We start from the raw sequence: 112,567 nt of genomic DNA, 5'->3' as shown, positions 1-112,567 counted from the left end.
AGGTGCCGATCTCATCTTCGTCACGACCAGACCTGCCTACGAAGTCCTGAGCTATTCGCGGATCAACAATGTCGGCGGGAGGGCCGGACTCCCAGGTCGGGGCGGCAGCCCGGGCAATCCGGGCCCCGGAGGCCAGGGCGCGCCGGCCAATGGCTGGTGCAAGGGCACAGGCGGAGGGTCGCCAGGCAATTTCCCGTCGCCTGCAAACCTCGGCTTCGGCAAGCCGTCTGCGGACGGCGCGAAGGGAACGGTCACGGCGGTCATTCTTCCGTCCGTCGGTCCTCTGTTCGGCAAGTGATGCGGCGAGCGGCAGATGAAACCTGCAGGCCGCGTCCTGCAGGTTTCGTCCGTCAGCGCGCGGTCCCAATCCCTCAATCCCGGAGGAAGCCATGACGACGACGCGCGACAGAGTGGAGCAATACGTCCTCGACTATTTCCATCGCCAGTGGCCCTCGGCGACCGAGGCCACCTCGCTCGCCGGCGATCTCGGCCTGGATGCCTATGACATCTACGACATCGGCCGGCATCTGCGGGGGTGGCGCCGCGCCAGCTACACGCCGAGTGAGTTCGCCGGCTGCGAACTGGTGAAGGATATCGTGACGCTGATCTACCAGAAGGTCCGCGCCGCCGGAAACTGAGGCGGGCACCGGCGGGATCCAGTCCATCACATGAAGGAAGGTACCGATGAAGCGCATGAGCCTCGCCAGTCTCGCCGTCGCCGTCGCGGGCGGCATCCTTGCGGCGCAGGCCGCAGCCGAGACGGCAGCTGCTGACGACATGTTCGCGTGCTACAAGACCGCCCCCGCGGGCTAAACGTGTGCGCCTTCGCTCAACCGTAGCGAGTTCGATCTGCGGAAATCTCTGCCGGAAATCGAGCAAAGACGCTCTCAGGTTGCCCGCCGAAAGCGATGTACAGAAGCCAACAGCAAGCCGGCCGGTCTCACCATTTCGGGTCGATATTGCTGTTGCTATCAGCGTCTCAAATTCCTCAAGGATCGTTCTTGCCATCCTGAGAACGCTCCGGCCGGCGGGCGTTGGCTTCACCCCACCGCTCGAGCGATCGAAGATCACAACGCCAATCGAGTGTTCGAGCTGCCGAATGCAGCGGCTGAGCGTGGACTGCTGAAGCAATAGTGCTTCGGCCGCTTGTCGAAAGCTTCCGTAGTCGGCAGCTGCTACAGCGTAGCGGAGATGCTGCAGGTCAAAAGCCGACATCCGGCTGTGAAGTGCCGTTCCGGTGGAGTGCTTATTATCTATCATGCTGAAATGTCATAAGAGACTGCATTAAGCGTGTTGAAATCACGCGGAATGTACTTGGCGGCGAAGGAGAAACTTCGAATCGAAAGATTTGTGGCAGCCGGATTCGCAAAGCGGCCAGTTGGAGAAGCCGGCGTCGCTAGTAGAAACGGATTGTTGGTCGACAAGATGATTGTGTGGCGCACAATCTTGGGTTTAATAATGGCCAGCAAATGGCCGGCGCGAGCGCAAGTCGGGGATTTTCGGATAGCGTGTCGGCCGGAGCAATCGCGCCCTACGTGCAGGGCTTTCACGGCGGCGTCATCGAGGCGGTCGATCCATCATTTCTCATGGGCGAACGTACCGGGCAAAGTCCCTTCCGCCTCACCTCAACGCGCATGAAGGTTGTTGATTGTGTTCCGCGAGATTGTATTACTAAGAGAGTTAACGGCAGGCGGGAGGTGCCAATGACGTACCATCGAATTCTAGCATCAATATTTTTCTTGGCGAGTTTTGCCGGATGTGCCTTAGCAGAAGCGCCATCTCCGTCCGAGTGCAGAGATGTGCTGAAGGCGTACAACACGAGTTGGACCCAAAAGACTTTCACTGAAAGGCTAGCGACCTTAAATCTGGTAGACACCAGCAAATGGAGTGAAGAGCAGAAGAACTACAAGGCTGATGTTCCCGAGTACTTCAGCGGCTCTGCTGATGAATTCAAGAGCAGCAGGGAGAAGCTGTTCAATCTCTCAAGCTACAATAGAGATACGTATCAGTCAGGCGCAGAGCTCTTGGTCTATCTGCCTGACGAAGCGGTCAAGGCCTGGAGCAGTTGCATCAATCGAGACAAAATCGGCCTGATTGTACAGCTCGTGAGTCTGGACGAACTCGGCGCATCTATAGAGTTTGTGTGGAACAATCCCGACGGGCTCGACAAAGTCACTCTTGAAATTGAAACAGACAATGTGGCGCCCGGGTCAAAACTTGATAGTCCAATCCAGCTGAGTGCAGCAGCGAAGAAAGCCGGTGAGTTCGCGATTAAGCGGAAGGACAAGGCGTTGCCCAGCAAGATTATCGCAAGGGCAGTGACGGTGACGCCATCTAGCGCGACATATTCCGCTCATCTCTACATCCCGCCGAAGCTCCCCAAGCCGATTTCGCCCTGCGTGCAGACGGATGGCAATGGCAGATGCCTAGCTTGCTACTGGGACTTGTGGTCCGCTAGAGGCTCGCAAGGTACCGAGCGAACATTGGCTTGTCCTCATATGAAGAGTGGCAAGGGTTTTTTGCGCGCAGTTAAAACTCAGCAACTTCAAGAGGGCTGGAAAGCCGCCGATACCGGACAGCTTGATTTCCAAAACGCTCAGGAGTTCAAACGAGGTGATTACAAGTGGTCAAACAGGATGGCGGGTAAAGGATACTGTAGCCCGAGCGCTTATCCAAGTCTTGACCAGCCCCTGGGAACGATAAACGACGATGAGCAAGTTGAGGTAACATGGACTGCCCAAGCATGCTCCGGATGTGGCGGTACATATGATTGTGGTATCGACCTTCACAAGGCATTCCTGCAATCGAGATGAAGTGAGAGCAAGGAAACTCTAAGAGCGTGCGTGAGCCAGGCTCTGGGTTTCCGAGCGCCCCGGCACCTGTCGCCGCGAGCGGTTGGCGATGAGTGCACACTTGTTCAGCAACGACCATTCTCATTGGATAGCTGGCCGAGCGCACCTGGGCCGAGAAAATCCGCAAGCTGGCCGACCTGGGCTTCATCAAGCTCCAGTCGGGGCAGGCGGGCCCGCTGTCTCATGCCTTGATCATGAACCCGTACCTGGTCATCAAAAAGATGCACGAGGACGGGCAGCCGGGGCTCTCTAAGGAGAAGTATCGGGGCCTCGAGGATCGCGCCCATGAGATTGCGGCAACCGACCTCGATGGCGATTATCTCGATGACGCCGAGGAAGAAGAGGCGGCCGCCGCCGCGCCGGCGCCGACAGCACCAGCTCGGGCCGCGAAAAAGGCCGTGCCGAAAAAGGCTGTTGCGAAGAAGCTCCCGATTAGACCGCTGAAGGTGGCAAAGAAGAAGGCCGTCGCATAGATGATGTCATGCCCGACCACCAACTGAAATTCAAAGGCCCCAGCTTCGACTTTGACGCCCAGGGATGGATGGCTATCGTTGCCGCCATCATCATTGTCGCACTGATCGCGGCGCCATGGATTTGGCGCTGAACGGGGTAGGGGCATGTCCGAGTTCAGCAGCAGGCCATCCAGGCCCGCATGAGCGCTATCGTTGCTGGCCAGGTTGCGGGCGTGCAGGCAGCAAGCCTTGCGATGCGGCACACGCCTACAGCCTGCACATCGACCCGACCACCAAGATGGACTAGATGCGCCGGCCCTAAGAGGGCGCGACATATCCGATGGGGTAGCCTTTGCCCATGTTCTGGAAATTCGGCTCGCCGTCGCTATGAATGCCCAGTATCGCGTCTGCGTCTAGCGGCTCAAAAGTATAGAGGTCGAATGCGCCACGATCGGGCTGGCAGCGAAGCATCCGCGCAAATGTGCGGACCACAGCGCGGCCTGCATTAAGCCAATGGCGGGTCTTCTCGATAGGAACGGCTATTTCGAGGACACGAGGCCGTCCGATGCCGGCGACAAGCTTCTCCAGCCTCTCGTCCTCCAGCCAGAAGTATGTCGATTCGCCTCCCCAATTCGCAAGCAGCAGCTCCACGCCGCCATCGTCAATTTCAACCGGATCAGATGTCATCCAGAACTTGCCCAGTCGACCAGGTTGTTGCTCCTGATGGTGGCAAGGACTTGCGGCATAGAGCGCTTCTACGTCTTCCGTTGACAGGCGGCCGGTCTTTACCTGCGCCTCGAGCCTTTGCCGCAGCGTATCAAGGGTGCCCGGACAAATGCCGTTCTCTTGAATATTGTGGACCTCATCATCAGTCAGGCGCGTGTAATGCCAGGCCCTTATCGTCCGGCTGTTCATTTCCCGGCCTACGGCTTCGACGAAAGCTTGATGGTCGCCTGCATAGGGGTTGGTCAGGTATGGCCCGGTGTGGTCGGACGCCTCCCGCTCAAGAAATTGCTGACGTGATGTGGTCAGGTAGTTGCGTATGAGCGCCGCCTCTTTCTCAAGCATGCGCAGCAGCGTCGGGTCAAAGGTCGCCACGTTCCAGACATCGATTATCGGCGCCGAGTTCATGTTTGAAGTATCCGCCGTACGCCCGCTTAGATGGGTTCGTTGAGGCGCAGGTGGTCTAAGCCGGTTTCAGCTTCAAACATGCGATCTGAACGATAATAGCTTTCGTAAGGTCTGTCGCGATCGTCGGCAAAGAAAGCGCCATAGAGGCCGTACTCGTCGGTGTCTTTGAAATGAAACCCGTAGCGAATCTCCGCATAGTGGGGCCGTCGGAAAACTGCGAGCGTGTTGGTCTCAAAATCGGGCTCGCCTGGACCAAGCTCCTGGCTGTCGCGCCTGTGCACGTAAAACTCCTGCACCGCGTTCTTGAGCCGCTGCAGAAAGCGCGTGTCTTTGATCTTTTTGACGTAATCCTGCAGGTGTTCCAGGTCGCGGTCGCTGGTTGCAGGGCCTCTGAATTTCCAATCCTCATCGAAGGTTCGCTGTAGCGCTTGAAACTTGACCAGGTTCAGGAAGTGTTCCTCGATCTCTTCGAGTGAGTGCATGTCCAAACCATCTGCGTACAGCACGTGAGCCCGGGTATTGACCAGGTCAAAATCCTCATATTGCGGGTAGCGCTTCGTCAGCAGTAAGAGCTGGGCCTCACGCTCTTCCTTATCGGCCTTTTCAATCGCGGTTTCGGTTGAGCGTGCCTTGCGATAGAGCCGCAGGTAACGGTCCGGGTCGAGACGCACCAGGTAATTGGCGATCTCGCGGCGAAAGGTGCTGAGCATAACCTCACGGTCTGTTGCCGCAGCTATGCCCGAGCGGGACGGTGCGATACCCGGCACCTTTTGAGAGCGCGAGCTCCGCCCCAGGAAATACGCCCCAGCAGCGACAATGACAATGACGCCCCACTCCATGTCCTTCCCCCGCTTGCCCTGCTTCCGTGATGTGCGCGAATGGCTTGAATGCCGCTCCCGAAGGTAGTGTTGCAAAATCAAAGCAAATGCAACGCCGTTAGGCGTCAACTTGTGCGAAAGCTCTGATCGTTGCGCAAGTCCGTTGAGCGCTAGATCGGCTCGTCTTCTCGCGCTGCCTCGCTGGTCAGCTTCGAGATCGCCTCGTCCGAAAGGCCGCTGAGCCGAAGCATCTGGCGTCGCTCCGCCACGGCGAAGCTCGCCTGTCGCGCTTCGGTCTGACGGGTCTCCAGAGCGCGTAATTGGCCGCGAGGAGCGCGTTCGTCGAGATCCGCGACAAATCGATCCGTTCAGCACGAAATGCAAAAGCGTCGACGACTATCACATGAGCTCGCCACGGATCGAACCGGGCAGCATCAACCATGCCTGAAGATAGGTGACTCAGGCCTGCGTGTCGCGCTTGATCGGCATCACCTTGTTGGGATCGAGCCAGTGGTCGATCCGATCAGCCCAATGCTGCATTAGCTTCGTGCGGGAGCCGATCAGCGCGAGCGGTCCGTGCTTCTTGTAAAGCCCTTCCACAGTCGAATTATCGAGATGCGCGAGCTGCAGCTCGACGACATCGCCATCCCAAGCCTTGGCATCCTTGATCTCTTCGTGATGAGACAGCGTCGAGAAGGTGGTCCGGAACCCGTGGGCACAATGATCAGTCTTGGTGTCAATGCCAAGCAGCCGCAAGTGCCTGTTGAGCGTGTTGTTTGATAGCGGCGCGTCTTTCGAGCAGGAAAACGCGTACCGGCGATGGCCGGTCAGCTTCTGAACGCTGCGCAGGATTGCGAGTGCCTGCCGTGACAAAGGCACGACATGGTCCCAACCGGTCTTCATTTTGGCGGCTGGAACAGTCCAGCGTTCGGCATCCCAATCGACCTCGCTCCACTCCATTTCATTGACCATGCCGGGGCGGGGAATGGTCAGCGCATCGAAGCGCAAGGCAAGGCCAACAACATCACCAAACCTCGCTCTCGTCCACGGTGCGCTGATGAGTTTGAAGACGCGCGTCACGTCGCGTGGTTCGGTGACGCCGGGACGCGGCGTCGAAATGTTGGCAACCATCTGCCCATTCAGGTTGCGGAATGGATTGTAGCCGTAGCCTTCGACATCGGCATAGTCGCAGATTTGCTCACCGATGCTGCGCACGCGGTCGCGGGTTTCCAGCTTTCCCTCGGCTTCGTATGAACGCATGAAAGCGAGCACGTCCGGACGCTTGATGTCCTGCCTGCACAGCTTGCCGAAGCGGTCCTTGACGTAGCCGACGCGCAGTTCAAGGACCTCGATGGTCTTGGGGTCGCGCACCGCGACGATCCTGCCGCGTTTGACTTTCTCCACCTTCTTCTTCGCGAGCCACTCGTCGGCCCATTGCTCGAAAGGCCGGGCGGCCGCCTGCCTGTGCTTGTCGAGTTGCTTCTCCGTGCTCGGGTCTTTGCCCTCCTTGAGCAGGTCTTTCGCCTTGTCGCGCTCGCGCCGCGCGTCGGCGAGCGAGAACGTGCCATCCTTGCCGTTGCCGTAAGGGCCGATGGAATAGGTTTTCTGACGGCTGTGGAAGCGGTAGCCCATCCGCCAGAGCTTGGAGGCAGCGTTGCCTGGTCTGCTCTTGTCCGGCGTGACGAAGAGATAGAGACCGCCGCCGGTCACGTCGGAAATCTTGGCGGGGCTCCACACGCCCTTGTCGAATTTCGGTCGGGCGGCGCGGCAGTCGACGTCGGTCCTGATCTGCTCGGGGTTGGCGCACGCGCTGTGGTTCTTGAGAGCCATCTGCTCAATTCCGTTGTTCGGAATAGCGAAAGTCGCCGTGAACGTTTGTTCTCCCGATACCAACAAAAATACCAACAAATCGGACGGCTGGGATCGGACGAGAACAAACGGTGACGAACACCGATGTACGCGGAAGCGCCTGCTTTTCAAGGGTTTCCTAGCACTGCGCGGACGGCTGCGAACGCTTTAGAACGGGCTTGAACAGCCTAGTTGGTGCCCCTGGCCGGAATCGAACCAGCACTCCTTGCGGAACTCGATTTTGAGTCGAGCGCGTCTACCAGTTCCGCCACAGGGGCATTCGCCGGGCCTGTGCAGGAACCATAGCGAAGCGGGCGGACTATAGCGGGCGGCCGGGCCGGGTCAACCCGCACGGACGTGATGGGCGCGCATCTCGACAGCTTTCGCGGGCCGGAGTAGGAGCCGGAACGGCCCGGCATGGGACCGGATGCAGCCCCGTTCGGGAGGACCGATGACCAATACTTCTGTGATGGCGCGCCCCGCGGCGGGAGCCATGAGCCCGGCGGTGGCGGCGGCGCTGCTCGCGGCCGGCATCGCGGCGGCGGCCTTGGCCGGCGCCTGGTACATGCAGCTGGTCTGGGGCCTGCAGCCCTGCGAGCTCTGCCTGAAGCAGCGCTGGGCCTACTATGCGATCGTGCCGCTCGGGCTGCTGATCGTGCTCGCCGCCAAAGGCGGCGCGCCGCGCGGGCTGGTGCTCGCGGGGCTCGGCGTGGTCGCGCTGGCCGCGCTCGGCAATGCCGGGCTCGGCGTCTATCACTCCGGCGTCGAATGGGGCTTCTGGCCGGGGCCGACCGAATGCACCGGGCCGATCGGCAATCTCGGCAGCGCCGGCAGCCTCTTGGAGCGGCTCGACAGCGTCAAGGTCGTACGCTGCGACGAGGTGCAATTCCGCTTCCTCGGCCTGTCGCTCGCCGGCTACAGCGTGCTGATCTCGCTCGCCATCGCCGCCATCGCCGCCATCGCGGGCTGGGGCATCGCCCGGAAGCGCGCCTAGTCGTCGACGTCCTCCTGCGGCCGTCCGAACAAATGGACGATGCCGGGGGTGGCGATGGTGACGAACACGAAGCGCGATAGGTGATGCGCGCCGACGAAGATCGGGTCGATGTGCAGCGTCAACGCCAGCGCCATCATCGCGTCCATCGCGCCGGGCGCGAACGCGACGATGGTGTCGGAGAAGCGCACATGCGTCACCAGCACGATCACGGTGACGAACAGCGCCGAGATCGCCACCGCGATCGCGAACGAGCCCAGCGCCGCCCTGATATGGCCGACCAGGGTCTTCACCCGCATCCGGGCGAAGCGGCTGCCGATCAGGGCGCCGATGCCGACCAGCGCCACGCCGCGCATCCAATCCGGCAGGCCGCCCTCGACGAGGCCGGTGCCGTGCAGGACGCCGCTGGCGACCATCGCGCCGAACAGCCAGCTCGCCGGAAACCTGATCAGCTGCATCAGCATCGCCGCGACCAGCGAGGCCACCAGCAGTGCGAGCAGGCCGAGCGGCGAGGCGACGCTCTGGCCGAGCGAGATCGGCGCCGCCGGTGCGACGCCGGCCACCGCCAGCACCAGCGGCAGCGCCGCGGTCAGGATGATCACCCGCAGCGTCTGCACCACGGCGATCGCCGGCAGGTCGGCACCGCGCTCCACCGCGAGCATCGTGATCTGCGACAGCGCACCGGGACTGCCGGCGAGCAGCGCCGAGGTGCGGTCCCAGCCATGGACGCGCTGCAGATAGAGGCTGGAGCCGAAGGTCGAGCAGAACGTCGCGAGCGCCAGGAGGCCGATGGTCACCGGATAGGCGCTGACATGGTTGATCAGCTCGCGCGAGACCACGGCGCCGATCGAGATGCCGAGCAGCAGCAGCACGGTTTGGGTCAGGATCGGCGGCATCGCCAGCGGGCGGCCGGCGATTGCGGCGATCGCGGTCGCGATCATCGCGCCGGAGATCAGCCCGCCGGGCAGATGGGCGACGAGGAAGATCAGGCCGCCGGCGGTGCCGAGCACGAGGGTCTCGATCGCGCTCAGGGTCTTGGCGCGGCTCGGCAGGTCAAAGGGGAGGGAGGAGATGATCTGGCGCACGGCGCCTTATGCCAAAACCTGCCTGCGCGAACAATTCCCGCCGCTGCGCAGGCGCCATGCGCGCATGCGCCCGCAGGGGGCGGTCATTTCGGTTTGTCGGGCGTCGGCAAGGGAGCGGGCACGGGTGTGGTCGCGGCGGCGGCCGCGGCCTTGTCGCGCTTGCAGGCCGAGCGGAATTTGCCGCGTGCCTTGCCCTTCAGCCCCTGCTCGTCGGCCTCCTTGGAGCAGGCGATGGAAATCGTCCGCCGCGCCGCCTTGTCGAGGGTAGCGAACTTGTCGGTGGCGGCATCGGGCCGCGACGGCAGCGTCAATCCGGGTTGCGAGCGGGCGGGGCCCGCGGCCGACAGGGTGGTCATTGCGATGGCCGCAATCGCCGCCCGGGCAGTGAATCTCATGCTGAAGTCCTCGAACGAAAGGCACGCTGCGATGTCCGGCGATGCTGAACCCGCAGTGAATGGAATGAGCCGGATCGCCGCGCGACGCAAATTATATTTTCGCGCGGCCATGCTCCCGCCTGCTTTGTCGGTCGCGGGCGTCTCGCTAGAATTACCGTCCCATTCCACCATGCTCCACAGGGAGATCGAGGATGAGTTTTCACGCAAAATCATTGGTTGCTTCGTCACTCGCTACGCTGGCCGTGATCGGGCTCGCGACGTTCGCCGCCGCGCCGGCGAAAGCGCTGACCGCGCAGGAATGCAGCGCCAAGTACAAGCAGGCGAAGGAGGCCGGCACGCTGGGCGGCCAGAAGTGGAACGACTTCCGCAAGGCCCAGTGCGGCAGCGATGCCACCGCTGCCGCGGCACCGGCGGCTCCGGCCGCGCCTGCGGCCGAGGCCAAGCCGGCCAAGGCGGCGAAATCCGACGCCAAGGAGGCCGCTCCCGCGCCGACTGGTCCCGCCGTGTTCCCCAACGCGGTGGACCCGAAATACGCCAAGGAGAAGCCCGGCAAGGCGCGTCTGCAGACCTGCGTCGATCAGTACAATGCCAACAAGGCGACCAACGCCAATGGCGGCCTGAAGTGGATCCAGAAGGGCGGCGGCTACTACAGCGAATGCACCAAGAAGCTGAAGGGCGCTGCCTGATCCGGGTTGACGAGACGTTGCCGGCGGCCGGAGGCATCATGCGTTCGGCCGCCGCTCTCGACGCCCCGCATCGCCGCGAGACCGCCGGCCGGACTCGGCTCGGCGCCGGTCGCGCGGCGGTGGCGGCGGCATTGCTGCTCCGGTGATTTTGGGGCTTGCCTTCCTGTGCGGGAAATGACCCTGCTCTCGCCATGATCTCTGCTGTCCAAGGTGTGCTCAGCCTGTTTTGCGGCGCGATGGTCGGGTTCTCGCTCGGCCTCGTCGGCGGCGGCGGCTCGGTGCTGGCGGTGCCGCTGATGGTCTATGTCGTCGGCGTGCCCGAGCCGCACATCGCGATCGGCTCGAGCGCCATCGCGGTCGCCACCAACGCGGCCATCAATCTCGCCAATCATGCGCGCGGCGGCACCGTGATCTGGCCGATCGCGGCGCTGTTCGCAACGGCGGGCATCGTCGGCGCCTTCACCGGCTCGCTGCTCGGCAAGATGGTCGACGGCCAGAAGCTGCTGGCGCTGTTCGCGCTGGTGATGATGGTCATCGCCATGCTGATGCTGAAGACGCGCGCCCGCATCGGCACCCCCGATGTGAAGATGAGCATGGCCAACGTCCCGGCGATCGTCGGCTTCGGCCTCGCCACCGGCACGCTGTCCGGTTTCTTCGGCATCGGTGGCGGCTTCCTGATCGTGCCGGCGCTGATGGCTGCGACGGGCATGCCGATCATGAATGCGGTCAGCTCGTCGCTGGTCGCGGTGACGACCTTCGGGCTCACCACCGCGGCGAGCTATGCCTGGTCCGGGCTCGTCGCCTGGGATCTCGCCGGCCTTTTCATCGCCGGCGGGATCGCGGGTGGCCTTGCCGGCACGCGCCTGGCGCGCCATCTCTCCGGACGGCGCGGCGCATTGAACGTGGTGTTTTCCGTCGTGATCGCGGTGGTGGCGCTGTATATGCTGACACGCAGCCTGCTGCATATCTGGAGCTGACCTCAATGAAGCGCGTCCCCTCGACTGCGATCACCTCCGCCAGCAGCCGGCGTGACGTGTTGACGCTTTTTGGCGCAGGCGCGGCGCTTTCCTTGTGGCCCCGCGACAGTCGCGCCGAGGATGCCGACGAGCCCGACGAGGGCGCGGTGCTGCGCGACCCCGATGCGCCGGTGCTCGGCAATCCTTCGGGCGACATCGCGATCGTCGAATGGTTCGACTACAATTGTCCGTATTGCCGCAAGCTCGATCCCGAGCTGCAGCAGGTCATCCATGATGATGGCAAGGTGCGCTGGGTTCTCAAGGAGTGGCCGATTCTCGGGCCGACTTCCGTGGTTGCCGCGCGGATGGCGCTGGCCTGCAAATATCAGGACAAATATGCCAAGGCGCATGAGGCGTTGATCGGCGTCAGCTCGAAGCTCACCGAACCGCGCATCGACGAGCTGCTCGCGGGAGCAGGAGTCGACGTCGACCGCGCCAAGCGCGACCTCGCCGCAAACGCCAAGGCCATCGATGACATGCTGGCGCGCAACGACAAGCAGGCGCGGGGATTGCGTTTCCGCGGTACGCCGTCCTTCATCGTCGGCAAGTTCAGGGTACCCGGCGTGCTGACCATGGCGCAGTTCGAGCAGGTCATCGCCGACGCGCGCAAGGCCAGGGCGGCCAACTGATTGGCAAAGCAAAGGCGCCCCGACCAACGGCCGAGGCGCCCTGAAAACAGCAGCGTCGTGCGCGTTACTTCGACGAGATGCGAACCCAGTCGTCATGTGCGCGGGTCTTGAGTGAATTCCAGCTGTCCGCCGCGACGTCCCAGTTCACGATCGTCCGGCGCGTCTGCGCGGTCGGCCCGTTGGCGACCTCGGAGGTCTGCATCGAATCATGGATGTAGACGCCGAACCCCAGAATGAGAGCCCCCAGGATCATTCCCACGAATGTCCGCATGTCATGTTCTCCAGTGTGACGGCCAATAACGCCGCGGTCGAAACTTGGTTCCGCGCCCGCCGCGGTCCCGGTCCACCGCGATCAGAACATCCTAACTGCGCGATTTTTCAGGCCGCGATTCCGGCAGCGAGGTGACGAGATTGAGTGTTTTCATCTCGTCGGGCTTGAACGTGAACAGCTGGTCATGCGGCGTCTCCATCGCATGCACCCAGACCTTCAGATCGATGCCCATCTCGGCGAGATGGCGCTGGCATCGCGCCGAGATGTTCTGCGCAAGGCTCATGTCGTCGCCGGACCTCACGGCGGTCCCGGACGTGGGGACTGCGGCGATCTGATGCACGCCGATGATCGCCCGCTCGCCGGCCCGGCGCTCGAGACCCCCGGCGAACACCAGCGGGCACGACGAGGCGCAATATTTTCCCGCCTCCACTTCGGTTGCGAATTTCCGCGCGCGGATCAGTCGCCCCATCGCCAACGCGTCGGCGACGGAGCCGCCGGGCGAGTTCAGCACGATCGTCCTGATATATTCGCCATGACGTTCGACTGCGTCCGCAAAGCTGCGCGCGCTGCCGGGTGTAATCGTGCCGGTCGCGAACAGCCGGCCGCCGCCGCGCAGCTCGAACTGAATCGGCTGCTGCAAGGCACGATCGCCCTGCGGCAGCGGCATCAGCCGCTTCATCAGGGGCGCCAGCACGGATGGTGATTCCTCCGGCAGGTCCGGCGCGTCGCGCCGAATGTCGAGCTGAGGCGGGGCCGCATCCGATGGCACTTGCGGAGCATTCAACTCGAGCAGGTCCGCCGCGAGAACTGCGACGGTGACGACGAGGATGCTGCGGAAGACCCAACGCAGAATGCTCTCATCGGGATTGTCCGCGAGCCAGGCATGGACGCGTCGGTTCAGCGCCGAAGCCACGGGACTACTTTCCGATTCGAGCCGATGACAGCGACGTCACGTTCTCATCCACCGCGGCCGGCGCCGGCTCAATGGCCGGTGCAGAAGGCTCCTCCGTGGGCGTTTCGGCTGGCCGTCGCTCGGCCGCCCGCCTGGCGTCCTCCACCTCGCGCGCAATCTGCAATGCGGTGACGAGATCGGCGGCGGTCAGGCTGGAGGCGCTCACGGCGGGCAGGCCCTCGCGGCGGATGGCGGCATGGACGACGCAGAGGATCAGCACCAGCACCGCCGGCATCAGGTCGATCGAGATTGCGCCGGCCCAGCTCGGGATGAAGTCGCCAGCGTAGCGCAGCACGGCTTCAGCGGGCGACAGCGTCTGGAACCGGGTCGGCTCGATGCGCGGCAGCGCCAGGATCTTGTCGGCGGCGTCGGCGAGCGAGGCGGCCTGGGTGGCGATCGCGCCCTCGACCTTGCCGACGACGGCGGTCTGGCGCTCGGCCAGGTCGCCGCTGCGTCCGCCTGCGGCAGGCGCGATGAATCCGGCCGAAAGCGACGTCGCGGCGCGCCTCACCGCAGGTGCCACCGAGGTCTGCTGCAGATTGGCGATCACGCCCATCAGGTTCAACGACTCCGTGGCGAAGGCATCGCTACGCGTTGCGATCGGCCCGCGGTCGGAGATCAGCTCGCGCATCTTGGCGAGGCTCTTGCCGCCCTGCTCGTAGAGAGCAGAGACGCGCTTGCCTGACTCCTGGACCTGTTGTCCCAGTCCGTCGAGCTGCGTCGACATCTGCGCGAGGAGCTGGACCACGGTGCCCGATCCGGAGGTGCCGGTGAGCGAGCCCGCGCGTTCGGCGTCCGCCAGCTTGGCGAAGCGGGAGGAGGCGAGCTGGATGTCCGGCAGCAGGCTTTGCGCAGCGATGGCCTGGCTGTTGGCCCTGTCGAGGTCGCGTGTGTAGTTCTGCACGGTGATGGCGAGATGCTGCTGGATCGCTGCGGCGCCGGCCAGGGCCGACGCATTCAGCCAGGACGACATCGCGACGATCATCAGCGAGCCCAGCAGCATGCAGCCGGCCATCATCAAGCGCCCGATCGCGCTGGTGACGTGCGGCATGAACTGCATCATGAACACCCAGAAGGCGTAGATGCCGACCGAGACCGCGACTGAGTAGATGACCGCCGCAAAGAATACCGTGGTCGGACTGCCGTTGAGCAGCTCGCGGACGCCAAGATAGGTGTAGACGCCGGCGGCCAGCGCCAGGATCGCGGTCGTGAGCTTCAGCGTCACCTCGAGACGGTTGACGCCATTGGCGAGCACGACGGAGGTGGAGGAGCGGGCGGACGAGACTTGCGCGACGGACGCGGCAGGCGAGGGCATCAGCGGCGAGGGCATGAGCAGACCTTCGGCGGCGTCATGGCCGCCCGTGTGCAGCGCCCCCCGCTGTATGACCGAGCAGAACCAATGCGGACAAAATCCGCCGACATTGTGTCGGCGGCATTGCCGATCAGCCATGTCGTAGCAAGGGAATCAAGCTCAGCGCATCAGCCAGCGCAGCAGCTCGACATTCGCCTCGCGCGGATAGCAGTGGCTGAGATCGTCGATCTCGCGATAGGCGACGTTGGCGCCGGCCTTGACCAGGGCGTCGGCCGTATGCCGCGCGATCTCGACCGGAAACATCCAGTCGAGCCGGCCGTGCACGATCTGGATCGGCAGGCCGCGCAGACGGTCCCGGTCGGCGATCTCGGCCATCAGCGGATGGAACGTCGCGGCCACCGGCGCAAGATGCGTGAACGGCGAGCCTGCGGCCAGTCCGCTGACGTAGCAGAACGTGCCGCCGTCGCTCATCCCGGTCAGGAGCATGCGGGCGGGATCGATCGCGACGCGACTGCGGACGAGGTCGAGAATGCGCAGGAGGTTCGGCGTATCGGCGTCGTCGCCCATCAGCGCCCAGGTCGGTCCTGCCGCGGTGGGGGCAACCAGGATCGCGCCGAGGCTGCGCGCGGCGCGCAGCCAGCTCCAGAGAAAGTCGCGGCCGTTGCCGCTGCCGCCATGCAGCGCCATGACCAGCGGCCAGTCTCGGTCCGCCGTGTAGTATTCCGGCACATACAGCGAAAAGCCGCCGCGATTGCCGATCTCGTTATGGTCGTGAAACACGGTGTCCTTGCCTGCAGAGGACGCGGCCAGCAGCTGGCGCAGCCCGTCGTCACCGTCGACGGCGGGATCGAGGAAGAATTCGCTCAGCGGCGGCAGCGTCGCGGCCAGTGGAAACAGCGCCTCGAGTGCGCGGGGCAATTGACGGAGGGCCCTGAACACGTCGACCAGGTCGCCCTCGCCGCGCTGAACGGCGCGCAGGCCGGCAAACGACATCAGCGCTGCGTCCGCTGCGGTGTCGAAGGCGATACGGATATGGGCGAAGTCCGCCGGCCACGACGTGAGATGAATCCGCGCCGTGTGCAGCACCTGCTCGGGATCGCCGACGTCAGCCATCACGCGATCGAAATCCGGCGGGTTCAGGTAGCGTGCAACGTGGGACAGGGCTTCGAGCGTCTGCAGCAGTGGCGGCAACACGATGAGAATGTCATCCACCACGGCATCCGTCATGCAGGTCTCCTTGATACGCGATACGCGGGGCTGGCCGTCTCGTCTGCTTGCCGGTCATGCAACGCAAAATCGAGCGTCCGGGCAATGACCATTTTCCGAACGCGTGTTCGCTCCGCGAAGCCGCAATCTCGCGATGCGGCTCCTGCAAGTCAACACGGTCCGGACGCTGCCGTCGCGCGCGGCAGGTGAGTCGCGCGCGAATACACGCGCAGACGATAGTTGATTGACAAAATTCGGGCGCGATGTCGCACTTGGTGAGAGCCGGCGGCGCGGCGGAGGGTTCCTCGTGGATCACCGCCCTGGGTCAAAACTGCCGATCGGTTGCCGAGGGGGGATTCGCATCATGACCAAATCGCCGTCGGCCGCGTTGATCAACGCGGTGCTCGCCATGGACGTCTACAACAGGGGCGTCAACCCGACGCTCGTGGTCAATTTCAACCGTATCGGGAGCTATGAGCTGGTGGCGGCGAGCGTGACCTCGACCGCCGACAATTTCGAGGCCGCGACCTATCAGCTCGCGGGCGATCCATCGACACGGATCATTTCGTTTCGCGGCACCGACAGTCTCGCCGACGTGCCATCGTGGCTTGGCGGTGCCGGTCTGGCCGGCTGGCCGACGCAGTTCCCGGATGCGGAGTCCTACTACAAGACATGGGCGACATCGAACGTCTCGCTGACCGGACATTCGCTTGGCGGCGGACTTGCCGGCTACATCGCGGCGCTCAACGACAAGGTGGCCTATGCCTATGACGCGATGCCGTTCGAATTCGCGGCTGAGGTCCGCTACGACCAGTTGCACGGCTTCTGGGGCGCGCTGACGTCGCACCCGGTCGACCGCTATTCCGACATTCACATGGTCTCCCTGTCGGGCGAGATCCTGCAATATGTGCGGGCTGCGGCGCCGGTGCTGGAAGCGCCGCTGGCGCTGCTGCAGCTCGGACCGGTCGCCGGCGCGCTCGCCATCGCCCATGCTGCGATCGGCATCTCGTCAGAGCAGAAGACCGTGCTCGGCGCCGGCACGGATCTCGGTCTGGATCCGGTCAGCCTGCACTCGATCGCGCTGCTGACGATGATGCAGTGGGCGAGCGACAACGGTGCCCAGGATTGGAAGAAGGCGGCGGCTGTGCTGCTGGCGCCGCTGCAGGATGACGCCATTGCTTCGGCCGTCGGCATTCCCGCGGCCGGTGTGAGTGGCGAAGGCGCGCCGTCCGACAAGATGAAGGACATGATCGCCTATTCGACAGTGACCGACGCCAGCGGCTACGGCAACAGCGCCGTGCAGGCCCTGTTCAACGGCGGTGGTGTGCTCGGCAACAGCGTCAGCGCCGACACTGCGGCGACCTACCTGAAGAACGGCGGGGTCGAGAAGGCGCTGGCCGAGATCGTGGTGGAATATTCGGCGCTGCTGGCGCAGAACCACGACGAGGTGACCGCGACGCCGGGCGTGATCGGCCATGAGCACGGCATCCTTTATCAGGACACAGCCAACAACCTGCTGGTCGCGGACCTGTCGTCCGACCTGTGGTCGCGCGCCGACACCGGATCGGCTGTCGACGTCCTGGGCAAGCTCGCGCTGATCGATGCCGTCGCGAGTTTCGACAGTGAGGACGCTGGCCTGATCGACCTGGCGATCGGCGTGCTGTGGGGCGGCAAGACCGACAATCTCGACTGGCTCAGCGCAACGCTGAGCGATGCGGCGACCACGGTCGCGCTCGATCCGGTGCCGGGCGCGATCATTGCTGCGTCCGACGGTGCGCTGCTGATCGCGGGCGGCGGCAACGACACGCTGTTCGGCACCGCCAATGACGACCTGCTGATCGGCGGCGGCGGCAGCGACGTGCTCAAGGGCGGGGCCGGCGACAACATCCTGGTCGGCGGCGTCGGCGCCACCTACGTCTATGCGCAAGGCGACGGCAACGACGTCATCATCAACGGCGTAGCGTCGCTGTCGAAGCCGACCGGCACGCTCGATTTCGGAACGACCTACACGGCCGACAATTTCTGGTTCGTCAAATCGGGCAACGATCTCGAGATCGACATTCTCGGTACCCATCAGCAGGTCACCGTCGCCGACTGGTTCCTTGGCGGCTCCTATCAGCTGCAGGAGATCAAGGCCGGCGGTCTCGAGATCGATACCCAGGTTTCGCAACTCGTCCAGGCCATGGCGACCTACGCCCAGGCGCATCCGGCTTTCGATCCCACGGTGGCATCACAGTTGCCGACGGATGCGCAACTGCACGACCAGATCGCGGCGGCCTGGCACGTCAACGCGTGAACGCAGGCCCGCGGCCGCCTCAGTGCAGCCGCGGCGCCTTGAGCAGCTTGGCGCGGTCGGTCGAGGCGATGGTGACGTCGAAGGTGACGCCCTCATGGTGCACCGTCAGCGGCACGTCGACGCCGGCTGCGCCGAGCGCCCAGAGCTTGCGATAGAACTCGCTCTGGCTCGTCACCTTGTCGCCGTTGATGCCGAGGATCACGTCGCCCGCCTTGAGCTCGGCGCGGGCCGCCGGGCCGTTGTCGGAGACGCCGATCACGACGACGCGATCGTCGACCTCCGTCGCGTACATGCCGAGCCAGGGGCGTGCCGGCTTGTTGACACGGCCGAAGCGCCTGAGATCATCGATGATCGGCTTCAACAGGTCGATCGGCACGATCATGTTGACGTGCTCGTCCTTGCTGTCGCGCTCGCGCTCCAGCTGCAGCGACCCGATGCCGATCAGTTCGCCCTTGGCCGAGAGCAGGCCGGTGCCGCCCCAATTCGGATGGGCGGGGTGGGTGAAGATCGCCTCGTCCAGCAGATATTCCCAATAGCCGGCGAATTCCTGCTTGGCGATGATCTGGCTCGCGACCGATCGCGTGCGTCCGCCGGCGCCGCCGAGCACGACATGATCGCCGACCTTGGTTGCCGCCGACGAGCCGAGCGGTAGCGCCGGCAGGTCGAGCGATCCGAGCGCCTGCACCAGGCCGAAGCCGGTCGTGAAGTCGAACCCGAGCACATGGCCCTCGACCACGCGTCCGTCATTGGGGTGCAGCCAGACGGACTCGGCCTCGGTGATCAGGTAGCCGATGGTCAGCACCAGCCCGTCGTCGATGACGACGGCATTGCCGGCACGTTCGGTCCCCAGCGTTTCCGCGCTGAAGGCGTCGGACGGAATGATGGCATGCAGGCCCACGATCGAGGACAGCGCTTGATCGAGATCATATTGATAGTCTTCGGCGCGAGGCTGGAAGGCGGATGGCACTTTCCATTCGGTCAAAGAAGGCATTTCGTTCTCCTGCTCTGTCGATACCCCCGGGTGCATCGACCAAGCTTCTGCTTCGTGTCGCGTGACGGCCACAGCGTGAACGCGAGCTTAACATCTTTGGGCGGCTGCGCCAGTTCCGCCGGCTCCGCATCGGCGTCGGGAGGAACTGGCTTCCCAACTACCCGCGGCCGCAGCCCCTGCCGATCACGGGCCAGACCAGCCACGCTCCGGCAGCATACAGGCTGCCGACAGTCGTGGCTCCGGTTTTGGCCGCGATGTGGAAACGTCCGGCATCGAGCAAGGCTCCATCGGAGGCGACGATCGCCGAGATCATACGGTCGGACGGGCCGAACACGACCACCGCATCTGGCTTGATCACCAGGGCCATGGCAGCCATGCCCGCAAACCAGACGAGGGCAACGGCCAGCACGCCCTTCAAGGGAAGGGCGTGGGACGGGGAATGCCGGTCAATAGTCGTAGGCATGCTCGAACGTATATCCCGCGGCTTCGAAACGGCCGATGTCCTGAACCAAAGACCGGACCGGTACGTCGACGCCGATGCGACGGGCACCGGGGCGCGACTGGATCGGGACACTGAATATAGGCAGCCCATCGAAAGCTGCCAGCCGTCCGTCGCCCGGAGGGACCACGATCGTGACCAGGATACGATGATTGCCTGCGATTTCGCCGAACGCCGCGCCGTCATGACGGCCGAGCTCCTTGGCGAAGGAATCGAACTTGGCGTAGCGCTCGGTCTCCACCAGCACGCCCTTCATGCCTTTGGAGTCCGTGACCTCGCGGATCACCTTCACGCCCGGAATGACTGCAAGCTCGGCGGCAGGCAGGCCGGTGACGACGCTCTGGATGGTCAGCACGGCCGGATCGTAGCCCGCCACATAGCCGATGACGGCCGCATAGGCGGCGCGCCCGGCATATTGCAGGCTGAGCGAGACGCGCCGCTCCACGGCGCGGAACGATGGCACGAAGGGCGTCTCGCGCCAGAACTGATCGAGCTTGGCGACGAAGGGATACCGATACCAGGGTGTCTGATACAGGAACGCAGCGTAGTCCTTCAGCAGGGCAAGGTTGAAGGCGTCCTCCGCGGTCTTGGCGCCGTCCGTGGTCTCCCAGCTGATCGCCCCGATGCTCTTCTCGTAAGCGCCCTGGAGCGCCATCTCGGCGGTGAAGCTGAAGCCGATGATGTAGTTCGTCAGCTTCTGCTCCGAGGTAGCGGGACCGGAGCCTGCGGCCTGGCGCGTGGCCCGGCACAGGCTGCGCCAGAAGCCGGAGACGCTCGATAGATAGTGGAAGTCGGACTCCGAGGCCTGCCCGGTCACCGCAGCGAGGTCGGCATAGGCGTGGACGATGTACCATTCAGGAAAGGTCAGGAAGCTGTCACCCTGTGATCGCGCATATGCGGGATCGGTGATGCCGAAGTCGGAGGTCACCATCGGGGTCGGGACGTCGGCCACGCAGACCGTCTCGACGCTGATCACGGTGGTGGCAACGCCGATCGCCGCGGCTGCCAAAACGACGCCGAGAAGATACAGCGCTTTACGACGCAGGCTCATGCGAGGGCAGCCTGTCTACGCCACGGCGACCAGCCGACCGCGATGCCGATCGCGCCGAGTGCGAGATGCGGCAGGCTGGAGAGGACCTTCACCAGCCACGAGGTGTCGCGGATGCCGTCGATGACGATCGAGAGGTCGAGATAGCCCGAGCCGGTGAACACGCCCATCACGCCGTCGAGGAAATACAGCGAGCCGAACACGCGCAGGAAGAACACCGCGCTGCGGCGGGTCAGCATCGCCGCCAGCGCCCACAGGCCGGAGGCGACATGCAGCGCATCCTTGTAGATGTCGAGCTGGAACAGGCCGAACACGCGGCCCTGCGCATCGATAAAGGTCGGGATGTAGTCGGTCGCGGCGGCGAACAGGAGCGCCATGGCGAGCGCCAGCGCGGCGATGCGATAGCGGTCCAATGCGAAGCCATCTGCTGCTGATGTATTCATGCGAAATAGGCGTCCCACATCGCGTTGCGGAACAGGAGGTTCGGATCATACTGCCGCTTGGCGGCGACGAAACGCGCGGCCGCCGGATAGGCCTTCTCGACCTGGTCGCGGCGCGCGTGCAGACGATAGGGCAGATAGAACGCGCCGCCAATCGCCGTGATGCGGTCGATCAGCGCTTCCGTCGTCCGCAGCATGTCGATCTCGCCTTCGGGCGAGGTCGCCTGCGAGAACGACATGACGGCCGCGATCCGGCGCACCGGTGCGATCGTGAGCGCGGGTGTCTTGTCCTCGGCGACGTAGCGCAGGGTGACGTTGAGGAATTCGGCGCGCGCCTTGGGAATGATCTCGCGGCAGGCGGTGAGGAACTCGCCGAACCGCTCCGGCGCGACGAAATATTCGTGCAGGATGTCGGTGCGGTGCATGTCCTTCTGCGCCAGATTGGCGACCGGCTCGGCCATCAGCGAGTTGCGGGTGTAGCGACTGTCGGAGATGGCGGGGCCGAGCCGGGTCTCCATGAACCACCGCAGGCCCTTGGCGACCTCCCATCCGGTCTGGGCGCGATAGATCGTGTTGGCGACGCCGGTGAGCTTGCCGGAGCTGACTGCCGCGGGCAGGGTCGCCGGAGCATCGGGGGCGGGGCGGAAGGTGACGAGCAGGGCGTCGTCGAAGAACGCCTTGCGGGACACCGACATCCGGCCATAGGCCATCTTCACATTGGCGTCGCCGTCGATGTTGCGTGTGAACTGCTCGGCGAATTTCTCCGGCGCCATGCGCTCGAAGCGCGGCTCGAGCAGCAGGTTCGGCACCATCCCGACCTCGAGATCGACGACGATGCCGAACAGGCCGTAGCCACCCATCGCGAGCCCGAACAGCTCGGCATTCTCGTTGCGCGAGCACTGCACCAAGGTGCCGTCGGCGAGCAGCATGCGGATCGATTTCACCGTGGAGCCGAACGGGCCATACGGCACCGGCCAGCCATGGGCATTGACGCAGAACGTGCTGCCGACGCCGAAATCGCTGTTGGACTGCATCACGGCCGGCGAGAAGCCTTTGGGATCGAGCGCGGCGATCACGTCCCACCAGCGGTTGCCGGCCGCGGTGCGATAGGTCTTCGCCGCCGTGTCGAGCTCGATCGCGCCGCCGTCGAGCGTGATCGCCGTGCCGTCGCGCGGCAGGCTCTGGCCGCCCATCGAATGCCGGGCCACGGCCGCGGTCACCGGGCGTTTCGCCGCGGCCGCCTCCTTGAGCTCGGCGCGCAGCCGCGCGATCAGGTCGTCGGTCGTGGGCTTGCTGATCACCACATGCCTGGCGACCGGCGTCGGGTTGAGCCGGCTGGCGTCGTTGAGGATGGTGCGCAGCTCGGCCCGCGCCCGCGGCATCCGCGCCAAGGGCAGCGCCGCGGCCGTACCCGCGGCGCGCAGAAACCGTCGTCTCGACATCATGGCGCGGACTCTCCTTCCCTTCACGGAGTCTACGCCAGCATCGTAAACGTTCGAAAAATTTCCGTGCCGTCAGTCTGCCGCCGGGCGCGCCCGCGTGGGCACGAGACGGAAGTCGCGGCCATCCTTCACCCACTCCGCGCGCTCGTCGCGCAGCAAGGTGCGGCGGACCTTGCCGGAATCGTCGCGCAGCATGACGTCGACCAGCTCGTAGCTTTCGGGGTGCTTGTAGCGGCTGAGCCGGTCGGCAAGGAACGCGCTCATGCCGTCGACGATTCCCTGCGCATTCCTGGAGCGGTCGATCTCCACGATCGCATGCACGCGCTGGCCAAGCTCTGGATCGGGCAGGCCGACCACGACGCAGGAGCGGATGTCTGGATGCGCCATCAGCGCCGCCTCGACCTCGGCCGGATAGATGTTGGCGCCGCCGCGCAGGATCATGTCGGCGAGGCGATCGCCGAGATAGAGATAGCCGTCGGCATCGAGCCGGCCGATGTCACCGAGCGACTCCCAGCCGTCGGCGCGGCGCTTCGGCTCGGCGCCGAGATAGTGATAGGTGCTGCCGGGACCATCCGCAGGCAGGAAGTAGATCTCGCCACTTTCGCCCGGCGCGACGTCATTGCCTTGGGGATCGAGGATGCGCAATTTGCAGGACTCGTCGATCTTGCCGACCGAGCCCTTGTGCTGCAGCCATTCAGTGCCGGAGATGATGGTGCGGCCCTGGCGCTCGGTGCCGCCATAGAGCTCGTAGACGCGCTCGGGCCCGAGCCACTCGATCCATCTTTCCTTGAGCCATGGCGGCATCGGCGCGGCCATGTGGAACACCATCTTCAGGCTCGACAGATCGTAGCTGTTGCGCACCGCCTCCGGCAGCGCCCAGATCCGGTGCATCATCGTCGGCACGAAGTTGACCCACTGAATGTGCTGCGCCTGGATCAGCCGCAGCGTCTCTTCGGCGTCGAACTTCACCATCCCGGTCAGGCTGCCGCCGGCGAACAGCGCGTAATGCGACACGATGAAGGGCGCGTTGTGATAGAGTGGGCCGGGATTGAGCAGCGATGCGCCCTTCGGAATGCCGAGCGGCGGCTCGGCGGCGGTGTCGGTCACCGCAGGCTGGTGATCGAGGATCACCTTCGGCCGTCCGGTCGAGCCGCCCGAGGTCATTGCTTTCCAATAGCGCGACACCGGTGCGGCGAGCGGCGCGTCGGAAAAGCCCTCGGGCGTGAAATCGGCCGGCAGCGCGTTCGGCGCATTCCAGTCGGCCTCGCCGCCGACCACCAGCGACGGCTTGAGGATCTCGAGCACCGCGGCGGCCTCGCCGCGCGGCAGCCGCCATGACAGCGACGTCGGCGTCGCGCCGCATTTCCACACCGCGAAGCTGGTTTCGAACAGCGCATTGCCGTTGGGCAGGCCGATCGCGACGAAGTCGCCGGGCTTGACGCCCTTGGCCGCGAAGGCGCGCGCACGCGCATTGGCGCGGCGCTCGAGCTGCTCCCAGGTCAGGACATCGGTGCCGTGCCGGAGCGCGACGCTGTCCCCGGGTTTGCGCTCCGCATACCAGCGCGGCACGTCGGCCATCGGAATCAGCATCCATTCCTCCGCATCGTCGGCTGCCTCGCACGGGCGCCCATTCTTGGTCCGCGGCTTCGGCCGCCGACGTCAGTGACGAGAGGTGTTGTGCCTCAACCGAACCGGGTCGTCCATACGCGCGCGCCGCCAGGTTTCGGATGGCAGTTCTGCGAAATGGCGCTGATGAGCCCGAGGCAGGACTGAAAGGCTGGGGAGCCGTGACGCCAGGCGGACTGATAATTCCGTCACGCGGATCGTAAGACGATCGAGGTCGCGCCACGGGAACAGGTCAGGCACCGAACGGCGCGGCGATAAGAACCTTTGCAGCCGATCTTCATTGTCGCTCGCGGGGGCCAACGGACAGGAGCTCCCATGCACGCTCAACAGATGATCGAAACCCACCCGCACGTCCGCGGTCGAGTTGACGACGCACTCGTCCGCTGCATCGAGGAGTGCTACTCCTGCGCTCAGATCTGCACCTCCTGCGCCGATGCGTGTCTCGGAGAGAATAGCGTCGCCAGGCTGACGCAGTGCATCCGGCTCAATCTCGATTGCGCGGACGTCTGCAACGTCACCGGCCGTCTTGCCACGCGGCGCACGGGCTCCGACCAGGAGATGATCAGCCGCATGCTCGAGGCCTGCGCGGCGGCGTGCCGGCTATGTGCCGAGGAGTGCGATAGGCACGCGAAGATGCATGCCCATTGCCGGATCTGCGCCGAGTCCTGCCGGCGCTGCATGAACGCGTGCGAGGAGGCTGGACGCAGCACGACCCACTGATAGGTCGGTTGCGGCGCCGCTCCATCGAAGAATGGAGCTCATCAAGAGACAAAGGCCGGGCGCGAGGCCCGGCCAGTCCGACCATGGCGACCGGATTGCTCCGGTCCTGAGAACGCCATCGCAGACAATCGATCGATCAGCCGCCGTTCAGCTTCGTGGTCAGGGTCGTGAAGATGCCTTCCAGGGTGAGTCCGAGCTTGTTGAGTATGGTGATGATCGCAAGCGCGATGCCGGCCGCAATCAGGCCGTACTCGATCGCGGTTGCGCCCGATTCATCCTCGTAAAATTTGAGAAGCAATTTCTTCATCAATTCCCTCCGCCGCCCGGCGACATGACCGCCGAACGATGCCCGCGAAACTACGGAATGGAACCTAAGGTAGTATGAACGAGGTCTAGCCAAGTTTCGCAACTTTGCCGTTTATGTCGAAAATCTCAGTTGCAATACGGTCCACTGCACGCGAACGGGTTCATGGCGGCACACCGGCTGCGCGCAGTGCCTCCGCGTAGGTTGTGGCGAGCGTCCCGGCCGGAAACGGGATCCGTTCGAGGAACTCGGACACGGTGAGATGCGGTTCGAGGCTCAGAAGCTGACGCGCGACCTCGCCGGCGCGCGACATCTCTCCGGTCCTGACCAGGGCCACGATCAGGACGCGGAGCGCGACGGCGAAACGCCGGTTCTGCGCCAGCGCGATCTCCGCCCATTGAACGGCGCCAGCGAGATCGTCCTCCGCCACCGCACAGATCGCCAGCGCTCCGGCTGCGAACCAGCCCCGCGGATCGCGCGGGTTCAGCCGCCGCGCCCGTTCGATCATCGCGCGTCCCGCAGCCGTGTGTCCGGCCATGATCTCGATCCAGCCGCTCAAGGTCAGCGCCATCGCCGAGTTCGGGTTGATGGCAAGCGAGCGGCGGAATAGCTCCCGTGCTGGGGCGATGTCCTCGGCCATGTTCCAGATCGCGAAGGCCGCCATCCACAGCACCTGCGCGTCACCGGGCGCATGCTCGCACGCCTGCCACGCCCGCGCCACGGCGGCCGTGCGATAGGTCTCGTCCGGCGCGCTCCAGCCCTGGAAGTGGCGCAGCGCCTGGCAATAGGCCCAAGCCGCCATCGCGGGCGCGCAGGCGGGATCGACCGCCAGCGCCTGGTCCAGACACGCGGTCGCCGCCGCGAGGCTGTCGGACGTGAAGGCGTCGCGCAGGCTGGCGGCGCGCAGCAGCAGATCGTAGGCGTCCGGATGCAGCGGCGGCGTGGCGCGGCGCCGCTCGCCTTCCGCCAGCTCGAGCGTCGGCTCGATCGCCGCCACGATGCTCCCGGTGATGCGGTCCTGCAGCGCGAACACATCGTCCAGCTGGCCGTCGAAGCGCTCCGCCCACAGATGCGCACCGGACGCCGCATCGATCAGCTGCCCGTTGATGCGCAGGCGGGACCCAGCGCGGCGCACGCTGCCTTCGAGAACGTAGCCGACGCCGAGCTCGCGTCCGACCGCACGGATATCGACGGCCTTGCCCTTGTAGATGAAGGAGGAGTTGCGGGCGATCACGGCGAGGCCGCTGCAGCGGGACAGCGCGGTGATGATGTCCTCGGCCATCCCATCGGCGAAATAGTCCTGCTCGGGATCGCCGCTCATGTTGGTGAAGGGCAGCACGGCGATGGCGGGGCCGTCGAAGGCGGGTGCGGCTGATACGGCCGGCGTCTGCACCGCGTCGGCCTGCTCACGGACCGCCCCGACGAAACGGACGCCCTTGCGCGGAATGGTGCGGATCAGCCGCTGCGCCTCGCCGCTGTCGCCGATCGCGCTCCGCGCCGCGCTGATGCGGCTCGCCAGCGTCGCCTCGGAGACGATGCGGCCGCCCCACACCTCGGCGAGGATGTCGTCGCGGCTGACGACGCGCTCGCGCGTCCTGATCAGGAACGCGAGCAGGTCGAACACCTGCGGCTCCATCGCGACCAGGTCGTCGCCGCGGCGCAGCTCGCGGCGGCCGGGATCGAGCACGAAATCGTCGAAGCAATATACCACAGGCACCGTCCTGGCCGCCGATTTCACCTTCGCGTCACGCGATCGGCAAAATCAAGCCGGCCTCAAGGAAAAATCAATGCCTCCTCCAAGCGCCGCGCGGGCGCAAGGCGCACAACGACCGCACCTCGGAACCAGGAGCCTCCGCCATGCCGACCATCCTTCACCCCAGCCGCCGCCGTTTCCTCACCCTTGCCGGAACCGCCGTCGCGGCCCTTCAACTCGGCTCCAGCGCCGGGCAGGCGCAGAGCTTCAAGTCGGCGTCGAAGCTGCCGGCGATCCGGCCGGGGGCGGGGACGTCGCTCGGACCGATCAAGCAGGTCAAGGCCGGCGAGATCAGCATCGGCTATGCCGAGACAGGTCCGGCCGACGGCCCCGTCGTCATCCTGCTGCACGGCTGGCCATACGACATCCACAGCTTCGCCGACGTCGCGCCGGCGCTGGCCGCGTCCGGCCATCGCGTCATCATTCCGCATCTGCGCGGCTACGGCACGACGCGGCTGCTGTCGCCCACCGCGTTGCGCAGCGGCCAGCCGGTCGCCGTCGCCGCCGACATCGTCGCGCTGATGGACGCGCTCGCGATCAGGACCGCGACCCTCGCCGGCTATGACTGGGGCGCGCGCACCGCCAACATCATCGCGGCGCTGTGGCCGGAGCGGTGCAAGGCGATGGTCTCGGTCAGCGGCTATCTGATCGGCAGCCAGCAGGCCGGCCGCATGCCGCTGCCGCCGGCCGCCGAGCTGCAATGGTGGTACCAGTTCTACTTCGCGACCGAGCGCGGTCGCGAGGGCTACGACAAGAACCGGCGCGACTTCGCCAGGCTGATCTGGCAGACGGCCTCGCCGAAATGGGCGTTCGACGACGCCACGTTCGCGCGCAGCGCCGCCGCCTTCGACAATCCCGATCACGTCGACATCGTCGTGCACAACTATCGCTGGCGGCTCGGCCTCGCGCAGGGCGAGGCGAAATACGATGCGCTGGAGGCGAGGCTCGCGACCTTTCCCGACATCACCGTGCCCACCATCACGATGGAGGGCGATGCCAACGGCGCGCCGCATCCAGCGCCCGAGGCCTACGCCAGGAAGTTCACCGGCCGCTACGAGCACCGGCTGATCACTGGCGGCATCGGCCACAACCTGCCGCAGGAAGCGCCGCAGGCGTTTGCGCAGGCGGTGCTCGACGTGACGGCGAGCGCGTAGCGCCGACGATCTCAGGCGGGAGCGCGTTGCCTTTCTCGGCGTTGCAGCCACGTCTCCCGCCGCACGATCCATTGCTCGGAGCGGGTCTCGCCATTGTGGTGCGCGACCTCGATGAAGCCGACGAACTCGGCGCCCGTCTTCTGCTTGACCCGCCGTGACGCGATGTTGCTCGCGACGTTGCAGACGGTGAACTGATCGAGCCCGAGCGGACCGAAGGCGAAGTCGTTCACGGCGGCGATCGCCTCGCTCATCAGCCCTCGATTCCAATAGGGCTCAGCGAGCCAGAAGCCGCGATGGCCCTTCATCGACTCCATGCGCGGCCGGAAGTGAATATTGCCGATGGCCTCGCCGTCACCGTCGCGCAGCGCCAGCACCCATTGATACAGCTCCTCGCCGGCCGCGATCCTGTCGAGCTGCAGCCTGACGAAGGTCTCGGCGCCGTCGGGAGGATAGGGCCACGGAACGACGGCCGCGAGGTTGCGGACAACGTTCCAGTTGTTGAACTGACGCTGGATCGCCGGCGCATCGGCGAGGGCCAGCGGCCGCAGGATCAGACGGGCGGTATGCAACGTGGGCGTGAGCATGACGCCATGCTGTCGTTTACCAAGCTCGTTTGCAAGCCGGGGTTGCTGCGCCGTCTAACTCGCATGTCATTGATAATTCGCATCGCGCTCCGCCATTAAGGTTGCCAGGAACTTTCACGCCCGGACTGGAGCCCGATACTTCCACAACGTTGCATTGCAGTGCATGAATCGAGCACACGCAGCCTGCACGAATGCAGCGCGCGTACAACCGTCGCAGGAAACTGCGCCGGCTCGGGCTCAGGGTTGCGCCCGAACGTCAACCATTCGTCTGCCGCGAGATCATCACGCAGATCTTGGGCGGGCGCGATTCGGGGTGTCGTGGATATGAAGCGCAAAACGGCGGATCGTCAGTTACGTCGTCTGCAGGCAGAGCAGAGCTTCGATCCGCGCACATGGCGCGATCGGCAGCTCGGCCGGGCCGCGCCGTTCTACGGCTCGGAGCTGTTCCAGCTCGGCTGCCCGCCGCTGGCGTCGTTCATCGCCGCGTTCCTCGGCTGTCTGATGACCCTGCATCTGAGTGCAACCGGGCTGTCGCCGCTGATTGCCTCGGCCGCGGCGGCTTTGCTGCTGTGCGCCTCGCTGATCCTGACACGGACCGCGGATCTGGTGCCGAGCACGTTCTTCTCGTCGGCCTATGGCGGCAGCTTCGTCGGCATGACTCCCGTGGCGCTGTTGAACGCAAGCGTCATTCGCGCCGGTCTGCCGCTCGACGCCGCCTTCGTTCTGCTCTCGCTGTTCTGTGGACTGGTGTTCTGTCTGGGCTGTGCGCTCGACATGTGGCTGCGCGGGGGGCTCGCGCGCGGCTACGGCGGACGACTGGGCGCGCTGGCGGCGGTCGCTTCGTTCCTGTTCGTCGGTCTCGCGCCGCTGCTTGGCGCCGAGGGCGAGCTGTTTCCGATCGCGCGCCGCGGCGCGCTGGAGCAGGGGCTCGGTGGCACCGCGCTCACCTTCGCGTTGTGCACGGTCGGCATGCTGGCGACGATGGCCGCCTTGCGCTGGGCGCCCGTGGCCGGGTCGCGCCGCGCGGTACGCATCTTCGTTGCGGCGACGGTGGCCTTCGCCGGCCTCGTGGTGCTGCAGCTTCTGCCCAGCAAGGCCCCTGATCTCGACGCCTATTCCGCCGGTTGCTTCGTCGGCATGTCGTCGTTGCGGCGGCTCCGCAGCCTGCCGCAGGCGATGGCCGCGGTGGTGCTGCTGACGTGCCTGCTGATCCTCACCGGTCCCATCCTGCCGAGCGTCGGCGGCAGCCTCGGATACATCGCCTTCGTCTCGGTCATCTTCGTGGATGCTGCGGTTCGTCTGTTCGTCGAGGCAGGCGAATCGCCGTGGCAGACCGTCCTCGCCTGGACGCGGGGACTCGTCGCCACACTCGCTATCTTCGCGGTGCTGCTCACCAGCGAGCTGATGTTTCAGCCGCCGGTGGCGGAGCCCAATGGTCCGTTGGTGAACGCGGACAAAGCCGCTGCGCCGGCGCGGACCACGATGCCCTCACACGACGAGGATCGGCGCGACGGCACGGCGCCCGGCGAGCCGGCCTTCGCCGCTGACACAGCGCCCGATCTGCCGCTTCAGATCCTGAATCCGGAGGGCGCCAATCCGCTCGCCCCGCGGCCCTCGAGTGAGCCGGTCCAGCAGTCCGCGTCGCCCGCGTCCGCGGAGCCGTCCCGGCGGATCGGTCGCGATGGTCGGCCAGCGGGCGTGCTGGCTGCCCGGCTGAAGCGCCAACAGGCACGGGTGGTGCCGCACGCGACGGCGCGACCGCGCATCGTGGCCCGCCATGAGGTGCAGCCCGCGCCGGAGTGGCGGCCGGACCCATCGACGTTGGCGGGGCCGTGACAGCGGACCGCGATGGCGCGCTCGACCGGCCGTTCGAGCCCGGCTCTCACCGCTGGCCGCGCCGGTCGCTGAATGTCGTGCCGCTGGCCTCGTTCGCCGGCGCTTTTCTCGGTTGTCTGGCGACGCTGCACCTGTGCACGTCGGGCCTGTCCCCGGCGCTCGCGTCGGTCACCGCCACCCTGCTGCTCTGCGCTGGCCTGATCACGGCAAGAACCAGAGATCTGCTGCCGACGACCTTCTCCTCCTCGGTCTATGGCGGCAGCTTCAGCGGGATGACGCCGATCGTTGCGTTGAGCGAGAGCGTGGCGCGGTCGGGGCTTCCAGTCGATAGGTCCTTCCTGCTGCTGTCGCTGTTTTGCGGCCTCGTGTTCTGCAGCGTCTGCGCGATCGAAATGCGGCTGCGCGTCGTGCTGTTGCGCGGCTATGGCGGCCGCTTCGGCGCGCTCGCGGCGATCGGCTCGTTTCTGTTCCTCAGCCTCGCGCCGCTGCTCGGCGCCGACGGCGCACCGGTGCGCGTCGCCAGCCTTCAGGGCTTCGACAGGGGTCTCAATCATTCGGTGCTCATGTTGGCGCTGTGCGGCGTCGGAATGGTCGCAACGATGGTGGCGCTGAGGCTGCCGCGGGTTGCGGCCGCAGGGCGGCCGGCGCGCATCTTCGTCTCGGCAGCACTGGCCTGCGCCGGTCTCGTCATCCTGCAGCAGCTCGCGCCGGACGATGCCCGCCTGTCCGACGCGTATTTTGCCGGTTGTTTCGTCGGCATGTCGTCGCCGCAGCGTTTGCGGGGTGTCGTCCAGACGCTGGTCGCCGCGGTGGCGCTGACCGCGTTGCTGGTCCAGGCGGCGGCGGTTCTGCCAAGCGTCGGCGGCAGCCTCGGCTTCGCGGCCTTCGTCGCGGTGGTCGGCGTCGATGCCGGCCGCCGGATGATCAGCCGCGCCGCGCTGCCGCCCGAGCGTCCTGCGCGGATCTCGCTCGGCAGAAGCCTCGCCGCCGCACTCGCGATTGCGGGCGTGCTGCTGCCGAATGACATGTTCCAGTCGGGGCCGGTCGAGGAGACCACGGGATCGATCGTGCAGGCGGAGAGGCCGCCTCAACCTGAGCCCGCCGTTCCAGCCGAGCCTGTTGCGGCCGAGCCGGCCGTTGCGGCAGTCCCGATCGAAATGCCCGCCGATGCGTCGCCGGCCGCCGAGACGACATCCGACGTAGTCCGTCCGGTCGCGCGGCCGGTGCCAAGCGAGCCGCCGCGGCGGCGCCGCGCCAGCCGGCCCGCGGTCGTTGCTCCGCAATCGCGTCCGATCGATCCCGAACCCTGGCGCATCATCCGTGACGGACAGCAGGCGGGTGCAGGAACGGCGGCGACCGGCTCGCCGCCGGCTCGGGCCAAGCGCAGCCAAGCCCGCGTTCCCGGATCAGCACCGGCCGCGCCGCGCGCCGCGCCACGGCCGCGGACGCCCCGGGTGCAGGATCCGCAGCCTTCGGCGTCGGAACCGCGCTGAGCAGGCTCAGCCGAACTTGCGCCGCGCGTCGAGCGCGAGCCCGATGCCGACGCTGCCGAGCAGGTCGGTCTCGGCGATGCGCGCCGCCGGAAACAGCGCCAGGATTGCCTGACGCAGGGCCGGCACCATGCTCGAGCCGCCGGTGAGGAAGATGGTGTTGATGGAAGCGGCCCCGACGCCGGCATCGTCGAGCAGCTTGGTCACCGTGCCGACCACGCGTTCGACGGAATCGCCGATGGCGCGGTCGAAATCCTTGCGCGTGAAGCGGATGCGCGCCCAGTCGTCCTTCTCCGACAGCACCGAGGTCAGCGACTTGGCCGCGGTCAGCGCGATCTTCGCCTGCTCGACGCCGATCGCGAGCGTATGGCCGCGATGCTCCTCCACCACCTTGATGAAGCGGTCGACCAGATCGCGCCGCTCGGCCTCGTAGCGGATCTGCCGCAGCTCGCCGATCACGCCCCTCTTGTAGAGCTGGTTGATGCGGTGCCAGGTGGCGAGCTCGTGATAGTACAGCGTCGGCAGGTTGCGCTTGCCGTCGGCGGTCAGGCTGCCGTAGCCGAGATGCGGCATCACGCTTTTCAGGCTGAGCAGCCGGTCGAAATCGGTGCCGCCGATGTGGATGCCGCCATTGGCGAGAATGTCGTCATCGCGCTGCGTCTTGCTGCGCCGCTCGGGCGAGACGCGCACGATCGAGAAGTCCGAGGTGCCGCCGCCGATGTCGACGATCAGCACCAGCTCCTCGCGGGCGACCTGCTGCTCGTAGTCGAGCGCGGCGGCGATCGGCTCGTATTGGAACGCGATGTGCTTGAAACCCTGGTCCCGCGCGATGCCCTCCAGCGCGCTCTGCGCCTCCGCGTCGGCCGCATCATCCTTGTCGACGAAGCGGACGGGACGGCCGAGCACGACCTGATTGATCTCCCTGCCGAGCCGCGTCTCGATCCGCGTCTTCAGATGCGCGAAGAAGAAGCCGAGGATACCGGCAAACGGCACCGCCTTCTGCCGGATATAGGTCTTCTCGTGGATCAGCGCGGTGCCGAGGATGCTCTTCAGCGCGCGCATGAAGCGGCCGTCATGGCCGGTCAGATAGCGCTCGATCGCGCTGCGCCCGAACTGGGTGCCGTGATCCTCGAAATCGAAGAACATCGCACTCGGCAAGGTCCGCTGCTCGCCCTCCAGGGGGATGAGCTCTGCGGAGGCGGAATTGCTGAGGCCGACCGTGGTGTTCGAAGTGCCGAAGTCGATGCCACAATGGGCCGCTGCCGCCATGCTCGTCTCGTTTCCGTCCGGGGGGGCGGTCCGCTTAGCCGTTCGGCGGCGCGATGTCATCCGCCAATGTGCGGAGCGGCGTGCATGGCAGTCGTCTGGCGGAGAGATGACTGTGCATCCTGCCTGTCGAAGGTGCAGCCGGGGGCGCTGACGCCCCCGCTGTCCGGTGATCATCCCGCCGGCCTGAACGCAGGTCCCTCGAAGCGCAGCCCGGCTGCGCCGCGTTCGATGCGGTCATGCGCCGCGTGGATGAGGCGCGCCTCGCCGGCGTCCGCCAGGCGCCCGCGGCCGTCCAGCAATGCGGCGAGACGCGCGAGCGCAAGCGCCTTGTTGCGATGCTGGGAGCGGCCGTCGCGCGCGACCGCGACCAGCCCCGTCGGCATGTGAACCGCGCGCACCGCGCTCTCGGTCTTGTTCTGGTGCTGGCCGCCGGGACCGCCGGCACGAAAGCTCTCGAACCGGACGTCGGTGGCCGCCAACGCCGCCACCTGCTCCGACAGGGGCAGATCGACGATGCCGACGAACCAGTTCTTGCGGCCGTGATGCGGCCGCAGCGGACTGCGGCACACCCAGAGCAGCGAGCCCTGCGTCCAGCGCCGCGCGAGGTCGGCCGCCGTCGGCCCGTCCAGCACGACGATCGCGCTGGCCGGCCCATGCCGGTCGGTCTGCTCTCGCGCGATCGCGCATTCGCAGTCCGCCGCCTCGGCCTCGTCGGCGAGCCGCCGCAGCGCATGCGCGACCGCGAGCCGGCATTCGGCCGGACCGCGCCCCGCCGTGAGGAGCAGTCGTCTCATCGCCGGTCCTCCCTGCGCGGCCGCTGGACGGCGATCTTCTTCACCGTCACCAGCGGGCGGAAGCTGGCGACGACGCGCGCCAGCCCGAATGCTTCGAGATCGGCGATCACGCCGGCGATCGGCTTGTAGGCCTCCGGCGCTTCCTCGGCGAGCAGCGCGCGGTCCTCGCAGATCACGCGGCCGCCGAACGGATTGCGCGCGAGACGCTCGCGATCCGATCGCGTGGCGCCGACACGGCCGATCATCGAGCTCCGGTCGAACTTGCGACCGGCGCCATGCGCGATCGACCACAACGCCTCCTTTGGCGCTGACGCGAGCGGCGCGACCAGATAGGACAGCGCGCCGCGCGAGCCCGGCACGACGACGAGACCCTGGTCGGACGGCGCAGCCCCCTTTCGGTGCAACACGCCGTCTGCGCGATGCTCGATGCAATTGTGCGAGCACGCACAGACCGGATCGGCCTCACAGCGCAAGGCCGTCGCGGCCCGCTGCGCGATGACCTGCCGGTTCAGCGACGCCCAGCGCAGCGCGTGATCATGTGCTGCGAGATAGGCGTGGCCAGCCTCGCTGTCCGGCGCGAGCGGCTTGAGGCCGTCGGCGATCTGCCGTTCGAGCAGCGCATGGCCGAGGCCGCGCGAGCCCGAATGCACCAGCAGATGAGCGCGGTCGCGATCGATGCCGCAGGACGGATCGAACACCTCCTCGACCGCCTGCAGCTCACAGAAGTGATTGCCTCCGCCGATCGTGCCGAGCGACTCATCGAAGTCGGACGGCGCAAGCTGATGAGCTGCGAGCTCGCGCACGATGTCGCCGTCATAGGGTGTGGCGACGTCGCGCAGCCGGTCGGCCGCCTTGTCGACGCGAATCCGGCGCGAAGCGAGGTCGAGCTGATACAGCGCCATGCCGCAGCCCGCATCGGAGCCGACGAAGGCCGGGTGGATATGGTCGGCGAGGATGGCGCAGCCGACGGGACCGAACTTACCGGGATGCAGGTCCGGCATGCCGGCGACAGCACGCACGCCACAGATGTCAGCCACCGTTTCGAGCTGGCGCGCAGCGGCGCCCTCGATCCAGGAGCTGGACGAGTAGAAGCCGTGGACCGGCGCACGGCCGTCCACGCGATGGGAATTGCCCATGTAAATACCTTGGAGAAAGATAGGGAGAACTGGTCAGGGACGATCAGCGCGCGCGGACGCACGCATGCCACACCAAGCCTCGCCTCACGCGAGGATCAGTCCCGGCGGCTCCTGGCGGAGCAACGGATGATCGCAGTCATCGTCTCTCTCCTGTGCGGCGGAGCCGAATGCTCGACGCCGGAGCGCGTAGTAATCACATCCCGATCATATTGGCAATGTGCGTCATTCAACCGATGTCCCGCTGTGACGTACAGGACACGGATGCCCCGTCGTTTTCGAGCAGCTCGCTTTCTCTCCGTCATTGCGAGGAGCGCAGCGACGAAGCAATCCAGGGCCCCGCGCACCACACTGGATTCTTCGCCGCGCTCGCACAGAATGGGTGGCATCGAAGATGGACGACGGCGCAACTGCCCGCAGCCGGCAGATCCAGGCACCTGCATCCTCGCGATCAGAACAGCGCGAGGAAATCGCCGAGGAAATAGATGAGGGCCACCACGATCAGCGCGCCCATCAGCAGGAAGGAAAGCTGCACGGCGATCGCGCAGCCGCCCAGGGTCGTCGCCATCGCCGCGACGTGCCGCTCCTCGCGACGCAACTGACCCACGACGCCGAGAATGATCGCAAGCAACCCGAGCGAGACCGCGGCCACCGGCAATTGTTGGTGCAGGCGGTCGGTCCAGGACGTCTCGCGCACCGGCGCCTGGTAGTCGACGCCCTTGATGCGCGCCATCAGGCGCTCCTTCACGCGATGTCCGACATCGACGATGACCTGGTCGATCGGCGGCGGCGGATCGATCACCGGCAGCACCCAATGCGGCAGAACCGCCGCGACCAGAGCAACAAGCCCGATCACGCAACCGATGATGCCCAGCCGGCGTGACTGAACGATCGTGTCTGTCATGGCTCAAAATCTCCGATGCGGGCGTGCTGCGTCTGCTTCGGTCGCGGCGGAAGGATTGCGAAACGTTAATCTCGTCATCGTCACCGCGGAAAGGACCCAACCCCCGCAAGCCTGAACGCCTGGATCATGCGTCGGCCGCCGGAGCTCTCCGGTTCAATCCCTCCGATCCGCCCAAGCTCATAGCAAGCGCGTCGCAAGCTGCTGCGCCTCCCAGCCTTCGAGAAATTCCCGCTGCTGCGTGACCCAGCGGACATTCTCGCTACCCCATTCGCGCGAACGGCTGGCCTGCTCGCCCATCAGCCAGAAGTGCCTGACGATCACGAAGGCATGCGCGGCCTCGAAATCAGCGGCCGAGATCGGGCGAACCGAGCGGTAGCCGTCGACGAAGGCGTGCCACGCCGCATGAAAGCGCCGGCCGAACGACAGCTTGGCCCACAGGAACACGGCCAGGTCATAGGCCAGATAGCCGGGACCGCCGTCGTCGAAGTCGAAGAACACGGCCTCGCCGCCGGCGCCGATGCGCGCATTGAAGCCGTGGCAGTCGCCGTGACAATGCGTCCATGTCAGGCCCTCCATCGCCTCGATCCGTGCGGCGGTTCGCTCCGCGATGTCCTGGAGAAAGCCGCCATCATCGGCATCGATCAGACTGCAGAGCTGTTGAACGCGCGCGAGCGGCCGGTGCAGCAGATGGTCGAGGTCCAGAAGATAGAGCGGCGCTTCGGGCCGAAAGGACATCGCCGCCGCGTGCACTCGGGCAAGCGTCACGCCGTTGGCGCGCGCGTCGCTCTGCGATGCGACCTCCGGGGTCCGTCCCTCGATGGCGTGAAACAGCACGCCTTCGCGGCGGCCTTCCGCCGCCTCGCCGCGTACGAACAGCGCGCCGTCGCGCGCCGGAACCGCCGCGGCCACCGGCACGCCGCAGCGCGCGAGATGTGCGAGGAAGTCGGTCTCGGTGCGGACATCGGCCGGGCCGCGGGCGCGGTGATGCGACAGACGGAAGACGTAGCGTGCGCCCGTTGCGGATGTAATCAGATAGACGTCGTTGAAGCCGCGGTTCATCAGGCGGCACGCGAGCGGCTCTGATAGCGCGTAGTGTGTTGCCACGAAGCGGCCCACGCTCTCGGCGCCGGTCGTGGTGTAGATCGGCTCGAAGTCGGGCACGTCGCGTGTTCCGGATTGTGGAGACGATGGCATCCTAGGCGGCTGCCGTCCGCGGTGAAAGGCGGGACGGGCACGAGCAATCCATCGCATTGGCGTAGGCAGGTTGTACAGGGCTGCCCGTCGGGCAAATCGATCGAGGTGGCGAGCGCAATCTGCCGCTCGTGTCCAGCCCGCCTGCGAAAAATATTCTTGTTTCGCTTTTCCGGAAATCATGCTTATCTCCCGCGCATCCCGCCTCATGCAGAGAGGGGCGTACGCGTCGTCACGATACGCGGGGGCGGGGAGTGGTGGCCGTCGCGAGGTCGAGCGCGTTCGCGCGCAAGACGGCTGATGTCGTGGCGGACGGTCAAGCCGTGTGGTCCTGGCGCCCCGAAGCTGGCGCCAAGCTTGCGATCACGTTCGTGCGTGGTTGCGAGCGACGGGGGCAAACAAGCCGGTCCCCGGGGAGAGCGCGGAGCAGCCGTGAAAACCATCGCGCAGGGAAGGCCGGGTCGCTCCGGCTGGACCTGTGGTTCCTGCCCCGTGCATTTTCTCCGCACGGGGGCCACGGGCCTCGGCCGAGGCTCGGTCTTCCCTGCGCCCTCTCGTTTCGAGAGGAGATCGATCAGCACAGCTCGGGCCCATCGCGCCGCGAGAGCGCGAAGTCATGTCTCGACGCGGCGCATCTCAAGTTGGCCGATGGCCGTGAAGGCGAACGCGCCTCGCGAAGAAAGGCCCGGCGGCCGAATGCCGCAGCAGCCGGCCGCGGGCGCGCGCTCCGGATTGACCGGGAAAGAGCGCTCGCGCTTGCTCCCTTAAGCCCCTACAACTCTGTTGCTCGTCGTGATCAGGAATGGAATTCGTGGTGCCGCAAGATCCAATCGTGCCTCCATCTGGCTTGCGGCGGCGGCTCGGACTGCCGCTGCTGGTCCTCTACGGCACGGGCGTGACCGTCGGCGCCGGCATCTACGTCCTGATCGGCGCGGTCGCCGGTCATGCAGGAGTCCATTCCTCCTGGGCCTTTGCGCTGGCGGCGTTCGTGATGGCGTTTACGGCGGCCTCCTATGCCGAGCTTGCGACCCGCTATCCCGTGAGCGCCGGCGAGGCCGCCTATGTCCGCGCGGCCTTCAAGTCGCGGCTGCTGTCGACGGCGGCCGGCACGCTGCGGCTCGCCACCGGCATCATCGCGGCGGCCGCGGTGACGCTCGGCGGCGCCGGCTACATCCGGCAACTGATCGATCTGCCGACGCCGCTGATCGCGATGGCCATCGTGGTCGCGCTCGGCATCGTGGCGTCCTGGGGCATTCTCGAATCGGTGATGCTCGCCGGACTGCTGACCTTGATCGAGACCGGCGGACTGGTGTGGATCGTCGTCTCGGCCGTTCACTCCGGCGTCGCGTTCGGCCCTGCCTTGCTGACGCCGCCGCCGCTCGATCTCGGCGTTCTCTCCGGCATCACCTTCGCCGGCCTGCTCGCGTTCTTCGCCTTCGTCGGCTTTGAGGACCTCGCCAACGTCGTGGAGGAGGCCAAGAGCCCGCAGCGAAGCATTCCGTGGGCGATGGCGCTCACGCTGCTGATCACCTCCGTGCTGTATGTGCTGATTGCTGCGATCGCGGTGACCGCTGTGGCGCCGGGCGTGCTGTCGGCCTCTCCGGCGCCGCTCAGCCTGGTGTTCAATGCCGTCGCAGGCATCAGCCCCGCCACCTTCACCGCGATTGCGATCGTGTCCACGCTCAACACCGTTCTCGCCCAGATGACGATGACGGCGCGCGTCGTCTATGGCATGGCGGGGCAGGGCGACCTGCCGCGCATCGCCGGCCGCGTCGATCCGCGCACCGGAACGCCGCTGATCGCAACCGGCCTCGTCATGCTGGCGGTCGCGATCCTCGCGCTGGCCTTCCCGCTGGAGCGGCTGGCGGAAGGCACCTCGCTCGCGACGCTGACGATCTTCGCCATCGTCAATCTGTGCCTGCTCCGCATCCGCATCCGGCGCATCGGATCGGATGCCGCCGATGTGCGGGTGCCGCTATGGGTCCCCGCACTTGGTCTCATCACGTGTATGCTGATGATCGTCAGCGCGTTCGTCGCGGCCTGAGCGGACCGATGGGAAACCTTGCGGCGATGTACCGGGTTGCCCGATGTCCCCCGGCGCAGACCTGGCGGTTTGACGTAGGACCATGTCGATGCCGGATCTCATGAGCCTCAGTCCCGCGATCATCGCGATCGTCGTCGCGCTCGGCATCGGGTTGCTGATCGGCTTGGAGCGCGAGCGCCGCAAGGGCGAAGGGCCCGGGCGCTCGCCCGCGGGCTTGCGAACCTTTGCCGTCGCGTCGCTGGCCGGCGCGGTGAGCATGCTGATCGGCGGCAAGCTGCTGCTGGCCGTCGTCACCGCTGGAATCATGGTCCTCACGGCGATCGCCTATTGGCGTTCGCGCAGCGACGATCCGGGACTGACCTCGGAGGCGGCGCTGATCCTGACCGTCCTGCTCGGCGGCCTCGCCACCGAGCAACCTGCTCTGGCGGCGGGCGTCGCCGTCGTGCTGGCGGTGCTGTTGGCGGCCCGGCCGGTGCTGCACGACTTCGTCCGTTCGGTGCTCAGCGAGAGCGAGCTCAAGGACGGCCTGATCTTTGCCGCGGCCACGCTGGTCGTGCTGCCTCTGCTCCCGGATCAGCCGATCGGTCCGTACGGCGCGCTCAATCTGCGCGGCATCTGGACGCTCGTCGTCCTGATGATGGCGATCGGTGCCGCCGGACATGTCTCGATGCGGCTGCTCGGCGCACGCGGCGGGCTCGCCGTGTCCGGCTTCGCCTCGGGCTTCGTCTCCAGCACGGCCACGATCGGCGCGATGGGCGCACGGGCGCGCAAGGCGCCGGAGCTTGGCGGCGCCGCAGCCGCCGGCGCGGCATTGTCGACGGTCGCGACCATCGCCCAGCTCGCCGCGGTGCTGGCCGTCACCAGCCTCCCGGCGCTGCAGGCGCTGCTGGTCCCGCTGCTCTGCGCCGGCGCGGCGGCGGCGATCTACGGCGCGATCTTCACGATCGTCGGCTTGCGGCAGAGCGGTTCCGCCGACCTGCCGCCCGGACACGCCTTCAGCCTGCCGGGCGCGCTGTTGCTGGCGCTGACGATCTCTGCGGTGCTGGTGCTGTCGGCCGCGTTGCGCGAGGCGTTCGGCGAAGCCGGCCTGGTGGCGAGCGCTGCCGTCGCCGGTCTCGTCGATACCCATGCGCCGGCGGTGGCCGCGGCTGCGCTCGCCGCGTCGGGCAAGATCGGCGCCGCCGATGCCGTGGCTCCGGTGCTCGCGGCGCTGTCGGCGAACACGATCAGCAAGATCGTGGTGGCGTGGACCAGCGGCGGGTCGTCCTTCGCCCTGCGCCTCGTCCCCGGCCTCGTCCTCGTCATCGCCGCCGCCTGGGCCGGCGCCTTCGGACCGAGCCTTGCCCATGGTCTTGCCGATGTGCTGGTCCATCCGTGAGCGCGACGTCCGCGCAGCACCTACGCGCTGCGCGGCAAGCGCTCGACCGCGGCAGCAGCACCGCTGCGATGCTGGACGAGCCACGCGATGGCGTCGTCCTCCTTCATCGGCTTGCCATACAGCCAGCCCTGTCCGTAGGAGCAGCCGAGCATGCGAAGGCACTCGGCGTCCGCCTCGCTCTCGACGCCCTCGGCGATCATGCGGTGGCCGAGCGGCAGCGCCACCGCGGTGATGGCGGCGACGAGCTGCTGATCCCGTCGGTTGCCGGCGATGCCGTGGATGAAGGAGCGGTCGATCTTGATGGTGTCGATCTCGACCGCCATCAGGTTCGCGATCGAGGAATGGCCGACGCCGAAATCGTCGATCGCAAGACCAAAGCCGTATTGGTCGATCAGCTTCAATTCGTCGGCGCAGCGCTTGGGATCGAACATCGCCTCTTCGGTCACCTCGATCTCGATCCGGTGGGGATCGACGCCGTAGCGCTCGGAGACGGTCTTGAGGGTCTGCGCCGGCGAGTGAAGCGGGAATTCCCGCGGCGAGACGTTGATCGATACCCGGATGCCGTGCGCCTTCTTGCGGTCGAGCGCGCGCAGGAACGCGCAGACGCGCTCGCCCACGAACTCCGTGAGCTGGCCGGACAGGCGCAATCGGATCGCCGCGGACACGATGTCCGGCGGCGGGATCAGTCCGGCGCTCGGGTGCTTCCAGCGCAGCAGCGCCTCGAAGCCGATGACCTCCTGCGTGGCCATCGCGACCTGGGGCTGGAATTCGACGTGGAGCTCGCGGCGGGCCAGCGCGGCGGGGAGCTCGGCATCGAGCCGGCGCTGCTGCGTCAGCTCGGACTGCATCTTGGCGTCGAACACGCGCATGCAGGCGCGGCCGTCGTCCTTGGCGCGATAGAGCGCGACGTCGGCGCGGGCGGAGAGCTCTTCCAGATCGATCGGGCCTTCCGCATGCGCCGCGATGCCGATCGAGCAGCTCACGGGCAGCACCTGGCCCGCGATCGCGAGCGGCTGCGCGAGGGCGGCCATCAGCCATTCGGCGAGTGCGACGGACCGGCTCGCCACGTCGTCGCCCTGCATGACGACGACGAACTCGTCGCCGCCCAGGCGGACCGGCAGATCGTCGCCGCGGCAGGCGGATTGCAGCAGCGCGGCGATGGCCTGAATGACCCGGTCGCCGGCATCGTGGCCGCGCGCGTCGTTGATGGTCTTGAAGTTGTCGACGTCGATCAGGAGGAATGCGACCCCGCGTCCGGAACGGCACGCCGCGGCGGCCACGGTGCGGAAATGGCTGCGGTTGGCGAGCCCGGTGAGCGAGTCGGTGCGAACCAGACGCTCCAAAGCGTGGTTGGCCTCGGCGACGGATTCCGCCAGCACGGTCGCCTCGATGGCGGTCTTCTGGCTCGCGATGAAGTTGCGCTCGCCGAGCCGCGCTGCGCGGAACAGCATGAAGGTCAGGAAGGCGACGTCGACCGCGACGATGTAGTCGACGTCGCTGCCCGAGATCAGCATCCGCAGCACGGTCGCGCCCATCAGCGGCGCGCCGAACGCGATCGCCATCCTCGAATAGGCGAGACTCTGGATGATGGCCCCGGTGGTGGTGCCGGCCATGATGAAGACGACGTCGTTGACGTTGTGCGCGTGGGAGAAGGCCGGCAGCGCGATCGGGACGATCGCCCACAGCACGCCGCTGGCGAAAGCCATGATGGTGAGATTGCGCAGCACGCGCTGTGGATCGCGCTCGATCCGTCCGGACGATTTCAGGTACGACACCCATCCGGCGCGGAACGCGGCGAAGACGATGGCGGCGCCCAGCCACCAGAAGATGAGGGTGCCGCCCTCCCTGAGATACAGCAACAGCGCCAGCGACGTTGCGATCGCCACATTGGCGAACATCGTGAGGGAAATGTTCTGCAGCGAGCTGGCTGCCTGGGCTTTCGCGAGCGCCGCCGCTTTGCACTCGGTGGTTGCGGTCTGCATGCGCGGAACGGACGGCCCTGCTGGATCGGTGACGGAAGCGGGCAGCCATCGCGGCGGCCCATGCGGCAACGCGCGAGCATGCTGAACAGGGACCTAAAGTGGAGTTAATCCAGTCCGATATATGGCCGGACGGCCGGGCCATTCGGGCCTGCGGATCTGGCGGCCGGGCGTTCGCAGACCCCAGCGAGAGCAGCATGTCGCCGCCGCCGGGGCGATGTCCAGCATCAACACCGACAACGGGCCGATCCGCTACGGATCGAGCTCGGTGTCCCAATAGAGATAGTCGAGCCAGCTGTCGTGCAGGTAGTTCGGCGGGAACAGCCGGCCGTTGCGATGGAGCTGGTGGACGGTTGGCGCATAGGGCGCCTGCTTGGGGAACATCTTGGCCTGCTGTGGCGTCAGATTGCCCTTCTTCAGATTGCAGGGCGAGCAGGCGGCGACGACGTTCTCCCAGGTTGTCTGGCCACCCTTGCTGCGGGGGATGACGTGATCGAAGGTCAGGTCGTCGCCGGAGTGGCAGTACTGGCAGGCGAAGCGGTCGCGGAGGAAGACGTTGAAGCGGGTGAAGGCCGGATGCGTCGACGGCTTGACGAAGGATTTCAGCGAAACCACGCTGGGCAGCTGGATTTCGAAGGACGGACTTCGGATCGCGCGGTCGTAATATTCGACAATGTTGACGCGATCGAGAAACACCGCCTTGATCGCGTCTTGCCACGACCAGAGAGACAGCGGGTAGTAACTCAGCGGCCGGAAGTCCGCGTTCAGCACCAACACCGGCCAACCGCCTTGCGAGACATGTGCGTTCAAGTAACGCTCCTGGCCTCCATAACGGCTGCGAAGCAGCATGCCTTGACATACTACATGCAGCGTGACGGGATTGTGAAGCCCCAAGAATGGCTTGACATGGCTTCTCCCGCCTTTGGAGCTGTCGTCCAAAGCGCGTCAGAACCGTGGCAGAGCGCCCGATCGCCGCACTGCAAATCAGTTGCATGTCTTCCGGCGCGACGACGACCAGCAGGACGACCAAGGTCAGCCCGGGACCCGCTCCAGCTTCTGCAGGCAGCGGTGGATCCTGACCTCGTCCGGCATCGGCCGGTCCGGGAAGCTCGTGCTCCAGTTGGTGACGCCGACCTCGCCGACATAGATGTCGCCGCGGCTGTCAATGGCGAGGCCGTGCGGGGCCAGGAAGCGGCCGGTTTCCAGGCCCGGACCGTGCTCGCCGCCGAGCCGGGCGATGCGCTGGCCGGTGGCGTCGGTGATGGTCAGCCGCGGTCCGAGATTGGGAACGTTGAGGTTGACCGGCATGCCGGGGCCGAGCTCGCCGATGATGAAGGTCTTGCGCCCCGCGCCGCGGGCGTACAGCGCGCAGGGCCGATGCAGATTGTTCCACTGCGTCTCGTAGCGGCCGTCGCCGTCGAAGATCTGGATGCGGTGGTTCTCGCGATCGGCGACGTAGACAAAACCATCGGCATCGGTCGCGATGTTGTGAACGATGTTGAACTGGCCGGGATCGGAGCCGGGCTCGCCCCAGCTGCGGATCAGCCGGCCGTCGGGTGTGTATTTGTGGACCCGCGCATTGCCGTAGCCGTCGGAAACGTAGATCTCGCCCGAGGGCGACAGCGCGGTGTGGGTGCAGCGGTTGAACGGCTCGCCGCTCATGAACGGCGTCGGGCGCTCCGGCAGGCCGATGGTCAGCAGCATCTTGCCATCATCCGTGCATTTGCGCATGGTGTGGTCGCCATCGTCGGTGCAGTAGAGATTGTCCTCGCTGTCGATCGACAAGCCGTGGGCGCGGCTGAACAGGCCCTCGCCCCAGCTCTTGATGAAATTGCCGTCGCGGTCGAACACGATCATCGGATGGGCGCCGCGATTGAAGGCGTAGACGCGATCCTTGCTGTCAACGGCAACCGAGGCGACGTCGGTGAGCGCCCAGCCCTCGGGCAGCTTGGCCCAGTCCTTGACGACGCGATAGCTGTAATTGCCCGTTCCGAGAATGGACATCGCCTCGCCTCCCTGCCTCTGCGCAACCTCAGTCCGGGCAACGCTACACGGGTTTGGTCGCGGGTGAAAACCTGCTTACGTCGCCATCGTCAGCATGTGGCCCTCATGCGGCGGAATATGACCTTGCAAGGTGTCGAGATAGACGCGCTGTACGGCCTCCGGTCCGCGTCCTTCCGTGATCGTGAGCCAGCCGTCGAGCCGCGGGGCGAAGTCCCGCCACGCCGCGCCGAGCCGGCTTTCGATGCCGCCGGGTCCCCATTCCCTGGCACGCTTCCTGATCTGGTCGGGCGCGAAGAACCAGGTGGGCGGGGCACCGGGAAGCATCTCTGCATCATCGCTGCCGTCCTGATGCGTCAGCCCGACGCGGCCGGAATAGACGAGGTTGTCGCCGTAGTGCCGATGCAGCGCGGCGCGGAGGCTGGCGTTGCCGGCCATGTCGACGAACGCCGCGCGCACCCCAGCGTCGAGCCCGTCGACCGCGTCGTAGGTCACGACCGCGTCGTAGCAGCCGAGCGAGCGGACGAAGGCCGCATTCGATGGCGAGGTCAGCCCGATCACGCGGATGCCCTTGCGCCGGGTATGCAGGAGGTGGGCGAGACCGAACGCGGTCTTGCTCGAGGCGGAGGACAGGATGACGGTTGTGGCGCCGAAATGAGCCTGTTCGGCGAGAAAGTCGTCGACCAGGAACGACAGCATGAACAGCGGGCGCAGCAGGGCCTGATCATCGCCTTGCCGTCCGGCAAAGGCGGGATCGTCGCCCACCCGCGCATAGGCGTTGTAGACCGGCGCGACGCCCTGGCGGTGCGCGGCCGCGTCGCGCAGGCCGCGCTTGCCGACGTCGGCGGCCTCGATGACGAGATGCGTCGCCATCGGGAAGTAGCCGAACAGGCGCTCGCCTTGCGCGACGGCAGGATGGCGGGACGCGATCACGTCGCCGAAGCCCCACACGGGAATGATGCCGAAGCCGTCGGGCGCGGGAAACAGTTGCCAATATTTCAACTGCTCGCCGAGCAGCGCGTAGGTGATGTTGTTGGCGGTGAAGGCGAAGCGGTCGACCTTCACCAGCAGCGCCTCGGCAGGAAGCGCGTCGCCATCGGGAAGCTCGGTGACGATCGTCTTGCACTGCTGCAGATCGCCGCGTGCGACGATGAAATCGGACGATTGCATGATGAAGACCTCGGCCGTTCGTTTGCTGTGCGTCGTGGCGCGATCCTGGCCGACATCGATGACCGTTTTGCAACCCCAACTTTGTTTGAAACGCCGTTCGCCGGAGTTGTTAGTTCGCCGGCGTGATCACGCCCTCGCGCTTCTTGACCACGCGGTAATAGCTCCACCACAGGTGCGCCGCCGCGCCGCGCAGCGGGCGCCAGCCTTCCGCAAGCGGCATCATCTGCTTGGCCGTAGGCCGCGTCGCAAGCCCGAGCCCGACCTTGACCGCCTCCTGCACGGCGAGGTCGCCGGACGGCCAGGCGTCGCCATGGCCGAGGCAGAACAGCAGGTAGACGTCGGCGGTCCACGGCCCGATGCCGGGCAGGGCGGTCAGGGTGGCGTGCGCGGCGTCGGCGTCCTCATTGGCGAGCACGTCGAGGTTCAGCCGCCCGGCGCCGAGCTCGCGCGCGATGTGCTTCAGCGTCTTGATCTTGGCGGCAGAGAGGCCGAGCCGTCCCAGCCGGTCGGCTTGGGCGCGGCGGACGGCGTCGGCATCGAACGGATCGAATGCCGCCTGCAGCCGGCCCCAGATCGCGGCCGCGCTCGCGGTCGAGAGCTGCTGGCCGCAGACGATGTGGGCGATCCCGGCGAAGCCCGGCTCACGCCTCCGGAGCGCCGGCATGCCGGTCGCTTCGAGGACGGGCGCCAGCCGCGCGTCCTGCTTCACCAGGTCGCGGATCGCGTCCTCGAGAACGGCTTGGCTGTCGAGGTGAAGGGTCATGGCGTCGCCGAACGCAAGGCTGGGCCATGTCGCGCCGGGTGGACGGCAGGAAGGCCCAGGGCTAAGGCAGCATCAGTCACGGCTGGAACTCTCATGAGCTTGCGTAGCATCCCCTCCGACATGGCCCGCCACAAGGTCGCCGGGATCGACTCCCTGCTGGATCGCGTCGTTGCCGAGTACGGCGTGTTTCTGCCGCTCGCCATCGAGAGCGGCAGCCGCGCCTGGGGCTTTGCCTCGCCCGACAGCGACTATGATTGCCGGTTCGTCTATGTGCGGCGCGCCGCCGATCATATCAAGCCATGGCCGGTGCGCGACGTCATCGAGTTTCCGCTCGAAGATGATTACGACGCCAACGGCTGGGACCTGGCCAAGGCGGTACAGCTGCTGCTGAAGGGCAATGCGGTCATCATCGAATGGCTGCGGTCGCCGGTGGTGTATCGTGGCTCCGCTTGGTTTCGTGATGACTTTCTCGCCTTCGCCAGGAGCGTGGCGAGCCGCGATGCCGTGGCGCGGCACTATCTGCATCTCGGTGAACGGCAACGCCGCGCGTATTTCGGCGACGGCACGGAGGTTGCGCAGAAGAAGATCTTCTACGCGCTGCGGCCAGCCGCGACGCTGCGCTGGCTGCGCCTGCACCCAAGGGAAGCGGTGGCGCCGATGCATTTTCCGACCTTGATGGCGGAGTGCGATCCGCCCGCGGCCTTGCAGGCGGAGGTGGCCGAGCTGATGCAGCGGAAAGCCTCGACCCGCGAGCTCGGCATCGCACCGCTGCCGCCCGTGGTGGCCGCGTTCGTCGATGCCGAGTTCGAGCTGGCCCGGTCGGCCTTCAGCGAATGCCGCAGCAGTACGGCCGAGATGATGCAGCAGGCAGAGCACTTCTATCGGACCGTGGTCGAGCGTCTGGAACGCGAAACGCAGGCAGGAGAGGCGCAGGGCTCTGTGGCGTCGAACTCATCATGATGCCACCCGTTTTCCGATTTGCCCCCAGCCCCAACGGCTATCTGCATCTCGGCCACGCTTTTTCGGCGCTGTTGAACTTCCAATGCGCGCAGCGGAGCGGCGGCCGCTTGCTGCTGCGCATCGAGGACATCGATCCGACCCGCTGCCGCCCCGAGTTCGAGCAGGCGATCTATGAGGACCTCGCCTGGCTCGGCATCGCCTGGGAGCAGCCGGTGCGGCGGCAATCGGAGCACCTTGCCGAGTACCGCGCTGCGCTGGACCGGCTGCGGGGCATGGGGCTGGTCTATCCGAGCTTCGAGAGCCGGGCCGAGGCCGCGCGGATGGTCGCGCAACGGGATGCAGAGGGGGCTTGGCCGCGCGATCCGGATGGCGCGCCGCTCTATCCGGGGACGGCGACCTCGCTCTCCGAGGCGCGCCGTGCGGCACTGATGGCCAGCGGCGCGCCCTATGCCTTGCGGCTCGACATGGCCGCCGCGGTCGCGCGCGCCGGCCGGCCGGCCTGGGACGAGCATGGCGCCGGGCCTTCGGGCGAGAGTGGCAGGGTCGAAGCAAGGCCGGAGGCCTGGGGGGATGTGGTTCTGGCGCGCAAGGAGACGCCGACCAGTTATCACCTCTCCGTCGTGCTCGACGATGCCCTGCAGGGGGTGACCGAGGTGGTGCGTGGGCAGGACCTGTTTCATGCCACCAGCGTGCACCGGCTGCTGCAGGTCCTGCTCGGCCTGCCGGCTCCGGCCTATCGGCATCACCAACTGATTCGCGACGCGCAGGGCCACAAGCTGTCCAAGTCCTCCCGGGCGACGGGATTGCGCGCCTTGCGTGCGGAAGGCGTCTCGCCGGCGGAAATCCGACACAGGATCGGCATGGTCTAGCCGCGTCCTGCCGCAAGCCCTGATGTCTCCCCACGTTTCCGGCGGGGACAACCTCCGGGGCATCGTGACACCCGGAAACGACCGTGCCATGCTGCTCAATGGCGCGGGTAATCGGGAGCTTCAATCGAAAGCGGCACGACGAGACATGACAGTACAAGTGCCCCTTCGTTTTTCGGAGTTCATGTCACAGGGGCCATGATGAAGCGCGTTCGGAAGATGAGTACGGGGCGTCGGGCCCGACCGGCCAAGCCGGCTGCGCCCAGGTCCGCCGGCGCGTCCAGAGCGCCCGCGGAAAAGGCGCCCTCCAGGACGACATCCCCGAGGATGCCGTCGTCCGCAGCACAAGCGCCGAAGACACAAACGCAGAAGACCAGGGCCGCGAAGGCGGCGCCGGCCAAGGAGCGCACCAAGGCGCGACCGCTCAAGAAGCACGTTCCTCAGGTCACGGCGATGGCGGGGAGCCGGCGAAGCGCGGCCAAGTCCGGAGTGAGGAAGCCCGAGACCGCGAAGTCCGCGCCCAAGGCTGCCGCTGGATCACCAGGAGTCGTCGAAGCCGCGCTGGCGGTGTTCGCCCATGAAGTGCGCACGCCGCTGACTGGCATTCTCGCCATCAGCGACCTGCTCGCCACCTCCGAGCTTGGCGAGCGCGAGCGGCGCTGGGTCGATACGATCAAGGCCGGCGCGGAGCATCTGTCGAGCCTCGCCACCCTGTTCGTCGATGCCGCCAAGGACGAGACCACCGGCGCGCTGCCGCGTGAGGATCTGTTCGATCTGCGCGTGCTGGCGCGGGCCGCCGGAGACTCGCTGTCGGGCCGCGCCGCCGCCAAGGGGCTGGATGTCAAGGTCCACGTTTCCGACGACTTGCCGGGACTCGTGATCGGCGACCCCGTGCGGCTGCGCGCTGCGCTCGAGAACCTGATCGACAATGCGGTGAAGTTCACCGAGCAGGGGGGCGTGGCGCTGGAGGTCGTTCCGGCACGCCGCGGCGGTCGCGGCAAGCCGAGCAGGGGCGCAGGCCGAGGCGCGGGCAGGGGCAGCGCCGCGATCGCCTTCCACGTCTCGGATTCGGGCATCGGCCTGACCCTGAAGGAGATCAAGCGGCTGTTCCGGCCGTTCAGCCAAGCCAATGTTTCGATTGCCTCGCGCTTCGGCGGGGCCGGACTCGGACTGTCCTCGGTCCGGCAACTGGCGCGCGCCATGGGCGGCGATGTCGCAGTGGCGCCGCATGAAGGCGGCGGCACGACCTTCACCCTGACGGTGACGCTGACCGTTGCGGCTACACCGCACGCCACCGCCGGCGGATCGGAAGATGGTGTCGCCCTCGCGCCGACGCGGCCCCTGCGGATCCTCGGGGTGGAGGACAATCCGTTCGGCCGCGTGGTGCTCAACACCATCCTCAATGAACTCGGCCACCAGGCCGAGTTCATCGGCCGCGGCGAGGCGGCGCCGGAGCGGATCGCGGCCGGCAATTACGATGCGGTGCTGATGGACATGGTGCTGCCCGGCATCAACGGCGTCGAGGCGATTGCTCGCATTCGCAAGCTGGACGCGCCCCACGGGACTATCCCGATCATCGGCGTGTCCGGACGCGGCGAGGACGAGGCGGCCTCGCGGGCTGCCGGCGCGGACGCGTTCCTGCTCAAGCCCGTTTCGCCGCGGGCTCTAGCGACTGCGCTTCTTGGAGCGACACGCCGCGCGGCAGCCGCGACTTGATGATCGAAGCGTTCAATTCGCCGCCATACACGAAGATCGCGGCGATGAAATACAGGAACACCAGTGCGATGATCACCGATGCGAGCCCTGCATACATCGTGACGTAGTTGTTGGCGAAGCGCGCCAGGTACTGGCCGAACACGATCCCTGACACCAGCGAGGCGATGAAGGTGAAGACGATGCCGGGCAGGATCTGCATGAAGCTGCGCCGCCCCGCCGGCAGCCAGGCGTGCAGGATGAACAGCGCGACGACCAGCGCGCTGATGGTGATGCCGTAGCGCGTCAGGTTGACGAAGCGCTCGTTGGCTTCGACCGCCAGCGGCAAATAGCGCCGGGCGGTGGCGAGCATCAGCGGGCCGAGCACGATCAGGAACGACATCGCCAGCGCCGTGAACGCGGCGACCAGGGTATAGCCGATCGATTCCAGCCGCAGCCAGTACCAGCGGCGCTGCTCGATCACGCCGTAGGCGCGGTTGAGCGCGACCCGCAGCGCCTCGACGCCGTTCGAGGCGAAGTAGACCGCGAGCACGGCGCCGATGGTCAGCGCATCGGTCCGGGTCGTGGTCAGCACGTCGTGGATCTCGCCGGTCAGCGCATCCGCCACCTGCGCCGGCCAAGTCTCGAGCATCAAGGTGGCGGCCTGGTCGGCCAGGTCCTTGGAGCCGAGAAAGCCGGCGAGCGAGGTCAGGACGATCAGGAAGGGAAACAGCGCCATCAGGGTCGACAGCGCGATATGGCTGGCGATCGCCCAGCCGTCGTCGGCGAGGAAGGTGTAGAACGCGTCCATGACGACGTGGAAGATGTAGCGAAGCGCCTTCACCTGTCCCTGCACTCCGCGAAAGAACGTGATTTGTACAATCCGATATTACGGGTCCAAAAGCCAGAAGTTGCAGCGCCGGCTGCGCGGATCCGCCATGGCGCTCTTGCGTTTGCGGTGTTATCTAGCACCGATGGCTTCACTTCTTGGTAAATTCATCCTTCCCATCGCCGTTGGCGCGGTCGCCCTGGTGCTGTTTCTCGGCCTCGTCAACATGACGCGCGGCGGCTCGCCGAACCTGTCGCAGAAGCTGATGCGCTGGCGGGTGATCCTGCAGTTCGTCGCGATCGTCGTTGCCATGGCGGCGATCTGGGCAATGGGGCGCTGAGACCGAGACGCCGAGGCGTCGAGAAACGGACGTTGAGAACGCAGCATGGTGGTCCTGAATCGCATCTACACACGGACAGGTGACGACGGTACGACCGCGCTCGGCAATGGCGAGCGGCGTCCCAAGTACGATCTGCGCGTCTCCGCCTATGGAACCGTTGACGAGACCAACGCTGCGATCGGCGTGGTCCGGCTGCATCTGGCCGATGCGCCCGAGATCGATGCGATGCTCGGCCTGATCCAGAACGATCTGTTCGACCTCGGCGCCGATCTCGCCGTGCCGCAGCGCGAGGGCAAGGCGGAGCGGCTGCGCGTCGTCGCGAGCCAGGTCGACCGCCTGGAGCGCGACATCGATACGCTGAACGAGCGGCTCTCGCCGCTGACGTCGTTCGTGCTGCCCGGAGGGACTGCGGCGGCGGCGCATCTGCATGTGGCGCGTACCATTTGCCGCAGGGCGGAACGGATCATGACGGAACTCGCCGGCAAGCCTGACGAGCCGGTCAGCGAGGCCGCCATTCGTTATATGAACCGGTTGTCGGATTTCCTGTTCGTGGCCAGCCGGGCGGCAAACCGGAACGGCGCCGGCGACGTGTTGTGGGTGCCGGGCCAAAACCGTTAACCCGCAAAACCGTTAACGCGGGGGCGTGCGGGCCTGCGTTTTTTCCCCCTCGCGCGTTGACCGGGGGGTACGGGGGCTTTAGGTTCCGCGCCCGAAAGGTCAACCCCGGACAATTTAGAGCGAAAGAGGATCGATGAAGGTTCTGGTGCCGGTCAAGCGGGTGGTCGATTACAACGTCAAGGTCCGCGTCAAGAGCGACGGATCGGGCGTTGAGCTCGCCAACGTCAAGATGTCGATGAATCCGTTCGACGAGATCGCCGTCGAGGAAGCGCTGCGGCTGAAGGAAGCCGGCAAGGCGACCGAGGTGGTGGTGGTCTCGATCGGGCCCGCGCAGGCGTCCGAGACGATCCGCACCGCGCTCGCGATGGGCGCCGACCGCGGCATCCTGGTCAAGGCCGAGGGCAACGTGGAACCGCTGGCGGTCGCGAAGATCCTCAAAGCCGTGGCGCAGGACGAGCAGCCGGGTCTGATCATCCTCGGCAAGCAGGCGATCGACGACGATTCCAACCAGACCGGCCAGATGCTGGCCGCGCTGCTGGGCTGGGCGCAGGCGACCTTCGCCTCCAAGCTCGAGGTCGAGCGCTCCGATTTCAAGGTCACCCGCGAGGTCGACGGCGGCCTGCAGACCGTGAAGCTCAAGGGGCCGGCGATCGTCACCACCGACCTTCGCCTCAACGAGCCGCGCTACGCGTCGCTGCCGAACATCATGAAGGCGAAGAAGAAGCCGATCGCCGAGAAGACCGCCGCCGACACCGGCGTCGATCTCACGCCGCGGCTCGAAGTGCTCAAGACCACCGAGCCGGCGGGCCGCAAGGCCGGCGTCAAGGTCAAGGACGTCGCCGAGCTCGTCAACAAACTCAAGACCGAGGCGGGGGTGCTCTGATGGCCACGCTGCTGATTGCCGAACACGACAATGCATCCATCAAGGACGCCACCAACAAGGCGCTGACGGCGGCGACAGCCCTCGGCGCCGATGTCGACGTGCTGGTCGCGGGCCAGGGCGCCAAGGCTGCGGCCGAAGCCGCCTCCAAGCTCGCCGGTGTCAAGAAGGTGCTGCTCGCCGATGACGCGGCCTACGCGCATGATCTCGCCGAGCCGCTCGCCGACCTCGTCGTCAAGCTCGCCGCGAACTACGACGCGATCGTCGCGCCCGCGACCTCGCGCTTCAAGAACGTGATGCCGCGCATCGCCGCTTTGCTCGACGTGATGCAGGTGTCGGAGATCATCAAGGTCGTCGCGCCCGACACGTTCGAGCGGCCGATCTATGCCGGCAACGCGATCCAGACCGTGAAGTCGAAGGACGCCAAGAAGGTCATCACCGTGCGCACCTCGACCTTCGCCGCCGCAGGCGAGGGCGGCAGCGCGTCGGTCGAGACCGTGGCGGCGGCCGGCGATCCGGCGCTGTCGACCTTCGTCGGCGAGGAGGTCGCCAAGAGCGACCGTCCCGAGCTGACCTCGGCCAAGATCATCGTCTCCGGCGGCCGCGCGATGCAGAGCCGCGAGAACTTCGCCAAGTACATCGAGCCGCTCGCCGACAAGCTCGGCGCCGGCGTCGGCGCCTCGCGCGCCGCGGTGGATGCCGGCTATGCGCCGAACGACTGGCAGGTCGGCCAGACCGGCAAGGTGGTCGCGCCGGAACTGTATGTCGCGGTCGGCATTTCAGGCGCCATTCAGCATCTGGCCGGCATGAAGGACTCCAAGGTGATCGTCGCGATCAACAAGGACGAGGACGCGCCGATCTTCCAGGTGGCCGATTACGGTTTGGTGGCCGATCTCTACCAGGCGGTTCCGGAGCTGACCGAGGCGCTCGGCAAGCTCGGCAAATAACGCTGCTGGCACCGGCCGCGTGGGACCGCGGCGGCCGGTGTTCTCACTTCCAAGGGCATGGGCGGGCGCAGCAGGCGTGCCGTTCGGGTGGATGACAACATGGCTCAGATCAACAAGCTCGGAGTGATCGGCGCAGGACAGATGGGCAACGGCATCGCGCACGTTGCCGCGCTGGCCGGGCTCGACGTGGTGCTCAACGACGTCACTGCCGACCGGTTGAAATCGGGCATGGCGACCATCAACGGCAATCTGACCCGCCAGGTCGCGAAGAAGGTGATCTCCGAGGACGCCCGCAACCAGGCGCTCGGCCATATCTCGATCAGCGAAACCCTCGACGGCCTCGCCGATTGCGATCTCGTCATCGAGACCGCGATCGAGAAGGAGGACGTCAAGCGCAAGATCTTCCACGATCTCTGCGCGGTGCTGAAGCCGGAGGCGATCATCGCCTCCAACACCTCGTCGATCTCGATCACCCGGCTCGCCGCCTGCACCGATCGCCCCGAGCGCTTCATCGGCATTCATTTCATGAACCCGGTTCCGCTGATGGAGCTGGTCGAGCTGATCCGCGGCATCGCCACCGACGACGCCACCTTCGAGGCGGCCAAGGAGTTCGTCGGCCGGCTCGGCAAGCAGGTCGCCGTTTCCGAGGACTTCCCGGCCTTCATCGTCAACCGCGTTCTGCTGCCGATGATCAACGAGGCGATCTACACGCTCTATGAGGGCGTCGGCAATGTCGAGGCGATCGATGCGGCGATGAAGCTCGGCGCGCATCACCCGATGGGGCCGCTCGAGCTGGCCGATTTCATCGGTCTGGATACCTGTCTGTCCATCATGCAGGTGCTGCATGAGGGGCTGGCGGATTCCAAATACCGGCCGTGCCCGCTGCTGGTGAAATACGTCGAGGCTGGCTGGCTCGGCCGCAAGACGCAGCGCGGCTTCTACGACTATCGCGGCCCCAAGCCGGTGCCGACCCGCTGATTTTACCGCCGCCGGGCTCGACCGATACGCTTCGTTAAGGCTCCTCGGTTAGCGTGCCGCTAGCGAGGTAAGCGCGTATGGACATGAGCTTGGTGGCTGCGGTCATGGCGCAGCAGGCGAGTGCGACACAGCAGCAGGTCGCCACGTCGGTGCTGAAGCAGAACCTGAACGCCCAGAAGGATGCGGTGCTGACGCTGCTCGGCGGCGCGCAGCAGACATTGTCGCTCGCCAATGCCGGCCCCGGCGTCGGCGGCAATCTCAACATCGCCGCCTGAGTTCTCCCGATTAGAGTCCCGCGGCCGCCTTCGATGTCGCCGCCTGGATCAGCTTGACCGCGTCGGCGCTGTCCCATTCGGCGGGACCCGCGATGGTCGCGATCTCGCAGCCATTGCCGTCGACCAGCACCGAGGTCGGCATCCCCAGCGCGCGGCCGACCGCCTTCAGATCCTGGAACACCTTGGCCTTCGGGTCACTGAAATAGGTGAGCTGCGTCAGCTTGGCGTCGGCGAGGAACGTCTTCGGCTTCTCCGGGTCGCGGGTGTCGATGTTGACCGCGACCACCTCGAAGGCGTCGCTGCCGAGCTTGGCCTGCAGCCCGTCCAGCGCCGGCATTTCCTTGCGGCAGGGCACGCACCAGGTCGCCCACAGGTTCAATAGCACCGTCTTGCCGCGGAAATCCGACAGCTTCTTCGCCGCCCCCGTGCCGTCCTCGAAGGCGAGATCCGGTAGCCGCAGCGGCACTGTTGCCGCCGTCAGCGCCGCCACCTCGCCCTTGATCAGCGGTGCGATCCGCTTGGCGGTGTCGACCGCCGCCTGACAGGCCTGGTCGCCCGCCGGCCGTCCCTTCAGCAATCCGCCAAGGGTCACCGCCGCGATGCCGGCCACGGCGACCACCGCCACGGCACCGGCCGCGAGCAGCGTCCGCCGCGAGGATGCGGGGCGGGCAGGGGACGGGTCAGGCTTATCGTTTGTCATCTCGGGTCGGTTGCGGCTATCAGAGGCGCGAATTTCGGGATACCGGACGGTGTGTCCCATCCAGCGGCGGTCAGCAAGGTCTTGGAAGCGGTTCAGGCATGAGCAACACGATGTGGGGCGGACGGTTCTCGGAGCGTCCCGACGAGATCATGGAGGACATCAACGTCTCGATCGACGTCGATCGCCACCTTTACGCGCAGGATATCGCCGCTTCCAAGGCGCACGCCGCCATGCTCGCCGCCCAGGGCATCATCACCGCGGGTGATGCGAAAAATATGGCTAAGGGTCTAGACACGATTTTGTCAGAGATCACCAAGGGTTCGTTCGAGTTCAAGCGGGCCCTGGAAGACATCCATATGAATGTCGAGAGCCGGCTCTCCGAGCTGATCGGCCCCGCCGCCGGCCGCCTGCACACCGCGCGCTCGCGCAACGACCAGGTCGCGACCGACTTCCGCCTGTTCGTCCGCGACACCATCGACGACATCGACGCGGCGCTCGCCGCCTACCAGCACGCGCTCGCCACCCGCGCGCTCGAATACGCTGGCACGGTCATGCCCGGCTTCACCCATCTGCAGACCGCCCAGCCCGTCACCTTCGGCCACCATCTGCTGGCCTATGTCGAGATGGCCGGGCGCGACCGCGGCCGCTTCCTCGATGCCCGCAAGCGGCTCAATGAATCGCCGCTGGGGGCCGCCGCGCTCGCCGGCACCTCGTTCCCGATCGATCGCCACGCCACCGCCGAGGCGCTCGGCTTCGAGCGCCCGATGGCCAATTCGCTCGACGCCGTGTCCGACCGCGACTTCGTGCTGGAGACCCTGTCGGCCGCCTCGATCTGCGCCGTGCATCTGTCGCGCTTCGCCGAGGAGATCGTGATCTGGACCTCGCCTTTGGTCGGCCTGATCAAGCTGTCGGACAAGTTCACCACCGGCTCCTCGATCATGCCGCAGAAGCGCAACCCGGACGCCGCCGAGCTGGTGCGCGCCAAGACCGGCCGCGTCATCGGCGCGCTGAACGGGCTCTTGATCGTCATGAAGGGCCTGCCGCTCGCCTATCAGAAGGACATGCAGGAGGATAAGCAGGGCGCGATGGAGGCGTTCGCGGCGCTGTCGCTCGCCATCCGCGCCATGACCGGCATGGCGCTCGACCTCGTGCCGGACGAGGCCCGCATGAAGGCCGCCGCCGGCGAGGGCTACGCCACCGCGACCGACCTCGCCGACTGGCTGGTGCGCACCCTCAAGATGCCGTTCCGCGAGGCCCACCACGTCACGGGCCGGATCGTGGCCTTGGCCGCCAAGCAAGGCGTCGCCCTGCACGAGCTGCCGCTGAAGGCGATGCAGGAGGTCGAGCCGAAGATATCAGCCGAGGTGCTCGGCGTGCTCTCGGTCGAGTCCTCGGTGAAGAGCCGCACCAGCTACGGCGGCACCGCGCCGAAGAACGTGGCCGCGCAGGCCAAAGCCTGGCTGAAGCGGCTGGAAAAACAGCGAAAGTAGGGCTCCCGTTCGAAATTTGATCGGCCCGGCGTGGCACTCCCGCACTCGTCAGGCCGGTGCATTCTCTGTATGGTGCCGCCCGCATGGGGATTTCACACGTGAATCGCGCTCGCCGTCCAACCTCCGCCGCCCGGGTCCTGCTCGTCCTCGGCGCTTCAGCCCTTCTGCTGGCCGCCTGCGGCCGCAAGGGTCCGTTGGACCTGCCGGCCAACTCCCCGCCGGCGCCGCAGATGTCGGCCGCTCCCGCCGACACCGCGACGGATGCCGCCAACAAGCCCGGCCTGTTCAACTCCGGCTACGGCGCCGACGCCGCCCCCGCCGCCACCCGCGGCCAGAAGAAACCCTTCATCCTCGACCCGCTGCTCGACAGCAAATAGAGCTCGAACTCCCTCTCGATCAGCGGTCGGTGCCACCCTCCCCTGGAGGGGGAGGGTCGCCTCACGTTGAGCGCAGCGAAACGCGAGGCGGGGTGGGGTGATCTCTCCACCCGCACCGTCCTCGCGGCTTCACCCCACCCCGCTCGCCCGCTTCGCGTGCGATCGACCCTCCCCCTCCAGGGGAGGGTGGCAGCGCGGGTTTGACAATCCACCCCATTTCCCGGCAATTCGCCGCCACAATCAACCTTCTCGCGGCCCCGTGCGCGGATCAGACCCATGAATCACTTCGACTACCGCGACGGCGTGCTGCACGCCGAGGCCGTCAATCTCGCCGAGCTCGCCGCCCGCGTTGGCACCCCGTTCTACTGCTACTCCACCGCGACCCTGGAGCGGCACTACCGCGTGTTCGCCGACGCCTTTGCCGGCCAGGACGTGCTGATCTGCTACGCGATGAAAGCCAACTCCAACCAGTCGGTGCTGCGCACGTTGGCCAAACTCGGCGCCGGCGCCGACGTCGTCTCCGGCGGCGAGCTGAAGCGCGCGCTGGCGGCCGGCATCCCGTCGCGCAAGATCGTGTTCTCCGGCGTCGGCAAGACCGAGGCCGAGCTGCGCGCCGCGCTCGCGGCCGACATCCACTGCCTCAACATCGAATCCGAGCCCGAGCTCGATCTGCTGGCGCGCCTCGCGGTCGAGACCGGCCACACCGCCCGCATCTCCGTGCGCGTCAATCCGGACGTCGACGCCGGCACACACGCAAAAATCTCGACCGGCAAGTCGGAGAACAAGTTCGGCATTCCGCTGGAGCACGCCCGCCGCGTCTACGCCCGCGCGGCCAAGATGCCGGGCATCAAGGTCACCGGCGTCGACGTCCATATCGGCAGCCAGATCACCGATCTCGGTCCGATGGAGACCGCGTTCCGCATCCTGACCGAGTTCGTGCAGACGCTGCGCGCCGACGGCCACGACATCTCCCATGTCGATTTCGGCGGCGGCCTCGGCATCCCCTATCACATGGACCGCGCGGTGCCGCCGGAGCCCGCGGAATATGCCGCGATGGTCAAGCGCGTCAGCCACAATCTCGGCTGCACCCTGATGTTCGAGCCGGGACGCATGATCGTCGGCAATGCCGGCATCCTCGTCGCCAAGGTGATCTATGTGAAGCATGGCGAGGCCAAGAACTTCGTCATCATCGACGCCGCGATGAACGACCTGATCCGCCCGACGCTCTACGAGGCCCATCACGACATCCTGCCGGTGACGCAGCCCGCGCCGGGTGCGCCGTCGTTCACAGCCGACATCGTCGGCCCGGTCTGCGAGAGCGGCGACTACCTTGCGCTCGACCGCACGCTGCCCGAGCCCAAGCCGGGCGATCTCCTCGCCATCATGACATCAGGCGCCTACGGCGCCGTCCAGGCCTGCACCTACAACACCCGCGCGCTGGTGCCCGAGGTGCTGGTCAAGGGCGACCAGTCCGCCGTGATCAGGCCGCGGATCGAGGTGGAGCAGCTGATCGCGATGGACACGCCGGCGCCGTGGCTGTGAGGGGCTGCCGCGCATTGAGCTGACAGCGTTGTGCCCGTCTGCTTCCACATCGTCATGGCCGGGCTTGTCCCGGCCATCCACGTCGTCCGGCATCCTGGGAACGACGTGGATGCCCGGGACAAGCCCGGGCATGACGGAGTAACTCATCGGCAGGCGTTCCTGCCGCGATTGCTCGGTTCAGGCTTGCACATCGTGCTCTTGTGCGTCTGTAATCCATAGATTACATTCCCCAGATGGTCGACGTTCGCGAAACGCCCGGCTTCTCGCGTTGGCTGGCCGCGTTGAGCGATCAGCGCGCTCGTTTGTACATCGTCCGGCGGATCAGCCGGGTGGCCGCCGGAAACTTCGGCGATGCCAAGTCCGTTGGCGGTGCGGTCAGCGAGCTTCGCGTCGACTACGGCCCGGGCTACCGCATCTACTTCACGAGGCGCGGCAAGACCGTCGTCATCCTGCTCTGCGGTGGCGACAAGCGGACCCAGGCGAGGGACATCGAGAAGGCCCAGGACCTCGCGACGACATTGGAGGATTGAGGATGAAGGTCAGCAAGCTGAAGAAGTTCGACGCCGCCGAGCACCTCCGCACACCGGCCGCCCGCGCGGAGTATCTCAACATCGTGCTTGCCGACGGCGATCCCGCCGAGGTCCGCGACGCGCTCAATCTGGTCGCCCGCGCGCAGGGTATGAGCCAGGTCGCAAAGGCCGCCGGCGTGACCAGGGAAGGGCTCTACAAGACGCTCGGCGAAAACGGCAACCCCGAATTCGCAACCGTCCTGCGCATCATCGCCGCGATGGGAATCCGGCTGACCGCCGAGCCGGCCCAAGCCAAGCCGAATACGAAAGCCGCGGCGTTGCGGTGACGATGAGAGACTGCGGAGAGGGCGGTCTTCTGGTCGGGGATCGAGATCGAGACCTCATTTTCAATTGATGCGCGGGAGTCCGGGCTGTCAGGCAAGCTATCGCCATTGGACTACGGCTATGGTGCCCTTCGGTACGGCCCACGCGGTGAGATGGATTGGTGAGGCCACGGCCGCTCGAAGACCGGGCCCTCGAACCTCGTCCGGCCGTCACATGACTTCACCACGAAGCGGAAGCGGCCGTACATCGGAAAGTTCCTGTCGCAGCCCCGGGCGCATTGGGCCGAACAGGACATGCCGGTCCACGGCTTCGGTCGCAGACCGCGTTCGTCGATCCTCACGCATGTACCGGGCGGTTGGTCGCACGACGCCACGAGCTTGAGCGAGTCGCGATCGAGATCACCAGCGCGCTCGAAGGTGCCGTCGGCGCGCTGCTCCTCGACGATCAGTTCGGAAGCGAGCTCGACCGTTCCATGAGCGCGAAGTTCGAGTTCGCCGAACGTCGGTCCGTTGCGAATTTCGACGGCGGCGTCACCTCCGGCGTCTGCCGCGGGCGCGCGCGCCGGCCAGGCGAGCAGCATGGCACAGCTCAGCAGGCCGATCAGAGCACGCATCGGCGCCGCGATCGTCCTCCGCCTAAGCGCCAACTGCGCGATCGACATGGGCATGGCCATGATGCTCCTGGCTCGCCTGATCATGCGCATGGCCTACGGTGACAGTGCGCCCGATCAAAGGCCAACGCAGCGGGACCCAGGACTTGAGGGCACTGTTGCGCACTCCTCGACTCAGCGCTCGCGGCGCAGGGCCCGCACAGCCTGCTGCGTTGCCAGCGTGAGTGGATTCGGAAGCTCGTGCAAGGCGAACCAGCCGAACGCGGCGTGCTTGTCGGGCTCGGCCAGCCTCGGCTCACCCTTGAAGCCCGAGGCGAGATAGACCGGCGCAACCCAATGTTCGCCCCTCAGCCGGTCGATCTGGTCGACAACGCAGATCAGCCTGAGATCGCCAAGCGTGATGTTGAGCTCCTCTGTCGTCTCGCGCCTGACGGCGTCCTCCACCGGCTCCAGCCAGTCGACCTTGCCGCCCGGCAGGCCCCAGCAGCCGGCCTCCGGGTCGCGAAGGCGCTGGACGAGCAGGATCGCCCCGCCATCAACGATCACAACACCGCAGCCCAACCGAGGCTCGTTCATCGCCATGTGTCGGCCGCTGAATCCATTTCGTCGTTGAGGCGGATCGTAGCAGAATTGATGTGGGAGGCCTTGGCAGTTTCGGATGTCTGGGCGCACTCACTGTCCGGTCTCGTCATTCTGGTGTGGTGCAGTCAACTGCCCGTCCGCCTCACATCCATCCGAAACGGGTCGAGAAAACTGCAGCGTCACCGTAATTCGTCCATGAAGTCGGTCCGGAAGAAGCCCGGCTCGATCGCCGTGTGAGGCTCGTGGGTCGCGCCGGCTCATGCCGCCGCGATGTCGATGGCGATCTTGCCGGTGCCGCCCGTCTTGAGCGCGTCATAGGCCGCACCGACGTCCTCGAGGGCGAACCGGCGCGAGTCGAGCAGCGGCGTGAGCTTGCCGGATTCCACCAGCTGTGCGGCCTGGGCGAGGATCTCGCCGTGATGCCGCCGTCCCTTGCCGTCGAGCAGCGGCAGCAGCGTGAAGACGCCGGAATAGGTGCCGCCCTTGAACGACAGCGGCGCCAGCGGATGGGTGCCCCAGCCCAGCGACGAGGTGACATGGCCGAACCGCGCGACCGCGGCGAAGGCGGTGTCGAGCGCGCCGACCGTGTCGTAGACGACGTCGAAGCCGCGGCCCGCCGTGATGCGCTCGACGGCGTCGGCGATCGGTTCGTTGCGGTCGATGAAAACAGCGCCCAGGCGCTCGATCACCGGCCGGCTCTCTGGACTTCCCGTTGCGAAAACCGTTGCGCCGAAGGCGAGGCCGAGCTGGACGACGATGTGACCGACACCGCCGGCGCCGCCCAGGACGAGCAGCGTCTGTCCCGGCCGGATGCCGACGCGATCGACCAGACCTTCCCAGGCCGTGATCGTCACCAGCGGCAGGATGGCCGCCTCGCGCATGCTGAGGTTCGCCGGCTTGGCCGCGAGCAGATCCGCGTCGGCGCTGACATATTCGGCCAGCGTTCCCGGGTGGCCGCCGACTCCGCCGACCATGCCGTAGACCTCGTCGCCCGGACGAAACCGGGTGACGCCTTCGCCTGTGGCCTCGACCGTGCCGGCCATGTCCAGGCCGAGGATGGCGGGGGCCGGTTGCCTGGCATGCGCGGCCTGGCCGGCATGGATCTTGGTATCGAGCGGGTTGGTGCCGGCCGCGGCGATGCGGACGAGGACCTCGCCGCGTCCCGGCGCGGGGCGGCTGATCGCGGTGACGCGGAGCGGCGCGCCGGTTTCGTGGAGAATGGCAGCCTTCATCGAGATGGTCATGGCGACCTCCTGTTGTGATGGAGGCATCGTCGGCCGTCGTGCCATGAATGGACATCATCGAGTTCGTATGTAATCCATTCAGTTTTGAATGGGCGTCTCGTGTCCGTCGCCCCCGTCGTCGAAAGGCCTCGCATGGAGTGGAGCGACCTGCGGATCTTCCTCGCCATCGCGCGCGAGGGCACGCTCGGCGCGGCCGCGCGCCGGCTCGGCCTGTCTCAGCCGACCATGGGACGCCGCCTGGCGGCGCTCGAAGCGGCCGTGAGCCAGACGCTGTTTCAGCGCACGGCCGAAGGCTTCGTGCTGACTCACGAGGGCACGGCGGTGTTGGCCCACGCCGAGCGGATGGAGGAGGAGGCGCTCGCGTTCGAGCGGCGCCTGGCGGGCGCGCAGGCGCAGCTCGACGGTTTTCTCAGGATCTCGTCGTCGGATTGGTTCGGCCGCCTGGTGCTGACGCCGGTTCTGGCCGAATTCGGCCGGCTGCACCCGCGCGTCTGTGTCGAGCTCTTGACCGACGCGCGGCTCTACAGTCTTCCCCGCCGCGAGGCCGATCTCGTGTTTCGCATCCGCGCGTTCGATGAGCCGGAGGTGATCTCGCGCCGGCTCCTGCACATCCCCTATGCCGTGTACGGTCCGCTCGACGGCCCGCAGGCCGTCGAGGGCGATGGCCAGGGGATCAGGGTCGTCACCATGGACACGGCCTTCGCCGACATGCCCGATGCGCGCTGGCTGGCGAAGCGACTGCCGAAGGCCGAGGTCGCGATGCGCAGCAACAACCGCGACGTTCAGGCCATGCTATCAGCGCAAGGCGCGGGGCTCGCCGTGCTGCCCCGGCCGCTCGGCGACGCGACGCCGGGCCTGCGGCCCGTCGACATCGGCGAGCAGCCGCCGGGGCGGGACACCTATGTCGGCTATCACCGCGATCTGCGCCGGCTCGCCCGGCTGCGGGCGCTGCTCGACCTCGTCATCTCGCAACTGGCGTCCGCGTGAGATGCGTTTGACACTGCGGCGCTCTCGATCTCGTCGGCGCTCCGGATCTAGTCCCCCGCGTGCCTCGAGTTTCGTGCAGTGTCACCGTAATCCAGCGCAGTGCCTCGACGCCGCCCGCCGCTTCTACGAAGGCAGCGCCTTCGTCCGCGTCACCGACACGCCGCCGCAGACCAAATGGGCCACCGGCTCCAACCTCGCCTTCGTCAGCTACGCCGCCGACCCCGACCGCAACCTGGTGATCGCGCTCGGCGTCGTCGACAATCTCGGCAAGGGCGCAGCCGGGCAGGCGGTGCAGAATGCGAACCTGATGTGCGGGCTGCCGGAGACCGCGGGGCTGGAGGGGGTGCCGGTCTGGCCGTGAGGGCTATGGCGGCCGGTCCGCCGTGATCCGCTCGCGCAATTGGCACCTAATCGCGACGTGTACGCGGGTGTCGCGGTTGTGAGTTCTTGCGAGCGAGCAGGCATGGGCTGAAGGCTGGCGCGCCGACCAAAATGTGTTGCCTCGTTGTTGCAACCACTTGTACGCATGCGGCCAAACCAGCAAGATCGACCGAATCACTGACTGGGCGCCCTTAGGAGTTTTCCTGCATGCCAGCACTCGGTAGCCTATGTTTTTTCAACAATAAAGGCGGCGTAGGCAAAACCACCCTGGCCTGCAATGTCGCCGCTTATATAGCAGAAACGGAGAAACTTAACGTTCTCCTGATTGATGGAGACCCTCAATGTAACGCTACACAACTAGTATTGTCAGATGAGACGACAGAAAGACTGTACGAGTCTCCGTCCGGCCTGTCTGATATGGATACTCTCAAACAGGTTCTCCGCCCTCTTCTAGATGGCGATGCGTCACTTGGGAAAACTCACAAGATCGCGGGACCAGATACAAATCGCTTCGGTATCTCTATCATTCCAGGACATCCCCATGTTGCTCTCCTCGAGGATGGGCTGAGTACCAGTTGGACACAATTTATGGCTGGCAACTTAGGTGGAGCTCGCGTCACAAATTGGAACACTCAGCTACTCAGTCATCTAAAGCCGCAATATGACTTGATAATCTATGACGTTGGACCAAGTCTCGGCGCGCTCAATCGCTCAATCCTAGTCGGCGTTGATTTTTTTCTCGCTCCGATGGGTTGCGACATATTCAGTCTAATTGGCATCGAGAATATCGCGGACTGGATTGCTCAATGGCGCAACTACTATGAGACAGCCTACAAGCAAGTGGTGGCTCGGAATGAAGCCGCTCTCGAAGCGTATGCTGGCGAAGTACGTGCGTCTTCAGGGCTCATGGGTCGATTTGTGGGGTATACGGTACAGCAGTACATTACGAAGACTATTCGCGATCAGAAAAGAGCAACTGCTGCTTACGAGGCGATCCTTTCAAAAATCCCGAATGAAATCACAAAAAGCTTGGGGCCCTTCATTGCTCCTAGGTTGGCAGCCGAGGAAGTTCGGCTCGGCGACGTGCCTCACATGTTCAGCCTCGTCCCTCTTGCACAAACGGCTCATACCCCAATCCACAAGTTGACGTCGCGCGAGGGCCTATCGGGAGGTCAGTACCAGCAGCAGCAGCAGTATCAGAAGTTTATCGGCAATCTAACCTCATCTCTCATGCGAAACCTCCGACGTACTGCGGAGATTCGGGCATGATTGACTGGCCAGATGACCTAGTTCAAGACATAGCTGCTCGCAGGTCTGTTCTCTTTTTGGGCGCGGGGGTGTCCCGCAATGCTCAGAACGACCATGGAGTGCATCCGAAAGAATGGTCTGCCTACCTGGCGCACCTTGCCTCTCGGATCTCCGATAAGGGGCAAGCGGCAGAAGTTGAACAATGCATCAAAGATGCAGACCTTTTGACTGCATGTGAGCTGGCGCGGAAGTATCTGTCGCCCTCCATATTTAAAACCGAAATGTTGCAGGAGTTCGTTGGTAATGCGTATCGTCATGCCCAGATTCACGATGACTTGAGTTCAGTCGACTCGCGGATCGTAATGACCACGAACTTTGACAAGCTTTATGAAAACAGAGCCAATCAGCTCCAGAGCAACACTGTAATTGTGAAGAACTATTACGACCACGACGTCGCGGACGTTTTCCGTCGACAGGACCGCGTCGTAATTAAAGTGCACGGCACAATCGATAATCCCGATAAGACCATCTTCACCCGTAGCCAGTATGCTCTCGCCCGCCGGGACTACAGCCACTTCTATCAACTGCTGCGGGGGCTCTTCATAACCCACACTTTCGTGTTTCTCGGGGCGTCAATGCGAGACCCCGATATGCAATTGCTCCTCGAAGATCATGCTTATCGTTTTGAAGGAGCTCGTCCGCACTATATGGCTATGCCCAACGATTCGACGCGAACAGGAATACTGCGAGTTCTAGAAGAAACCATGAACCTCAAAGCGCTTGTTTACGATCCGGCCGACAACCATAAGGAGCTCGCTGATTCGATTGCTGTGCTGGCGGGCAAGGTTGAGACTGCGCGCGAGCAAATAGCGAAGACGGCGGCGTGGTAACAATGCTCGAACAATTGGCCATCGTTGCGGAAAGAGCTCCTCGTGAATGGCGTAAGGCTACCTTAACGGCTGACTATTCTCGCCTTCATCAGTTGGCTCCCTACATAGGCAAGTTGAAGCCAGTAATCGCCCGTCAGCTCGTCGAGCAATTCAGTTCGCAGGGTGATGTCGTGCTTGATTGCTTTTCTGGGTCTGGCACCATCCCGTTGGAAGCTGTTCTGATGGGACGAAGATCGCTTGCATTCGATGCAAACCCCTATGCTGTCACGCTGACCCGGGCGAAACTCGAAGCTCCGCAATCGTTGGATTTGGCTAATGAACAACTGAACCGGAGGCTGGCAGACGCACAAAGGCGTCCTCGCTACAAAATTAAGGAGCTTCCGCTCTGGGTTCGAAAGTTCTTCCATCCCGCAACGTTGCAGAATGCAGTGCGCTTTGCAGACGAGTGTATTGAGAGGGACGATCAATTTTTGCTCGCATGTTTGCTGAGCGTTCTCCACCATCAACGTCCGGGGTTCTTGTCGTACCCAAGTAGTCACCTTGTGCCGTATCTCCGCGATAAGAAATTCCCAAAGGAAGAATTCCCGGATATGTACGAGGAGCGCGAGTTGGCTCCTCGTCTTGCGGCGAAGCTGGCGCGCACCTACAAGCATGGAAATTTGATAGACAAAGCAAATGTGCTGCGCGTCGAACAGGTCTGCGTCGCTGATCTCAAATTGGACTTCGAGGTGGATGCAATAATTACAAGTCCACCCTATATGAATGCGCTCGACTATGTACGGGACAACCGGCTTCGTATGTGGTTCCTTGACAGGAGCACTGTCGATTACTCTCCGGAGCCGACAGAAAAACAAGCGCAATCAGATGAAATAACTGCGGCTTTCGCTAATAACGCATTGCGGTACCTTCGCAAGGGTGGTCACTGCGTTCTGGTCGTCGGCGAGACAGTCCTTCGCAAACGAGTAAAGTCTCACCCGGCCGAGCGTATACTCGCGAAGCTCACCGCCAGCTATCCCGACCTTCGGGTTGAGCGTGTCATCCGAGATGTTATTCCTGACATCAGGAGAAGCCGGCGAACGGGCGCCGCGACCAAGCGCGAATTGGTTTTAGTTCTGAAGAAGGGCTGATTTATCGCGGCTATGGGCTCGATTGGATTTCAGTGTCGAGACGCGCCTCGAGTTCGCTGAGCCGCACACCCTCGCTGCGTTCGACCTCGGCGATGGCCTCGGCCAATAACGGCTTGGTCCATTCCAATTCATCATGCGCGTACCGAGCGCGGCGGCGCGCTGCGCAAGCGCGGCTTTCTGCGCCGGGGTCAGCATCACGCCTTCGGCGGCCAGACTGTCCCAGAGGTCGGTCAGGAGGTCGAACCGCTCCTGAGGCGTGAGGGCGGCAATGCCTTGGGGCATCATGGGTGCAGAGCCTCCGGTCTCGTCGTCGCTCAGGACTATATACCGTCTTCGGCGCGGACACGCGAGCGGCGCGCAGCGCATGAAAAACAATCGCCGCCTTACTCGAATATTTCGGTTGCGCTTTATCCGAAATCATGCTCTACTCCCGGCATCCCGTCCCGCTGAGGGGGCGCTTCGCGATCGTCACGGACGTCGGGTGCGGGATGCGGTGGGCGCATTGGGACGCAGCGTGGGCTTGCTCGCGCGGACGAACGATCCCGGTGCGACGAGGAAGTCGCGTGGTTCTGGCATCCCGGTGCTGATGCCAAGTGGGCGATGACGTGTCGTCCGCGACGGGGCCAACAAGCCGGTCCCCGGGAAGAGCGCGTATAAGTCGTAACACCATCGCGCAGGGAAGGCCGGGTGATCTCGGCTGAGCCTGTGGTTCTGCCGCGTGCTTTTTTGCTGCACGCGGACCATGGGCGCCGGCCGGCGCCCGGTCTTCCCTGCGCCCTCGCTTCTCGAGAGGGTGAGATGGCGGGTATCACTCGGGCGCCGAATGCGTCGCGAGAACGATGGTGCTCGTTTTGCTAATGATTTCCTCCGCGGAGTGTTTGATCATGTGCATCGTGACGTTCGCCACGACGTCATTGCGAGGAGCGCAGCGACGAAGCAATTCAGAGTCACGCCCGCAGCCCCTGGATTGCTTCCGCCTTCGCCCGAAGGGCTTCGGCGGACACGTCGCTGCGCTCGCAATGACGGAGTTAGGGTGTGCGGCGTGGATCACCCTCCGTCGTCACCGGGCGCCCTGCTGTCATCGGGGCGCCCCGTAACTCCCCGGGAACCCGGCCGGTCACACTCCCGTGTGAACGGCGGCCGGCGCCGGGAAAGTCCGCGCAGAGCGGGTGCCTCACGACTGCCTTTGTGCTAGGGTGAACATCCGGGCAACCTGGAGAGATTGTTGAGCGGCATCACCCCCGAGCCGGCCGGGCCGGCAAGCAGCACGCCCGATGGCCTGACGCATGATGGCTTGGCGCGGCTCAAGCTGGCGCAGGCGCTGAAGCGGGCGCGTCTCGCCATCGCCTGGGAGCGCGGCTGGCCGCATCTCGCCCGGCTGCTCACGGTGGTCGGTCTGTTCCTGATCGTCTCCTGGGCCGGCCTCTGGCTCGGCCTGCCGTTCGCGGTCCGCATGATCGGCGTCGGGTTGTTTCTGCTGCTCCTGCTCGGCGCCGCCGTGCCGATGCTGAGATATCGCTGGCCGACCCGCGACGAGGGCCTGGCGCGGCTCGATCGCGGCTCGGGCATCGCCCATCGCCCCGCCACCGCGCTCACCGACACGCTGACCACCAAGGATCCGATCGCGCACGCGCTGTGGCAGGCGCAGCGCGAGCGCACCTTGGCCTCGATCAAGCGCATCCGCGCCGGCACGCCGCGGCCGCGGCTGTCGCTGCACGACCCCTGGGCGGTGCGCGCGCTGGTGATCGTGCTCTTGGTCGCGACCTCTATCGCGGCCGGCGACGAGCGGGCACTGCGCGTGGCCTCGGCGTTCGACTGGAACGGCGTGCTGACGCCGGTCACGGTCCGGGTCGATGCCTGGGTCAAGCCGCCGCTCTACACGGCGAAGCCGCCGATCATCCTGTCCGCCGCCAACAAGGAAGGCGCCGTGCCGTCGAGCGGCCCGATCGTGGTGCCCCAGGGCTCGACGCTGATCGTGCGTTCCAGCGGCGGCAATCTCGACATCATCACGTCAGGCGGCGTCGCCGAGGCGGCGCCCGGCGAGGTCGCGGTCGGCGAGGCCGCGCCGAAGGGCACCACCGAGAAGCACTACACGATCAAGACCGACGGCACCGTTCACGTCCGCGCGCCCGCAGGGCAGCCGCAATGGGTGTTCGCGGCGACGCCGGACAAGCCGCCGGTCATCAGCATGGCCAAGGACCCGGAGCGGCAGGCGCGTGGCTCGCTGAAGCTGTCCTACAAGCTCGAGGATGATTACGGCGTCACCGAAGCCCGCGCCAAGGTCGCTGCGCGGCCCGTCGAAAGCAAGGCTGCCGAAAGCAACGAAAGCAAGACGGCTGACGCGCCCGCCGCACGGCCGCTGTTCCAGCCGCCGGAGTTTCCGCTGGTGCTGCCGAACGCGCGCACCCGCAACGGCGTCGGCCAGACCGTCAAGGATCTCAGCGAGGACCCGTACGCCGGCGCCGACGTCACGCTCACGCTGACGGCCAAGGACGAGGCCGGCAACGAGGGCACCAGCGAGCCGTTCGAGACCAGGCTGCCGGAGCGGCTGTTCACCAAGCCGCTGGCGCGGGCGCTGATCGAGCAGCGGCGCATCCTCGCGCTCGACGGCAACCGCAATGCCGACGTGTTCACCGCGCTCGATGCGCTGGCGATCGCGCCGGAGCTGTTCACGCCCGAACTCGGCCAGTATCTCGGCCTGCGCTCGGTGACGCGCCAGCTCGAGGCCGCGCGCACCGACGATGCGCTGCGCGAGGTCGTGGCGAGCCTGTGGGCGCTCGCGGTCACCATCGAGGACGGCAACATCTCCGACGTCGACAAGGCGCTGCGCGCGGCCCAGGACGCACTGAAGCAGGCGTTGGAGCGCGGCGCCAGCGACGAGGAGATCAAGAAGCTCGCCGAGGACCTGCGCAAGGCGATGGACAACTACATGCGCCAGCTCGCCGAGCAATTGCGCAACAACCCGCAGATGGCGCAGCGGCCGCTCGATCAGAACACCAAGATCCTGCGCCAGCAGGACCTGCAGAACATGATCGACCGCATGGAGCGGCTGTCGCGGCAGGGCGACAAGGAGGGCGCGCGCGAGCTGCTCGAGCAGTTGCAGCAGATGCTGGAGAACCTGCAGATGGCGCAGCCCAACCAGGGCGGCGACAACGACATGGAGCAGGCGCTCAACGAGCTCGGCGACATGATCCGCAAGCAGCAGCAGCTCCGCGACAAGACCTTCAAGCAGGGCCAGGATTCGCGCCGCAACCGCAACAAGCAGCAGGGCGACCAGGACCAGGGCATGGGCGACCTGCAGCAGGACCAGCAGGCGCTGCGCGACCGCCTGAAGCAGTTGCAGGACCAGCTCGCCAAGCGTGGCATGGGCCAGCAGGGCGAAAAGGGACAGAAGGGTCAGAAAGGCCAGAAGGGGCAGCCCGGCCAGCAAGGCGAGCAGGGGGATCAAGGCGACCAGGGCGATTCCGGCGACGGGCTCGACGACGCCGACAGCGCGATGGGCGATGCCGGCAGTCAGCTCGGCGACAACAATGCCGACGGCGCCGTGGAATCGCAGGGCAAGGCGCTGGACGCGCTGCGCAAGGGCGCACAGAGCCTCGCCGAGGCGATGCAGCAGGGCGACGGCGACCAGCCCGGCGACGGCCCCGGCCAGCGCGCCGGCCGCCAGCAGGGCGCGCAGCAGACCGATCCGCTCGGACGTCCGATGCATCCGGGGCGCGACATCGACGATTTCTCGCAGAAGATTCCCGGCGAGATCGACGTGCAGCGCGTCCGCCGCATCCTCGAGGAGCTGCGCCGCCGGCTCGGCGATCAGTCGCGGCCGCAGCTCGAGCTCGACTACATCGAGCGGCTGCTGAAGGACTATTGAGGATGGATCGGCCACGGGAGATCATCCCCGTGGCTCACCGTTTTGACCGGAGGCCGCGCAGTTCAGTAGCGCTTCTCGGACAGGATGCGCGCCGCGTGCTGCAGCCGGTCGACGGAGCGCTCGGTGTCGGTCAGCGCGCAGCAGCTGACCAGCGTGTCGATGATCGCGAGCTGCGCGACACGGCTGCTCATCGCCTCCGGGCGATAGCGCGTCTCGTTGGCGACGGTGTAGAGCAGCACCTCGCAATGCGCCGCCAGCGGCGACTTGCCGAGCCGGGTGATGCCGATGGTGCGCGCACCCGCGGCCTGCGCCAGCCGCGTCGCCAGCACGGTCTCGACCGTGCTGCCCGAATGCGACACGGTGACGGTCGCGACATCGGGGCCGGCCATCCCGGCGCTGACCGCCTGAACATGCGAATCGACGATCGCATTGGCCGCCAGCCCGAGCTGCAGCAGCCGGTACGACAGGTCCTGCGCAATCGGCGCCGAGCTCCCGATGCCGTAGATCTCGACGCGCCGCGCCGCGCGCAGCAGCTTCGCCGCCTGCGCCAGCGCGTCCATCGACAGCAGCCGCCGCGTCTCCTGCAGCGAGGCGGCATGCGCCGCGAAGATGTGGTCCGTCACCGTCGCCGGATCATCGCCGCGATGCAGGTCCTCCTGGATCAGCCGGACCGGCTCGATCAGGTCCCGCGCCAGCATGATCTTGAGCTCCTGGAAGCCCCGCACCCCGACCCGCCGGCAGAACGACACGATCGTCCCCTCGCTCACGCCGCAGGCTTCCGCGACCTCGGTGATCGACATGTGGATGAACGGCTCCGGCCGGGCGATGACCAGCTCCGCGATCTGCCGCGCTTTCGGCGGCAGCTCGTTCTGCAGCTCGCGAATACGAAACAAGATGCCGTTCACGCCCGGCCCAGAACGAAAGGTCGATCCCGTCACGCTGTGCCCCGATAAGCTGTGCCCCGATACTGAGGAAATCTCATTCAGTTTCATTTCGTAAATAAAAATTTCACAGCGCTGTCAAGTCGCGCTGATACGCCAGGGACGTTCGCAGGAGCAGGTCGGGCTCGCCCCGCCAACCCTGAATACGTTCTTCAGGATTTCAAAAGGTCGTATCAGCATGACAACACGTCGCGATTTCTTGGCAGGCGCCACGGCGGCGGCTGCCTTCGCCAGCATCCGCCAGGCGCTGGCCATTCCGGCACGGCGCCGGACCGGCACCATTCAGGACGTCAAGCACATCGTCATCCTGATGCAGGAGAACCGCTCCTTCGACCACTACTTCGGCACGCTGCGCGGCGTCCGCGGCTTCGGCGACCGCTTCCCGATCCCGCTGGAGAGCGGCAAGCCGGTCTGGTTCCAGTCCGACGGCAGCCGCGAGATTCCGCCCTATCACCGCGACTCCACGACCTCGAACGCGCTGGTGGGCTACGGCACGCCGCACTCGTTCGGCGACAGCCAGGCGGCGTGGAATCAGGGCAAGATGGGCTATTGGGCGAAGTACAAGACGCCCTATGCGATGGGCTATTTCGGCCGCGACGACATTCCGTTCCAGTTCGCGCTCGCCGAGGCGTTCACGATCTGCGACGCCTACCACGCGTCGATCACCACCGGCACCGATCCCAACCGCATCGTGTTCTGGTCGGGCTCCAACTTCAATCCGGCGCTGCGCGCTCAGGGCATCAACTCCACCACCAACGATTCCGAGCCCAACAACCTGCGCTGCTGGCCGAACCCGCACAATTGGGTCGCGGGTCAGGCGCAGCCACAGGCGACCTACAAATATGTCGGCAGCGACTTCGCCTGGGACACGCTGCCCGATCTGCTGAACAAGGCCGGCGTCAGCTGGCACATCTATCAGGACATGAACGACAACTGGACCGGCGCGATGCACGGCTGCCTGGCGTTCTCCAGCTTCCGTCATGCCCAGCCGGGCGATGCGAACTACGTGCACGGCCTGACCGGCGGCCCGGATTATCTCGACCGGCTGAAGGCCGACGTGATGGCCGGCACCTTGCCGCAGGTGTCGTGGATCCTGCCGACGCAGGCCAACTCCGAGCATCCCGGCGGCGGCAGCCCGACCCGCGCCGGCAATTTCACCGACCAGGTGCTGGAAGCCCTGACCGCCAATCCCGAGGTCTGGAGCCAGACCGTCTTCTTTCTGACCTTCGACGAGAATGACGGCTTCTTCGATCATCTGCCGGCGCCCGCAGTGCCGTCCTACGACATCAACGGCAAGCTGATGGGCAAGGCGACCTTGCCGCTCGACGGCGAGTATTTCTCCAACACCGTCGGCAACGTGCTGACTGCGACCGACACCATCAGCGGCAACATCCGTCCTTGGGGCCTCTCCGCGCGGGTGCCGATGTACGTCGTTTCACCTTGGAGCAAGGGCGGCTGGGTCAACTCGCAGGTGTTCGACCACACCTCGATCGGTCGCTTCCTCGAGAAGCGCTTTGCGATCAAGGTCGACGCCATCAGCCCCTGGCACCGCGCCGTCTCCGGCGATCTCACCTCGGCGTTCGACTTCGCCAGCCCGAACGATCCGCGCTTCCCGGAGCTGCCCGACCAGAGCAACTGGCAGGCCTCGGACGCGCACCAGAAGACGTTGCCGGCGCCGGTTGCGCCCGCGACACCGCAGCCGCTGTTCCAGGAGAGCGGCGCGCGCTATTCGCGCCCGCTGCCCTACATCCTGCACGCCACCGCGAAGGTCGACGCCGCCGCGGGCAAGGTCAAGCTGTTGTTCGCCAACACCGGCTTTTCCGGCGCCGTGTTCCACGTCTACGACAAGCAGCATCTCGATCTCATTCCGCGCCGCTACACCGTCGAGGCCGGCAAGATGATCGACGATGAATGGAGCGTCGGCAGCGATGGCCTGTATGATCTCTGGGTGCTCGGCCCGAACGGCTTCCATCGTCATTTCAAGGGCGACCTCGACAAGGTCAGGCCGTCGAATGCCGCCAACCCGGAGATCTTCGTCGGCTACAACGTCTTCGAGGGCGGCCTGCACATGCAGCTGCGCAACGACGGCCATGCCCGCGTGAGCTTCACGGTGAAGTCCAACGAGATCTATGGGCCGCTGCAGGCCGTCACCGCCTCGGTCTCGGCCGCGCTGGAGCCGCAATGTCCCGGCTTCGGTCCGCGCCCGGGCTTCCATCCGGTGGGTTTTGGCGTGGTGCCGGGCTTCCGGTCGGCGCCCGACTTCGATGCTCCCGGCTTCGGCTTTGGCGCACCGACCTTCTTCCCCGGACCGAGCCATGGCGGCCCATCGACGTCGTGGACCGTCAAGGTGTCTGCACCCGGTCGCCACGGCGAGCTCTATTGGCATTTGCGCAAATCCGGCCTGTGGTACGACTTCGTCGTCACCAGCGACACCGACGACAGCTTCTACCGGCGCGTCGCCGGACATGTCGAGACCGGCCGTCCCTCGTTCAGCGATCCCGGCATGGCGCTGGCCGATCGCTTCTGATCGATGCATCCACGAGATTTGCGGAGGGCGCCCATGGGCGCCCTTTCGCTTTGCCTCAGGCGCTGCCGAGATCGTGGATCGCGGGTGACAGTTGGCCCGAGGAGATGTTCAGCGTCGCCAGGGTGATCGGCAGCCTGAAGCGGCGCGGCCCTGCGCTGCCCGGATTCAGGTAGAGCACGCCGTCGCGTGTCCCGACGCCTGCGCGATGCGAATGACCGGACACGACGATGTCGATACCCGCCGTTGCAGGGTCGATCGCGAGGTCGTGGACGTCGTGCACGACATGGACGGCACGCGTGCCGAGCCTGACGGTCTCGGTCGCAGGATATGCATTCGCCCAATCTGCCGTATCGATGTTGCCGCGGATCGCAGTCACCGGCGCGATCAGGCGAAGCCGCTCGACGATCTCGTGCCGGCCGATATCGCCGGCGTGGATGATGTGGTGGACGCCCGACAGACATCGCACTGCCTCCGGCCGCAGCAGCCCATGAGTGTCGGAGATGATTCCAACTTTGAGCATCGTTTCCTGCCGGCGTGATGGGCATCGCCTCAGGCGATCGTGAGAATCTCCAGCTCTTGTCCGGTGACCTCGACCATGTCGCCGGCCGATTTGCCCATCAGCAGGCGAGCCACAGGGGAGACATAGGAGATCATGCCGCGCTTCGGATCGGCCTCGTCCTCGCCGACGATGGTGTAGGTCTGGACGCGGCCGTCGCCGCGCTTGAACGTCACCGTGCTGCCGAACGCGATCTGCTCCGTCGATGTCGGCGCCGGCATCACCTGCGCGGTCCGCACCCGCGCTGCAAAGTAGCGCGCGTCGCGCAGCGGCAGCGCCGACTCCCGTCGCCGCTCGTTGACGTCCTCGATTCCCTGGGCCGCCTCAAACGCCGCCTGCGCTTCGCGCAACTGCTCCTCGAGCGCCTTGAGTCCGGCCGCGGTCACGAGGTTCGGATGCGGCGAGACCGGCCGGTCGGGCAGTTGCGTTTCGGCCGCCGTCTCGGCGCTCTCTTCCTTGGTGAATGCGACGCTCACGCCGGACTCCTGAAAAGGGCCGCGAGATGTCGCGGCCCTCAGGGAGAGATCATGCCGGCTGCGCGGATTTCAAGCCGTGTCGCATGCCGCGCGCGAGCGCGCTTGACAGCAGCGGCTACGCGCATTCTAATATACGAACTATAGTTCGCAATCCGAACCTTAGTCAATCCGAATGCCGGTCGTCAAGGCCGGCGTCAAGCAGGAAACGTCGGAGCCTCCACGTGGACGAGGACAGCAAGGCTGGCAAAAGCGTCGTGCAGTCGCTGGCCAAGGGCTTTCAGGTGCTCAATGCCTTCACCAGCGAGGAGCCCGAGCTGGTGCTCGCCGACGTTGCGCGCCGCGCGGCGCTCGACAAGGGCACCACGTTCCGCCTGCTCAACACGCTCGTGATGCTCGGCTATGTCGAGAAGGTCGGCGACTCCAGGCGCTTCCGCCTGACGCTGAAATGCCTCGATCTGGGCTTCAACGCGATCGCGCGCTCGGAGCTACGCACACAGGCGCGCCCGATCCTGCGCAGCCTGGTCGGCGAGATGAACGAGGCTGCCTCGCTCGCGGTGCTCGACGGCAGCGACATCGTCTATGTCGAGCGCATCCAGGCGGGCCTCGTCCGGCTCGGCGTCGACGTCCGCATCGGCAGCCGCGCGCCGGTCTATTCGACCGCCGTCGGCCAGGCGATCCTGTCATTGCTGCCGGTCGAGACGCAGATCGAGGTGCTCGAGGCGCAGCCGCGCATCAAGCGCACCGAAACCACGATCACCGATCTCGACGCGCTGCTGCAGCGCCTGTGCGAAGTGAAGGCTGCCGGCTACGCGCTGTCAAATCAGGAAAATGCGCCGGGGCTGTGCGTGCTCGCCGCGCCCGTCATCGACCGCGACGGCATTCCGCTCGCGGCGATCAGTATCGCTGCGCCCACCATGCGCATCACCGCGGACGACTTCGAGCGGCTTGGCGTGGCGCCGCTGCTCAGAGCGGCAGCCCAGCTGTCCCGGGCTCTGGAGGCCATGGGCGGGGCGACTGCGACGGTCGCGAAACGATGAACGTCGATGTGACGAAACAGGAGCAAGCATGAGCGTCATGACCAACTTCAAGGGGATCATCCCGGCGATCGCCGTCCCCTTCAACGCCGACCACAGCATCGATGAGGTCGAGCTGTCGCGTTACGCAGCCTGGCTCGGCAAGCGTCGCGGCATCGTCGGCATCATGACCAACGGCCACACCGGCGAGGTGTTCAGCCTCACGGCGAAGGAGCGCGCGGAGGTGACGCGCATCGTCGCCAAGGCGCTCACCGGCATCTGCCCGACCATCTCCTCCGTCGTGTGCGAAGGCATCAAGGACGGCATCGAGCATGCGCTGATGGCGAAGGAAGCGGGCGCGACTGCTCTCGACATCATGCCGCCCCATCACTGGCTGCGCTTCGGCTTCAAGCGCGAGCACTGCCTGGATTATTTCAGCGCCATCGGCGAAGCCACCAGGCTGCCGCTGATCGTGCATGTCTATCCCGCCTGGACCCGCGCCTCGTTCTCCTCGGAGCTGCTCGCCGAGCTCGCCCGCCTCGACCACGTGCAGGCGTTCAAGATCGGCACCCGCGAGATGAACAAATACGCCCGCGACCTCAAGGCGATCCGCGCCGCGGCGCCGCACAAGGCGCTGCTGACCTGTCATGACGAATATCTGCTGGCCTCGATGGTGCAGGGCGTCGATGGTGCGCTGGTCGGCTTCGCCTCGCTGATTCCGGATCTGATCTACGATCTGTTCGCTGCCGTCACCGCTGGCGACCTTAAGCTTGCGATGAAGCTGCAGGCCATGATCGATCCGCTCAAGGACGCGGTGTATGGCGGCGGCGAGCCGACCGGGGAGGCGCATGGCCGCATGAAGGCGGCGATGCAGGTCGCCGGCGTGATCCGCGATGCCACCGTGCGGCCGCCGACGCATGCGCCGAGCGCCGAGGAGATGGCCGCGATCCGCGCCGCGGTGGCCGCGGCCGGGTTGACGGTGAAGGCTGCGGCCTGAGCTTGCGAGAGGCGACGGCCGGTGCCGGCCGTTGCCCCGTGATCACAACAAAAAGACACCGGGTGGACGCTGATGCTGACGATGGATGTCGACGATGCAACCCGGCGCGCTGCGGCTGTGCCCGAGGCTGTGCTCATCGCGATCGATCAACTGTCGAAGACCTACGTCTCGGCCTCCGGCGCGGCGGTCCATGCGCTGAGCCGGATCTCGCTGGATATCAAGCCGGGCGAGTTCGTCTGTGTCGTCGGTCCCTCCGGCTGCGGCAAGAGCACCTTGCTGCGTCTGCTCGCGGGGCTTGATAGTTACAGCGACGGCCGGCTGCTGCTCGATGGCGAGCCCGTCGCCGGTCCCTCGCGCAAGGTCGGCGTCGTGTTCCAGGCGGCCAACCTGCTGCCGTGGATGACGGTGCGCGACAATGTCGGGCTGCCCTTGCGCGTCGGTGGCAAACATGCCCCGGCCGGCGATCGCATCGAGCGCCTGCTCGCCGTTACCGGTCTCGGCGATTTCGGCGACAAATATCCCTATGAGCTGTCCGGCGGCATGCAGCAGCGCGCCGGGATCTGCCGCGCGCTGGCGCGCGATCCCGAGATCCTGCTGATGGACGAGCCGTTCGGCGCGCTCGACGCACTGACGCGCGAGCGGCTGAACCTCGAGCTGCAGCGAATCTGGCAGGAGAACCGCAAGACCGTCCTGCTGATTACGCACTCGATCTCGGAAGCCATCTTCCTGGCCGACCGCGTCATCGTGATGTCGGCGCGTCCCGGCCGCATCCTTGCCGATCTCCACGTGCCGATCCCGCGGCAGCGCAGCTTCGACGACATCGTGCTGCATCCGGACTATGCGCGGCTTGCCAGGGAAGTTCGCGGGCTGCTCAATGCACAGGAGCACGGCCATGACTGATCTCGCCAACGTCGCCGTTTCAGCCCTGTCGCAGAAGCCCGCAAGCCCCCGGCGCCGCGTCAGCCTGGGCTCGCCGATCGCCTGGATCGGCCTCGCGGTGCTGATCCTGAGCTGGATCGCCGCGGTCAACCTGCTGAACATCCCGTCCTACATTCTGCCGAAGCCCGAAGCGGTCGTTCGTGCGTTGTGGTCCGGGCTCGCGGTCAGCCCGGCCAGCCCGCTCGGCTATTACCTGCCGCTGTGGAGCACGCTGAGCAACGCCGCCGCCGGCTGCGCCATCGGCGTCGGGCTCGGCCTCGTCATCGGCTCCTTGATGGCCGAGGTCGAAGCCATCGAGCGCCTGGTGATGCCCTATGCGTTCGCGCTGCAGAGCCTGCCCAAGGTGGCGATCGCGCCGCTGATCGTGATCTGGTTCGGCTTCGGTGACGGCTCGAAGGTCGCGATCTCGGCGCTGCTGTCGTTCTTCCCGGTGCTGATCAACAGCTTCACGGGGCTGCGCGCCGTCGAGCCCGAGCGTATCGACCTGATGCGCTCGCTGTCGGCCTCGCGCTTCGAGACCTACCGCATCGTCAAGCTGCCCAACGCCGCGCCCTTCATTTTCGCGGGCCTCGACATGGCGGTGGTCTATGCACTGCTCGGCGCGATCGTGGCCGAATTCCTCGGCGCCCAGCGTGGCATGGGGGTCGTCATCACGCAGGCGCAGGCGGTGTCGGACGTCGCCGGCGTGTTCGCCGCGCTGATCATTCTCGGCGTGCTCGGCATCGTGCTGCATGGGATCGTGCGCTGGTGCGAGGCCAAGATCGTGCACTGGGGCGCCAACCGGAAAAAATAGGACAACAGGGAGGAACGAAGGATGGTTTCGCGCAGGTCATTCCTGAAGAGCAGTGCCGGCGCGGCGCTGCTGATGAGCGGCGCGCCGGCCGGCCTGATGGCGGCGGACGCGAAGAAGCTTCGCTTCGGCGTCGGGCTCAAGGCGCTCAACGCCACCATCATCAATTGCGTGATCGGCGAGGCGCTCGGCTACAACGCGCAGGAAGGGTTCTCGCTCGACGTCCAAGCGCTCGGCACCAATGCCAACGTCCAGGTCGCGACCGACCGTGGCTCCGTCACCGTCGGCGTCGGCGTGCCGTCGACAGCGCTGCCGCTGCTCGCCAAGGGCGAATGGGGTGGCGCGAAGCTGTTCTATCAATATACCTATCCGTACAAATGGGACATCGCCGTCCCGCCTGGCTCGGGGCTCAAGAGCTACACGGACCTCAAGGGCAAGAAGATCGGCGTGTCCGACTTCGGTGCCACCGAATATCCCGTCACCAAGAACGTGCTGAAGGCGCTGGGCCTGGATCCCGAGAAGGATGTGAGCTGGGTCGCGGTCGGCAACGGCACGCCGGCGGGGGTCGCCCTGCAGCGCGGCGTGATCGATGCGCTCGCTTATTTCGATACTGGCTTCGGCCAGATCGAGGCTGCCGGCATCGAGCTGGCCTATCTGCCGCGTCCGACCAGGATCCCGATGGTCGGCGGCCAGTTCCTGATGGCGATGCCGCAGACGTTCGAGAAGGACAGGGATCTCCTGGTCGGCTTTGGCCGCTCGGTGTGCAAGGCGTCGCAATTCCTGCTCGCCAATCCGACCGCCGGCGCCAGGGCCTTTCTCAAGATGTACCCGGAGACGGCGCCGCGCGGTGCCAGCGAGGACGCGGCGGTCAAGGCCGTGCTGCAGTCGATCAGCCGCCGCATCAAGCTCTACGCGCCGCCTTATGCCGATACGAAGATGGGCGGGATCAACGAGCAGGAGTTCCGCACGGAGGCCGCGATGAACGGGCTGGACATAAAGGACTATGCTGCGCTCTACACCAATGAGCTGATCGACAAGATCAACAATTTCGATGCGGTGAAGGTCAGGGCCGAGGCGGCTGCGTACAAGGGATGACGGCACAGGACCACGACAGCAGCTCGGGCCTTCGCCATGCGGTGGTGACCGGAACCAGCTCGGGCATCGGCCGCGCCATCGCCGAGCGTCTGCTGGCGGACGGCTGGCGCGTGACCGGCATCGACCGCGCGGCCTCGGTGCTGTCGCACGAACACTTCGGTGGCTTCGAGGCCGATCTCGCTGAACCGCAGACGCTGATCGCGCGCCTTGCTGACGTCGGCGCCGTGACCGCGCTGGTCCACGCCGCCGGCTACATGCGTGTCGGCCGTCTCGGCGAGTTGCAGGCCGAGAGCAGCGAAGGGATGTGGCGCGTCCATGTCGGCGCCGCGGAGGCGCTGGCCAATGCGCTGGCGCCGCGCCTGCGCGAAGGCGGGCGCATCGTGCTGATCGGCAGCCGCACCGCCAATGGCGCGGCCGGCCGCAGCCAATACGCCGCGACCAAGGCGGCACTCACCGGCCTCGCCCGCTCCTGGGCGATCGAGCTGGCGCCGCGCCTGATCACCGTCAACGTCGTCGCACCGGCTGCGACCGACACGCCGTTTCTGCGCGATCCCAGCCGCGCCGGTACCGCGCCGGTGCTGCCGCCGATGGGGCGCTACGTCGATCCGGTCGAGGTGGCTGCGCTCACCGCCTTCCTGCTGTTGCCGGAAGCGGGCGCCATCACCGGCCAGACCATCACCATCTGCGCAGGCGCCTCGCTCTGAAACGGCGCGTGCGACCCCGACCAGGAGAATGACCATGACCGTTCGTATCGTCGACGTCCGCGAGATGACGAAGCCGATCTCGTCGCCGATCCGCAATGCCTATATCGACTTCACCAAGATGACGTCGAGCCTGGTCGCGGTCATCACCAATGTCGAGCGCAATGGCCGGCCCGTGGTCGGCTACGGCTTCAACTCCAACGGCCGCTACGGGCAGGGCGGCCTGATCCGCGAGCGTTTTCGCACGCGACTCCTGGAAGCTGATCCCACATCGTTGCTCGATTCCACCAGGGGCAACCTCGATCCCGACAAGGCCTGGGCGGCGATGATGATCAACGAGAAGCCCGGCGGCCACGGCGAGCGTTCGGTCGCGGTCGGAACGTTGGACATGGCGATCTGGGATGCGGTCGCCAAGATCGCGGACAAGCCGCTGTTCCGCCTGCTCGCGGAGCGTCACAACCGCAAGGCTGATCCGCGGGTGTTCGTCTACGCCGCCGGCGGCTACTACTATCCGGGCAAGGATCTCTCGGCGCTGCGCCGCGAGATGCGCGGCTATCTCGATCGCGGCTACAATGTCGTCAAGATGAAGATCGGCGGCGCGCCGATCGACGAGGACCGCCAGCGCATCGAGGCAGTGCTCGCCGAGATCGGCCCCAACAATCAGCTCGCGGTCGACGCCAACGGCCGCTTCGACCTGGAGACTGCGATCGCCTACGCCAAGATGCTGCGCGACTATCCGCTGTTCTGGTACGAGGAGGCGGGCGATCCGCTCGACTATCACCTGCAGGCGACCTTGGCCGATTTCTATCCCGGCCCGATGGCGACCGGCGAGAACCTGTTCAGCCACCAGGACGCGCGCAACCTCATCCGCTACGGCGGCATGCGCCCCGATCGCGACTGGCTGCAGTTCGACTGCGCGCTGTCCTACGGCCTGTGCGAGTATCTGCGCACGCTCGACGTGCTCAGGACCTATGGCTGGTCGCCGTCGCGCTGCATCCCGCATGGCGGCCACCAGATGTCGCTCAACATCGCCGCCGGCCTCGGCCTCGGCGGCAATGAGAGCTATCCCGACCTGTTCCAGCCCTATGGTGGCTTCCCCGACGGCGTGAAGGTGACCGACGGCCACATCACGATGCCCGACCTCCCCGGCATCGGTTTCGAGGGCAAATCCGATCTCTATGCCGAGATGCGCGCGCTCAGCGCGTGAAGCTGAGCGGGGCGTCCGACGGCCGCCCCAGCGTCATTGCGAGCGCAGCGAAGCAATCCAGATGGTCTCCGCAGAGGGATTCTGGATTGCTTCGCTGCGCTCGCAATGACGGAGGAGAGAGGATCAGTTCCTTCAGCGACCTTTACGCAGGCGCGAGCCCATCAGGCACGTCCGCGCTCCATCGCACCCATCGCTGTCGTCCCGGGCAAGCCGCGATGGCGCGAAGCGACGGCGTGGCGCCGACCCGGGACCCATACCCCCAGGGAGATGTGATGGCGCGAGATGTGGGACCAGTCTTGTCCCTCAACGGCGGCGGTGGCTATGGATCCCTGCGTTTGCAGGGATGACAGCGCGGACTGCAGCAACGTCGAGGATCATCGTTGGCGCCCTACGCCTTCGCAGCCTTTGACGCCAGCGCGTCGGCGACCGCGGTGCGGATGTCGGCGATCGAGAACGGCTTGGTGATGACGTCGTGAGCGATCGCGCTGAGATTCGACGCCCGCTCGCGCTGATGGGCAAAGCCGGTCATCAGCAGGATGGTCAGGTCGGGAAAATCGCGTGCTGCCGACAGCGCCAGCGCGATGCCGTCCATGATGGGCATTTGGATGTCGGTCAGCAGCAGGTCGAAGGCGCCGGCCTCGCGCGTCAGGATGTCGAGCGCCTCGGCACCGTCCTGCGCCGTCACGATCTCATGTCCATCCATGGCAATGGCGCGCGCGACCAAGGTCCGCATCGAATCTTCGTCGTCGGCGATCAGCACGCGCGACATGTCGTTTCGTCTCCGTCTCGTGGGCCCCGCGGGCGACCCACGAGACCGGAACCATCATGCACTGCCGGCGGCGAGATCGCGCCGGTTGAAGAACCGTATATCGATATTGCGGCCTTCGGGAGGGGGCGAGGCGAGCCGCGACTTGAACGTCGTGCGCTCGCCGGGCTTGAGCGCGGTCTGCTCGAGCAGCGTGTTCCAGGCGTAGATCTCGGTGCCCTGCGCGTCACGGACGCTGAAGCGCAGCCGCGGCAGGTCGACCGATTTCTTCGTCAGGCTGACGATCGTCCCCTCGATCACCAGCACCGGCTTGCCGTCGACGGTTTCGGTCGCCACCTTCAGGTCCTTGAAGGTCAGGCCGCGCAGGTTCACCTCGAGCCCGACCAGCTTGTAGAACGAGGCCGTCTGCGGCAGCAGCCTGACGACGTCGGCGCGCCACACCACCAGCGCAATTGTGAGCGCCGCCATGGCGGCCGTCAGCACCGGCAGGTTCAACACCTTGTTGCCTGGGAAATCCGGCAACGTCGGGCGCCTGATGAGCTTGCGGAGACCGGCGAGGCGCGAAGCCCCGCTCTGCAACGGCTGCTCGGCATCGGCCGTGTCGTCGTCGGGCTCGGCGAGGGCATCCTCGGGCCAGCCGGCAGCCAGCGGCGGACTTTCCACGTCGGGCGTCCGTTCGTCGTCGTCTTCCTGGCGCGCGAGGGCTTCCCACTCGTCGGCCGCGTCACGGGGCGCGGCCGCCGCGCCGGCCTCCGCCATGGCAGGCATGGGGGCGGGCGCCTCGACCGCATCCTCCGGTCGCGCCAGCCAGACCTCCTTGCAACGGGAACAGCGTACGCTGCGTCCAGCCATACCCAGGGTTGCCACGTCGATGGCATAAGATGTCGTACAATGAGGGCAAACGATGAACATCGCGCCTGTTCTCCAACGGCCATTGCCGCTTTGTTTCCGACAGTTCGTGCTACAAGGACCGCCATGTCGACGAACTTCGGAACTCAATCGCGCGAATGGTACACGGCGACCGTTAACGAACCGGAAACCATAACGGGCGCTCAATCGGGCCATCGTACCGCTGAGCTTGGAGCGTGCGGGTCTGCCGCGCACGCGGTCGAACGGAGCTGACGCTTTGGTTCGGTTCGAAAATGTTGGGCTGCGCTATGGATTGGGGCCGGAGATCCTCCGCGACCTCAGTTTCCAGATTCCGGCCCATTCCTTCCAGTTCCTCACCGGCCCGTCGGGCGCGGGCAAGACCTCGCTGCTCAAGCTGTTGTTTCTATCGCTGCGGCCGACCCGCGGCCTGGTCAATCTGTTCGGCTACGACATCTCGCTGCTCAGCAAGGAGGAGATCGCCGATCTGCGCAAGCGCATCGGCATCGTGCTGCAGGACTTCCGGCTGCTCGACCACATGACGACCTATGAGAACGTGGCGCTGCCGTTTCGCGTCATGGGGCGGGATGAATCGAGCTACCGCAAGGAGGTCATCGACCTCCTGAAATGGGTCGGCCTTGGCGAGCGCATGGACGCGCTGCCGCCGATCCTGTCGGGTGGTGAGAAGCAGCGCGCGGCGATCGCGCGCGCCGTGATCTCGCGGCCGCAACTGCTGCTCGCGGACGAGCCGACCGGCAACGTCGATCCGACGCTCGGGCGCCGCCTGCTGCGGCTGTTCATCGAATTGAACCGCTCGGGGACGGCGGTCATCATCGCAACCCATGACATCACGCTGATGGACCAATACGAGGCCCGCCGGCTGGTGCTGCATCAGGGACGATTGCACATCTATGAGTAGCGTAGACGATCGCGGCCTCCTGGTCGATCTCGGCGATGACCGCCCGCAACTGCCGGCGCAGGCCCGCATCGTGTCGCCGATCGTGCCGCGCGCCTCGATCGCCGGCCGCGCGCTGGTCGCCGTGGTGGCGATCATGACCTTCCTGGCCTCGATCACGACCGGCGGCGTGCTGCTGGTCAGCGAGTCCGCGGCCGAGTGGCAGTCGGAGGTGTCGAGCGAGATCACCGTCCAGGTTCGCCCCAAGACCGGCCGGGACATCGAGCGCGACATTGCCCTGGTGACGGAGGCGATGCGGGCGCAGTCCGGAATCGTGGAGGTCCGGCCGTTCACCAAGGAGGAATCCAGCAAGCTGCTGGAGCCGTGGCTCGGCAGCGGCCTGTCGTTCGACGAGCTTCCGGTGCCGCGCGTCATCATCGCGCGCGTCCAGCCCGGCACCAGCTTCGATCTCAACGCCCTGCGCAGCCGCGTGACCCAGGTTGCGCCGACCGCCAGCGTGGATGACCACCGCGCCTGGATCGAGCGCATGCGCTCGATGACAGGCGCGACGCTTTTCGCAGGCTTCGGCATTCTGCTGCTGGTGATCGCTGCCACCATCATCTCGGTGTCGTTCGCGACCCGCGGCGCGATGGCCGCGAACCGGCCGATCGTCGAGGTGCTGCATTTCGTCGGCGCCGGCGACCGCTACATCGCCAACCACTTCCTGCGGCACTTTTTGCAGCTCGGACTGGAGGGGGGCGTGATCGGTGGCGGCCTTGCGATGCTCGGATTCGGGTTCTCGGAGTCGATCGCCAACTGGTTCTCCGGCACTCCCGTCGGCGATCAGTTCGCGGCGTTGCTGGGGACATTCTCGCTGCGCCCGCTCGGCTATGTCGCGATCGCGCTGCAGGCCGTGGTGATCGCCGCGGTGACCGGCTGGGCCGCACGCCGGACCCTGTTCACGACCCTGGCGAGCATCGACTGATGGCGGCTTCTATCCCCAGCCGTCTCGTTGCGGATTTCACTTGGCCCGAAAACCGCCTAAAATCGTCTGCGCCGGGGTGAGGCAGGACGGGGTGAGCTGGGTCACGAACACGGCGGAGCTCGCACGCCAGGATCGGCGGCGAGCGAACGTGATCGGGAGGCCGGCGAAACCTGCCTGCGTTCCCGGACTTGAACGACGGGATCGCGCGACGGCATGGCGCCGCGCGCAGGCAGGCAAGGACAAGCCAGGCGTTGCATGGAGCCGGAGACTGACCATAGCAGGCGAAAGCTGCGGCTCACCGTGGCGGTGTGGCGGACGCTCGCGGGCGCCGTGGCGACGCTCGGGGTCGGCTTCTTCGTCGCGGCGGTCGGCTTCGTCGGCTTCCTCTCGCAATTGCGGGGCGCCGAGATCCAGCCCGAGCGCAAGGCGGACGGAATCGTGGTCCTGACCGGCGGCTCGTCACGCGTATCGGACGCGGTGGAACTCCTGGCGGGAGGCTATGGCCGGCGGCTGCTGATCTCCGGTGTGCACCCGACCAACGAGGCCAGCGACATCACCCGGTCGCTGCCCGAGGCGCGATCATTCATCAACTGCTGCGTCGATCTGGATTATTCGGCGATCAATACCCGCAGCAACGCCGCGCAGACGCGGCGATGGGCGAGCGAGCGCGGCTTCAAGTCGCTGATCGTCGTGACGTCGAACTATCACATGCCGCGGGCCATCGTCGAACTGTCGCATGCGATGCCGAGCATGGATCTCATTCCCTATGCGGTCGTCGGCGAGAAATGGCGCGACGAGCCGTGGTGGACCAGCGCGCCGACGGTGCGACTTCTGCTGTCCGAATATGCCAAATATGTCGCCGCCGAGATGCGGCTGCGGCTGGCCGATCTCGGCCTCGATCTCGCGCCCGAGTTCGATCCGCCAACCGGCTCGGTGTCGCGCCGACCGACGACGGCGCAAGCCAATTGAACTGGGTTTCTGATGGTCTCGATCTTCCTGCGTTCGCTGCTGTTCAACATCCTATTCTACCCGAACTTCGTGCTCTGGGCGCTGATCGCGTTGCCGACCCTGGCTATGCCCCGCAAGGCGCTGCTGCGCGTCGCCAACTGGTGGGCGCAGAGCAACATCTTGTTGATGCGCGTCGTCTGCAACATCCGCGTCGAATATCGCGGCGTCGAGAAGATCCCGAAGGGGCCGCTGATCGTCGCCGCCAAGCATCAGTCGATGTGGGAGACGATCTCGCTGCTGCATTTCTTCGATGCGCCGTTCTTCGTTCTCAAGCGCGAGCTGCTGCGGATTCCCTTGTTCGGACAGTATCTCGTCAAGGCGGACATGATCGCGATCGACCGCAGCTCCGGCGCCCGCGCGTTGAAGCAGGTGATGCGGCGGGCGGCGGAGGAGGTGAAGCACGGCCGTCAGTTTGTGATCTTCCCGGAAGGCACCCGGCGTCCGGCGGGCGCACCGCCGGACTACAAGGGCGGCGTCGGCCTGATCTACACGGATTGCGGCGTACCCTGCCTGCCGGTGGCGCTGAATTCGGGTCTGTTTTGGCCACGCCGCACATTTCTGCGCTATCCGGGCACGCTCGTCGTGGAGTTTCTCGATCCGCTGCCGCCTGGCCTGCCGCGCGATGAGTTCATGGCGCGGATTCAGAGCGTCATCGAAGAGGCGACCGGCCGGCTCGTCGCCGCGGGGCAGGCGGAACAGGCGCAGTTGTTTGGCCGGGTGCCGGCACCGGTGAAGGCTTGAGGGCTATGTCTTGCTTGGCGCAGGATGCAGCGAGTGGCCGTCATCGTGCAGCATCGTCGCCAGCCGATGCAACTGCGCGTCGCGAAAGCCCTGCGCCTCGATCGCCTTCACGGTCGAGATCACGTAGTCGCGATTGGCGCCGGACTGGCCGTGACCCTGGCGCACATGGCGCAACTGCTCCTGTGGCGACAGCCGGCCTGCATATTGCACGTGGCCGCGATCGACCACGTAGACCAGCGCGCTCACCCGCTCGCGCGCGTCGTTTTCAAGCCAAACCGAGCGCGTCACTTCGCGATATACCGAGGTTACCTGCTCACGCGCCCGCAAATAGGCGATGGTCTCGTCGCGCTTGTCTGCTGCCACCCGGAACGCAATGCCGCGACACGCGCCGCCGCGATCGAGACCGAGCACGAGGCCCGGCTTCTCCGGCGTTCCGCGGTGGACGAACGAATACACACAGAGCGCGCGATGCTCGCCGATCAGCCGCGCCGGCACCTGCTCGAGAAAAGCGAATCCGGGCCGCCACATCAGCGAGCCGTAGCCGAAGACCCAGAGGTCGCCGTGGGGAAGGTCGCGTTCGGAGAGGGTCATTGCGGACATCAATGCGGAAGCCTAAGTGTGATGCTCGCGAATTGTTAATTTAGATACACAATCCGTGATCGCCGAATTGCCAAAATTGCTGCCCAAAGGGTGTCCTGCATGTCTCGTTTGCCGCAAGCGCGCCGCAGGCGCTCTCGTTGGGGGCTCTTCATAGCTCCCGTTCTGCTCCTGATCGCCGCTGTTGCGTGGAGCGCATTCTGGTTCTTCGCCGCTTCGCAAGTGGATGTCCAGGCCGACGCTTGGCGTGCGCGCGAAGCAAAATCGGGACGCGTCTATGACTGCGCGAAGCGCTCGGTCGCGGGCTTCCCGTTCCGGCTCGAGGTCCGCTGCACGGATCCGAGCGTGGACCTGTTCTCGCAGGCCGCCGGCACGCCTTTGATGAATGCCAAGCTCGACGAGATCCTCGTCGTCGCCCAGGTGTGGGACCCGAAGCGGCTCATCGCGGAGTTCAAGGGACCCGCGACGATTGCTGATGGGCGCGGACCGACCTCGTTCTCCGCGAACTGGCGCGTCGGCGAGGCCAGTGTCCGCGGCCTGCCAGGGCCGCCACAGCGCGCCGACCTCGTGTTCGAACAACCGACCATCGACCGCATCGAGGGCGGGACAGCCGTGCCCGCCGCGCGCGCCGATCACGTCGAGTTGCACGGCCGCTTCGCCGACGGCACGCCGTCCGACCATACGGTGCTGGAGACTGCGCTGCAGATCGAAAGCGGCAGCATCCAAGGCAGCCATCCTCTGCTTGCCGAACCGTTCAATACTGACATCCAGGCCCGCGTCACGGGTCTCAAGGACTTCCGGCCCAAACCCTGGCCGGAGCGGTTTCGCGAGATCCAGGCGGCGGGCGGTCATGTCGAGATCGTCCAGTCGCGCATCCAGCAGGGCGAGCTGCTGGCCGTTGCGTCGGGCACGCTCAGCCTGACCGCCAATGGCGGCATTGATGGCGAAGTGCAAATGACGGTGGCCGGGATCGAAAAGGTCATTCCGGCGCTCGGTCTCGACAAGATGCTCGAAAACGGCGTGCCGCAGGGGACGCTCGATCGCGTAGCGCCGGGTGTGAAGTCGCAGGACGTCAACAACCTGCTCGGTGCGCTCGACCGCGCCATTCCCGGCCTCGGCAAGGTCGTCAAGCAGAACGCCAATGTCGGCGTCGCGCTCGGCATCAATGCGCTCGGCAAGGAGGCCACCCTCGAAGGGCGCAAGGCGCGGACCTTCCCGTTGCGCTTCTCCGATGGCGTCGTCGTGCTCGGTCCGTTCAAGGTCGCCCGCGTCCCGCCGCTGTTCTGACCTCAGCTCTTCTTCAACTGCGGCAGCGGCCGGCCGAAGTCCGGCGCCGCCGAATCCTGGCCGATATCGACGATGCCGCGGCGGATCGCACGGGTGCGGGTGAAGTGATCGAACAGCGCATCGCCGTCGCCGCGGCGGATCGCCCGCGTCAGCTTGGAGAGGTCCTCGGTGAAGGTGCCGAGCATGTCGAGCACCGCATCCTTGTTGCTCAGGAAGATGTCGCGCCACATCGTCGGGTCGGAGGCGGCGATGCGGGTGAAATCGCGAAAGCCGCCGGCGGAGAACTTGATCACCTCGGATTCCGTCACCTGCGCCAGCTCGTCGGCGGTGCCGACGATGGTGTAGGCGATCAGATGCGGCAGATGGCTGGTGATCGCGAGCACGCGGTCGTGGTGATCCGGCGTCATGATCTCGACCTTGGCGCCGAGCGCCGCCCAGAACGCGCGGAGACGATCGATCGCGTCGGCATCTACACCGTCGGGTGGCGTCAGGATGCACCAGCGGTTGATGAACAGCTCGGCGAAACCAGAATCCGGTCCCGAATTCTCGGTGCCGGCGACCGGATGCGCCGGCACGAAATGAACATGCGCTGGCAGATGTGGCGCCATGTCGCGAACGATGGCGCCCTTCACGGAGCCGACGTCGGAGACGATGGCTCCGGGCTTCAGATGCGGCGCGATCTCGGCCGCGACCGGACCGCACGCGCCGACGGGAATGCAGAGGATGACGAGGTCGGCATCCTTGACCGCCTCCGCATTACTCGCCACGACGCGGTCGACGAGGCCGAGTTCGGCGACGCGCGCGCGAGTCTTCTCCGAGCGCGCGGTGGTGACGATCTCGCCGGCCACGCCCTGCAGCCGCGCCGCCCGCGCGATCGAGCCGCCGATCAGGCCGAAGCCGATCAGCGCGATGCGTTCGAACCGCCCCGCGACGCTCATTTCGCCCTCATGAATTCGCTGAGAGCCTCCACGACCAGACGATTGGCTTCCTCGGTGCCGATCGTCATGCGCAGCGCGTTCGGCAGCTTGTAGTTGGCGAGCGCGCGCAGCACGAGGCCGCGCCGGGTCAGGAATGCGTCGGCCTCGACCGCGGTCTTGCCCTTGTCGGTCGGGAAGTGGATCAGGATGAAATTGGTGACGCTCGGCGTCACCTTCAGCCCGAGCTTGCCGATCTCCTCGGTCAGCCAGTTGCGCCACGTTTCCGTGTGCGTCTTCGACATCTGCTGATGCGCGGTGTCCTCGATCGCGGCGACCGCGGCGAGCATCGCCGGCGAGGAGACGTTGAACGGCCCACGGATTCGGTTGATCGCATCGACGATGTGCGCCGGGCCGAACATCCAGCCGACGCGGAGCGCCGCGAGGCCGTGGATCTTGGAAAAGGTATGGGTGACGACCGTGTTCTCGGTCGTCGCCACCAGCTCGAGCCCGAACTCGTAGTCATTGCGCGAAACGTAGTCGGCATAGGCGGCGTCGAGCACCAGCACGACATGAGACGGCAGGCCGGCACGCAGCCGCTTGACCTCGTCGAACGGGATGTATGTGCCGGTCGGGTTGTTCGGGTTGGCGAGCCAGACCAGCTTGGTGCGCGGCGTCACCGCGGCAAGGATGGCGTCGACATCGGTGCGATACTCCGTCTCCGCGGCAACCACGTTCCTGGCGCCGCAGGTCATGGTCGCGATCGGATAGACCAGAAAGCCGTGCGCGGTGGAGATCGCCTCGTCGCCTTGGCCGAGAAAGGTGTGTGCCAGCAGATTGAGGATCTCGTCGGAGCCGGCGCCGCAGACGATGCGGTCGGGATCGAGGCCGTAGGTGCGGCCGATCGCCTCGCGCAGCACCCGGGAAGTCCCTTCCGGATAATCTTCCAGATGTGTGGCCGCGCTCTTGAACGCCTCGATCGCCCTCGGCGAGGGTCCAAACGGGGTCTCATTGGCCGACAGCTTGAAAACCTTGCGGCCAGGCTCCGGCTTGGGACTCTTGCCCGGCGTGTAGGGCGCGATGTCGAGGATGCCGGGGTTCGGCACGGGGCGGTTCATCATCAACTCCGGAAAATCGTCACTGGCGCGAGGCGTCTCAGCTCGGAACCGTATAGCGTTTCGCATGGCCGCCGACGAGGGCCGTCGAGCGGACCGAGGCGCCCGCCGCGATTAGGGCAGCCTTGATCTTGTCGAGGTTCGACGGCGCCTCGATCGACACCAGCAGCGCGGCGCCGTCGAAGGCGGTATCGGGCACCGCGACCACGTCGGCCAGCGGCGACAGCGCGCGCGACACCTGCGCATTCCAGCCGGAGACGCGGATGCTCCAGGTCTCGACCTCCAGCACGAGCGCGTCGTCGGCGACCCGCGACACCGCGAACACCGGCAGCGCCGCCGGATGGTCGGCACGCTCGATGAACGGCATCCGGGCGATGATCTTCGGCGCGCCCACGGGCTCGAGCGTGATCCACCACGGCGTATGCCCCGATGTCGTCGACACCAGCGCAAGATCGCCCTTCGAGCGCGCCACGGCTTCGACGGCGGCCTGGGCGCTGAAATGGGCGACATAAGGCACCACGAAGCCGAAATGGAACCTGGCGGAATCGCGCATCGCGGATTCGCCGACCGACACGTCGGCGTGAACCGAGAACGGCGCCTGCACGTAAGTGAACGTCGAGACGATCACGCGCCAGATGCCCTCGACGGTGTCGAGCGGCAGGATGCCGCGATGGCGCTGCACCAGGCGCCGCATCATGTCGGCCTCTCGCGCCGGCCGGAATGCCGAGCCGACCTCCTGGGTCTTCTTGACCTTGATCAGCCGGTCGATGATGTCGGCCCTGTTCATCAGGAGCTGATGGACCTGCTCGTCGATCGCGTCGATCTCCTTGCGCAAATCGGCAAGCGAAGGCGGGGCAGGCGGCGGGTTGGACATGGGCTGGTCACTCTTCGCAGGCCACCGGTTAACGTGCGGCCGACTGGAACGGATGTCGTTCTCTCCGATGCGGGAGACGCGCGCAACAGCAAGTTTACCTTGTGCCGTCTAGGCTTGGCTGGTTTGCAGCCGTGGGGCGCCCGATCGGCGGTCAACCCCAGCTTGCCTTGACGCGGAGCGCCCGCGGGACTAGTTTCTGCCTGTTCCGTGGTCATTTGAGCCGGCCGGCTTGCAGCCACGTTAAAAAACTCGCTAAACAGGCCGGGGACGTTATCGATCCCGGCCGAACCCCAGTTCAGGCCGGGTTTTTCATGGCCTGATATGTCACGTGGTTCGGGAGCCCTTGCCGGATGGCCGGGGTGAGAGACATGACAGGCCTGACGCCGAAACCCACCTCCGCGCTGCGCACGATTGCGCCCGAAGAGCGCTCGCACGAGGTCGATCATCCGAGCTCGCTGGTCGCGCAGTTCGGCGCTGACAAGCCGCTCAGGCTCGATTGCGGCGTCGACCTGTCGCCGTTCCAGATCGCCTACCAGACCTATGGCGAACTCAACGCCGACAGGTCCAACGCGGTCCTGGTCTGCCACGCCCTGACCGGCGACCAGCACGTCGCCAACCGCCATCCCGTCACCGGCAAGCCCGGCTGGTGGGAGACGCTGGTCGGCCCTGGCCGCCCGCTCGACCCGAGCCGTTATTTCATCATCTGCTCGAACGTGATCGGCGGCTGCATGGGCTCGACCGGCCCGGCCTCGCTGAATCCCGCCACCGGCAAGGTGTGGGGGCTCGATTTCCCGATCATCACCATCCCCGACATGGTGCGCGCGCAGGCGATGCTGATCGATCATCTCGGCATCGACACGTTGTTCGCCGTGGTTGGCGGCTCGATGGGCGGCATGCAGGCGCTGCAATGGACAGTGGCCTATCCCACCCGCGTGTTCGCGAATCTCGCGATCGCCTGCGCCACCCGGCACTCGGCGCAGAACATCGCCTTCCACGAGCTCGGCCGCCAGGCCGTGATGGCCGATCCCGACTGGGACCACGGCCGCTACGGCGACAAGGGCACTCATCCGCATCGCGGCCTCGCGGTGGCACGGATGGCCGCGCATATCACTTATCTGTCGGATGCCGCCCTGCATCGCAAGTTCGGCCGCCGCATGCAGGACCGCGAACTGCCGACGTTCTCGTTCGACGCCGATTTCCAGGTCGAGAGCTATCTGCGCTATCAGGGCTCGTCCTTCGTCGAGCGCTTCGACGCCAACTCCTATCTCTATCTGACGCGGGCGATGGACTATTTCGACATCGCCGCCGATCATGACGGCGTGCTGGCGGCGGCGTTCCGCGGCATCCAGACCCGCTTCTGCGTGGTGTCCTTCACCAGCGACTGGCTGTTTCCGACCGCGGAATCGCGGGCGCTGGTGCATGCGCTCAATGCCTCCAGCGCGCGGGTGTCGTTCGCGGAGATCGAGACCGACAAGGGGCACGACGCGTTCCTGCTCGACGTCCCCGAGTTCTTCGAGATCGCCAGCGCCTTTCTCGATTCCGCCGGCAAGGCGCGCGGCCTCAACGCCGCGAACGGAGGCTGAGCCATGAGCATGCAGGGCGTGTTGCCGCTGAACGGCTTTTCCGGCGGCGAGGTGCTGGCCTATCGGCCGGATCATCTGCTGGTCGCCGGCATGGTCGAGCGCGACTCCAAGGTGCTCGACATCGGCTGCGGCGACGGCGATCTCTTGCAGCTGCTGGAGAGCCGCGGCATCGACGGCCGCGGCATCGAGCTGTCGCGCGAGGGCGTCAATCATTGCGTCGCCAAGGGGCTCGCGGTGGTGCAGGGCGACGCCGACACCGATCTTGTCGACTATCCCGACGATGCGTTCGACTATGTGATCCTGTCGCAGACCTTGCAGGCGACGCGGCAGCCCAAGGTCGTGCTGGAGAATCTGCTGCGCATCGGCCGTCGCGCCATCGTCACCTTTCCGAATTTCGGCTTCTGGCGGCTGCGCCTGCAACTGCTCGTCGGCGGCCACATGCCGCGAACCGACAATCTGCCCTTCACCTGGTACGACACGCCGAACATCCATTTCTGCACCATCAAGGACTTCGTGCAGCTCTGCAATGAGATCGGCGTCAAGATGGAGCGCGCCGTCGCGCTTGATAGTTACGGCCGTCCCTTGCGCGTCGCGATGCCCTGGTGGTTCTGGAACATGTTCGGCGAGCAGGGCGTGTTCCTGCTGAGCAGGGCGGAGAAGGGAAGGTAGGGCAGGGGGCGACCGTTCCCAGGGGGCCTATCGACGTTTGTGTTTCCGCTCTCTCCACGTCATGGCCGGGCTCGTCCCGGCCATCCACGTCTTGCAGTATGGCGCCATGGCGGGCGGCTACGTGTATTTCATGACCAATCGTCCCCATGGCACGCTCTACATCGGTGTGACCAGCGATCTCGTGCAGCGCGTCTATCAGCATCGATGCGGCTTCGTTGATAGCTTCACCAAGCGATATGGCTTGAAGCGCCTCGTGTATTTCGAGGTTTACGATGATATTCAGAGCGCGATCCAGCGCGAGCACAATATCAAGCATTGGTCGCGTGCCTGGAAGGTGGGACTGATCATTGCGAGCAATCCTGACTGGAATGATCTCTTCGAGACGATCGCAAGCTAGACCGTGCACGAGGAGCAACATGGATGGCCGGGACAAGCCCGGCCATGACGAGCTTGGGGGGCGATCTTCACTTTTCAAAGAGCGGGTGGAAGCTGAGACATGACCCGGCGTCCTCGCGGCGCATCTGCGCCCGAGCTATGCGTCATGCATCGCCTCCGATAACGAAGAGGCGCAGGGAAGGCCGGATGCTGGCCGCACCCATGGCCCGCCTGCGGAAAAAATGCAGGCGGCAGGAACCACAGGTACGAGCCGGAACACCCGGCCTTCCCTGCGCGATGGTTGAACGGCTGCTTCGCGTTCTCCCCGGTGCGCCGGGCTTTCTGGCCACCGTCGTCCGCGTGATGCAGAACACCACAACAAACTTGGCATCAGCGTCGGGATGCCAGGACCGCGCGACTTGACCGTGCGTGCCGGAATTGCTCGTCCGCGCGAGGCAAGCCCCACGCGCAATCCGACACGCCCATCGCATCCCACACTCAGCGCTCGTGACGACCGCGATACGCCCCTCTTGCTGCGAGGCGGGACGCGCGGAAATCTGCGCCTGATTTGCCCGACGGCGCAAGTGCCAAACGTGCGACGAACTAACACGACGGGCAATTCGCGCATGACGCTCATGCGCAAACTGCCCGTCGTACAACGTCTGATGCCGTTCCTACGGCTTGCCCGTGATCTACAGCAAGCCGACCTTGTGCATGATGTCGCGGATTTGCGCCGGACTGGGATCACCGACCGCCGGGCTGGACCACTCGCCGGTGGTCGTTGCCGGGCCCCGGGCAACCGAACCGGATCCGTTGAGCTTGCCATTGGGCGCCTGCGGCGCCAGCGTCGGAGACGTCGCGGCGTTCGGCGCGCCGCGCGCCAGTCCCAACAGGCGACGGAGCACGTCGAGCGAGGGATCGGCCGCGGGCGCGGAGGCCACGCTCGCCTCCAGGCCGAGGGCGCGCATCGCATTCGGCAGCCCGGCTCCTGCACGATTGGGATCGCCGAATTGCAGCGGCGTCGATGTCTCCTTCAGGATCTGGAACAGCCGCTCCACACGCCGCGCGTCGCGCGTCGCGAACGGACCCTTGAAGTCGGGATGATGCGCCAGCACCAGCGCGGCGAGGCCGGTGACGTGCGGCGTCGCCATCGAGGTGCCGTCCCAGGCGCCGAAGCCATCGGCCGGCAGCGAGGACACGATGCCGACGCCCGGCGCGCAGACGTCGATCTCCGGCCCGAAGCAGCTGAACTTGGCCGGAAAATATCCGTCGCTGCTGCGGAAGCCGTCCAGCGCCTGCTGGGCGTGGAAGCTGTCCTCGGGAAACTCGCCCCATTTGCCCATCGCGGCGACCGACAGGCAATGCGGCGTCGAGCCGGGAAACTGGACCGGCCCCGACGAATTTCCCGCGGCGACGATACAGGCGAGGCCCATCTGTTTGGCCCGCAGGATCCGCTCCTCGATGATCTGCGACGGCTCGCCGCCGCCCAGGCTCATGTTGGCGACGTCGATGCCGTTCTCCATGCAGTAGTCGAGCGCCGAGACGAGATCGCTGAACCGGCCCCCCGGGAAGATCCGGCAGACATGGATTTCGGCCGCCGGAGCGAAGCCGCGAATGCCTCCGCCGCTGCCGACAGGCCCGCCGGCGATGATCCCGGCGCAATGCGAGCCGTGGCCAATCGTATCGATGGTCCAGCTCGCGGGATCATTGCCGACGATGCTCTTGCCGATCGTGACGCCGTGCAGATTGCGATGGGTTGGTGCTGCGCCGGAATCGATCACCGCGATCTTCACGCCTGCGCCATTGTAGGCGAGGGGAACGCGGTCGAGGCCCATCGCGCGCTGGCCCCATCCCAGCAATTGCTGCCCGGGAAAGCCGCGCAGGTAGGCGCCCAGCGTCTTCGCGGCGATGCGGTTCACGCTGTCGGGGGTCAGTTGCGGACGATCGAGCCAGAAGGTCCAGTAATCGACCCGCGGCTTGATCAGGATCGAGCGGATGGTGTCGGGCGTCTCGCCCTGAATCTTGAGCGTGACGCGGCCGCTGGCGTCGGTGACGCCCTGAACCGGCCATACGCTGCCGAACACGTACACTTCCACCTCCGGCAGCGGGCCGCTCTCGCCGACCACTTCGATCGTCGTCGAGAACCCGTCGGCCAAGGGAATGAGAACGCCGGGATTGGGAAGCTGGTGCGGCGCCGGCACCTGCGGGACGGTCGGATCGAGCATGTAGGTGAGCGGCGCATCGCGCTCGACCGCGAGCCGTGCGCCGGCCTGGGCCTTCAGCAATTCGGCCTTGTCGGGCGCCATGCGGGCCAGCACCATCGGGCCGAGCGGGGCTTGCCCCGGGTCGGCGCTCTGGAATCCGAGCAGGCGCGGCGGCTGGATGGTCTTCACCACGTCGATGTCCGGAGTGTTTGTCAGTTGCTGGACGATGAAGTCGGCGCTGAAGGTCGCAAGCCCCGTCTGCTGGCGCGGGGCCAGGATGTACTGCGCCCGTCGCTGCGAGATCGTTGCGACGGGTTGGTCCGCTGCCGGCGGCGCCTTGCCGCCGTCCTTGCCGCCGTCGCTTCGGCCCGTGCCTTGCGCGGCAGGGGCTGCAGCGGCGGCTACCGGCGTTGCCGCCCGCGGTGCGGCAACGGCCTCGGCTGGTGGCTGCCCCGCTCCGGGCCGTGCTCCGGTGCCGTTGACGGCCGTGCCGGCCGCATCCTTCGGATCCGAGATTTCAGGTTTGCTTCGTGCGGCCATTTGCGGGCTCCTTCATCCTCGCTCGTGACATCGTCGGGGGGCGCGGCTGAAGTCAGCCGGCGCCAAAGGGTTTCAGCGGAGCATTCGGCTCCACCACGATCGTGCTGAAAGTCGATCGGAGGCGGTCGGCCTGGCTCTTCGTCATCGACAGGATGACGACGTCGGGCGCGACCTGACCGACGCGTTTCACGCCGGGCTCGCGGCTCAAATGATCAGCAAGCTGGCCGGACTTGACCGGCTCGCCTTGCACGATGAATTCCTGCTCTGAGTTCGGATCCGCCATGCGTCGCTCCCTCCATGTCAGGTCGGCGGTGGGCGGACTGTTCGTGCGCCCACCGCCTTGCTTGCTTGGACCCGCGTTGCGAATGGCGCGGGTCGCTGCTTCAGATCCGCCGTCCTAGTGCATCGTGCTTGCGGGCTGGCCGGTGCTGAAGATGCCGAGCGTGTGCCCGATGTTGAGGCCGGTCTGCGCGCCCTGTCCGATCTTCTTGAGCACGCTCCAGAAGCCCTGCAGCTCCATGTCGGTCGGCTGCGCGGCCGCCGCCTGCTGGCCCGGCTGGCCGGCGCTGAAGATGCCGAGGTCGTGGCCGACGTTGAGGCCGGTCTGGACGCCCTGACCGATCTTCTTGAGCACGCTCCAGAAGCTCTGCAGCTCCATGTCGGTGGGCTGCGCGGCCGCCGTCTGCTGGCCCGGCTGGCCAGCGCTGAAGATGCCGAGGTTGTGGCCGACGTCGAGGCCGGTCTGGACGCCCTGACCGATCTTCTTGAGCACGCTCCAGAAGCCCTGCAGCTCCATGTCGGTCGGCTGCGCCGCTGCGGGTGCCGCTTGCGGACCGGTGCTGAAGATGCCGAGGTTGTGGCCGACGTTGAGGCCGGTCTGGACGCCCTGACCGATCTTCTTGAGCACGCTCCAGAAGCCCTGCAGCTCCATGTCGGTCGGCTGCGCCGCTGCGGGTGCCGCTTGCGGACCGGTGCTGAAGATGCCGAGGTTGTGGCCGACGTTGAGGCCGGTCTGGACGCCCTGACCGATCTTCTTGAGCACGCTCCAGAAGCCCTGCAGCTCCATCTCGGTCGGCTGCGTCGCAGCGGTTGCGGCCTGCGGGCCTGCGCTGAAGATGCCGAGGTTGTGGCCGACGTCGAGGCCGGTCTGGACGCCCTGTCCGATCTTCTTGAGCACGCTCCAGAAGCCCTGCAGCTCCATGTCGGTCGGCTGCGCGGCGGCTGCGGCCTGCGGGCCGGCGCTGAAGATGCCGAGGTTGTGGCCGACGTTGAGGCCGGTCTGGACGCCCTGACCGATCTTCTTGAGCACGCTCCAGAAGCCCTGCAACTCCATCTCCGACGGCTGCTCGGTGCCGGGGCCGACCGAGAACGGCGCGAACCCGCCCGCGATTCCGCCGATGGCGCCGCCAAAGTCGCGGCCGGTCTTGCCGCCGATCAGGCGTCCGATCGCCTGTCCGGCGAACCTGCCGAGAACGGAGCCGAAGATCCCTTCGGGATTCAATTGACCATAGTCCTCAGTCGACTGCTGCATGCCACTCATGTTGAGCCTCCTCGCTCGTTGTTTGATCTTCGAGCGGCGCGCCGCTTGACCTCATCAGGCGTAGTTGCTGCGCGACGTCGATCGAGGGCGATGTTGCGCGCGTGGCCGTGATGCAAGTGTCAAGCGGGGCGTGAAAGTGCCGTCAAAATCGATCATGTGTGGAACGCATGGAGCAAGATCACGCGGATCGTCAGACGCGTAGCATGCGCCTGATTTCGCGCTGCAGGCTCTCGGTTTCGCTCTCCGGCGTGGCGCCGACCTGCTTTCGCAGCACGGTGCGGCAGAAGTCATATTGACGCAGGGCGTCGGCACGGCGGCCCTGCTGCGCGTAGCAGCGCATCAAGGTGCGGTGGACGTCCTCCTGCAGCGGATCTGCGGCCAGCACACGCAATGAGAACGTCGTGGCGATCTCCACATGTTCCCGGCCGCCGACGTCCAGCAGGCCCGCGATCGCCCGGATCGCCCGCGTCTTCAGTCGTTGACGCTCGGCGGAGAGCCATGCCTCGAACGCGCAGGACGTCGAGCTGATGCCGTCGAGCAACTCGCCCCGGAACAGCGCGGCGGCGCGGGCCATGGTTTCCAGATCGCCGAGCTGCAGCAGCACCTCGAATTCCTGCACGTCGGTCGTGACGGCGTTCGGATGGATGCGGATGTCGTCGCGTTCCGCCGAGATCACCTCGGTGCATTGCGGCAGCACCCGGCGCAGCGTCAACAGCGCCTGGCGCAGGTTTGCGCGCGCGTTGTCGCCGAAGCGGCCTTCCCACAGGAGGGCGGCAAGCTTGCTGCGTGAAATGCCGTGCGGAGAGGTGAGGGCGAGATAGCCCAGGAGCGTTGCCGCCTTGCGGCTTGGGATGACGACCTGCTCGCCGGAGACGCGTCTGATTTCAAGACCGCCAAAGAGATTGATACGCAGCAGACTCATTGTCTCTCTCCTCTGAATGGCGACTCGCTGCGATCGGCGCCTTGCCTGCAGAAGTCGAGCTTCTCGTGCGATGAGATTGAGCGGCTGCAGCCCGATCAGGTCTGCACGGTCGTCGCCGAACGGCGAGCCGCCACGCTGTCGTTGTCATCGTCGAAATGAGATCGGCAATGCAGTTAAGTCTGTCCGAGCAACGTTCGGTTCAATCTTGGATTGTAGGACGAAGCGAGACCGTGCCGTTGTGGCTTGCAGTATGCACTCCATCGGGTCCAGTCTGGGCGCAGCTGGAACCGCACGCTGTGAGCTACGCCACACTCGAGGACGGACACGCGCGTTGCGGTATCCTATGGCCATGGTGATGAAGCACGGGATTGTTCCGATGAGATCGTTCCGCAAGGAACTTTGGTTCCAGACACCGGGCCGTCGCGCCTTCATCAACATCACGGATGATGTCGAGGCGGCGCTGAAGGAGAGTGGCGTGCGCGAGGGGCTCGTGCTCGTCAACGCCATGCACATCACCGCGTCGGTCTTCATCAATGACGACGAGAGCGGGCTGCATTTCGACTACGAGCAATGGCTGGAGAAGCTGGCGCCACACGAGCCGGTGGCGGGCTATCGGCACAACCGGACCGGCGAGGACAATGCCGACGCCCACATGAAGCGCCAGATCATGGGCCGCGAGGTCGTGGTCGCGATCACGCAAGGCAGGCTGGACTTCGGTCCGTGGGAACAGATCTTCTACGGCGAGTTCGACGGCGGTCGGCGCAAGCGCGTGCTGATCAAGATCATCGGGGAGTAGGGGGCGGTGTCGCCGTTTCCGGATGCGTTGACGCCTCCGACTGACCCATGTCGTCACGGCCGGGTTGGTCCGTGCCACAATCTCCGCTGTCGTCCCTGCGAACGCAGGGACCCATACCGCGGAATCTATCGGTGAGGCACAACTACCAGCCATCGTCCCATTGAAGCCGGTGGTTATGGGTCCCTGCGTTCGCAGGGACGACAATGCAGGGCTGCGAGGCGTCGGTGATTCAGCCACGAAGGAGAGGCGCTTCCGGAGGTCATCACACCATCGACCTTGGATCCCGCAGGCCCCAACGGCCGGCCTCGACCAGGGTGATGAAGCGCTCCACGGCCTCATTAAACAACGCCGGCTCCTCCAGATTCAGCACATGGCCGGACTTCGGGAAGAACGTCAGTCCCGACGCCGGCAGGTGCTGCTTGAGGAACAGGCTCGGCTCGATGCAGGCGTCGTCCTCGTCGCCGCAAATGATCAGCGCGGGCGTGGCGACGCGGCGGATCGCATCCGTCATGATGTAGATCGAGGGCCTCGCGCCTTGAAAGCCGCGCATGGTGTTGGCCGAGCCCCTGGCGTCGTGGCGAGCGAGTGCGGCGTAGAAATCGGCGTGGCCGCGTGGGTCCTTGATCAGGAAGGGAATGCGGCCGGGCGCCTCGCGGGTGACCTTGGCGGTCTCGGCCGAGCCGAGGGTCTCGAACTGCTCGGCCGTGGCGCGGCACTGGGCGCGGAAGGCGTCGAGCTGCGTGAGGTCGGAGCCGGAGCCGACGCCGGCCAGCACCATCGAGCGGATGCGGCCGGGCGCGTTCAGCGCGACCTGCAGCGAGGAGTACGAGCCCATCGACAGGCCAACGAAATGGGCGCTGTCGATGCCGAGATGGTCCAGCACCGCCAGGGCGTCGGTGTAGAAGTGCACGTAGCTGTAGACGTCGGGCGCGGCCGGCACCTCCGAGGGCGTGTAGCCTCGCGCGGAGTAGGCGATGCAGCGGTGGCGGCGCGCGAAATAGCGCAACTGCGGCTCCCAGTTGGTGTGGTCGGCGGCGAACTCGTGCAGGAAGATGAGCGGCGTGCCGGCGCCGACCTCTTCGAAATAGAGGCGAACGCCGTCTTTGGCCGTTGCGTGGGGCATCGTCAGCTCCTCCCGTGTCACGTGCCGCATGTTGACGAGTCGCGCGACACGCGACAATGGCCGGGCCAGTAGCCTTGTTTTCGCCTCAAGATAGACCCGGAATCACCCTCTCGTCGCCAGTCTTTCGCCGCCGAAGGTCATGGTTTCGTCACACCGCGACTTTTTACGGACCCCGCTGGCGGCTTGCAGAGGGGCCGCGCTGAGGACCAGGGGGTGCCAAGTCAGGGTACTGGGGGAAGTAACAGAAGGATTGAGTATGGTTGTGTCTACCCTTCGCCGGTCGCTTCACGTCGTTGCGCTGACCATGTGCTCGGCAGTCGTCGCCGTCACCGCAACACCGGCATCGGCCCGTCCGCATCACGGCTCGGGGCATCATGCCCACCGCAGCCACGGCGGCCATCACTACGCAGGGCATCATCACCACCGGCGTTCCGTCGCCCGGCTGTCGCGCTGGGAGCGCGGCGTGGCGCGGGTGCAGGTGAGCGGCGTTGCCGACGCGCAGGCCAGCGTCATGATGCCGGGAACGGCGTCCGACGGCATGGCGTCGTCCGGCGGCTTCGGCGGCGGCAGCAGCGTCGTTTCCGCGGCGCGCAGCTTCATCGGCAGCGGCAATCCGACCGGCCGGCGCAGCCTGTGGTGCGCCCGTTTCATGAACATGGTGCTGGAGCGCACCGGCCATCGCGGCACCGGCTCCGACATGGCGCGCTCGTTCGCGAGCTATGGCCAGCGCGTCTCCGGCCCGCAGGTCGGCGCGATCGCGGTGATGAGCCGCCGCGGCGGCGGCCACGTCGGCGTGGTGTCGGGCGTCGATGCCCAGGGCAACCCGATCGTCATCTCCGGCAACAACGGCAACCGCGTCCGCGAGAGCGCGGTGTCGCGGGGGCGGGTGTACGCCTACGTGATGCCGAACTGAGAACTCTCGAACTGATGAATCGAGCTGTCGAGGCTCGCTCGGTGTGCGCCTCCCCCGCTTGCGGGGGAGGTCGCATCGCATCTTCGATGCGATGCGGGTGGGGGACCTCTCTCCACACGAAGATCTCGCGTGGGGCGCCCTCACCCCAACGCTCCCCCGCAAGCGGGGGAGGGAGCGCACCATCGGTACGGCGAGAGATCGGATCCAACTCCGGTGCCGGTTTCGTCATCGCGAGCGAAGCAATCCAGGGCCGGCCGGAAAGTCTGGATCGCTTCGCCGCCTCCGGCTCCTCGCGATGACGCGGGGAGAGGCGGTGATTCACGTCAGCCGCGGCTGCTCCACGGCGAGTTCGTCGCCAACGGCGATATCGCCGGCTTCGATCACCTCGGCATAGATGCCGCATTCATTGTTGCCGCGCCGGGTCATCAGCGCGGGCGGGATGTCGAGGTCGCGGGCGGCCGTGTCCGGGTCGACGTTGACGGCGGCGCAGCGGGTGGTGGTCTTCACGACCTTGAGCCGCGCCGAGCCGATGCGCAGCGTCTCGCCCATGAGCGAGGTCTCGTGCCAGGCCGGCCAGCCGGTGACGTAGACGTTGGCGCGGAAGCGCAGCGGGTGCACGGGAGCGCCGACCAAGGTCTCGATCTCCGCAATGGAGGCGAGGTTGATGATCGAGACCACCTTACGCGCCAGATCCGTAAAAGCGTAACCACCGCCCGACAGCAGCTTTGGCGGCCCGCGCAGCTCGGCGGCGAACTCGCCCGCGAAGAAGCGCTCGATCGCCGCGCGGCCGTCGGGGCTCTCGAGATCGCCTTGGGCGACGATCGCGCCGTCCTTGCGGATGGTGAGGATGTTCGTCGCGTCGTCGAAGATGGTCTTGAAGCCGGCGAGGCGCTCATTGCGCATCAGCATCAGATACGCCGTCTTCGGTTTCCAGACCGGAGCTGCGGGATCGAATCCGCTGGGACCGTTCTCGAGCGCGTAGCGGCGGTCGGCCGGCAGGGTCTGGCCGACCCGCAAAGGCGCCCTCTGCAATGGTTCCGGGGTAAGGCCCTTGACGGGATAGCGGTACAGGCCGGCGATGCGCGCGGGAGGGGTCTGGCTCATGCCGCCTCATAGGAGATTCCCTTGGCCGCGGCCAGGGCACACGAATTTGTGAAGCGGCCTCTTCCGTTTTCGCACCGCCTTCCCACATTTCCACTCAAGCCGGGCGCAAGCCGGCGACGTCAATGGTTGCGGCGTTGATGGACGTCAACGTGCGCGGTCCGAAACCCAATGAAGATGCTGAAGCCGTGCCTTCGGGGCGTCACAGCAGGCTGAGGGAAACATCATGAATATCGAAAAATATACCGAGCGCGCGCGGGGCTTCATCCAATCGGCGCAGTCGCTGGCGATGCGCGACGGCCATCAGCAGTTCTCGCCGCTGCATCTGCTGAAGGTCCTGCTCGACGACGGCGAGGGACTCGCTGGCGGTCTCATCGACCGCGCCGGCGGCAATTCGCGTGCGATTTTGAAGGCGACCGAGGATGCGCTGGGCAAGCTGCCGAAGGTCTCGGGCAGCGGCGCCGGGCAGATCTATCTGTCGCCCGAGCTGGCGCGCGCCTTCGACGCGGCGGAGAAGGCGGCTGAGAAGGCCGGCGACAGTTTCGTCACGGTGGAGCGGCTGCTGCTCGGCCTGACGCTGGAGAAGAACAGCGAAGCGGGCGGCATCCTCGCCAAGGGCGGCGTCACCGCGCAGAACCTCAACGCAGCGATCGAATCCTTGCGCAAGGGCCGCACGGCCGATTCGGCGACCGCCGAGAACGCCTATGATGCGCTGAAGAAATATGCCCGCGACCTGACCCAGGCGGCGCGCGACGGCAAGCTCGATCCGGTGATCGGCCGCGACGAGGAGATCCGCCGCACCATTCAAGTTCTGTCGCGTCGGACCAAGAACAATCCCGTGCTGATCGGCGAGCCCGGCGTCGGCAAGACCGCGATCGTCGAGGGCCTCGCGCTGCGCATCGTCAATGGCGACGTGCCGGAGAGCCTGAAGGACAAGCGGCTTTTGTCGCTCGATCTGGGCGCGCTGATCGCCGGCGCGAAATATCGCGGCGAGTTCGAGGAGCGGCTGAAGGCCGTGCTGCAGGAGGTCACGTCGGCCGAAGGCAGCTTCGTGCTGTTCATCGACGAGATGCACACCCTGATCGGTGCCGGCAAGGCCGACGGCGCGATGGATGCGTCGAACCTGCTGAAGCCCGCGCTCGCTCGCGGCGAGCTGCACTGCATCGGCGCGACCACGCTCGACGAGTATCAGAAACACGTCGAGAAGGACGCCGCGCTGGCGCGGCGGTTCCAGCCGGTCTACGTCACCGAGCCGACGGTCGAGGATACCATCTCGATCCTGCGCGGCCTGAAGGACAAATACGAGCAGCATCACGGCGTGCGCATCACCGACTCCGCGCTGGTGGCGTCGGCCACGCTGTCGAACCGCTACATCACCGACCGCTTCCTGCCCGACAAGGCCATCGACCTGATGGACGAGGCGGCGGCGCGGCTGAAGATGCAGGTCGATAGCAAGCCCGAGGAACTGGACTCGCTGGATCGCGAGATCATCCGGCTCAAGATCGAGCAGGAGGCCTTGAAGAAGGAGAGCGATCTCGGCTCCAAGACGCGGCTGCAGGCGCTGGAGAAGGAGCTCGCCGATCTCGAGGAGAAGTCGGCGGCGCTGACGTCGAAATGGAGCGCCGAGAAGGACAAGCTGTCCAACGCGCAGAAGCTCAAGAGCGAGCTGGACGGTCTGCGCATCGAGCTCGCCAACGCGCAGCGCCGCGGCGAGTATCAGAAGGCGGGCGAGCTGGCCTATGGCCGGATTCCCGAACTTGAGAAGCGGCTGGCCGACATCGAGGCCAAGGAGAATGCCGGCGAGATGATGGAGGAGGCGGTCACCGCCAACCACATCGCGCAGGTGGTCTCGCGCTGGACCGGCGTGCCGGTCGACAAGATGCTCGAGGGCGAGAAGGACAAGCTCCTGCGCATGGAGGACTCGCTCGGCAAGCGCGTCGTCGGCCAGTTCGAGGCCGTGCATGCGGTTGCGACCGCCGTGCGGCGCTCGCGCGCCGGCCTGCAGGACCCGCACCGGCCGATGGGCTCGTTCATGTTCTTAGGCCCGACCGGCGTCGGCAAGACCGAGCTGACCAAGGCGCTCGCCGAATATCTGTTCAACGACGAGACCGCGATGGTCCGCCTGGACATGTCCGAGTACATGGAGAAGCACTCTGTGTCGCGGCTGATCGGCGCGCCTCCCGGCTATGTCGGCTATGACGAGGGCGGGGCGCTGACCGAGGCCGTGCGGCGCCGGCCGTACCAGGTCGTCTTGTTCGACGAGATCGAGAAGGCGCATCCGGACGTGTTCAACGTTCTCTTGCAGGTGCTCGACGACGGCCGCCTGACCGATGGCCAGGGCCGCACCGTCGACTTCCGCAACACGCTGATCATCATGACCAGCAATCTCGGCTCCGAGTTCCTGGTCAATCAGCCGGAGGGCGAGGATACGTCGGAGGTGCGCGAGCTGGTGATGGGCACGGTGCGGAGCCATTTCCGACCCGAGTTCCTCAACCGCGTCGACGAGATCATCCTGTTCCACCGCCTGCAGAAGAGCGAGATGGGCCGGATCGTCGAGATCCAGTTCGGACGTCTCCAGAAGCTCCTGGAGGAGCGCAAGATCACGCTGTCGCTCGATGGCGACGCGCGCGACTGGCTCGCCGCCAAGGGCTGGGATCCGGCTTACGGCGCACGGCCGTTGAAGCGGGTGATCCAGCGCAGCGTGCAGGATCCGCTCGCCGAGATGATCCTCGCCGGAGACGTGAAGGACGGCGATCACATGACGATCTCGGCCGAAGGCAATGTGCTGACCTTCAACGGCAAGGTGCCGCACACTGCCGAGATCGCGACTTTCGAGGCGCCGATTCCGAAGCGCAAGCTGAACTGAGCGGCGTTTCGCCGAACTGAAACGGAAGCGGCCCGCGCTGAGAGATCAGCGCGGGCCGTTTTCAGTTGAACGCGCCTTTGGGGGGCGAGGGGTCTCGCTCACCGGCTGACCTGGATCGGGCCGGCGTCCGAGATGCGCGAGGCGCCGGTGCCGCGGCTGGTCATCATCTGGTCGACGCGGTCGCGCTCCTTCTCGAAGTTGGCCATGATCGGGCCCTCGAGCGACCGGCCCCGCGGCAGCTTCACGCGCATCGGGTCGACGAAGCGGCCGTTGACGAGGATCTCATAGTGGACGTGCGGGCCGGTCGACATGCCGGTCGAGCCGACGAAACCGATGACCTGGCCCTGGCGCACGCGCTTGCCGGGCTCCATGCCCTTGGCAAACGCCGACATGTGGCCGTAGGCGGTCTCGTATCCGTTGTTGTGCTTGATGCGGATATATTTGCCGTAGCCGCCTTCCTGGCCGACCTTCTCGAGCACGCCGTTGCCGGAGGCGAAAATGGGGGTGCCGTAGGCGGTGGCCCAGTCGACGCCGGTGTGCATCTTCACGAAGCCGAGAATCGGATGGCGGCGGCCGCCAAAGCCGGAGCGCATGATCGCGTTGTTGACCGGCTTGCGCACCAGGAACTTCTTCGCGCTCTTGCCGGTCTCGTCGTAATAGTCGACGACACTGTCGTCGGGGGTCTGGAACCGGTAGTATTTCTTGGTCTCGCCGCCGACCGTCAGCGAAGTGAACAGCACCTCGGTCTTGTCGTTGTTGCCAGGCTTGTCGTCGTCGTCGCCGGCATAGAAGACGTCGAACGAATCCCCAGGCTGCACCTTGCGCTGGAAATCGACGTCGTAGGAGTAGATGCGGATCATGTCCTCGATGACCGGCGCGGGCACCTTGTTGCGCATCGCCGTCTCGTAAATGCTCTGATAGAGGCGGACACCGGTGCCGTCATCCTCCTCGTCATTGGTGTTGTCGGCGGTCTCGGTGACCGTGTTCATGCTCTGCGCGTCCACGGCGACGTATCGTCCGAGGTCCGACAGCGCGGCCACCGCCTCGATCATGGTGTCGTTGGCGACGATGACCCGGAACGGCTGTAGCCGGGCGCCGGGGGCAGGGCTGGATGGCGCCATCAGGATGCGCAGTTTCTCGCCTTCCTTCAGGCCGCCGTCACGGCCGCGCGGGCCGAGCTGGGCGGCGATCGCCTTGGCTTCGTCGGGCGTCGCGCCCTGGTCGCGCAGGATCGAGGCGACGGTATCGCCCTTCTTGACCAGGTGGACGCGCTCGCCGAGTGGATTGCCGCCGGTGATCTGGTCCTTGGTCTTGGGGAGCAAGGTGACATTTTCCGGCACCACCCGGGTCTCGAAGCCGGCGTAAGGATCGGGCAAGGTGCCGTCATTGGCATAGGACAGTTTCAGGTCGCCGCCTTGGACGGCCTGCGCGCCGGCCGCGTCGGCGGCGGCATTGGCAAGCGAGGCGTAGCGTACGCCGCCATTGTAGCCGCGCCAGTTCGCCGCATCACGGACCCGCATGACGATTTCGTCGAGCGCCACCGAGGTTGCGATCTTCGCCTTGGGGAGCACCGCGGCGAGATCCTTGGTCACGAACGAGACCTCGGCGTCGGGCTCGACGGCCTCGGGATTGTTCGGATCCTCGCCGGACCCTGTCTTGTCGTTGTCGGTGTCGCTCAGCAGGCGCTGGGCGTTGAACGGCGGGATCTTGGCGGAAAGATCGCTCGTCGTCATCGACAGGTTGCCCGAGATCCGGACATAGGGACGGACCCGGATGAGCTCGCGCGATCCCGCGCGGGTCACGGTCGAGATGCGCACCACATTGCGGGCCGCGGCCGCTTCGCTCGGCGGCGGCAGGCGGTCGCTCTTGCGCAGGGTGGCGACGCGGTCATTGGCACCGAAGGCGCCGCGCAGCGCGCTCTCCATCCGCTCCGGCATGCGCGCGAAGGTCATTTCGCCGTCGAGCGAGGCGAAAACGGCGCCGCCGATGAGGGCTGCGCCGCATAGACCCGTCAGAATCGTACCAGAGAACCATTGTACGGAAACGCGGCGGCGGTCGATCACCGCGGCCTCGGAGCCATCGACCGATAGCGGCGGCTCATGACCGAGATCGATCATGCCGACCTCGCGTCCATACCCCCCGCGTGACGTCCGATGGTTCAACCTTCGTCCCCCAAATTCAAAGTCAGCACCGGGATCACTCAGCTGCCGGTTGGCTTAACGTCCAAGACAAACGGCTCGGAATGATGGCGCGCTTCTGACGGTTCGAGACTCTCTGGCTGGAAAGCCGGAATCCGCAAACCGCTATTGTTCTTCAGGATCTCTCGATGTCGTCTCGGCCGTATCAGGCGAAGGGCTCGCCACTTCCTTGATCTGGATCATCCTTGAATCGATGGCAGTCCCCGCTGGACCCAAATCAACCCAGGTCGATGCTTAACAAATCGTCGCAGGATTGTGGCCCAAGTGGGGCACGAAGTCCGCAAGAAGTCGGGGTTCTCCTGCTGTCCGGAAAAAAATGATTCGATGCGACGATTTGTTGACATTGGGCGTTGACACCCCGATCGGCCCCCCCTATAAACCCGATCACTGAGCGCGGCGCCGCTTCGGGACACACCGAGGCGAGCATTCGCGCCAATATTGCTCCTCACTTCTGTTGAGTGATGCACAACCGGTAAAACCCGGTTGCTCATCGACGTCGGAAGATGTTGGGCACCCCTCCATCCGAGGGTGGGACCGAGGTCCCGGGCTGTTTGACAAGTGAAGATGAAGAAAGAGAAACGTGGACGGCGGAGTCCTTGCGGGTCTCGGGATTGAGGGCTTCGGCTTTTGGTTCTGGGATCGGACGAGAAGACTTCGGCGGACAATGTTTCAAAGGTAACACCATGGTTTTCGCGCTGTGAAGCGTGGAGATCGATTGGTGGGACCTCGTCAAACGTTGTGATCAGCCGGTTCAAAGCTTCAAGTTCAACTTGAGAGTTTGATCCTGGCTCAGAGCGAACGCTGGCGGCAGGCTTAACACATGCAAGTCGAGCGGGCGTAGCAATACGTCAGCGGCAGACGGGTGAGTAACGCGTGGGAACGTACCTTTTGGTTCGGAACAACACAGGGAAACTTGTGCTAATACCGGATAAGCCCTTACGGGGAAAGATTTATCGCCGAAAGATCGGCCCGCGTCTGATTAGCTAGTTGGTGGGGTAATGGCCCACCAAGGCGACGATCAGTAGCTGGTCTGAGAGGATGATCAGCCACATTGGGACTGAGACACGGCCCAAACTCCTACGGGAGGCAGCAGTGGGGAATATTGGACAATGGGGGCAACCCTGATCCAGCCATGCCGCGTGAGTGATGAAGGCCCTAGGGTTGTAAAGCTCTTTTGTGCGGGAAGATAATGACGGTACCGCAAGAATAAGCCCCGGCTAACTTCGTGCCAGCAGCCGCGGTAATACGAAGGGGGCTAGCGTTGCTCGGAATCACTGGGCGTAAAGGGTGCGTAGGCGGGTCTTTAAGTCAGGGGTGAAATCCTGGAGCTCAACTCCAGAACTGCCTTTGATACTGAAGATCTTGAGTTCGGGAGAGGTGAGTGGAACTGCGAGTGTAGAGGTGAAATTCGTAGATATTCGCAAGAACACCAGTGGCGAAGGCGGCTCACTGGCCCGATACTGACGCTGAGGCACGAAAGCGTGGGGAGCAAACAGGATTAGATACCCTGGTAGTCCACGCCGTAAACGATGAATGCCAGCCGTTAGTGGGTTTACTCACTAGTGGCGCAGCTAACGCTTTAAGCATTCCGCCTGGGGAGTACGGTCGCAAGATTAAAACTCAAAGGAATTGACGGGGGCCCGCACAAGCGGTGGAGCATGTGGTTTAATTCGACGCAACGCGCAGAACCTTACCAGCCCTTGACATGTTTGGGACCGGTCGCAGAGACGTGACCTTCTCTTCGGAGCCCGAAACACAGGTGCTGCATGGCTGTCGTCAGCTCGTGTCGTGAGATGTTGGGTTAAGTCCCGCAACGAGCGCAACCCCCGTCCTTAGTTGCTACCATTTAGTTGAGCACTCTAAGGAGACTGCCGGTGATAAGCCGCGAGGAAGGTGGGGATGACGTCAAGTCCTCATGGCCCTTACGGGCTGGGCTACACACGTGCTACAATGGCGGTGACAGTGGGAAGCTAAGGGGCAACCCTTCGCAAATCTCAAAAAGCCGTCTCAGTTCGGATTGGGCTCTGCAACTCGAGCCCATGAAGTTGGAATCGCTAGTAATCGTGGATCAGCACGCCACGGTGAATACGTTCCCGGGCCTTGTACACACCGCCCGTCACACCATGGGAGTTGGCTTTACCTGAAGGCGGTGCGCTAACCAGCAATGGAGGCAGCCGACCACGGTAGGGTCAGCGACTGGGGTGAAGTCGTAACAAGGTAGCCGTAGGGGAACCTGCGGCTGGATCACCTCCTTTCTAAGGATGGCTCTTCAGCATGATCTTCGGATCGGCTGGTCTTCGGACCGGTCAGCTATCGAGCTGTTTTAGAAACATCAGGGGCCACCGAGACCGCCAGGTCTTGCGTGAGCTCCATTGGCGGGATTTCGCCGTCTTCGTTTCTCTTTCTTCGCGGACGAACACGCTGCCTGGGGCTGCGCGGTTGCTGCATTTGCCCTCGCGGGCAGGGTGGCGACGAGCTTCGAGCGTTAGGGCTTGTAGCTCAGTTGGTTAGAGCGCGCGCTTGATAAGCGTGAGGTCGGAAGTTCAAGTCTTCCCAGGCCCACCACTTTCTGGCGTCTCTCACTCTCTGGTCTGGCTTGGCATTCGTCTTCTGGTTACGGGGCCATAGCTCAGCTGGGAGAGCGCGTGCTTTGCAAGCATGAGGTCGTCGGTTCGATCCCGTCTGGCTCCACCAGATGGTCTGATTGCCGAGCGATCGCTTGACAGCGCTGATTCAACATCGTCCGCGAGACAACACTTCGCATCTTCTGATCCTCACCGGGATTACAGAAGACTGCGTGTTATCTGACATCGTGAAGAGGAGATCGATCCGAGTTGGGTCGTGCAATGGAGCGTCACCGCGCAAGCGGTCCGCGCTTCGACTATGCACCGACACTTCACTATCTCCGGGTCATTTCGGCGCAGGCTGGAAGCTGTGAAGCATCCTGTCTGTTGTAAATGACTCTGTTGGCTGCGCTTGACCGCACGGCCATCGGTTCGATCTTAAGAAGCAAGCTGGTCTTTCTAATCAGTGTCCTGCGGCTTCCAACGCTTGTCCCTCGGGGCAGGTGGGGAGCTGACAACATTCTGCCGAGTGTGTGGACATTGATAATGAGAGCAATCAAGTGCCTTAAGGGTGTTCGGTGGATGCCTTGGCGCTGAGAGGCGATGAAGGACGTGCTACGCTGCGATAAGCCGTGGGGAGCTGCGAAGAAGCTTTGATCCGCGGATTTCCGAATGGGGAAACCCACCTTCGATAGCCGGAACTCCAAGACCTTGGTTTTGGGGTTCAAACAGGAGACTGTGAGAATTCAAGGCCGTGAGGTTTTGGATTTCCGGTTATCAAGAGAAGGTATGAGATCTCTGAATACATAGGAGGTTTCAAGCGAACCCAGGGAACTGAAACATCTAAGTACCTGGAGGAAAGGACATCAACCGAGACTCCGCTAGTAGTGGCGAGCGAACGCGGACCAGGCCAGTCATGAATGTAAGCCAACCAGAACCTGTCAGGAAAGCAGGGCCTCAGAGGGTGATAGCCCCGTATGGGTAATGCGAACATTCATGCTCGAGTAAGGCGGGACACGTGCAATCCTGTCTGAACATGGGGGGACCACCCTCCAAGCCTAAGTACTCCTCAGCGACCGATAGTGAACCAGTACCGTGAGGGAAAGGTGAAAAGCACCCCGACGAGGGGAGTGAAATAGACCTG

105 protein-coding genes, 3 tRNA genes, 2 rRNA genes, 3 pseudogenes and 1 riboswitch (2 of these 114 cut by a window edge) are annotated in these 112,567 nt (G+C 65.7%); of the genes and pseudogenes, 60 read left to right on the top strand and 53 right to left on the bottom strand.

Annotated features, from left to right (window positions below; genetic code table 11):
- The 3 genes from QX073_RS30945 to QX073_RS30935 all read left to right on the top strand — a co-directional run.
- A protein-coding gene (locus QX073_RS30945) for a hypothetical protein (protein ID WP_315716236.1) crosses the window boundary here: on the top strand, positions 1-298 show its final stretch. 719 nt of this gene lie to the left of the window's left edge; the window shows 298 of its 1,017 coding nt (coding positions 720-1,017); the start codon falls outside the window, past its left edge; its stop codon occupies positions 296-298.
- A gap of 91 nt (positions 299-389) precedes the next feature.
- Positions 390-638, top strand: a complete 249-nt coding sequence (locus QX073_RS30940; RefSeq protein WP_315716235.1) for a hypothetical protein — start codon at positions 390-392, stop codon at positions 636-638.
- Between the two features lie 46 nt (positions 639-684).
- Positions 685-813, top strand: coding sequence for a hypothetical protein (locus QX073_RS30935; protein ID WP_315716234.1), 129 nt, complete (start codon positions 685-687; stop codon positions 811-813).
- A 219-nt stretch (positions 814-1,032) separates the two neighbouring features.
- On the opposite strand, the pseudogene QX073_RS30930 reads toward QX073_RS30935, so the two are convergent.
- Positions 1,033-1,215: pseudogene (locus tag QX073_RS30930) on the bottom strand (LysR family transcriptional regulator); the annotation flags it as partial.
- Positions 1,216-1,433: 218 nt separating this feature from the next.
- Between QX073_RS30930 and QX073_RS30925 the strand changes: the two are divergent.
- From QX073_RS30925 to QX073_RS30915, 3 genes are all read left to right on the top strand, one after another.
- A complete protein-coding gene (locus QX073_RS30925) occupies positions 1,434-2,813 on the top strand; it encodes a hypothetical protein (RefSeq protein WP_315716233.1) in 1,380 nt (459 codons plus the stop codon).
- Positions 2,814-3,046: 233 nt separating this feature from the next.
- On the top strand, positions 3,047-3,325 hold the full coding sequence (locus QX073_RS30920) for a hypothetical protein (RefSeq protein ID WP_316202557.1): 279 nt from the start codon (positions 3,047-3,049) through the stop codon (positions 3,323-3,325).
- 8 nt (positions 3,326-3,333) lie between these two features.
- A complete protein-coding gene (locus QX073_RS30915) occupies positions 3,334-3,456 on the top strand; it encodes a hypothetical protein (RefSeq protein WP_315716231.1) in 123 nt (40 codons plus the stop codon).
- 166 nt (positions 3,457-3,622) lie between these two features.
- Here the strand turns inward: QX073_RS30915 and QX073_RS30910 are convergent, their stop codons facing one another.
- From QX073_RS30910 to QX073_RS30890, 5 genes and pseudogenes are all read right to left on the bottom strand, one after another.
- A complete protein-coding gene (locus QX073_RS30910) occupies positions 3,623-4,435 on the bottom strand; it encodes a hypothetical protein (protein WP_315716230.1) in 813 nt (270 codons plus the stop codon).
- 26 nt (positions 4,436-4,461) lie between these two features.
- Positions 4,462-5,274, bottom strand: coding sequence for a hypothetical protein (locus QX073_RS30905; RefSeq protein WP_315716229.1), 813 nt, complete (start codon positions 5,272-5,274; stop codon positions 4,462-4,464).
- A 170-nt stretch (positions 5,275-5,444) separates the two neighbouring features.
- Positions 5,445-5,570 (bottom strand): annotated as a pseudogene (locus QX073_RS30900) (efflux transporter periplasmic adaptor subunit); the annotation flags it as partial.
- A 142-nt stretch (positions 5,571-5,712) separates the two neighbouring features.
- Positions 5,713-7,083, bottom strand: a complete 1,371-nt coding sequence (locus QX073_RS30895; RefSeq protein ID WP_315716228.1) for a tyrosine-type recombinase/integrase — start codon at positions 7,081-7,083, stop codon at positions 5,713-5,715.
- Between the two features lie 211 nt (positions 7,084-7,294).
- Positions 7,295-7,379 (bottom strand) — tRNA-Leu (locus tag QX073_RS30890).
- Between the two features lie 173 nt (positions 7,380-7,552).
- On the opposite strand from QX073_RS30890, the gene QX073_RS30885 reads away from it, so the two are divergent.
- Positions 7,553-8,095 carry a disulfide bond formation protein B gene (locus QX073_RS30885; RefSeq protein ID WP_316226883.1) on the top strand — a complete coding sequence of 181 codons (543 nt, stop codon included), beginning with the start codon at positions 7,553-7,555 and terminating at the stop codon, positions 8,093-8,095.
- Here the strand turns inward: QX073_RS30885 and QX073_RS30880 are convergent.
- Positions 8,092-9,177 carry an AbrB family transcriptional regulator gene (locus QX073_RS30880; RefSeq protein ID WP_316171831.1) on the bottom strand — a complete coding sequence of 362 codons (1,086 nt, stop codon included), beginning with the start codon at positions 9,175-9,177 and terminating at the stop codon, positions 8,092-8,094. The two genes, QX073_RS30885 and QX073_RS30880, sit on opposite strands and share 4 nt — an antisense overlap.
- Positions 9,178-9,260: 83 nt before the next feature.
- Positions 9,261-9,572, bottom strand: a complete 312-nt coding sequence (locus QX073_RS30875; RefSeq protein WP_316226882.1) for a PsiF family protein — start codon at positions 9,570-9,572, stop codon at positions 9,261-9,263.
- A 191-nt stretch (positions 9,573-9,763) separates the two neighbouring features.
- Here QX073_RS30875 and QX073_RS30870 point away from each other — a divergent pair, with 191 nt between their 5' ends.
- The 3 genes from QX073_RS30870 to QX073_RS30860 all read left to right on the top strand — a co-directional run bounded on the left by QX073_RS30870 (position 9,764) and on the right by QX073_RS30860 (position 11,903).
- Positions 9,764-10,258 carry a hypothetical protein gene (locus tag QX073_RS30870; RefSeq protein WP_315716224.1) on the top strand — a complete coding sequence of 165 codons (495 nt, stop codon included), beginning with the start codon at positions 9,764-9,766 and terminating at the stop codon, positions 10,256-10,258.
- A 191-nt stretch (positions 10,259-10,449) separates the two neighbouring features.
- On the top strand, positions 10,450-11,235 hold the full coding sequence (locus QX073_RS30865) for a sulfite exporter TauE/SafE family protein (RefSeq protein WP_315716223.1): 786 nt from the start codon (positions 10,450-10,452) through the stop codon (positions 11,233-11,235).
- Positions 11,236-11,240: 5 nt separating this feature from the next.
- Entirely contained in the window at positions 11,241-11,903 is a 663-nt protein-coding gene (locus QX073_RS30860; RefSeq protein ID WP_315716222.1) for a DsbA family protein, read from the top strand.
- Between the two features lie 64 nt (positions 11,904-11,967).
- Here the strand turns inward: QX073_RS30860 and QX073_RS30855 are convergent, their stop codons facing one another.
- From QX073_RS30855 to QX073_RS30840, 4 genes are all read right to left on the bottom strand, one after another.
- Complete coding sequence (locus QX073_RS30855; RefSeq protein WP_172111383.1) at positions 11,968-12,174, bottom strand: hypothetical protein; 207 nt, start codon at positions 12,172-12,174, stop codon at positions 11,968-11,970.
- A gap of 91 nt (positions 12,175-12,265) precedes the next feature.
- On the bottom strand, positions 12,266-13,087 hold the full coding sequence (locus tag QX073_RS30850) for a hypothetical protein (protein WP_315716220.1): 822 nt from the start codon (positions 13,085-13,087) through the stop codon (positions 12,266-12,268).
- Positions 13,088-13,091: 4 nt separating this feature from the next.
- Positions 13,092-14,441 (bottom strand): hypothetical protein, encoded by a 1,350-nt coding sequence (locus tag QX073_RS30845; protein ID WP_315716455.1) that lies wholly within the window; start codon positions 14,439-14,441, stop codon positions 13,092-13,094.
- A gap of 156 nt (positions 14,442-14,597) precedes the next feature.
- On the bottom strand, positions 14,598-15,665 hold the full coding sequence (locus tag QX073_RS30840; RefSeq protein WP_315826598.1) for a phospholipase: 1,068 nt from the start codon (positions 15,663-15,665) through the stop codon (positions 14,598-14,600).
- 343 nt (positions 15,666-16,008) lie between these two features.
- Between QX073_RS30840 and QX073_RS30835 the strand changes: the two genes are divergently transcribed.
- A complete protein-coding gene (locus QX073_RS30835; protein ID WP_316226881.1) occupies positions 16,009-17,940 on the top strand; it encodes a calcium-binding protein in 1,932 nt (643 codons plus the stop codon).
- Between the two features lie 19 nt (positions 17,941-17,959).
- Here QX073_RS30835 and QX073_RS30830 read toward each other — a convergent pair whose 3' ends face one another.
- From QX073_RS30830 to QX073_RS30805, 6 genes are all read right to left on the bottom strand, one after another.
- Positions 17,960-18,931: a S1C family serine protease gene (locus QX073_RS30830; RefSeq protein ID WP_315716217.1), complete on the bottom strand. Its 972-nt coding sequence runs from the start codon at positions 18,929-18,931 to the stop codon at positions 17,960-17,962.
- Positions 18,932-19,088: 157 nt separating this feature from the next.
- On the bottom strand, positions 19,089-19,394 hold the full coding sequence (locus QX073_RS30825; protein ID WP_316166726.1) for a hypothetical protein: 306 nt from the start codon (positions 19,392-19,394) through the stop codon (positions 19,089-19,091).
- Positions 19,378-20,481 (bottom strand): hypothetical protein, encoded by a 1,104-nt coding sequence (locus QX073_RS30820; protein WP_316226880.1) that lies wholly within the window; start codon positions 20,479-20,481, stop codon positions 19,378-19,380. Before QX073_RS30820 ends, QX073_RS30825 begins: the two co-directional genes overlap by 17 nt.
- Entirely contained in the window at positions 20,478-20,921 is a 444-nt protein-coding gene (locus tag QX073_RS30815) for a DUF4383 domain-containing protein (protein ID WP_315716214.1), read from the bottom strand. The genes QX073_RS30820 and QX073_RS30815 overlap by 4 nt, the downstream gene beginning before the upstream one ends.
- Positions 20,918-22,363 carry an FAD-binding oxidoreductase gene (locus tag QX073_RS30810; protein WP_315716213.1) on the bottom strand — a complete coding sequence of 482 codons (1,446 nt, stop codon included), beginning with the start codon at positions 22,361-22,363 and terminating at the stop codon, positions 20,918-20,920. The genes QX073_RS30815 and QX073_RS30810 overlap by 4 nt, the downstream gene beginning before the upstream one ends.
- A 69-nt stretch (positions 22,364-22,432) precedes the next feature.
- Positions 22,433-23,950, bottom strand: coding sequence for an AMP-binding protein (locus QX073_RS30805; protein WP_316226879.1), 1,518 nt, complete (start codon positions 23,948-23,950; stop codon positions 22,433-22,435).
- Positions 23,951-24,301: 351 nt separating this feature from the next.
- On the opposite strand from QX073_RS30805, the gene QX073_RS30800 reads away from it, so the two are divergent.
- Positions 24,302-24,706, top strand: coding sequence for a four-helix bundle copper-binding protein (locus QX073_RS30800; RefSeq protein ID WP_315716211.1), 405 nt, complete (start codon positions 24,302-24,304; stop codon positions 24,704-24,706).
- Between the two features lie 136 nt (positions 24,707-24,842).
- Here the strand turns inward: QX073_RS30800 and QX073_RS30795 are convergent, their stop codons facing one another.
- Together QX073_RS30795 and QX073_RS30790 are read right to left on the bottom strand one after the other, a co-directional pair.
- Positions 24,843-25,013 (bottom strand): Flp family type IVb pilin, encoded by a 171-nt coding sequence (locus tag QX073_RS30795; RefSeq protein ID WP_284418181.1) that lies wholly within the window; start codon positions 25,011-25,013, stop codon positions 24,843-24,845.
- 160 nt (positions 25,014-25,173) lie between these two features.
- Entirely contained in the window at positions 25,174-26,721 is a 1,548-nt protein-coding gene (locus QX073_RS30790; protein WP_316226906.1) for a winged helix-turn-helix domain-containing protein, read from the bottom strand.
- Between the two features lie 146 nt (positions 26,722-26,867).
- On the opposite strand from QX073_RS30790, the gene QX073_RS30785 reads away from it, so the two are divergent.
- Positions 26,868-27,917, top strand: a complete 1,050-nt coding sequence (locus QX073_RS30785; RefSeq protein WP_316226878.1) for an alpha/beta hydrolase — start codon at positions 26,868-26,870, stop codon at positions 27,915-27,917.
- Positions 27,918-27,928: 11 nt separating this feature from the next.
- Here QX073_RS30785 and QX073_RS30780 read toward each other — a convergent pair whose 3' ends face one another.
- Entirely contained in the window at positions 27,929-28,501 is a 573-nt protein-coding gene (locus QX073_RS30780; protein ID WP_316226877.1) for a GNAT family N-acetyltransferase, read from the bottom strand.
- A 324-nt stretch (positions 28,502-28,825) separates the two neighbouring features.
- Between QX073_RS30780 and QX073_RS30775 the strand changes: the two genes are divergently transcribed.
- The gene (locus QX073_RS30775; protein ID WP_315754352.1) at positions 28,826-30,337 is read left to right on the top strand and encodes a hypothetical protein; all 1,512 of its coding nucleotides are present in this window, start codon (positions 28,826-28,828) and stop codon (positions 30,335-30,337) included.
- Entirely contained in the window at positions 30,334-31,830 is a 1,497-nt protein-coding gene (locus tag QX073_RS30770) for a hypothetical protein (protein WP_316226876.1), read from the top strand. Before QX073_RS30775 ends, QX073_RS30770 begins: the two co-directional genes overlap by 4 nt.
- 6 nt (positions 31,831-31,836) lie before the next feature.
- Here QX073_RS30770 and QX073_RS30765 read toward each other — a convergent pair whose 3' ends face one another.
- The 5 genes from QX073_RS30765 to QX073_RS30745 form a co-directional block, all read right to left on the bottom strand.
- Positions 31,837-33,096, bottom strand: a complete 1,260-nt coding sequence (locus QX073_RS30765) for an Hsp70 family protein (RefSeq protein WP_316226875.1) — start codon at positions 33,094-33,096, stop codon at positions 31,837-31,839.
- 170 nt (positions 33,097-33,266) lie between these two features.
- Complete coding sequence (gene prfH / locus QX073_RS30760; RefSeq protein ID WP_316226874.1) at positions 33,267-33,890, bottom strand: peptide chain release factor H; 624 nt, start codon at positions 33,888-33,890, stop codon at positions 33,267-33,269.
- Positions 33,887-35,026 (bottom strand): RNA ligase RtcB family protein, encoded by a 1,140-nt coding sequence (locus QX073_RS30755; RefSeq protein ID WP_316226873.1) that lies wholly within the window; start codon positions 35,024-35,026, stop codon positions 33,887-33,889. Before QX073_RS30755 ends, prfH begins: the two co-directional genes overlap by 4 nt.
- Positions 35,027-35,474: 448 nt before the next feature.
- The gene (locus QX073_RS30750; protein ID WP_316226872.1) at positions 35,475-35,927 is read right to left on the bottom strand and encodes a hypothetical protein; all 453 of its coding nucleotides are present in this window, start codon (positions 35,925-35,927) and stop codon (positions 35,475-35,477) included.
- Positions 35,928-36,104: 177 nt separating this feature from the next.
- Positions 36,105-37,088 carry a phosphotransferase enzyme family protein gene (locus QX073_RS30745; RefSeq protein ID WP_316226871.1) on the bottom strand — a complete coding sequence of 328 codons (984 nt, stop codon included), beginning with the start codon at positions 37,086-37,088 and terminating at the stop codon, positions 36,105-36,107.
- A gap of 862 nt (positions 37,089-37,950) precedes the next feature.
- Here QX073_RS30745 and QX073_RS30740 point away from each other — a divergent pair.
- The gene (locus QX073_RS30740) at positions 37,951-39,162 is read left to right on the top strand and encodes an APC family permease (RefSeq protein ID WP_316226870.1); all 1,212 of its coding nucleotides are present in this window, start codon (positions 37,951-37,953) and stop codon (positions 39,160-39,162) included.
- A gap of 82 nt (positions 39,163-39,244) precedes the next feature.
- Positions 39,245-40,540 (top strand): MgtC/SapB family protein, encoded by a 1,296-nt coding sequence (locus QX073_RS30735; protein WP_316226869.1) that lies wholly within the window; start codon positions 39,245-39,247, stop codon positions 40,538-40,540.
- A 20-nt stretch (positions 40,541-40,560) separates the two neighbouring features.
- Here the strand turns inward: QX073_RS30735 and QX073_RS30730 are convergent, their stop codons facing one another.
- The 5 genes from QX073_RS30730 to QX073_RS30710 form a co-directional block, all read right to left on the bottom strand.
- Positions 40,561-42,522, bottom strand: a complete 1,962-nt coding sequence (locus QX073_RS30730) for a putative bifunctional diguanylate cyclase/phosphodiesterase (protein ID WP_315753881.1) — start codon at positions 42,520-42,522, stop codon at positions 40,561-40,563.
- A gap of 249 nt (positions 42,523-42,771) precedes the next feature.
- The gene (locus QX073_RS30725; RefSeq protein ID WP_006610584.1) at positions 42,772-43,329 is read right to left on the bottom strand and encodes an HNH endonuclease; all 558 of its coding nucleotides are present in this window, start codon (positions 43,327-43,329) and stop codon (positions 42,772-42,774) included.
- A 222-nt stretch (positions 43,330-43,551) separates the two neighbouring features.
- The gene (locus QX073_RS30720) at positions 43,552-44,523 is read right to left on the bottom strand and encodes a peptidyl-alpha-hydroxyglycine alpha-amidating lyase family protein (RefSeq protein WP_316226868.1); all 972 of its coding nucleotides are present in this window, start codon (positions 44,521-44,523) and stop codon (positions 43,552-43,554) included.
- 75 nt (positions 44,524-44,598) lie between these two features.
- Positions 44,599-45,690, bottom strand: coding sequence for a DUF2855 family protein (locus QX073_RS30715; protein WP_316226867.1), 1,092 nt, complete (start codon positions 45,688-45,690; stop codon positions 44,599-44,601).
- A gap of 109 nt (positions 45,691-45,799) precedes the next feature.
- Positions 45,800-46,453, bottom strand: a complete 654-nt coding sequence (locus QX073_RS30710) for a DNA-3-methyladenine glycosylase 2 family protein (RefSeq protein ID WP_316226866.1) — start codon at positions 46,451-46,453, stop codon at positions 45,800-45,802.
- A gap of 93 nt (positions 46,454-46,546) precedes the next feature.
- Between QX073_RS30710 and QX073_RS30705 the strand changes: the two genes are divergently transcribed.
- From QX073_RS30705 to QX073_RS30695, 3 genes are all read left to right on the top strand, one after another.
- Positions 46,547-47,413: a nucleotidyltransferase domain-containing protein gene (locus QX073_RS30705; RefSeq protein ID WP_316186177.1), complete on the top strand. Its 867-nt coding sequence runs from the start codon at positions 46,547-46,549 to the stop codon at positions 47,411-47,413.
- Positions 47,413-48,282 (top strand): tRNA glutamyl-Q(34) synthetase GluQRS, encoded by an 870-nt coding sequence (gene gluQRS / locus QX073_RS30700; RefSeq protein ID WP_316171837.1) that lies wholly within the window; start codon positions 47,413-47,415, stop codon positions 48,280-48,282. Before QX073_RS30705 ends, gluQRS begins: the two co-directional genes overlap by 1 nt.
- Positions 48,283-48,840: 558 nt before the next feature.
- Positions 48,841-49,995 (top strand): ATP-binding protein, encoded by a 1,155-nt coding sequence (locus tag QX073_RS30695; RefSeq protein ID WP_409999241.1) that lies wholly within the window; start codon positions 48,841-48,843, stop codon positions 49,993-49,995.
- Here QX073_RS30695 and QX073_RS30690 read toward each other — a convergent pair.
- On the bottom strand, positions 49,922-50,815 hold the full coding sequence (locus QX073_RS30690) for a YihY/virulence factor BrkB family protein (protein ID WP_315718152.1): 894 nt from the start codon (positions 50,813-50,815) through the stop codon (positions 49,922-49,924). The two genes, QX073_RS30695 and QX073_RS30690, sit on opposite strands and share 74 nt — an antisense overlap.
- Positions 50,816-50,945: 130 nt before the next feature.
- Here QX073_RS30690 and QX073_RS30685 point away from each other — a divergent pair, with 130 nt between their 5' ends.
- The 6 genes from QX073_RS30685 to QX073_RS30660 all read left to right on the top strand — a co-directional run bounded on the left by QX073_RS30685 (position 50,946) and on the right by QX073_RS30660 (position 54,838).
- The gene (locus tag QX073_RS30685; protein ID WP_315718162.1) at positions 50,946-51,140 is read left to right on the top strand and encodes a twin transmembrane helix small protein; all 195 of its coding nucleotides are present in this window, start codon (positions 50,946-50,948) and stop codon (positions 51,138-51,140) included.
- A gap of 45 nt (positions 51,141-51,185) precedes the next feature.
- Complete coding sequence (locus QX073_RS30680) at positions 51,186-51,758, top strand: cob(I)yrinic acid a,c-diamide adenosyltransferase (RefSeq protein WP_315736202.1); 573 nt, start codon at positions 51,186-51,188, stop codon at positions 51,756-51,758.
- Between the two features lie 133 nt (positions 51,759-51,891).
- Entirely contained in the window at positions 51,892-52,641 is a 750-nt protein-coding gene (locus tag QX073_RS30675; RefSeq protein WP_316226865.1) for an electron transfer flavoprotein subunit beta/FixA family protein, read from the top strand.
- Positions 52,641-53,585 carry an electron transfer flavoprotein subunit alpha/FixB family protein gene (locus tag QX073_RS30670; protein ID WP_316226864.1) on the top strand — a complete coding sequence of 315 codons (945 nt, stop codon included), beginning with the start codon at positions 52,641-52,643 and terminating at the stop codon, positions 53,583-53,585. Before QX073_RS30675 ends, QX073_RS30670 begins: the two co-directional genes overlap by 1 nt.
- A gap of 99 nt (positions 53,586-53,684) precedes the next feature.
- A complete protein-coding gene (locus tag QX073_RS30665; RefSeq protein WP_315718147.1) occupies positions 53,685-54,563 on the top strand; it encodes a 3-hydroxybutyryl-CoA dehydrogenase in 879 nt (292 codons plus the stop codon).
- Between the two features lie 77 nt (positions 54,564-54,640).
- Entirely contained in the window at positions 54,641-54,838 is a 198-nt protein-coding gene (locus QX073_RS30660; RefSeq protein WP_315718145.1) for a putative motility protein, read from the top strand.
- Positions 54,839-54,848: 10 nt separating this feature from the next.
- On the opposite strand, the gene tlpA is transcribed toward QX073_RS30660, so the two are convergent.
- Positions 54,849-55,538 carry a thiol:disulfide interchange protein TlpA gene (gene tlpA / locus QX073_RS30655; RefSeq protein WP_316171813.1) on the bottom strand — a complete coding sequence of 230 codons (690 nt, stop codon included), beginning with the start codon at positions 55,536-55,538 and terminating at the stop codon, positions 54,849-54,851.
- A 98-nt stretch (positions 55,539-55,636) separates the two neighbouring features.
- Between tlpA and argH the strand changes: the two genes are divergently transcribed.
- From argH to QX073_RS30630, 5 genes are all read left to right on the top strand, one after another.
- Positions 55,637-57,028, top strand: coding sequence for an argininosuccinate lyase (gene argH, locus QX073_RS30650; protein WP_315718143.1), 1,392 nt, complete (start codon positions 55,637-55,639; stop codon positions 57,026-57,028).
- An 83-nt stretch (positions 57,029-57,111) separates the two neighbouring features.
- Positions 57,112-57,405: an LPS translocon maturation chaperone LptM gene (gene lptM / locus QX073_RS30645; RefSeq protein WP_315718142.1), complete on the top strand. Its 294-nt coding sequence runs from the start codon at positions 57,112-57,114 to the stop codon at positions 57,403-57,405.
- 276 nt (positions 57,406-57,681) lie between these two features.
- Positions 57,682-58,947 (top strand): diaminopimelate decarboxylase, encoded by a 1,266-nt coding sequence (gene lysA / locus QX073_RS30640; RefSeq protein ID WP_316186173.1) that lies wholly within the window; start codon positions 57,682-57,684, stop codon positions 58,945-58,947.
- A 233-nt stretch (positions 58,948-59,180) separates the two neighbouring features.
- Entirely contained in the window at positions 59,181-59,477 is a 297-nt protein-coding gene (locus QX073_RS30635; RefSeq protein WP_316226863.1) for a type II toxin-antitoxin system RelE/ParE family toxin, read from the top strand.
- A gap of 2 nt (positions 59,478-59,479) precedes the next feature.
- Positions 59,480-59,803, top strand: coding sequence for an addiction module antidote protein (locus QX073_RS30630; protein ID WP_315826623.1), 324 nt, complete (start codon positions 59,480-59,482; stop codon positions 59,801-59,803).
- Between the two features lie 116 nt (positions 59,804-59,919).
- Here the strand turns inward: QX073_RS30630 and QX073_RS30625 are convergent, their stop codons facing one another.
- The 3 genes from QX073_RS30625 to QX073_RS30615 all read right to left on the bottom strand — a co-directional run bounded on the left by QX073_RS30625 (position 59,920) and on the right by QX073_RS30615 (position 62,237).
- Positions 59,920-60,468, bottom strand: coding sequence for a hypothetical protein (locus QX073_RS30625; RefSeq protein ID WP_315826624.1), 549 nt, complete (start codon positions 60,466-60,468; stop codon positions 59,920-59,922).
- A gap of 117 nt (positions 60,469-60,585) precedes the next feature.
- The gene (locus tag QX073_RS30620; protein WP_315826625.1) at positions 60,586-60,987 is read right to left on the bottom strand and encodes an NUDIX hydrolase; all 402 of its coding nucleotides are present in this window, start codon (positions 60,985-60,987) and stop codon (positions 60,586-60,588) included.
- Positions 60,988-61,250: 263 nt separating this feature from the next.
- The gene (locus tag QX073_RS30615; protein WP_316226862.1) at positions 61,251-62,237 is read right to left on the bottom strand and encodes a zinc-dependent alcohol dehydrogenase family protein; all 987 of its coding nucleotides are present in this window, start codon (positions 62,235-62,237) and stop codon (positions 61,251-61,253) included.
- A 132-nt stretch (positions 62,238-62,369) separates the two neighbouring features.
- Between QX073_RS30615 and QX073_RS30610 the strand changes: the two genes are divergently transcribed.
- The 5 genes and pseudogenes from QX073_RS30610 (at position 62,370) to QX073_RS30590 (ending at position 66,870) form a co-directional block, all read left to right on the top strand.
- The gene (locus QX073_RS30610; RefSeq protein WP_316187759.1) at positions 62,370-63,224 is read left to right on the top strand and encodes a LysR family transcriptional regulator; all 855 of its coding nucleotides are present in this window, start codon (positions 62,370-62,372) and stop codon (positions 63,222-63,224) included.
- 94 nt (positions 63,225-63,318) lie between these two features.
- Positions 63,319-63,585 (top strand): annotated as a pseudogene (locus QX073_RS30605) (N-acetyl-gamma-glutamyl-phosphate reductase); the annotation flags it as partial.
- 227 nt (positions 63,586-63,812) lie between these two features.
- Complete coding sequence (locus QX073_RS30600; protein WP_316226861.1) at positions 63,813-64,874, top strand: ParA family protein; 1,062 nt, start codon at positions 63,813-63,815, stop codon at positions 64,872-64,874.
- Complete coding sequence (locus QX073_RS30595; RefSeq protein WP_316187757.1) at positions 64,871-65,743, top strand: SIR2 family protein; 873 nt, start codon at positions 64,871-64,873, stop codon at positions 65,741-65,743. The genes QX073_RS30600 and QX073_RS30595 overlap by 4 nt, the downstream gene beginning before the upstream one ends.
- Positions 65,744-65,745: 2 nt before the next feature.
- A complete protein-coding gene (locus QX073_RS30590; RefSeq protein ID WP_316187756.1) occupies positions 65,746-66,870 on the top strand; it encodes a DNA methyltransferase in 1,125 nt (374 codons plus the stop codon).
- Here the strand turns inward: QX073_RS30590 and QX073_RS34495 are convergent.
- Positions 66,850-67,152, bottom strand: coding sequence for an addiction module protein (locus QX073_RS34495; RefSeq protein WP_410052402.1), 303 nt, complete (start codon positions 67,150-67,152; stop codon positions 66,850-66,852). The two genes, QX073_RS30590 and QX073_RS34495, sit on opposite strands and share 21 nt — an antisense overlap.
- Positions 67,153-68,095: 943 nt before the next feature.
- On the opposite strand from QX073_RS34495, the gene QX073_RS30585 reads away from it, so the two are divergent.
- A complete protein-coding gene (locus tag QX073_RS30585; protein ID WP_316187755.1) occupies positions 68,096-70,738 on the top strand; it encodes a TIGR02302 family protein in 2,643 nt (880 codons plus the stop codon).
- A gap of 62 nt (positions 70,739-70,800) precedes the next feature.
- Here the strand turns inward: QX073_RS30585 and QX073_RS30580 are convergent, their stop codons facing one another.
- Positions 70,801-71,631, bottom strand: a complete 831-nt coding sequence (locus QX073_RS30580) for a MurR/RpiR family transcriptional regulator (RefSeq protein WP_316226860.1) — start codon at positions 71,629-71,631, stop codon at positions 70,801-70,803.
- 226 nt (positions 71,632-71,857) lie between these two features.
- Here QX073_RS30580 and QX073_RS30575 point away from each other — a divergent pair, with 226 nt between their 5' ends.
- A complete protein-coding gene (locus tag QX073_RS30575; protein ID WP_316226859.1) occupies positions 71,858-74,206 on the top strand; it encodes a phosphocholine-specific phospholipase C in 2,349 nt (782 codons plus the stop codon).
- 55 nt (positions 74,207-74,261) lie between these two features.
- Here the strand turns inward: QX073_RS30575 and QX073_RS30570 are convergent, their stop codons facing one another.
- Both QX073_RS30570 and greA read right to left on the bottom strand, forming a co-directional pair.
- The gene (locus tag QX073_RS30570) at positions 74,262-74,726 is read right to left on the bottom strand and encodes a metallophosphoesterase family protein (protein ID WP_316202577.1); all 465 of its coding nucleotides are present in this window, start codon (positions 74,724-74,726) and stop codon (positions 74,262-74,264) included.
- A gap of 29 nt (positions 74,727-74,755) precedes the next feature.
- Entirely contained in the window at positions 74,756-75,238 is a 483-nt protein-coding gene (greA, locus tag QX073_RS30565; RefSeq protein WP_315753843.1) for a transcription elongation factor GreA, read from the bottom strand.
- Positions 75,239-75,459: 221 nt separating this feature from the next.
- On the opposite strand from greA, the gene QX073_RS30560 reads away from it, so the two are divergent.
- From QX073_RS30560 to QX073_RS30530, 7 genes are all read left to right on the top strand, one after another.
- Complete coding sequence (locus QX073_RS30560) at positions 75,460-76,275, top strand: IclR family transcriptional regulator (RefSeq protein WP_315753841.1); 816 nt, start codon at positions 75,460-75,462, stop codon at positions 76,273-76,275.
- Between the two features lie 28 nt (positions 76,276-76,303).
- Positions 76,304-77,248, top strand: a complete 945-nt coding sequence (locus QX073_RS30555; RefSeq protein WP_316171794.1) for a dihydrodipicolinate synthase family protein — start codon at positions 76,304-76,306, stop codon at positions 77,246-77,248.
- A 72-nt stretch (positions 77,249-77,320) separates the two neighbouring features.
- Positions 77,321-78,148 (top strand): ABC transporter ATP-binding protein, encoded by an 828-nt coding sequence (locus QX073_RS30550; RefSeq protein ID WP_316226858.1) that lies wholly within the window; start codon positions 77,321-77,323, stop codon positions 78,146-78,148.
- Positions 78,141-78,980, top strand: a complete 840-nt coding sequence (locus tag QX073_RS30545) for an ABC transporter permease (protein ID WP_316226857.1) — start codon at positions 78,141-78,143, stop codon at positions 78,978-78,980. The genes QX073_RS30550 and QX073_RS30545 overlap by 8 nt, the downstream gene beginning before the upstream one ends.
- Positions 78,981-79,001: 21 nt before the next feature.
- Complete coding sequence (locus QX073_RS30540) at positions 79,002-80,072, top strand: ABC transporter substrate-binding protein (RefSeq protein WP_316226856.1); 1,071 nt, start codon at positions 79,002-79,004, stop codon at positions 80,070-80,072.
- A complete protein-coding gene (locus tag QX073_RS30535; protein ID WP_316226855.1) occupies positions 80,069-80,776 on the top strand; it encodes an SDR family oxidoreductase in 708 nt (235 codons plus the stop codon). The genes QX073_RS30540 and QX073_RS30535 overlap by 4 nt, the downstream gene beginning before the upstream one ends.
- Before the next feature lie 34 nt (positions 80,777-80,810).
- Positions 80,811-81,980 carry a mandelate racemase/muconate lactonizing enzyme family protein gene (locus QX073_RS30530; RefSeq protein ID WP_316226854.1) on the top strand — a complete coding sequence of 390 codons (1,170 nt, stop codon included), beginning with the start codon at positions 80,811-80,813 and terminating at the stop codon, positions 81,978-81,980.
- A gap of 388 nt (positions 81,981-82,368) precedes the next feature.
- Here the strand turns inward: QX073_RS30530 and QX073_RS30525 are convergent, their stop codons facing one another.
- Together QX073_RS30525 and QX073_RS30520 are read right to left on the bottom strand one after the other, a co-directional pair.
- The gene (locus QX073_RS30525; protein ID WP_315718112.1) at positions 82,369-82,749 is read right to left on the bottom strand and encodes a response regulator; all 381 of its coding nucleotides are present in this window, start codon (positions 82,747-82,749) and stop codon (positions 82,369-82,371) included.
- 54 nt (positions 82,750-82,803) lie between these two features.
- Entirely contained in the window at positions 82,804-83,658 is an 855-nt protein-coding gene (locus QX073_RS30520) for an MJ0042-type zinc finger domain-containing protein (protein ID WP_316187402.1), read from the bottom strand.
- A gap of 214 nt (positions 83,659-83,872) precedes the next feature.
- Between QX073_RS30520 and ftsE the strand changes: the two genes are divergently transcribed.
- The 4 genes from ftsE (at position 83,873) to QX073_RS30500 (ending at position 87,242) form a co-directional block, all read left to right on the top strand.
- Positions 83,873-84,532: a cell division ATP-binding protein FtsE gene (gene ftsE / locus QX073_RS30515; RefSeq protein WP_006615648.1), complete on the top strand. Its 660-nt coding sequence runs from the start codon at positions 83,873-83,875 to the stop codon at positions 84,530-84,532.
- Positions 84,525-85,493, top strand: coding sequence for an ABC transporter permease (locus QX073_RS30510; protein ID WP_315826642.1), 969 nt, complete (start codon positions 84,525-84,527; stop codon positions 85,491-85,493). Before ftsE ends, QX073_RS30510 begins: the two co-directional genes overlap by 8 nt.
- A gap of 255 nt (positions 85,494-85,748) precedes the next feature.
- Positions 85,749-86,462, top strand: coding sequence for a YdcF family protein (locus QX073_RS30505; RefSeq protein WP_316226853.1), 714 nt, complete (start codon positions 85,749-85,751; stop codon positions 86,460-86,462).
- A gap of 12 nt (positions 86,463-86,474) precedes the next feature.
- Positions 86,475-87,242 carry a lysophospholipid acyltransferase family protein gene (locus QX073_RS30500; protein WP_315718107.1) on the top strand — a complete coding sequence of 256 codons (768 nt, stop codon included), beginning with the start codon at positions 86,475-86,477 and terminating at the stop codon, positions 87,240-87,242.
- Between the two features lie 3 nt (positions 87,243-87,245).
- Here the strand turns inward: QX073_RS30500 and QX073_RS30495 are convergent, their stop codons facing one another.
- Positions 87,246-87,842 carry a gamma-glutamylcyclotransferase gene (locus QX073_RS30495; RefSeq protein ID WP_409977989.1) on the bottom strand — a complete coding sequence of 199 codons (597 nt, stop codon included), beginning with the start codon at positions 87,840-87,842 and terminating at the stop codon, positions 87,246-87,248.
- 99 nt (positions 87,843-87,941) lie between these two features.
- On the opposite strand from QX073_RS30495, the gene QX073_RS30490 reads away from it, so the two are divergent.
- The gene (locus QX073_RS30490; RefSeq protein ID WP_316226852.1) at positions 87,942-89,126 is read left to right on the top strand and encodes a DUF2125 domain-containing protein; all 1,185 of its coding nucleotides are present in this window, start codon (positions 87,942-87,944) and stop codon (positions 89,124-89,126) included.
- Positions 89,127-89,128: 2 nt separating this feature from the next.
- Here QX073_RS30490 and QX073_RS30485 read toward each other — a convergent pair whose 3' ends face one another.
- From QX073_RS30485 to QX073_RS30475, 3 genes are read right to left on the bottom strand one after another with little or no spacing between them, the layout of a single operon-like run.
- Entirely contained in the window at positions 89,129-90,064 is a 936-nt protein-coding gene (locus QX073_RS30485; RefSeq protein ID WP_315753824.1) for a prephenate/arogenate dehydrogenase family protein, read from the bottom strand.
- Positions 90,061-91,158 (bottom strand): histidinol-phosphate transaminase, encoded by a 1,098-nt coding sequence (gene hisC / locus QX073_RS30480; protein WP_316226851.1) that lies wholly within the window; start codon positions 91,156-91,158, stop codon positions 90,061-90,063. The genes QX073_RS30485 and hisC overlap by 4 nt, the downstream gene beginning before the upstream one ends.
- Before the next feature lie 37 nt (positions 91,159-91,195).
- Positions 91,196-92,029, bottom strand: coding sequence for a chorismate mutase (locus QX073_RS30475; RefSeq protein ID WP_315718102.1), 834 nt, complete (start codon positions 92,027-92,029; stop codon positions 91,196-91,198).
- Between the two features lie 197 nt (positions 92,030-92,226).
- A riboswitch (SAM riboswitch) is annotated at positions 92,227-92,306 on the top strand.
- A gap of 91 nt (positions 92,307-92,397) precedes the next feature.
- Here QX073_RS30475 and QX073_RS30470 point away from each other — a divergent pair.
- The 3 genes from QX073_RS30470 (at position 92,398) to QX073_RS30460 (ending at position 94,678) form a co-directional block, all read left to right on the top strand.
- Entirely contained in the window at positions 92,398-93,612 is a 1,215-nt protein-coding gene (locus tag QX073_RS30470; protein ID WP_315718101.1) for a homoserine O-acetyltransferase, read from the top strand.
- A 3-nt stretch (positions 93,613-93,615) separates the two neighbouring features.
- Positions 93,616-94,281: a methionine biosynthesis protein MetW gene (metW, locus tag QX073_RS30465; protein ID WP_316226850.1), complete on the top strand. Its 666-nt coding sequence runs from the start codon at positions 93,616-93,618 to the stop codon at positions 94,279-94,281.
- A gap of 61 nt (positions 94,282-94,342) precedes the next feature.
- Positions 94,343-94,678, top strand: a complete 336-nt coding sequence (locus QX073_RS30460; protein WP_316226849.1) for a GIY-YIG nuclease family protein — start codon at positions 94,343-94,345, stop codon at positions 94,676-94,678.
- A gap of 670 nt (positions 94,679-95,348) precedes the next feature.
- Here the strand turns inward: QX073_RS30460 and QX073_RS30455 are convergent.
- From QX073_RS30455 to QX073_RS30440, 4 genes are all read right to left on the bottom strand, one after another.
- Positions 95,349-97,400 (bottom strand): S8 family serine peptidase, encoded by a 2,052-nt coding sequence (locus QX073_RS30455; RefSeq protein WP_316195501.1) that lies wholly within the window; start codon positions 97,398-97,400, stop codon positions 95,349-95,351.
- A 52-nt stretch (positions 97,401-97,452) separates the two neighbouring features.
- Entirely contained in the window at positions 97,453-97,683 is a 231-nt protein-coding gene (locus tag QX073_RS30450) for a hypothetical protein (RefSeq protein WP_315718098.1), read from the bottom strand.
- Positions 97,684-97,797: 114 nt separating this feature from the next.
- Positions 97,798-98,940 carry a hypothetical protein gene (locus QX073_RS30445; RefSeq protein WP_316226848.1) on the bottom strand — a complete coding sequence of 381 codons (1,143 nt, stop codon included), beginning with the start codon at positions 98,938-98,940 and terminating at the stop codon, positions 97,798-97,800.
- A 190-nt stretch (positions 98,941-99,130) separates the two neighbouring features.
- Positions 99,131-99,862, bottom strand: coding sequence for a BTAD domain-containing putative transcriptional regulator (locus QX073_RS30440; RefSeq protein ID WP_315826647.1), 732 nt, complete (start codon positions 99,860-99,862; stop codon positions 99,131-99,133).
- 376 nt (positions 99,863-100,238) lie between these two features.
- On the opposite strand from QX073_RS30440, the gene QX073_RS30435 reads away from it, so the two are divergent.
- The gene (locus QX073_RS30435; protein ID WP_315755973.1) at positions 100,239-100,658 is read left to right on the top strand and encodes a secondary thiamine-phosphate synthase enzyme YjbQ; all 420 of its coding nucleotides are present in this window, start codon (positions 100,239-100,241) and stop codon (positions 100,656-100,658) included.
- A gap of 262 nt (positions 100,659-100,920) precedes the next feature.
- Here QX073_RS30435 and QX073_RS30430 read toward each other — a convergent pair whose 3' ends face one another.
- Positions 100,921-101,781 (bottom strand): alpha/beta hydrolase, encoded by an 861-nt coding sequence (locus tag QX073_RS30430; protein WP_316226847.1) that lies wholly within the window; start codon positions 101,779-101,781, stop codon positions 100,921-100,923.
- A 256-nt stretch (positions 101,782-102,037) separates the two neighbouring features.
- Between QX073_RS30430 and QX073_RS30425 the strand changes: the two genes are divergently transcribed.
- A complete protein-coding gene (locus QX073_RS30425) occupies positions 102,038-102,694 on the top strand; it encodes a TIGR02594 family protein (RefSeq protein WP_315718092.1) in 657 nt (218 codons plus the stop codon).
- A gap of 318 nt (positions 102,695-103,012) precedes the next feature.
- Here QX073_RS30425 and QX073_RS30420 read toward each other — a convergent pair whose 3' ends face one another.
- Positions 103,013-103,798 (bottom strand): MOSC domain-containing protein, encoded by a 786-nt coding sequence (locus QX073_RS30420; protein WP_316226846.1) that lies wholly within the window; start codon positions 103,796-103,798, stop codon positions 103,013-103,015.
- A gap of 223 nt (positions 103,799-104,021) precedes the next feature.
- Here QX073_RS30420 and clpB point away from each other — a divergent pair, with 223 nt between their 5' ends.
- Complete coding sequence (clpB, locus tag QX073_RS30415; protein WP_316171777.1) at positions 104,022-106,661, top strand: ATP-dependent chaperone ClpB; 2,640 nt, start codon at positions 104,022-104,024, stop codon at positions 106,659-106,661.
- A 98-nt stretch (positions 106,662-106,759) separates the two neighbouring features.
- On the opposite strand, the gene QX073_RS30410 is transcribed toward clpB, so the two are convergent.
- Complete coding sequence (locus QX073_RS30410; RefSeq protein WP_315753801.1) at positions 106,760-108,823, bottom strand: M23 family metallopeptidase; 2,064 nt, start codon at positions 108,821-108,823, stop codon at positions 106,760-106,762.
- Positions 108,824-109,625: 802 nt separating this feature from the next.
- Between QX073_RS30410 and QX073_RS30405 the strand changes: the two genes are divergently transcribed.
- The 4 genes from QX073_RS30405 to QX073_RS30390 all read left to right on the top strand — a co-directional run.
- A 16S ribosomal RNA gene (locus tag QX073_RS30405) occupies positions 109,626-111,114 on the top strand.
- Between the two features lie 233 nt (positions 111,115-111,347).
- Positions 111,348-111,424 (top strand) — tRNA-Ile (locus QX073_RS30400).
- A 53-nt stretch (positions 111,425-111,477) separates the two neighbouring features.
- Positions 111,478-111,553, top strand: a tRNA-Ala gene (locus QX073_RS30395).
- Positions 111,554-111,977: 424 nt separating this feature from the next.
- A 23S ribosomal RNA gene (locus QX073_RS30390) occupies positions 111,978-112,567 on the top strand; it runs 2,255 nt beyond the window's last position.
- The 16S and 23S rRNA genes sit together here with 2 tRNA genes alongside, the layout of an rRNA operon.

The sequence above is a fragment of the Bradyrhizobium sp. SZCCHNS3052 genome (genome assembly GCF_032484495.1).
GTDB lineage: Bacteria > Pseudomonadota > Alphaproteobacteria > Rhizobiales > Xanthobacteraceae > Bradyrhizobium.
Note: the sequence above shows the minus strand (reverse complement) of the source record. Positions and strands in the feature narration are given on the sequence as shown.

Excerpts from the sequence above, each read along its gene's own strand:
- QX073_RS30940 (WP_315716235.1), top strand. The coding sequence starts at position 390 with ATGACGACGACGCGCGACAGAGTGGAGCAATACGTCCTCGACTATTTC.
- QX073_RS30935 (WP_315716234.1), top strand. The coding sequence starts at position 685 with ATGAAGCGCATGAGCCTCGCCAGTCTCGCCGTCGCCGTCGCGGGCGGC.
- QX073_RS30920 (WP_316202557.1), top strand. The coding sequence starts at position 3,047 with ATGAACCCGTACCTGGTCATCAAAAAGATGCACGAGGACGGGCAGCCG.
- QX073_RS30915 (WP_315716231.1), top strand. The coding sequence starts at position 3,334 with ATGCCCGACCACCAACTGAAATTCAAAGGCCCCAGCTTCGACTTTGAC.
- QX073_RS30910 (WP_315716230.1), bottom strand. The coding sequence starts at position 4,435 with ATGAACTCGGCGCCGATAATCGATGTCTGGAACGTGGCGACCTTTGAC.
- QX073_RS30905 (WP_315716229.1), bottom strand. The coding sequence starts at position 5,274 with ATGGAGTGGGGCGTCATTGTCATTGTCGCTGCTGGGGCGTATTTCCTG.
- QX073_RS30895 (WP_315716228.1), bottom strand. The coding sequence starts at position 7,083 with ATGGCTCTCAAGAACCACAGCGCGTGCGCCAACCCCGAGCAGATCAGG.
- QX073_RS30885 (WP_316226883.1), top strand. The coding sequence starts at position 7,553 with ATGACCAATACTTCTGTGATGGCGCGCCCCGCGGCGGGAGCCATGAGC.
- QX073_RS30875 (WP_316226882.1), bottom strand. The coding sequence starts at position 9,572 with ATGAGATTCACTGCCCGGGCGGCGATTGCGGCCATCGCAATGACCACC.
- QX073_RS30870 (WP_315716224.1), top strand. The coding sequence starts at position 9,764 with ATGAGTTTTCACGCAAAATCATTGGTTGCTTCGTCACTCGCTACGCTG.
- QX073_RS30865 (WP_315716223.1), top strand. The coding sequence starts at position 10,450 with ATGATCTCTGCTGTCCAAGGTGTGCTCAGCCTGTTTTGCGGCGCGATG.
- QX073_RS30860 (WP_315716222.1), top strand. The coding sequence starts at position 11,241 with ATGAAGCGCGTCCCCTCGACTGCGATCACCTCCGCCAGCAGCCGGCGT.
- QX073_RS30855 (WP_172111383.1), bottom strand. The coding sequence starts at position 12,174 with ATGCGGACATTCGTGGGAATGATCCTGGGGGCTCTCATTCTGGGGTTC.
- QX073_RS30845 (WP_315716455.1), bottom strand. The coding sequence starts at position 14,441 with ATGCCCTCGCCTGCCGCGTCCGTCGCGCAAGTCTCGTCCGCCCGCTCC.
- QX073_RS30840 (WP_315826598.1), bottom strand. The coding sequence starts at position 15,665 with ATGACGGATGCCGTGGTGGATGACATTCTCATCGTGTTGCCGCCACTG.
- QX073_RS30835 (WP_316226881.1), top strand. The coding sequence starts at position 16,009 with ATGACCAAATCGCCGTCGGCCGCGTTGATCAACGCGGTGCTCGCCATG.
- QX073_RS30830 (WP_315716217.1), bottom strand. The coding sequence starts at position 18,931 with ATGCCTTCTTTGACCGAATGGAAAGTGCCATCCGCCTTCCAGCCTCGC.
- QX073_RS30825 (WP_316166726.1), bottom strand. The coding sequence starts at position 19,394 with ATGCCTACGACTATTGACCGGCATTCCCCGTCCCACGCCCTTCCCTTG.
- QX073_RS30820 (WP_316226880.1), bottom strand. The coding sequence starts at position 20,481 with ATGAGCCTGCGTCGTAAAGCGCTGTATCTTCTCGGCGTCGTTTTGGCA.
- QX073_RS30815 (WP_315716214.1), bottom strand. The coding sequence starts at position 20,921 with ATGAATACATCAGCAGCAGATGGCTTCGCATTGGACCGCTATCGCATC.
- QX073_RS30810 (WP_315716213.1), bottom strand. The coding sequence starts at position 22,363 with ATGATGTCGAGACGACGGTTTCTGCGCGCCGCGGGTACGGCCGCGGCG.
- QX073_RS30805 (WP_316226879.1), bottom strand. The coding sequence starts at position 23,950 with ATGCTGATTCCGATGGCCGACGTGCCGCGCTGGTATGCGGAGCGCAAA.
- QX073_RS30800 (WP_315716211.1), top strand. The coding sequence starts at position 24,302 with ATGCACGCTCAACAGATGATCGAAACCCACCCGCACGTCCGCGGTCGA.
- QX073_RS30795 (WP_284418181.1), bottom strand. The coding sequence starts at position 25,013 with ATGAAGAAATTGCTTCTCAAATTTTACGAGGATGAATCGGGCGCAACC.
- QX073_RS30785 (WP_316226878.1), top strand. The coding sequence starts at position 26,868 with ATGCCGACCATCCTTCACCCCAGCCGCCGCCGTTTCCTCACCCTTGCC.
- QX073_RS30780 (WP_316226877.1), bottom strand. The coding sequence starts at position 28,501 with ATGCTCACGCCCACGTTGCATACCGCCCGTCTGATCCTGCGGCCGCTG.
- QX073_RS30775 (WP_315754352.1), top strand. The coding sequence starts at position 28,826 with ATGAAGCGCAAAACGGCGGATCGTCAGTTACGTCGTCTGCAGGCAGAG.
- QX073_RS30765 (WP_316226875.1), bottom strand. The coding sequence starts at position 33,096 with ATGGCGGCAGCGGCCCATTGTGGCATCGACTTCGGCACTTCGAACACC.
- prfH (WP_316226874.1), bottom strand. The coding sequence starts at position 33,890 with ATGAGACGACTGCTCCTCACGGCGGGGCGCGGTCCGGCCGAATGCCGG.
- QX073_RS30755 (WP_316226873.1), bottom strand. The coding sequence starts at position 35,026 with ATGGGCAATTCCCATCGCGTGGACGGCCGTGCGCCGGTCCACGGCTTC.
- QX073_RS30750 (WP_316226872.1), bottom strand. The coding sequence starts at position 35,927 with ATGACAGACACGATCGTTCAGTCACGCCGGCTGGGCATCATCGGTTGC.
- QX073_RS30735 (WP_316226869.1), top strand. The coding sequence starts at position 39,245 with ATGTCGATGCCGGATCTCATGAGCCTCAGTCCCGCGATCATCGCGATC.
- QX073_RS30730 (WP_315753881.1), bottom strand. The coding sequence starts at position 42,522 with ATGCAGACCGCAACCACCGAGTGCAAAGCGGCGGCGCTCGCGAAAGCC.
- QX073_RS30720 (WP_316226868.1), bottom strand. The coding sequence starts at position 44,523 with ATGTCCATTCTCGGAACGGGCAATTACAGCTATCGCGTCGTCAAGGAC.
- QX073_RS30715 (WP_316226867.1), bottom strand. The coding sequence starts at position 45,690 with ATGCAATCGTCCGATTTCATCGTCGCACGCGGCGATCTGCAGCAGTGC.
- QX073_RS30710 (WP_316226866.1), bottom strand. The coding sequence starts at position 46,453 with ATGACCCTTCACCTCGACAGCCAAGCCGTTCTCGAGGACGCGATCCGC.
- QX073_RS30705 (WP_316186177.1), top strand. The coding sequence starts at position 46,547 with ATGAGCTTGCGTAGCATCCCCTCCGACATGGCCCGCCACAAGGTCGCC.
- gluQRS (WP_316171837.1), top strand. The coding sequence starts at position 47,413 with ATGCCACCCGTTTTCCGATTTGCCCCCAGCCCCAACGGCTATCTGCAT.
- QX073_RS30685 (WP_315718162.1), top strand. The coding sequence starts at position 50,946 with ATGGCTTCACTTCTTGGTAAATTCATCCTTCCCATCGCCGTTGGCGCG.
- QX073_RS30680 (WP_315736202.1), top strand. The coding sequence starts at position 51,186 with ATGGTGGTCCTGAATCGCATCTACACACGGACAGGTGACGACGGTACG.
- QX073_RS30675 (WP_316226865.1), top strand. The coding sequence starts at position 51,892 with ATGAAGGTTCTGGTGCCGGTCAAGCGGGTGGTCGATTACAACGTCAAG.
- QX073_RS30670 (WP_316226864.1), top strand. The coding sequence starts at position 52,641 with ATGGCCACGCTGCTGATTGCCGAACACGACAATGCATCCATCAAGGAC.
- QX073_RS30665 (WP_315718147.1), top strand. The coding sequence starts at position 53,685 with ATGGCTCAGATCAACAAGCTCGGAGTGATCGGCGCAGGACAGATGGGC.
- QX073_RS30660 (WP_315718145.1), top strand. The coding sequence starts at position 54,641 with ATGGACATGAGCTTGGTGGCTGCGGTCATGGCGCAGCAGGCGAGTGCG.
- tlpA (WP_316171813.1), bottom strand. The coding sequence starts at position 55,538 with ATGACAAACGATAAGCCTGACCCGTCCCCTGCCCGCCCCGCATCCTCG.
- argH (WP_315718143.1), top strand. The coding sequence starts at position 55,637 with ATGAGCAACACGATGTGGGGCGGACGGTTCTCGGAGCGTCCCGACGAG.
- lptM (WP_315718142.1), top strand. The coding sequence starts at position 57,112 with ATGGGGATTTCACACGTGAATCGCGCTCGCCGTCCAACCTCCGCCGCC.
- lysA (WP_316186173.1), top strand. The coding sequence starts at position 57,682 with ATGAATCACTTCGACTACCGCGACGGCGTGCTGCACGCCGAGGCCGTC.
- QX073_RS30635 (WP_316226863.1), top strand. The coding sequence starts at position 59,181 with ATGGTCGACGTTCGCGAAACGCCCGGCTTCTCGCGTTGGCTGGCCGCG.
- QX073_RS30630 (WP_315826623.1), top strand. The coding sequence starts at position 59,480 with ATGAAGGTCAGCAAGCTGAAGAAGTTCGACGCCGCCGAGCACCTCCGC.
- QX073_RS30625 (WP_315826624.1), bottom strand. The coding sequence starts at position 60,468 with ATGCCCATGTCGATCGCGCAGTTGGCGCTTAGGCGGAGGACGATCGCG.
- QX073_RS30620 (WP_315826625.1), bottom strand. The coding sequence starts at position 60,987 with ATGAACGAGCCTCGGTTGGGCTGCGGTGTTGTGATCGTTGATGGCGGG.
- QX073_RS30615 (WP_316226862.1), bottom strand. The coding sequence starts at position 62,237 with ATGACCATCTCGATGAAGGCTGCCATTCTCCACGAAACCGGCGCGCCG.
- QX073_RS30610 (WP_316187759.1), top strand. The coding sequence starts at position 62,370 with ATGGAGTGGAGCGACCTGCGGATCTTCCTCGCCATCGCGCGCGAGGGC.
- QX073_RS30600 (WP_316226861.1), top strand. The coding sequence starts at position 63,813 with ATGCCAGCACTCGGTAGCCTATGTTTTTTCAACAATAAAGGCGGCGTA.
- QX073_RS30595 (WP_316187757.1), top strand. The coding sequence starts at position 64,871 with ATGATTGACTGGCCAGATGACCTAGTTCAAGACATAGCTGCTCGCAGG.
- QX073_RS30590 (WP_316187756.1), top strand. The coding sequence starts at position 65,746 with ATGCTCGAACAATTGGCCATCGTTGCGGAAAGAGCTCCTCGTGAATGG.
- QX073_RS34495 (WP_410052402.1), bottom strand. The coding sequence starts at position 67,152 with ATGCCCCAAGGCATTGCCGCCCTCACGCCTCAGGAGCGGTTCGACCTC.
- QX073_RS30575 (WP_316226859.1), top strand. The coding sequence starts at position 71,858 with ATGACAACACGTCGCGATTTCTTGGCAGGCGCCACGGCGGCGGCTGCC.
- QX073_RS30570 (WP_316202577.1), bottom strand. The coding sequence starts at position 74,726 with ATGCTCAAAGTTGGAATCATCTCCGACACTCATGGGCTGCTGCGGCCG.
- QX073_RS30555 (WP_316171794.1), top strand. The coding sequence starts at position 76,304 with ATGAGCGTCATGACCAACTTCAAGGGGATCATCCCGGCGATCGCCGTC.
- QX073_RS30550 (WP_316226858.1), top strand. The coding sequence starts at position 77,321 with ATGCTGACGATGGATGTCGACGATGCAACCCGGCGCGCTGCGGCTGTG.
- QX073_RS30545 (WP_316226857.1), top strand. The coding sequence starts at position 78,141 with ATGACTGATCTCGCCAACGTCGCCGTTTCAGCCCTGTCGCAGAAGCCC.
- QX073_RS30540 (WP_316226856.1), top strand. The coding sequence starts at position 79,002 with ATGGTTTCGCGCAGGTCATTCCTGAAGAGCAGTGCCGGCGCGGCGCTG.
- QX073_RS30535 (WP_316226855.1), top strand. The coding sequence starts at position 80,069 with ATGACGGCACAGGACCACGACAGCAGCTCGGGCCTTCGCCATGCGGTG.
- QX073_RS30530 (WP_316226854.1), top strand. The coding sequence starts at position 80,811 with ATGACCGTTCGTATCGTCGACGTCCGCGAGATGACGAAGCCGATCTCG.
- QX073_RS30525 (WP_315718112.1), bottom strand. The coding sequence starts at position 82,749 with ATGTCGCGCGTGCTGATCGCCGACGACGAAGATTCGATGCGGACCTTG.
- QX073_RS30520 (WP_316187402.1), bottom strand. The coding sequence starts at position 83,658 with ATGTTCATCGTTTGCCCTCATTGTACGACATCTTATGCCATCGACGTG.
- QX073_RS30510 (WP_315826642.1), top strand. The coding sequence starts at position 84,525 with ATGAGTAGCGTAGACGATCGCGGCCTCCTGGTCGATCTCGGCGATGAC.
- QX073_RS30505 (WP_316226853.1), top strand. The coding sequence starts at position 85,749 with ATGGAGCCGGAGACTGACCATAGCAGGCGAAAGCTGCGGCTCACCGTG.
- QX073_RS30500 (WP_315718107.1), top strand. The coding sequence starts at position 86,475 with ATGGTCTCGATCTTCCTGCGTTCGCTGCTGTTCAACATCCTATTCTAC.
- QX073_RS30495 (WP_409977989.1), bottom strand. The coding sequence starts at position 87,842 with ATGTCCGCAATGACCCTCTCCGAACGCGACCTTCCCCACGGCGACCTC.
- QX073_RS30490 (WP_316226852.1), top strand. The coding sequence starts at position 87,942 with ATGTCTCGTTTGCCGCAAGCGCGCCGCAGGCGCTCTCGTTGGGGGCTC.
- QX073_RS30485 (WP_315753824.1), bottom strand. The coding sequence starts at position 90,064 with ATGAGCGTCGCGGGGCGGTTCGAACGCATCGCGCTGATCGGCTTCGGC.
- hisC (WP_316226851.1), bottom strand. The coding sequence starts at position 91,158 with ATGAACCGCCCCGTGCCGAACCCCGGCATCCTCGACATCGCGCCCTAC.
- QX073_RS30475 (WP_315718102.1), bottom strand. The coding sequence starts at position 92,029 with ATGTCCAACCCGCCGCCTGCCCCGCCTTCGCTTGCCGATTTGCGCAAG.
- QX073_RS30470 (WP_315718101.1), top strand. The coding sequence starts at position 92,398 with ATGACAGGCCTGACGCCGAAACCCACCTCCGCGCTGCGCACGATTGCG.
- metW (WP_316226850.1), top strand. The coding sequence starts at position 93,616 with ATGAGCATGCAGGGCGTGTTGCCGCTGAACGGCTTTTCCGGCGGCGAG.
- QX073_RS30460 (WP_316226849.1), top strand. The coding sequence starts at position 94,343 with ATGGCCGGGCTCGTCCCGGCCATCCACGTCTTGCAGTATGGCGCCATG.
- QX073_RS30455 (WP_316195501.1), bottom strand. The coding sequence starts at position 97,400 with ATGGCCGCACGAAGCAAACCTGAAATCTCGGATCCGAAGGATGCGGCC.
- QX073_RS30450 (WP_315718098.1), bottom strand. The coding sequence starts at position 97,683 with ATGGCGGATCCGAACTCAGAGCAGGAATTCATCGTGCAAGGCGAGCCG.
- QX073_RS30445 (WP_316226848.1), bottom strand. The coding sequence starts at position 98,940 with ATGAGTGGCATGCAGCAGTCGACTGAGGACTATGGTCAATTGAATCCC.
- QX073_RS30440 (WP_315826647.1), bottom strand. The coding sequence starts at position 99,862 with ATGAGTCTGCTGCGTATCAATCTCTTTGGCGGTCTTGAAATCAGACGC.
- QX073_RS30435 (WP_315755973.1), top strand. The coding sequence starts at position 100,239 with ATGAGATCGTTCCGCAAGGAACTTTGGTTCCAGACACCGGGCCGTCGC.
- QX073_RS30430 (WP_316226847.1), bottom strand. The coding sequence starts at position 101,781 with ATGCCCCACGCAACGGCCAAAGACGGCGTTCGCCTCTATTTCGAAGAG.
- QX073_RS30425 (WP_315718092.1), top strand. The coding sequence starts at position 102,038 with ATGGTTGTGTCTACCCTTCGCCGGTCGCTTCACGTCGTTGCGCTGACC.
- QX073_RS30420 (WP_316226846.1), bottom strand. The coding sequence starts at position 103,798 with ATGAGCCAGACCCCTCCCGCGCGCATCGCCGGCCTGTACCGCTATCCC.
- clpB (WP_316171777.1), top strand. The coding sequence starts at position 104,022 with ATGAATATCGAAAAATATACCGAGCGCGCGCGGGGCTTCATCCAATCG.